Below are 115343 nucleotides of genomic sequence, written 5' to 3' on the forward strand. Positions count from 1 at the left end.
TCTTCCAAAACTGGGATCTTTGACATCAAATGAAATTTTGGAAAAGCGTTCATCAATCGTTAATTGTTCATCCTCAGCAAATTCAAGCAGTTTATTAATTTTCTCCGTTTTTTCCCCTAGAGTTTTCTCATTCTCAAATAGTGAATAATTGCGCTCAATAGCCAGGGTGGAGATACTGAAATAATTTTTAAATTGAGCCAGGGCTACTCGTACTGTATCCAGGTGGAAGTATTTGGCAAAATTTTGTTGTTCAAACATTTTGATTTTTTCTTTCAGTAAATTTTTTACAGCCAGGTTAATATCGTCAATGGTTTTTGCTTCATCGATTATTTGTTCTTTAAACGTTAATAAATATTCTCTAAGTTTATTTCGATATTCTTTATCGGTATATTGCAGGCCTATGTGCCGATTGCAGAACGCTTCCATTTGTTTATTAAAGGATTCGGTAGTGTATTCTTTGATAAAGAGTAAATTGGCCTGATCCTGCGCATCGCTTAATTTATTAAGATACGTTAGTTTCTCTTTGGCAGTATTTAACTGCATTTGATAGGTCGCTTTAATTCCCAAATAGTAGTTTTGACTTGCGGAAATCAGCTCCTTGATTTGTGATAGTTTTGGTAGATATTCTTTGAGATTTGTATTTATTAGAGCATCAAACTCAGGGTCGGTTTTTTCGGGATCCAACGATATTTTTTTCTGGAGAGTTACCAGTTTGGGCAGGGCCTTCTGATAGCCCTCAATTAGCTTTTTCTTTGTAAACTCTATAACGAATCGATCAGCAGGTAGTAGTCCACCAGAAAAAGATTGGTATTCTTCTAATAACGAGGAAAACTTATTGATGTGCTTGTAGTTTTTTTCCAGCTTTTTTAGGTGTTGCTCGGCACTATCAATTTTCTGCTGCGTTATTTCCAGCCTTTTTTCTACAGTTGCTTTATTACAGATTAAGTCGACATGGGTTTTTGCATCTAATTCCAGGGGACGCAGTAATCCTTTATAAAACTCATCTATTATTTGTTTCATTGGCCCGGATAAAGTTCCTGGAATTAATCCCAATTTATCTTCCCATAGATCTGCTTCAAGTAACATGGGCGTAAAAACTTTGGGTCCAAATTGATCCAGGTTGTTCATTGCGGTGTCATGAGCTGTACTGATAAATTCATTGAGTTTACTGGTCAGATTACTGTACAGACTAAACATATTGGGAACTTGAAGGAACAATTGAAAATATGATCCTGCGCTATTGACTATGGCTTCAATCTGAACAGCAGATCGTTTGGCGCTGATATGTAACTCATTTAATTCTTCTACAGTAAGAAAAGTATTGTTCCGTAAACTTCTAATGTGTTTTGGACTAATATAAAAGGCATTAAGCACATACCACATTCCATTGGATTGCACGGGTTTATTATAATTGACTTCTGCATGAGCAACTTGATAGGGATCGCTATGCGCCTGAATGGTCGCATACATGTTTTGAGCTTTTTCTAATAAATCACGGCCTATGAGGCTAAAATGAGGATCTGTTGCAAGCTCCTTGGACATTTTCATGATTTCATCAATGTGTCCATAAGCCAGGAGCAAATGATATACATATCGGGTTTCAGAGCTGCGGTTATTTAATTTTTCCAGTTCATGCATTATCCCTTCAACATGAAACAGACTATTGAAAATTCGTTTGATCGCCAGGACTTGTTTACACTGAATGGCCAATTTATTTGGATCTTCCAATTCCGGGAATGGAATTCCGTGTTGTTGTGGACGTAACTCTGCCTGCATAGACTGATTAAGAAATAATAGAACTTTGTTTAGGTCCATTCTAAAATTATGGACGTATTTAGAATAATTGGTATGCTGTATTAAATGATGACCTCTGTTTCCAATGGTTGCATCGTGTTGTAGTGGGGTTTCTTCATTTTCTTCAGCATATTTATCCTGCGCCATTTTTAAATAGGCTCTACTTTTTCTACCCCAGGATAAATCGATTTCAGTAAAATATACTTGAAAATGTTCATCAAGTTGTTGAAACATATCAATTGCTGGAGCGGTGCTTTGTTCTGATTCGCCTGAAAATGAATGAACTAAATATTTATCAAACTCCAGAGCTGAGGCCTTTAGTTCTGTGGGTACCCCATTAATGAAATAGGGTTGAAACAGGTTATATAAATTACGGCAGCGTTCTCTGACCGTTTTATCCAGACGACTGATCTGAAGGACTCCGCTCCCTGTCATTCCTGGATTGGTGATTTGTTTTTTTAATAATGCAATAAATTCATCATAAGCATTTTTGGCAACCATAAATTTGTCGCGCTTGTTTCTGTACCATTGATGCAGATCCAAGGCTTGATCCGCACTTAGATTCTTAGGGTTACTGAGTACATGCTGTCCTTTTACCACTTTGAAACCAAGATGGGGGCGACCGGTTACATCGGTAATTAATTTAAGTTCATTATCGCTTGCAACTTTATAAGCATGTGTGCAGGTTGCTTTTAATTGATCAAAACTGGTTTGATTCGATTCTGTAGCTTTAAGTGTCCTGACGGTTTGATTTGTTGAGTTGGCATAAACAAGCTCTTCATTATTAAATAAAATTACGGCGCTTTTTCCCTTTAACAAACCTTTTATTTCGTCAAATTTCAAATCGGTTGAATTTAAGGTATGTCCCGCTTCTGAGGTTATCTCAAGTAGTCTGGATAAATATTGATCTTTTGAGGCCAGTATTAATGAGACATCATGAGGAAAGTCATTTAATTTTTTCCAGGGTATGATTGCTGTGGCAGTTTTTCCCTCGGGGGTGATTACCTCATATTTCAATCCTTTATCAGTTGTTTCAAGATATATAGTCTGTGGGTCATGTTTCTCTATCGCAACAAGTTTTAGATTATCGGTTGGTTTGGTGTGCCCAGCATTAGCGGTTAATTCCAGAAGTTTGGGTAAGTATCTATCTTTTGATGCAATGATTTCACGGACATCGTGAGGGAATTCGGTTAACTTACTCCAGGGAATAATCGCCGTTACAGGCTTTCCATTAAGATTAATTAGGTCGTATTTTAAACCTTCATTTGTTTCTTCAAGATAAAGAGTCTGAGGTGCAAATTTAATTTTAGGTGTCAATTTGAGATTGTATTTATTCGTTAGATTGAGAAGAGCACAGGTATTGCTTGCATGCACTGCTTCTGATTCATCTACTGAAAATACGTTGGTTTGATCATTGTAAGGAAACAATACCAGATTGGTTTTCTTGCTGACTGAATTAATCAAATCCATGTTCAGATTGATATGAAATTCCTGGGTTGCTCGTTTTTTAGAAATTAAGGTTTGTATTGTGTTTTTTCGTTCTATTATGATGCTTATGTGATCTGCTGGTAATTGACTTCGCAACCAGCGATATGGTTTACCTATCCAGGAAGAGTAGGTTTCAGGACCTTGAAGACTATCAATTATTCTGTCATTTAAATCAAAGTCCTTTTGCGTCATATAGGGTTTAATCAGTTTATAATGCGTAATCAATTGATTTTTTGTTTCTTGGGGTAATTGATGTAATGCCAAGTCTTTATAAAGGGGATTTTCAATAATCTCATAAAAACTGGTTAATGCTTCTTCGGCCTTTTGGATTTTAAAAATCGCTTTATTCGCAGCATCAATGCGTCCATAAGTTCTTTCCAGTCTTAATGCCAGAAAACGTGAATCTTCAATACTGAGTAGTTCCTCTCCTTTTTCCTGAAAATTAACGGGCTTGGAGGCATAATGGATTAGCAACGCGTACAGTGGTTTTATTTTTTCCATTAATGGAGTAGATAAAGTACCAGGCCCTAACATGGCATTTTCTTCAATTTTATCTACTAATCCAAATAATGTAGGTAATACAACGTATTTTAATTGGGCCAGATTATTTCGGATGACATCCTGAGACGAATCGCTAAAATGCCCCATTTGCTCAAGAGAACTCTTGGACAATGTAATGATGTTCCGCATGATGTGAATATAATTTAACACTTTAAATGACAAAAAAAGGCTGTTGCCTTTTATATTTTCCAGGTCATTTAATAGTTTTAATGCAGCGGTTTGTAACTCTTCAAGCTTTTCATTATTAAGCGAGGGTTCTTTTTCAATTATTTCAGATGAATATTCTTTGATGTATTGTGTTAGTTGATCAATATAACTGGGTAGGACCGCACTAAATTGGGTAAGAAATTTATAATCCAGATCGCCGCTGTTCGGTTGCATTTGATCAATTGCGGTTCCTGTAATTTCTCCAATTTTATAACTGAGGGGATACCTTTTCAGGCTTTCAGCAAATTCTTTTGTTTCTTCTGAGTGGCTGTCTGCAAATGCCATTAATTGTCGGAACATGGGAAGAATAAATTGTAACTCTTCACTGAACATATCCCTTATATCTACATCCAGATGAGTTAATAAATAACATGCCTCATAAGCCTGATGGATGGTCTTTTGGTAGATTAATTTTAGACTTTCGTATTTCTTCTGAGACAGATCAATGCGTTCAATATCTTCGAGGGTCAATCGGGCATAATAAAGAGCGTTGATTAATTTTTTGATTTGAGAAATATTATCTGGATCGAGATCATAATTGGTATAGGGAACGCCTTCTTTATTGATTTTACTGAGGTAAGGAGCTATTCGAGGATTAAAATTTTCACTTTGTAAAGCGTCAAGGACTCGGGTATTAATTGCAGAAATTAATTTGGAGAATTGGTGTTCTTTAATTGACTCTAACAGTTTTAATTTTTCTGAAATCATCAAAATACCAAATACGTTAATTGCATTATATTATAGTGGAACATTATTAAGCTAATATTAACATAATAGTTTTAATAAGCTATCTGATAATAATTTTTTAAGTATGTCTATTGATTGATCGTTTCTCGTTAACGCTTGATTGGATTCAATTTCGATCCCAACGTATTCTGCATCGGTAAATTTTTTGCGTAAGAAGGTAGTAAATCCATCACTGATGCCTTTATAAGGATAATTTCGACGTACTCTAATGTTTGGATTTAATTGCAGCAGTTCTTTTTGCAATTGTTCACACAGGACTTTTTCTGATGGCCGTTGAGGATTATACAATAAACCTATATCGGTTGAGCGCACCTGGTTATTCATCACAGGGGTAAAGCTATGGATGGAGAAATGCCATACCTGAAGTTTTTGATTGATCTGTTTTTGAATAAGATTGATGACCTGTTCACGAAAAGGCTGGTAATACCGTGTAATAATCTTCGTTTTTTCTTCAGCAGGCAAATCTTTGGTGACTTCAGAAAAACAGGAAGGGTGATTCAGGCTTCTGTTGCAGTCAATCAGTAATCGTGTTGCATGAGCCTGAATAAAATCGGACGGCAGGGTATCCTTTAAATACAGGGCTATGGCTAGGGCGCCAAAGTCTATTCCGCGATGTGTTTTTATTAACTCTTTAAAAGGCGTGAATAAGGCTCTGTATTCCTCTGGAACGGTATCGACCGCATGTTCACAACTGATAACAATCGCACTATTTTTCATTATGGTCTAAATGGTTGATTAGAGAGCAGGCAATCAGCAAGCTGTCTGTAAATTCTCTTTAATGAATCTTTATCATTATCCTTACTTACCGCATTCAGGATGCGCTGACTTAAATTCCCTTGGCTTAAAATTAACTCCAAGGCGGATTGTTGTTTCGCGGTTAATTCAGAACTAACCTGTTCTATAAGCATAGACCATACTTCATTTAACTTCATGGAGCGTGCCGGTAGTTGCCATTGTTTTAATAACTCCATGTCTTCTACCTGAGTATTGAATCCTTGTTCTATGGCTTTATCAAAAATGTGTTTTAATCTTGAGGTGTCGCAGGGATTATCAAGATAATAATGCGACGAGGATTGCCAGTTTTTCAAAACAGCATGGATTGCGTGTGCTATGGCTATGTCCGCTTCAACACACTCCTGACTGTCCAATATACGAATTTCTATTGCTTTGGAATTAAATTTGGGGATTGCTGCTCTTGAATTCAGCCATTGATATTGCAATATACCCGCTGGATCATAAGGACTAATGTCTTGATACATGGGGTTCAGAATTTTTTGCTGATATTCTTCTTCCGAACTTATAAATTCAGGAATTACATCGCCACATATCGATGGGATACGTTGTTGATTACGGCTATAGAAATACAGTCTGGAGTCCAGTAATCCGGTCGCGTGACCATCAAGAATGGGCGTGCTTGCGGCAATAGCCGGCAAAAGAGGCAGAATCAAGCGGATAACATTATGCAGCTGATAAAACTCTTCCTGATTTGCATAAGGCAGGTTGACATGCATACTCTGCAGATTTGACCATCCATGTCCTTTGCAATCAAATATAGCATCAAATTGTTTGTAGATTTCACGATTACCATGAGGCCAGCGTACGGTTTCAGTATGCGGATTCATCCAGGGATGGGCTCCGGTTGGTAATAGTAATAAATTGTGTTGCTCCAGAAGCGGTTGTAATTCCCGAATGGTTTTGTGGAACTGTTCTGTTACAGGCGCATCTACCGCTCGGGGACCATTATTTTTTAATTCAAGAACATGCATTACCAATTCATTGCTGATTGCTATATCCCCTAATTCAACTTCATCAGCCTGATGACCGGCCAGAGCACTTAAGATGAGGTCACTTTTAGGTTGGATATTCAGGTTGTCTCTATCGACTAACATGTATTCAATTTCTATACCCAATACCGAAAAAATAGAAAAATTAGACATAACCATGCTTCCTGCGAATACGTTGAAGAAACACATTCATGATCTGGTGATATAAATTTTCACCTAAAATTTGATCTTCCAGGCCGTTATCTATATTGGGGTTATCATTGACTTCGATTACATAATGTTGATCGCCATGACTTTTAATATCGACACCATATAAACCATCGCCAATCAAACGTGTACTTTTCAGAGCGATTTTAAGTATGGCTTCGGGAACAGCATGAATAGGCAGCGTTTCATGATCCCCTTCTTTTTGTTCCTGTGCCCCATGCCAATCATAGATTTGCCAATGACCCTTAGCCATAAAATATCTGCAGGCAAATAGCGCTTTGTTATCCAAAACGCCTATTCTCCAATCGAACTCTGTAGGAATAAAGGGTTGAACTACCACCAAATCAGATGTTTTGAAAAATTGGCTTAACGATTTTATTAAGCTCTTTTCATCATCAATTTTCACTACCCCATGAGAAAATGCGCTGTCCGGTTTTTTTAATACGCATGGGAATTCAATTTTGGGAAGTTGTTGGTCGTATTTACTGATGAACAGCGTTTCGGGTGTTCTGATTTGATGGCTGCTTAATAGTTCGGCAAGATATACTTTATTGGAACACTTGATGATGGATTGTGGATCATCGATGACGACCAGATTTTCCTGTGCCGCTCGACGCGACAATCTGTACGTATAATGGTTCACGGATGTAGTCGCTCTGATAAATAATGCATCGTATTCGGCTATGGATTTACTTTCATTTTTATCAATTAAATCAACATTGAGTCCTAATTCCTCACCTGCAGAAATAAATAAATCGAGTGCTTTTTTATTGGACGGAGCATTGGGTTCAGTCGGATCTAAAAGGATGGCGAGATCGTGAAAGCGTTGTTTTTTACGCCATTGATGTACTCTTTTTTTGGATAAATAACTTTCTGCTGATTGACGCATAAACTCCCGATGGTGTTCAGGCACATCAGCTAGAGATAATGGAGTTAATGTTTTAATTCGCCATTGCTTTTTCTTTTCTAGAGTAAATCGAATAAGAGGCAACGGAAATAACCCATGCAGTTGTTTGGCCAAAGTAGAATATCGTTTTGCCATATTTTGACCAAAGTACAGACTCAGGATAAATTCATTGCCCTTAATATCATGTAGGCTGTGCTGAATTTCTTCATGTGTATCCTGAGATATTAATTTGGATAAGCTGACATTATGAACATCCTGTATGCTATGCACTGAAGGTAATGCTTTGTGATCACGTGCTTGTGCAAGAAGCGAAACGTAATAACCTACAGTTTGATAATTATAATCCCGACAGAGATTAATCACGCGATAGGATTTACTTTGATGGTACTCGTCTCCACTAAGATACTCTAAAGCATGTACTGTAGGAGCAAGCTTATTTAAAAACGACCAACTTTCCAGATCATCTGTAACAATAACTGTTTGCATTTATCTCTCTTTGGATTCATTTATGGGCATCCTGGCACCATAAGTTAGTACACCAAGCATTATAGAGTTAATCAAGCAATATACTTACTTTATAATAATTATTGTGACGCTGTAGACTTTGAGTATAGCAATCTATTGACGTGACACAAGTCAAAAATGATCTAATATAACCTCATCCTAAACTGGTTTGCCCTGTAGAGTAAAGTAAATTAGAAGGAGAAGTTCTATGGATAGGAACAGACCTCAATATTCCCCTGCGCAAGAGTATTAGATACCTTGAATTTTAGGTTCAATAACCAGGAGATTTCCATCATAGGTTATGACGCCCAGCATAATTGAATTGATTAATCGATTAATATTCACTTTATAGTAGTTATTATGGAACAGGGGATTTTCAGCATGCGGGTCCGCAATAACGACATGTCGTTTTTGGGCGTCATATCCGCAAAGTATGACAAAATGTCCACAAGGCGTGCCACGCACATCATCATAAATTGATTTTCCCTCTGGAGTAAAAAATTCTCTGGCGCTCCAATACAGGTTTGTGGCGCTTAATCCGGTTATTATAGGAATACTCTTAGCAAAGTATTTTTTCAGAAGATTAATATTCAGTGGATGAGTTGAAACTTTCCCACCTAATTTTAAATATTCAATAAAGGCCAGAGATGCTTGAGTGATGTAGGGATCGTTTTTATAGGTCATTTGGGCATCAAGCTTATCCATGAGAAACTTATTATCCACAGAACCATTATGAAACCAGCTTGGATCGAAGATATTCAGGTTATAGATATAAATATTCGCGTTAAATCCTTGTTGCAAGGCATGTTTGCCTAACATTGGAGATAACGTTCCGCCAGATATTGAGCGGTCTATAGTCTTGATTATCTCATTTAAGTCACATTCTAATCCATAATATTGATAGACAGCGTGGAGGCATGTAGGTCCACAGCTTTCATCATCAGGTTGTGTGTGGATAATTAATTCGATCATATAAATCAGCCTTTGAATTGGTTTAATTAAAGATCATTATGATTAATAATTAGTCTTTTGTTGGTGTTTTGTCAACTGATTTGATCTAAAAAAAATGAATATGAATCATTGGCTTTATGTGGTTAAAAGGTCGCAAATCCACTCGTTATCCAGACGTTAGTCCTAAGATTCAATGTTAACGAAGAACTAGCGTATTACTTTGAGGGAGAGTTCAAGTATGAAATCAGCCACTTCTTCTGGTTCGGTTTGATAATTGGTGTAAGCTTTAATGTTAATGGGTTTATTTATTCGTTCGCCAGATGCTTTGGAATCTTCAACCATTGTTCTGACCGTATCTCCTTCTGTACAAACGAAATATACATTGGATTCAGGCCTTTTTAAAAATTGGGCTTTAAATGATTTAAAGGCAAGGGAGACTTTACATTGTGCACGTTCCGCATGGTAGAAGCCATGTAAACCACCAGCCAAATCTGCGCCAACGGCCAGGGCACCAAAATACATTGAGTTTAAATGGTTGCGGCTGCGTCTTCTTAGAGGCAGGCAAATGACTATATCGCTGTCCGTCAGTTTAATGAGACGTGGTTTTAAATAACCAATCATTGCCACTTTAAAGTGACCGAAATACCAGAGGAAGAATTTAAAGCGTGTAAAAGTGTTCATACATTGTCCTCAATTTGTAAATGAGTAATTATTTTCTTTACTCCTCGTATCGCATTCACTCTATTTATAATTGATGCGATGGATTGAGCACTTTTAACATTGCCTGACAGGGTTACTACACCATTGGTGGTTGTTGCATTGATCCCAACAAGAGGAATGGATTCATCATCTAATACTTTGGCTTTTAATACCGCTGTTTCAACTCGTGCTGTTATAAAGGCATCCGTGAAGGCTGTATTTACTTTTTTGATGTAGAGATCACTAGTACGGACGGACTTAACTCCCTTTGTATTTTTTGCAATACGCAATGCATCAACAAATGCTTGACTGTCGCCAACATAGCCGCTTAGTTTCACTATGCCTTTATCCGTAGAAATTGAAATTTTTAGCGGATTGAGGTTTTTGTTTTCTGCAAATTTGGCGGTTATTTTTGTGGTTATGACTGAATCACTGATGTCTTGCTCTAATTTGTTCAGGTTATTCGCGTGTAATTGACTTATAAAGAAAATCAATATGGCTGTAATACTAAAATAGATACTTTTACGCATAATGCCCTCCGGTAATCTTATATTCAATCAGAATTCAGATTAAGAGTATAGATTTCAGTGTGAAAAAATTAAACGAACACTGTTGTTCTGGATTTACTGAGTGGGCAGAACATTAATCTTTAAACTTTGAATGAGATAAGGATCTTCCTGAGCGGCTGCTTGTTCCAGTATGTTTAATTTGAAATTTAACCGAGTATCGAATTCAGGGATCAGTACTATTTGATTGACAACCCAATAGTTCATTCCAGAGATTTTTCCTGATCCAAGGATTACAGGCTCACCTTCAAATACAGGATGCAGGGTCAGTTTCTGTGAGCGGATTTTATCCAGATTACCCCCCCCACCCAGGAAACTGGTCATTCCGCTCCATGCGTTTATGGAATAATTATCTTTAACGTCTTTATAGTCATTCAGTGGTTTGTCATAGCTGATCGATAGAGTATCCATCAGTGTTTTTGTTACCCATTGAGATAACAAGTAATTCTGTTCCGCATGAATAATTGGTGAGTTAAGACAAAGGATAATAACTAATAAATTACATTGCAGGAAAGATTTCATAAATAAAATCCTTTAAGTTCTGTAAAGTGAACAATTTGTTATATTATTATAGCAGAGATATACTTTGTGTCTTTTTAACTCCATTAGTGGCTTATATGCATACTATTTCCATCCGTGGCGCAAGAACTCACAACCTTAAAAATTTAGATCTGGATTTACCACGAGATAAATTAATTGTCATTACCGGTTTGTCAGGATCCGGAAAGTCCTCCCTGGCCTTTGATACTTTATATGCTGAAGGTCAACGACGTTATGTTGAATCGTTATCAGCTTATGCCCGGCAGTTTCTCTCTATGATGGAAAAACCGGATGTGGACTCTATTGAGGGATTGTCTCCGGCAATATCAATTGAGCAAAAGGCCACATCACATAATCCTCGTTCTACTGTTGGTACCATTACCGAAATTTATGATTATTTACGCCTGCTCTATGCTCGGGTTGGAGAGCCTCGTTGCCCTACACATAAAGTCAGTTTGCATGCTCAGACGATTAGTCAAATGGTCGATCAGGTATTGGCTTTGCCTGCTGATAGTAAAGTAATGATTTTGGCTCCCGTTGTTCGTGATCGTAAAGGGGAACATGTTCAACTGTTGCAGCAATTACAGGCTCAGGGGTATGTTCGAGCCCGAGTTGATGGTCAGCTTTGTGAGCTGGATTCACCTCCTAAATTGGGTTTGCGAACCAAACATACTATAGAAGTAGTGGTCGATCGATTTAAAGTCAGGCCTGACATTGCCCAACGTTTGAGTGAGTCATTTGAAAACGCCCTGAATCTTGCAGAAGGGATAGCCATAGTAGCTTCTATGGAGAATGAGTTTGATGAGCTTTTGTTTTCTTCAAAGTTTGCCTGTTCTGAATGTGGATATAGTTTAAGTGAATTGGAGCCTAGACTATTCTCTTTTAATAATCCTGCAGGTGCCTGTGGTTCCTGTGATGGTTTGGGTGTTGATCAATTTTTTGATCCGAATCGAGTGATTCATGATGAAACTGCCAGTCTCGCTGAAGGAGCGATTCGAGGTTGGGATAAGAAAACGTCTTATTACTTCAGTATGCTCGAGTCTCTTGCCAAGCATTATGGTTTTGATATCAATACGGCATTTTGTGATTTGTCTGAGAAGATGCGGCAAGTGGTTTTATATGGTAGTGGCCAGGAAGTAATTGAATTTAATTATCATAGACCCAATGGTGGTTATATGATGAAAAGACATAGTTTTGAGGGGATAATTCCCAACATGCAGCGTCGTTATCGTGAATCGGATTCAGGAATGATACGTGAAGAGCTCGCTAAATATTTGTCTTCACGTCCTTGTCAGACTTGCCAAGGCGCACGCTTACGAGAAGAAGCCCGCAATGTTTTTATCGATAATAAAAATTTGCCAGAACTTTGTTCTTATTCAATAGAAAAGGCGTATGAGTTTTTTAGAGATTTAAATCTGCCAGGATATCGAGGAGAAATTGCGGCTAAAATTAATAAAGAAATCGTTGAGCGCCTGGGGTTTCTGGTTAATGTGGGCTTGGATTACCTCTCTTTAACACGCAGTGCAGAGACCCTGTCTGGTGGTGAGGCTCAGCGTATTCGTCTAGCAAGTCAAATCGGCTCTGGTTTAGTCGGTGTGATGTATATTCTGGATGAGCCTTCTATTGGGTTGCATCAGCGAGATAATGATCGTCTATTGAAAACATTAATGCATTTACGTAATCAGGGTAATACGGTAATTGTTGTAGAGCATGATGAAGATGCAATTCGCAGTGCGGATTTTGTGTTGGATATTGGTCCGGGAGCAGGAGTGCATGGAGGTGAAATCGTTGCAAGTGGTACCCCTGATGATGTGATGAGTAATCCCGCTTCTTTAACCGGCCAATATTTATCAGGCAAGCAATCAATCGAAATTCCTAAATCTCGATTACCCGTTAATTCTGATCGGATGCTCCATTTAAAAGGGGTCACCTGTAATAATTTGCAGAATGTTGATGTGAGCATTCCTTTAGGAGTACTTACTTGCATTACCGGTGTTTCCGGTTCGGGTAAATCCAGTTTGATTAACGATACTTTATATCCTATTGCCGCCAATACCCTGAACAGAGCCAGCTTATTTACTCCAGGGGGAGTCAGAGAGTTATCCGGGCTGAATTTATGTGACAAAGTAATTGATATTGATCAAAGTCCAATTGGACGTACGCCTCGTTCCAATCCGGCAACGTATACGGGCATTTTTACTCATATCAGGGATTTGTTTTCCGGGACGCCTGAATCGCGTGCCCGTGGTTATCAACCGGGTCGATTCAGTTTTAATGTGCGGGGTGGGCGTTGTGAAGCCTGTCAGGGGGACGGACTGATTAAGGTTGAGATGCATTTCTTACCTGATATTTATGTTTCCTGCGATGTGTGTCAGGGGAAGCGTTATAATAGAGAAACTCTTGAAATTCAGTATAAAGGTAAAAACATTCATGAGATATTAGACATGACGGTTGAGGATGCCTGTCACTTCTTCTCGGCAATTCCCGTTCTGGCGCGAAAATGTCAAACATTAATGGATGTTGGCCTGTCGTATATCAAGCTGGGGCAGAGCGCAACTACTCTTTCTGGTGGGGAAGCACAAAGAATAAAATTAGCGCGCGAATTATCTAAACGAGATACTGGTAATACTTTATATATTCTTGATGAACCAACAACTGGATTGCATTTTCACGATACCAAACAATTATTGACTGTATTATCTCGATTGCGAGAGCAAGGAAATACTATAGTCATTATTGAGCATAACCTTGATGTGATTAAAACGGCTGATTGGATTATTGATCTGGGGCCTGAAGGGGGGAGCAAAGGAGGGAGAATCATTGCTACCGGAACCCCTGAAATGGTGGCTCAATGCAAAGGCTCTTATACAGGACAGTTCTTGAAACCCATTCTGGCTCAAAGTAATTAGAATTGGCGATGATCATTCTTGATGAAACCCGTATTACGGCTTCGCCGGATACGGGCTACGTTCTGAGTAATCCCTTCATAATTTATAACTCCGAGCTGCGTTTGTGCCGGCGGGTGCATCAATTGTTCTGATGGTTGCCTGGATTCTTCAAATCAGGACATTCAAAATTCTAATAATGGCTATTCAATTTCAACCAGTAAATTTAAGCTTTCATTAAACTTCGCCCTGTATCATTGATTCTACATGTTGGTTGTATGGTTTAATTTCATGCCAGCATGAATTTAAATTAATCAATCTTATAAGGAACAATAATTATGTCAGTTTCAAAAGCTCATATGAAGACTCTCTTTGGAAAATCTGCAAGTTTACTGAGCCCCGAACTCACCATAGAGAATGGTAAGACTATAGTCGCTTTGTATTTAAAAAAGAGCACAAAATCATTGAGCCCTTCCGCTCTTGTTTCACCAGATCAGGTGGTTGTTGCACTGGAAAAAAATTCGGATGAGGGTCGGACGACGTTTTCATATTATAATTCAACAGGTTACAGTTCGCGAGGATTTGGCGAAATTTCTGGTATTGATCAAGTTCACGACACAGAACAAGCCAAGATGGTCGTATTCGAATTTCTTTCTCAGGAACAATCAGATAAAAAGGTATTTTTTCAAGTTCCTACTGCGACAGTAAACGATTTGATGGACAAAGTTGTTGAGCTGTTTAATCAAAAAGGTCACCAGCCAAAGCATGTGGACGGTGAGCCAATGTTAGAAGATATTAAAGGGGTATTTATAAAAGCAGGACACGATGTAAAAGCTGAATCTAAAAAGAGCAATGAATCTGCTATGAGTTTTTGCTCGGTGATGTAATCTGTAATTTCAACCTCTTATAATTCGGGTAGGGAACGTGTTAAATCAAACATTCTTTACCCGTTCTCTAATTAATTATCTCTTTTAAAAAAGTACTCATGGCGAATCAATTGGTTTGGAGAAACTGCTTTGAAATAGAATTAATACAATTGTCATTTTCTTCAATTTCAGGCTATAACTTAGTATAGGAAATCTTGCATAGGATAAAGAAATGGGTACTTTTTTTATAGTTTTATTAATCATCGTCGCTCTTATATTTGTCTGGTCCATCAGTATCTATAACACCTTGATAGGCCTTATAGAGGCGATCAATAACAATAAAAAGCAAATTGATATTCAACTGGATAGACGCTTTAAGGTCTTTGAATCCCTGATTGAATCCGTAAAGAAATATATGGATTATGAAAAAACCACTTTAAAAGATGTTGTGGCTTTACGTAATCAGGCTCAAGAGGCAAAAGCTGCGGGCAATGAGCAGGCTCGTATGGATGCAGAAAATGGTATTTCCAAAATTGCTGCAGGTATCAATCTGGTATTTGAGCAATATCCTGACTTGAAGGCCAGTCAAAATGTATTGCAATTACAGGAAGAAATCGTCAATACCGAAAATAAACTGGCGTATTCCAAACAGGCTTACAACGACAGTATCGAGCGTTATAATGCTAAGAAAAAATCCTTTTTTGAATCCATAGTAGTGTCTCTATTTTCTGCATCTCTGGATAAACAATTTATTTATTGGGGTCTTCCTGAAGAACAGATTCAAGCGAAAGAAGATTATACTGTCAAACTCTGAGAGTAGACTATGAGTATAGCGGATTACCATGCTACGGCTGGGGATTGGCGGGCACAGCTAAAACAAAATGAGCGTAAGACTCGGCGAGTTATTGCGCTGTTCTTTTTAGTGTATTTAATTGTGGGCCTGATTGCCGATACCTTCGTTCTGCAATCCATGTATCCTCACATTACTCTCGAGCAGAGTTTTCTGGCCTTGATAACGTTTAAAGTCGTACCTTTTGCCACATTACTTATGCTGGGTTTTGCTGCGATTTCCCTGATGATTACTTATGCCTTATATGACCGGATTATGCTGCTGGGAACTGAGTATAGAGAAATTACCCCTGAAAGCGCGCAAACAGTTCAGGAAAAACAACTCTATAATGTTGTCGAGGAAATGAAGGTGGCGTCCGGATTACAATTTATGCCCAAGGTTTTTGTCATTGAGGCAGAATATATGAATGCTTTTGCCAGTGGCTACAGTGAGAAATCGGCTATGGTCGCCATTACACGAGGTTTAATGGAGAAACTGGATAGAGCCGAACTACAGGCCGTGATGGCACATGAGTTAAGTCATATCCGGCATCATGATATTAAATTAACGTTGATGGTGGCGGTACTGAGCAATATTTTATTGATTGTAATTGATGTTTTATTTTATTCAGTACTTTATAAGCGTGACAGGAGAGACGATAATCGGTTGTTAATGGTTATTATTGTCTTACGTTATGTATTACCCATTATCACGGTGTTATTGACGTTGTTTTTAAGCCGTACCCGCGAATATATGGCCGATGCGGGGTGTGTTGAGTTGATGCGTGATAATGAACCACTGGCTCGAGCTTTACTTAAAATAAGTCAGGATCATGAACAAAATGCAGAGCAGTATGCAAAAGCATATGGCGATACGCCGCATGAGCAGGTACGACAAGCATCCTATCTTTATGATCCGTCGGATATTGATCCAGTGAAATCCTTGAGCAGCTCATTTTCTACTCACCCATCAGTTGAACAACGTTTGGAAGCTTTGGGATTCAAACGTAAATAATTAGGTTATCAATGGGTAGTGAGCCAAAATGAACACTACATTCTGGTTCTGCTCTTTGGTGTAATCCGAGAATTGACGAGTGCGGTTTTGTTTGTTTCCTGCCTACATTAAAATACAACCTGCATCCGGTTCTTGTTGGCGCTGTGGGACAGGAGTCGGATGCATATCATTTATTATAATAAGGTACAGGGTAGTAATACTTTCACTATCCCAGGTAGTGTCATCATTGATTAACTCAAGTAATTGAGATGCGCTTTGATGCAGCAAAAATCCAGGATCATCAAGTAATGAGCCAAGCTCCTTAAATAACGTACTCAATTTGGGGTTGATAGTGAGCAGTTTTTGAGAGGCTGATTTTTGAGTTTGAATTAATTCATCAAGTTGATTGAGCCATAAATCTATTTGTTTGAAGAATTCAATATCTGAAAAAAAGGTGAATCGGCTGTCCTTGTAGGTGACGTTGCTTGTTTTATGGAGTATATCGAGCAGCTCTTGAGTTGAATTGATTGCTTTAAGTTGATTTATTAATTGTTCTGCCAGCGCTTTTTGAGAGCTGTCATCATCATTACGATAAGCAGTAAGCCAACCAGTCAAGACTTCAATTATTGAATTATGCATCGTTACCTAACCTATAACCTATTCACGTAAACCGACACCTTTTTTCAAGAGGACAAGATTGATTACAGTCAATCCTACCAGCATGGCGATGATGATTATCATGGCCAGATTCATACTCACCTCTTCTTGGCCAATCATGGCATGTCTCAATGCATTGACCATATATAATATAGGATTGAGGTAGGAAATATGTTGCCAGAATGGGGGTAACATATCGATGCTATAAAAAACGCCTCCCAAATAGGTAAGAGGAGTCAGGATAAAGGTTGGTACCAGCATAATATCATCAAAGTTACGGGCTACCATTGCATTGGTGAATCCGGCTAGTGAAAATACGGCAGATACTAGTAAAACAACAAACAGGGTCATAGGCAGATGATTCATTTCAATAGTCAGGAAAAAGCTGGCAATGAGAAAAACCAGAATGGCTACGATTAATCCTCTGAATACACCACCTAAAACATAGCCTAATAATAACAGGCCGTTATGCATGGGACTTATCAGCATTTCTTCTATGCTTTTTTGAAATCGAACGCTAAATAATGAGGAAGATACGTTTCCGTAGGCGTTAACAATTACCGACATCATGATAAGGCCAGGAGCAATAAACATGGGATAACTAATTCCCTGGATGGTACCTATTCGAGGTCCTATCAGACTACCGAATATGAGAAAATAAAGGGTAGTTGTAATAACCGGCGGTAAAAAAACCTGGCTGGCAATGCGAAACATGCGCACCAGTTCACGTCGTACCAGGGTATAGAGTGCAATAAGTTGTTGTCTAATGGCCATTTTTAATGAGATCCAGAAAAAGCTCTTCCAAGCGGTTTGTTTTATTGCGCAAACTATGGACTGTTATACCATGCTGAGTCAGCGCATTAAATACTTCATTCAGGGTTAGAGTATTATCCACTCTTAATTCAAAAGTATTCGCATCGATCAATGTTGTCTTAAATGAAGGGATATCCGGTAATGTATTGATGGGTGTTTCCGTATTAAAAATAAAGGTCTGGTGGCGCAGGGTTTGCAATAATGCCTTCATAGACGTGTTTTTGATGATTAGACCCTTGTCTATAATGGCAATGTTTTTACATAATTGCTCAGCCTCTTCCAGATAGTGAGTGGTGAGAATTATCGTAGTTCCTTCTGCGTTTGTGCGGGTTAAGAATTCCCACATACTTCTTCGGATTTCTATATCCACACCTGCTGTAGGTTCATCAAGTATGAGTACCTTGGGCTGATGAATCAATGCCCTAGCTATCATCAGACGTCGTTTCATACCACCGGAAAGCTGTCGAACTATAGATTTTCTTTTATCCCAAAGCCCTAGTTGCTCTAATAATGATTCTGCTCTGGGTAGGGCCTCTTTACGAGTAATTCCATAATAGCCCGCCTGGCTTAATAAAATCTGGACTGGGTTTTCGAATATATTGAGATTGACTTCCTGAGGTACCAGTCCGAGGCAAGATTTAGCCTGTTCTGTTTCAGTATCCAAATCATAACCGTGTATTTTGATGCTTCCGGACGTTTTATTGACCAAAGTGGTAATCAAGCCAATCGTAGTCGATTTGCCTGCGCCATTTGCTCCTAACAAAGCGAAAAAATCACCGGTATTGACTGTTAAATCAATGCCTTTTACCGCTTGAACACCGTTGTTATAGGTTTTGGATAGTTGTTGAATGTCTAGGGCAAGCATAATGAGTTCGATGAAATGAAAAGTTCATTATACATGATTATAATGATTCCACAGCTGTCTTCTATTTCATTTTTTGAATGAGTAATTCGGGAGGGCTTGAAGTCCTGACTTCAGTTATTTTAATGTCGCTTTACATGAATCTGACTCATCATCCGAGTCTGAATCAGATTCACCATCCCATTCTGAATCAGATTCAGATTCAGATTGAGATTCACCTAGTTGTTGTCTACGGCTGTCTAATGACTCCAGTAAGGCTTCCATTAATGGATTGCCTACATGCTTTTTTTTTCTCCGGAAGCTGGAGAAGGGGTAGATGTAGATGCCTTATTTTTTGGCTGATTTCTTTTGGCCAATTCTTCAGTTAATTCTTTGAAAAAACCTTCGCCGTTAAACACCCGACTTGGCTCTGCTGGTTTATTCGAGACAGGAGGGGGCGGTGGGGGATTTTTGGGTGGCGTTTTAATTGGGACCAACGGAATCGATACTTCTTTTTGTACTTCTGCAACTGGTGGTGTGGATGTGCTGCCAGGATCCGACGAAGAGGATTGCATGGAGTTGGTATGAGGTGGTATTGGAGAAGGCGCAGTGGTGTGTTTGTTGTGTTCTGATTCATGCACCGGTGAATCCACTTGGATGGATGGTGTGGCATTAATCAGTGCCTCATTGGTGTGTATCGAACTGGGGACAACAGTAATTTTATCCGAACTGCTGGGTCTTCCACCGGTAATTTCATGAAGTGTATTAAGTAACTCAGCAAAAGAGGCTAATTGGCTCCTGGCTGTAGAAATTTGTGGCTGAAGAGAACGGAATAGCTGGTCATTTTGAACTTGTTCTCTTAAATGACGATTTTCGGCAGTAAGTTGAGCGTTTTCATTTTTTAATTCTTCATTTTGTTTTTTTAATAATTCAAGTTCAGAAAGATACGCTACTCTTGAATATTCCTGAGCTTTTTGTGTGGAATCTAATGCCAGTCGCAGATCTCTCATCATTCGTTCAGAAGATGTACCATCGGGCGCTATCTGGATGTGTATCGATGAATCATTTTTCATTGCGCTGATTGGTGTATAGACTTTTAAGCCTGAATTATATTCAATTAGCGATTTACTCCAACAGTCAAGCAAATAAGGATTCGTTTTGGCAGAGAGGTTTATTGGTATAGTAATGTATTCAATAACGCTGGCGTCATGAATTGCTTCTTGATTCGATGAGATAAGCGTTAAAATCTCTTCAAAATAGCTGCATATGCCACTATGATTTTGTTCTTTTCCCCATCCAAGCGACCCAAGCATTGAAGATGCACCCGTTTGTTTGTAATGGGTGACAAATTTATTAAATGATGATAGAAATTCCTTGCTCAATGGCATCCTTAACTCCTAATCCTTGGAAGCTGATGTGATTCATTTAATATCAATTGATCTTAAAACTCAATAAGTTTGAATTAATATTTTCACCTTGATCGAATTAAATCGCTTTAGTGAGAAAAAATACACAAAATAAGAGATGTATTGGATTTGTTCGATGATATATTAATTACAAAAAAGCAGGGTTTACGAAAAACTCCCTCTCTTGTTGTTAAAAGGATTATTAATCAGTTGCTTAGTTTATGTAAATTAACTTCTCAATAACCACGGGTATTTCGTCATCCGTAACGCAGTGAAAGATCTCCAAATGTAGGCACAGCGCCACGTTCAGGAGATCCCTCATTGCATTCGGGATGACGTATCTTGAGGAAACTGAGAAGTTATAATTAAAATTCTTTATTAATTATTCCTTTTGCTTTGATCCTGGGGTATTTTCGTAAACATTGTATACCTGATAATGGAGACTTTAGTGAAATCAATGGATAGGCAGGACACCGATTTATTTTTACCCATGCAATTAGGCTCCCTCACCCTGGCGAATCGAATTGTGATGGCTCCTTTGACCCGCAGCCGCGCCGGCAAGGGTGATGTTCAAGGTGCGATGAATGCAGAGTACTATGCTCAGCGTGCTTCAGCAGGTTTAATTATTTCTGAAGCAACGCAAATTTCTCAGCAAGGGAAAGGATATGCTTTTACCCCCGGCATCTATACGGAACAACAAACAGCGGGTTGGAAGCTGACAACCGAAGCAGTTCATAAAAAGGGTGGCGTTATTTTTGCTCAATTATGGCATGTTGGTAGAATTTCTCATCCCGATTTGCAATCCGATAATCAATTGCCCGTTGCTCCCTCCGCAATACAACCAGCAGGTAAGGCATTTACCGAAACAGGATTTAAAGACTTTGTTATGCCAAGGGCATTGGAGATCAATGAATTGCCTGGCATAGTCGAACAGTATGTTCATGCCGCACAATGTGCCAAACAAGCCGGTTTTGATGGAATAGAAATTCATGCTGCCAATGGTTATTTACTGGAGCAATTTTTAAGTGATAAAACGAATAAACGCACCGATAATTATGGTGGCAGTATTGAAAACAGAGCACGTTTATTACTTGAGGTTGTGGAAGCATTGACTGCTGTATGGCCATCAGATCGTGTGGGGATCAGGCTGTCTCCTGTCAGTCATGCTAATGATATTGATGACAGTACACCAATGGAAACATTTTCTTATGTAGTGAAGCAATTAAATCATTTTGGATTGTCTTATATCCATTGTGTTGAAGGAGAAACGATTGGGCCTCGAAACATTCCTGACAATTTCAGTTTTGCCGCCTTACGAGCACTTTATAAAGGGATTTATATAGCCAATAATGGCTATGACCTGGAGTTGGCTCTAAAAGCACGTGCAGAAAATCTGGCGGATCTTATTTGTTTTGGCCGGCCTTTTATTGCCAACCCGGATTTGGTTGAGCGTTTGAGAATTGGAGCTGCATTGACGGATGCCCCAAGGGAAACGTGGTATGGAAATGGTGCCAAAGGCTACACGGATTGGCCAGTGCACGCCTAAGGTTCCTGAATCAGGATAGGATTCAGATTGGTAATAAAGGGTACACTCGTGGAGGCTGTTTTCATCCATCCAGTAATACTGTAGCGAGTATGGTGGGTAAGACAGACTTCATGGGGTAATTCACTGTTGAAACAGATGAATCGATTCCCTTTTGGATAGACCTTTTGAAGAATGTGATCCTCTTTGGAATACAGTATTAACTCTCCACCAAAATCTTCTTGCCAGAGCTCATTTAAATAATAAACACAGGATATTTTTCTTGTTTTAGTGGTGGCGAACTGGTCGACGTGTTTTTTATAATAGGCTCCGGGCTGGTACACTGCAAAATGGGTTTCAAATTCAGTCAGTCCGAGAAATAGCGTTCGATTCAACATAGATGCCAACTTATTCGTCTGCTGCAAATAGGCCTGGACAGAACGCTCGGTTGACTCTTCCTCCAGCCAGCATATTTCATCAGTTCTAATGGCATTATTATGATGAGCCTGCACCTTATGCCCAATTCGTGCGCTGCGAAATACTCCCTGTTGATGCAAGTTTTGAGCGTAGCGGATTAAAGCCTGGTAGTGTTCCTGAGCTATGAATTCATCAATGAGATGATATCCCTGAACACTGAGGTTGTGACTAATTAATTCAGGATCAAGCACGTGTTTACCTTGAGAACAGTCTGTGACGAGAATTTTACGCTAAGATAAAATTCATGCAAGTTTTGTATCCAATGCAGTTTCAAAGCAGTTACAGGACTTATGAAGAACCCCAAGATCAAAGCGAAAGGAGTATTTAATGAAGGAGTTTAGATAAACTAAATGACTGAACTAAAAATTTCCTTTAATGAAGAGATTGGGCTATTGTTGTAAGCCCTGATTTATTTGGCAGAAGCTTTACCTTCCAGAAGATATTGGTATTCACGCCATTGCGGCATGAATTGAGTCATGAGTGCATAAAATCGTTTGCTGTGACTGGCTTCAAGGAGATGAACCAGTTCATGTACCAGTACGTATTCAAGACATACTAAAGGCTTTTTAATTAAACTGAGATTTAACCAAATTCTACGCGCCCGAGTATTGCATGAGCCCCAGCGGGTTTTCATTTTCTTTATTCCCCACTCGGTTATTGTTACATTTATGATGGCTTCCCAATGTTTGATTAGCTCAGGAAGTAGGGCTTCCATTTCTCTTCTATACCATCGATCAAGAAGTATTTGTTTTTGGCTTAACGTCGTATGAGGTTGGGTAAAAAGATGAATCAGCTCACCATCCACCTTGATTTTGGAAGGGCCATGATGTTCTTCAATAATTAATAAATAGTTTTTTCCTTGAAAGGCAATCGTTTCTCCTGTTTGCAGGCGTTCCTCTTTAAATGAAGAGCGTTCACGAATACGATTACGCTGTGCACGTATCCACTCACATTTTTCTTGAAGATGCTGTCTGATTAAACGGTCACTGTACCTTAAGGGAACGCTTACTTTAACCAAGCCATCAGGGGGATAAATTCTAAGATTCATGTTTTTAATTGGCTTTCTAGCTATTTCTATAGAAATTCCATCAATTTCAATGATCATAAATGGATTGGTAAGAAGAAGGGGATTTCATTATACCGAAGAAAGTGCAATATACCCAAGAATCTGGGAAGTGCTCAGATTATTTAAAGGAAGGAATTGAAACATTCTATTGATTGACGGTCATCTTAGTCAGAATCTTTAAATTCCTTCATCATCCAATTCAAATCAAGCTGCGCTCAAAAATCTTGGGGTTAACGTTCTGCACCTACACAGGGGCTATCAATGTATTCCCCATTGATGTCTAAAACCATATTGACACTGGCGCGTTGGTATCGAGCCAGGATATCGTATTCTTGTTTGGTAATGTATCCGTAGGAATTGCCACAATAGACTAATGAAGTTGCGCCCGGCCTTGGTTTAACCTGTATAGGCAGATCACAATCCCAGCGAAATTTCGTTAAATCACAGTTGGCCAGTGCAATACTGGTTGGTAATACCAATAACATGATGAGTACAAGCCATTTATTATTCATTTTTTTCTCCACTGGCATAGTATTTTATTTTAAGTATAGGTTAAATCTGGAATACAAGAGGTTGAGTGGAATGAAATTATATTTAGCAAGATTTTTATTGATTTTAATGGTATATATTCAATAAATTAAATTAAAAAGTCGTAACTTCTCAATGAAACCAGGAGACGTCATCTCGAGCGGAGTGAGAGAACTTCTGAAACCAGCATGGAGCCTGCATTTGGAGATCCTTCATTGCGATCAGGATGACGTAATTTCCGGGACTTATTAAGAAGATACCAAAGGTCGATAGGTATGCTTACATCCAGTATTGAATATCTCCAGGCTCTTCGTAACGGTAATTACCTTCGTTTTTTGGAATGGCCTCAATTTATCGCGCAACATTATGCAGACCCCAAATATACTATTGGTGCTGATGAAACCGTTCCTTTAATCATTTTTGAATGGTTGAATAATGGTTTTTGTGAAGAAGATATAAAACACATGGCTGTATTGGCTGTTGTTCAAGATTTGGACTCAAGCCCGATAAGAGGGAGTTTATCCTATGCCTTTACTTCCTTATCACTTGCGCTTATTAGTTGTATGGTCTATCAAAGTACCAATACTCAGAGTAATTTTATTAAACAAGGAAAAGTGACGGGCAAGGTTGTGTGTGAATTGATGCAGAAACAGAGTGCTCTTATGGATGAATCACAATTTGCCAGGCAGCAACAAATCGAATTTACTAGATTGATGCATTATAAAGAAATCAGTGATAGAAAAGTTGTATCTCGAGCTTTTGAACACATCAATTCAATTACTCAATTCAGATATTTAACCGAAGACTACATCTCTACCCTGGAAAATACTCAAATTGCAGAAGATAAGTTACGTACATCAAGAATCAGTATGCTTAAAAGTCTGGCACACTATTTAAATGAACAAATGGAATATACAGATCAGGTCAAAGAAGGGATTGGATTGTATGTAACTCAATTATGGGCAATGAATCCGGCCGATTTTGAGGAAGAATATCTAAACAATATTTCCTCTGATTCCTTTGTCGCCAATTTCTGGAAAATGGCTGTAACTTATGGATTAAAATTTTTTAGCATTCTGCAGCCCAGCACAACACTGGCTATTACGGATGACTCTTCGAATACTCCTAAAATGAATTAGTTTGTGAACGCTTTATATGCCAGCTTCATGAGCGAGTAAGGCTTCTTTATAGGTAATGGATTCGGAATTACCCATATAACCACCAAGATTATCTTTTCCAACAACTCGATGACAAGGGATAAATAAAGCCAGTGGATTGCGCTTGCAGGCCTGTCCTATGGCTCTGGGGCTGCTTTGAAGCTTTAGCGCTAATTCACCATAGGTTAATGTCCGACCTACAGGAATCACTAGAAGTGCATTCCAAACGTTCAGTTGGTAAAGACTACCTTTAGGTTTTAATTGCAATTGAAATCGATGATGAGGATCAGCGTAATAGGCTTCAAGTTCCGCCCCAATAGCATGAGCCAGATTGGAATTAGCAGGGCTACCTGATTTTTGAGTGAATGAGGCATTAAAAACAAAATGCTCATCATGGGCTACTTCAAGTCTACCCCACGGGGTAGTAAAAATAGACATGACGAGCATTGAATTCAAGAATTAATCGCCTTTTTTACCTGACAATTTTTCTTTAATACGTGCAGCACGACCAGCAAGGTTACGTAAGTAATACAGTTTTGCACGACGTACATCACCACGACGCTTAACAGTGATACTGTCTACGATTGGGCTGTAGGTTTGGAAAACACGTTCAACACCAACGTTATGAGAAATCTTGCGAACAGTGAACGCGGAATTCAAACCACGATTTCTCTTGGCTATAACGATACCTTCAAAAGCCTGTAAACGTTCACGAGTACCTTCAATTACTTTAACTTGAACAAGAACAGTGTCACCTGGATTAAACTCAGGAATTTCCTTGCCTTGCATTTGCTCAGCATTTAATTGGTCAATAATATTAGTCATGGACTACTCCTAAAATTGGTTTATCCTCAACAGGAATCACCGTGTTCGCATTTATAACTATTCAGCATCTGATTCTTGGATGCTCTGAAATCTGCCTGTTTACTGCCTGTAATTCGGTGGTAAACGATGCTCTTCCTGAAACTCCGCAAGCAATTGCCTGTCGGTTTCATTCAACTGCATGTGTTCCAGTAAATCCGGACGTTTAAGCCAGGTTTTACCCAGGGATTGTTTTCTTCGCCATCGCTCTATGTCCCTATGGTTCCCACCTAATAAAACAGGAGGTACTTCCATACCGTTTATGGTTGCAGGCCGGGTATAATGAGGACAGTCGAGTAATCCATTCATAAATGAATCTTGCTCTGCTGAACCAAGATGCCCAAGACTGCCGGGTATCAAGCGAATTATGGCGTCAATAAACACCATGGCAGCTAATTCACCGCCACTTAATACAAAATCCCCAAGCGACCATTCTTCATCCACATGATGACTAATGATACGCTCATCAATTCCTTCATATCGTCCTGCTATAAACAGCAGGGGTTGCCTCTCATTTGCCACTTGGTTTAAGTCGGCTTGACGGATTACTTTACCCTGAGGACTTAAGTAAATCGTTTTGCAGTTATCTGGCATTTGACTGCGCGCATGCACAATTGCCGCATGCAGTGGTTCATACATCATGACCATTCCTGGTCCACCACCATAAGGCTTATCATCTACCTGCCTATAGGGTCTGGATGACCAATCACGTGGATTCCAGTGCGCAATGTGTACCAGGTTCTGTTCAATTGCCCTACCGGTAATTCCGTATTTTAATCCATCCATTATTTCTGGAATCAAACTGATTACACCCAGATGCAGAACCACTTAAAAATCCACATCCCAGTCGACAGTAATGACTTTTTCGGTGTCATTGATATCCATTATAAATTGCCCCGGTAAATAAGGTATTAAATGCCTTTTTTCACCTTGGACTACCAATACATCATTAGAGCCAGTCGGCATCACTTCAGTTACAACTCCAAAGGGTATGCCTTGTTGGTTTATCACCTTCATGCCTACCAGTTGGTGCCAGTAATACTCACCTGGTTCTAATTCAGCAAGCTGTTCTTTTTGAACAGCAATTTCAATATTGGTAAGTCGAGAAACCAGCTCACGATCAGGGTAACCTTCTATTTGCGCTATTATGGCTTTGTTATGTACTTCGATACATAATAGCTTAACAGGTTGCCACTGATTATTTAAAAAGGCATGCCAGTCTGTATATCTCAGAATATTATCTCGCGGATCTGTGAAGGAATGAACCGTAACAAAGCCTTTAATACCATGAGGGCGGCCGAAACGGCCTAATACTACCCAGTTTGCCTGATTATTCACGTTATTAAGCAGCTGTCTCAGAGTTTTTATTAAATTCTCTTATCAATGCACTGACGCGATCAGATAATTGTGCACCAACACTTTGCCAATGGGCTAATTTTTCCATTTCAACGTGCAGACGAACTTCTTGTCCTCGCGCAACAGGGTTAAAATAACCAATACGCTCAATGTAATTACCATCGCGACGTTTGCGGCTGTCAGTTACTACCATGTGATAAAAAGGACGCTTTTTGGCGCCGCCTCGTGATAAACGTATAACGACCATTGTTTTCCTCTACTTTAGAGTGGTTACATAAAAATGCCGAGTATTGTACGAAAATTAACTCAACATGTGAAGTAATTCTTTTAAATTATTTTTTAACCCAATATCTCTTCGTAGGGAACGCCCATTATTGATAGCATGTTCGTTCTCTAAATTTTAATATTGTAATAAAAACAATTACTTTAAATCATCTGGAAACATGTCTTTCATTCCAGCCATTCCCCCAAGGCCTCGCATCATTTTTTGCATTCCGCCAGGCTTGGAAAATTTTTTCATCATCTTTTGCATTTGTTCAAATTGTTTTAATAATCGATTTACATCTTGAATTTGGGTTCCCGAACCCATGGCGATGCGTTTTTTTCGTGATCCGACAATAATTTTGGGAATTCGTCTTTCTTTCGGAGTCATTGAGTTAATAATGGCTACAGTTTGTGCCATGGCTTTGTCATTGACCTGTTTCATTGCCTGTTGGGGCATTTGACCCATTCCTGGCAGCTTGCTCATCATTCCTGCTATGCCGCCCATGTTGTTCATTTGCAACAGTTGTTGTTTAAAATCTTCTAAATCAAATCCTTTTCCTTTCTTTAATTTTTTAGCCAGTTTTTCACTGGCTTGTTTATCTGCTTTGCGTTCAACTTCTTCGATAAGGGTTAGAATATCGCCCATACCTAATATTCTTGAAGCGATACGTTCCGGGTGAAATGGCTCTAACGCCTCTACTTTTTCCCCGCTGCCTATAAATTTAATCGGTTGGCCGGTAATTTGTCTTACTGATAATGCGGCACCACCTCGGGCATCACCGTCCGTTTTGGTAAGGATCACCCCGGTTAAAGGCAGTGCTTCATGGAAGGCTTTTGCTGTATTTGCTGCATCTTGACCAGTCATACTGTCAACAACAAATAACGTTTCAATCGGATTTACAGATTGATGTAATGCTTTAATTTCAGCCATCATTTCTGCATCGATATGCATGCGTCCTGCAGTATCGATAATGAGTACATCCATGTATTGCTTTTTAGCGCTTTCCAAGGCTTTTTGAGCAATGGCAATGGGTTGTTCATTGGTTTCAGCTGGAAAAAATGCAACATCAATTTGTTCTGCCAAAACTTTTAATTGTTGTATCGCTGCAGGTCTATAAACGTCAACGCTGACCAGCATGACTTTCTTATTTTCGGTTTCTTTCAAATAGCGGGCAAGTTTAGCGGTACTTGTGGTTTTACCAGAACCCTGTAAACCGGCCATCAGGAATATTGCAGGGGGCTGAGTTTTAAAATCAAGTTCAGCACGTTCATCGCCCATGACATGGATTAATTCATCATGTACGGTTTTAATAAAAGCCTGATCAGGATTTAAACTGGTCAATACTTCCTGGCCAAGGGCTTTTTCTTTTACTTGTTCGATAAAATCTTTAATAACCGGCAGGGCTACATCTGCCTCAATCAGTGAAAGTCTGACTTCGCGCAAGGCTTGTTGAATATTGTCTTCAGTTAAACGACCCTGTCCACGCAGATTTTTAAAGGTGCGGGTCAAACGTTCGGTTAAGTTATCAAACATAATAATAGAGTACCCGAAAAAAACAGCCACTATAGCATAGAGAGGCAAAACAATGCTACTTCTACAGGTATATGTTGAAGGCCCATTTATAGTGAATATAGTGTCTGGAATCCCATCGCAAGATTAAATCTTCAAAAGATACCAGGCTATAAAGTTATTAATATTTTATATAGTCACTATTATTTTTTTAATTAAATTTCTAATAAATCCTTAAGGATGTTTTATTATATTTTGTCCATATTAACTTTGTTGAGACCAATATGGGAAGATCTAAAACTGATGGACTTTTGCTCGAAGAGGAGGCGGCGGTCAAAATACAAACAGCTTATAGAGGATTTTTCTCCAGAAAATCTTATGCAATTACTCAAATGCCTTCACAATATATGAAACCCTTTAAGGTCATGATCAAAGGAAATGATCCTGAGATCACCGGTTTGCCTCATCATACAAGCGAAGAGCACATCGCATTAGTTGCTATATCCGGTATGCGTTCTGTAGAAATTGCATGCCAATTAAGCAGTGGCTGTCCCAAATTGATCATTATTGATAACAGTAAATATGTAGTCGATTTTTGGCGAAAGGCTCGATATTTGATTAATCATTCAGATTGTGAAGAGAGTTTTCTTGGCGATCTGGATCGATACATCGAAATGACCCAATGCAACAGATCAGGTTTGAAATCGAAAGAATTCGATTATCTAAAGCAATTATTTAATCGCTATGGTTTTGAGAAACTGCAGCTCATTATTGGCGGAACCACTGTAATTGCTCAGTCATGGGTTGATCGCGATGTAATGATTAAAGTAAAGAATATTTTGAGGTTTATTGAAGTAGATGTTATTTACGCTTACCCTTCAAATATTGTTGCTTATCTGCGCTCGGAAGGAGAACGATCAAATTCAAATCAAGTCCTGGATAACATTCAATCGTTAAATCCTGCTTTAGCCATTCATACCGATCTGGTGTCGGGTAAACCGAAACATGTATTGAAGATCGAGGATCATAATCCAGCATTAGTTGGCGAAAAGTTACAACTGAATTCTGTACAATTCAGCAGCTCTCAAATGAGCTTGGGAAGGTCTGAAACTTTACTATTGATGTTGTTTGTAAGCAAGTTGAAAGGAAATCCAGCTTCATCATTAAGTACATCCAGCGGGTCATTTTTTAGGCCGGAATTGACTCAACATGCATCGAGCGCTACTGATTTAACTTCTTATGCAAGCAGTTCATCTTATTCAAGCAGTTCAACTGATGCAAGTGGTTCATCTTATGCATGTAGTTCAACAGAGTATTGTACTGAATTGAATCCAGAAAAACCCAGTCTCCTCTGATGTATGCAAAAAGGATTTAAGGTTACAGTTCCCTTTAAGTTCCGAGTTGTTTAATAGTGTTTTTTTTATCGAATCTTATGAAGCACTTTGAGGCAGGATATTGGCGAGTGCCTATCTTTTCGCGCCGTGTTGTTTCTATTTGAGTTCTAATGAATTATGACGTGATTAAATGAGCCACTCGACGAAGCTTATAAATTAACCGTATACTGTTTCTTTACTAAGGATAGTAAGAGATTTTAGACATGTATGTCGTTATATGTATGCTTTTGTGCATTGGGGGTTTAGTACTGTATCATGTAGTCGCTAAATGTCTGGGATATGCCGGGTTTCAAATGAGAGATTCGTTCAATCCTGACACTTTAGAACATGATGAAATAACAACGCTTCTCACCAAGCTCTCTCATCCCGAGTTTGAGGGAGTTTGTTATGGTTTTAGTCTTAACTGGGCACTGGCAGTCGCTGAGAGTAAAGAAGATATCTTTTATCGACAACTTCATCTTCTTCGTGCTCATAAGTCTGATTTGCCCGTTATTCTTGAGCGTATCAAGCAAAAAAAGCACGATTTTCATTATCTTTCAGAAGAAGAACTGCTGATTAGTACATTACCTGAGGTCTGTGAAAAAATTTGCATTGCCCAGGATCCGATTGCTTACAAGAATAAATATGGGAAGCTTGTTTGGCAGCCCGATATTAATTCCATCCTGAGGCGGATTAAACAAGACGGTTCTGGTGTCAGGCAGGTTTTTTATAAAACACATACTTTTGGCTCCAGGCAGGAAGCATTAGAATATTTTACCTTGCTGGCTAAAACAAAATTACCTGAAAATGTAGCTGTAATTATTAGTACTTCAGATCATGCTATGGGATTCAAACGTGCAGGGAGACTCTGGCGATTTATAAATATAAATGATTTATACAGGCAAGATACCAATAAACCGTATTTTGAATTTAATGCTCAAGGTCTGGTTAATGAGTTGTATCGAGTGAGTGCTTCCGGGCCTTTGATACGAAGGCTTACAGTTAATACCGATTTCATCGCACTAAAAACTCCACCTGGATTAATCACCCGATTAGAAAATAAGTTTCCAGTATTTCCCGTTTATCAAAGAACTCCTTATATGGAAAAAATATCTTTTTTTGCCATGGCAGCGTTACAAGGGGACATACCTACGGTTAAAAAATGTCTTAAAGCGAAATGGTCTGTTTTTTCTAATAATTACATGAATGATAACTCACCTGTTTTAATGGCAATTTATTCCGGCCGAAGAGAAGTTGTAAAGGCCATGCTTACACCAATAGCTCGACATATTAATAAACAACGTAAAAAAGATTTGGCAACCTTGCTTCATATTGCGTGCAGATATGGTGGCTGGGGTATAGTTGAAGATTTGCTGAACATCAGCGGTATTAATATCAATCCTTTGGATATCAAGGGAAAGACACCATTAATGTATGCCTGTAAGTCAACAACGATTACTGATGAAAGAAAATTATTCCGATTATTGCTTAATAAAGGGGCTTCTCTGACCATTAAAGATAAGAATGGTTTTTCTGCTTTGGATCATGCGGTTAAAAATGGGCATGAACTGGCAATTGAAATGATAAGCAACAGAATGCAATTCGATGAAGACGCTCAACAGTCAGTTTCTAACAAGCAACGTGCTTTTGGACAATCACGCTTGAACTTTTTTAAGAAGGCATCTGTTGGTGGAGTATATGATGTGTATCCGGCGAAGAACGAAAGCAATCAATTGTGCATTTTGCCTAATATTTAACTGTTCTGTATTCATTTATTGGGGTACAATGTCGCAGATTACGTTTACTGAATATTCGATGTGAGATGACATGCGATTTATTGCTGGATTTTTTACTCTTCTTTTTTTATTGATCCCTCAGTCTTTTTCTGCCTTTGTTAAAGTGAAGAGCACGATTAAACCGACGAGTGTATTGGGTTCTGATGATAACTATCATCAGGTTTATGAATTAGTCATGAAGCAAAAAAAAGTAAAAAAGGGACATCATTATGCATTAAAAAAAATTGAGATCCTGAATAAGAAAACCCATAAACTCATTACTCAATATGATGGGGAGGCACTTAAACCCTTGGTTTATATGATTAAGCCAGATGGAGTGAATATCAATACCACAGAATTGGATCATGACGGTCAAATGGTCGCGTTTCTTTATACATCACAGGCTAATCAAGCAGAAATTTCGTCAAAACTGATTCATCGCTTGAGTTTTATTGATAAGGATTATCCGGAACACACTATAGAATTTGAAGATGCCATTGTGAAGCGAAGTCAGGTTCCGGTTGATGTGATCAGTTCACCCGTGCAAGGCGGTGGCTGGCTTGCCTGTAATGGACCCGGCTTATTGAGTAGCCATAGATTCGCCTATTTAAATGTACATGGGAGTTATTATCTTGCACAACGATTTGCTATAGATTGGGTTCGAATTGACGAAAAAGGGAATGTATTTATGCCGGGTACTGATCGGCAATTAAATGAAAATTATTTGGATTATGGGGTGAGTATTTATTCGGCAACGGACGGAACAATAACCCGGGTTCGAAATGAGTTTCTTGATAATGCTCCAGGCCAGATACCTATTGAAGTACAAAATGTTGATAATGCCTGCGGTAATGAAATTACGGTCGAAATGAGCAATGGACATTATGCTCACTATTGTCATCTCAAACCGGACAGCATGACCGTAAAGGCAGGTGACAAGGTCTATCAGGGGCAACTTATTGCAGCACTGGGTAATTCAGGCAATTCCATGGGACCTCATTTGCATTTTCATATTAGTGATAATGATTCACCCTTGGGTTCAGAAGGTTTGCCCTATATTATAAAAAAATTCGGCCTGCAAATAACTCCTGAACAGGTTGAAGAAGTGGGGATTCTCGATTTTCATGCTTCTGAAACCGATTTAATGGATATCAATATACCAGGATTAATTAAAATGAACGCGATGCCAATGCAAAATGGAGTCTATCATTTTAACAATTGAGCCTGATGATTCTCTTTGCGTTTAATTCATAATTTGCGAGTCTGGCACATTCTGTTTCTACAGAAAAACTGCTATGATGATTTTCAGATCAAATGTCAGGTCATGGATCTACTCAATGTTCCTAAAAGCTGAAATTGAGAACCGGATTTATTCAAGAGCTGTATATCTGATTCATATTGCACAACAATTAATTAGTCTGGCCAGTATTAGGTTGGTATTTGTTTATTTTTTACGCGATTATTAAGGTTTCCTTAAGCTTATTTTTATATAATAGGTTTTTTGATTCCGAATAGGCTGCAATGAAGGAATGCAATGAGCAATAAAAAGCACTCACTTACTATTTTTAGTTTGACTATGATTACAGTTGGCTCGGTAGACAGTATACGGAATTTACCCGCTACCGCCCTTTTTGGAAGCCAATTAATATTTTACTTTATATTAGGTGCTTTATTTTTCCTCATTCCTACAGCTCTGGTATCTGCCGAACTGGCTTCTGGCTGGGCAAAGCAAGGTGGAATTTATGTCTGGGTCAAGGAAGCCTTCGGTAAAAAATCCGGCTTTTTAGCTATCTGGTTGCAATGGATAGAAAATGTAATCTGGTATCCGACCATATTATCTTTTGTTGCAGGAACGATTGGCTATTTGATTAATCCCGCTTTAACCAGTAATCCTTATTTCCTTTGGGCCGTTATTGTCAGTTGTTTTTGGGGTGCGACCGTATTGAATTTACGTGGCATGAAGTCATCCGCCATGTTCAGTAGTTTTTGCTCTCTTGCCGGATTGTTGTTACCTATGTCTTTAATCATTGGTCTGGGTGTTGTGTGGATAACTCAGGGTAATCCATTGCAAATTAACTTCGATATACCCAGTATCGTTCCTCATCTCGCAGATAAATCAATGTGGGTGTCTTTAACGGCTATTATGATGTCGTTTTGCGGCATAGAAATAGCCACAGTGCATGCAAATGATGTGAATAATCCTCAACATGCTTTTCCTAAGGCATTAATCTATTCAGTGGGTATTATTTTAAGTACCTTAATCCTCGGATCTTTAGCTATAGCCGTTGTGTTACCTGGAAAAGATATTAATCTGGTTGCAGGAATAATGCAGGCGTTTGAAGCATTTTTTCTAAGATATAACATGCATTGGATGATGCCTGTTGTTGCTGTAATGCTCGTATTGGGTGGTCTTGGTGGAGTCAGTAATTGGATTATTGCACCTACCAAAGGATTATTGGTTGCTGCTGAAGACGGTAATTTACCTGAACTCTTTCAGCGTACTAATGCTAAGGGAGCACCGGTAGTCATGCTAATCACTCAAGCCGTGATCGTAACCGTATTGTCTGCTTTATTTTTATTTATGCCCAGCGTAAATGGTTCCTATTGGTTATTAACGGCTTTGGCCGCACAATTGTATATGTTAATGTATTTTATCATGTTCATTGCAGCAATTAAGTTGCGTATTAGCGAGCCTAATCACCACAGACCCTTTAAAATTCCTGGGGGAATGATGGGAATGTTATTTGTCTCGGGTATTGGGATTATTGGTGTTCTTACCACCTTGGCCGTAAGTTTTATCCCACCTGAGGGTATTGACGTAGGGAGCACCGCTCGTTATGAGTTAACTTTAATTATCGGCCTGATATTGATGTGCGCTCCGCCATTTATCAGTTCCTGGTTGAGAACCCGAGCTGTGAATAGGGAAGTAATTGCTTAAAATACAACATTAAAAAATAAAGCCATGAATCCTATTGATGAACTATTGACCGAATTAAGTTCTCGTCTGCCTGAGCTCCAATGGAAAATTAGTGAATTAAGTTCGGGTATTTCCAGTCATAATCTTCCCAAAGGATTATTTCGTAGCGGATTTGAGTTGACTGGCGCAGGATGTGTACAAGAAATTCAAGCTGATATCCAAGCCTTATCTGAACAAAAAAATGCTCGCAGTGCCATGTTTCTGGCTGAGCGAATTAAACAGAAAATAAATGTTCTGGTTGCTTTATGTCATATGGATGGACGTAAAAAGAAACCGGAGGAGCAAGTCTCTTTTGGTGTAAAAATGTTAAGTACTCGACAACAATGGATACAGAATCTGGAACATGAAATTAAGACCTTAACCCAGCAGCAGCAGGCAATGACAAAATCGCTTCATCATTTGACGCTAGGTGGCAATACGAACGCGATATTGACTCTACAGGCTGAGTTGGGTGAAGTTGAACGACGTTTGACTTTAGCCAAAGAAACATTAAATCAGGCTGTTTTGTAGGCTTCTGTATCTGGTTCTATTTCACGTATTCTTTTTTCGTCCCTTCCTGAATTACAAAGTCATTTTTCAAATAGCCTTTTGCTTCCTGTTATATTGCGGTAAATTAGTGGCGTTCAATTACTATAAACAGAGAAGGAGCGCCTTAAATGTCAGATAAGTATTCTCAAATTACCAAGGATATTGGTACTCAGTTAGCAAAAATGCGCAAGGAAATGCCAGAATTTATGGCTGGATTTGGTGCTTTGTCGCAAGCAGCAAATAAAGAAGGTGTGCTGGATAAAAAAACCAAAGAATTGATTGCCATGGCTCTGGCTGTAGCCAAACAATGTCCTGGATGTATCGGCTTTCATGCGCAAACGTTAATTAAATTACAAACAACCAGAGCCGAATTATTAGAAACTTTGGGCATGGCTGTTTATATGGGTGGTGGCCCCTCTTTAATGTATGCTGCCGAAGCATTAGAAGCGTTTGAAGAGTTTAGCCAGTAAATTGTATTGATACTTGTGGATTGTAATGTTGGGTCATGGTGACTCATAGCCGTCAAGTTACGGAATATCTGTATTTAAAATAACCCGGATGAAGTGCGAAGCGCGTAATCCGGGAGGACCCGCGAAGCGGGCATCGGCTAATAAGGTACTATGCTGCGCATAGGCTTCCCGGATTTCGCGGTGCTTCATCCGGGCTACTTTTGATTTTCTTCTTAACCTGGCAGCTATGGGGCAAGACTCAACTTATACCGTAGTCTATCTTAGTGCGATAATAACGTAGCTACATGAGCCATTTGTTTATCTGCCGGGTTTTGTTGACAAGGAAATTGTTTGCTGACACCCAGCAAGGCAATTTGAGACACGGTCATCGTATCTTTATCACTTCGTTGGCTTGATATTTCCTTATAGGTCTGTTGGATTAACTCATTCAGGGTAATTGAGTTAAGTTGTTTTCCTGGTGGTAAACAAAAAATAGGTTTACCCAGGCTTTTTGCTGACTCATTCGCCTGAATTAAGGTTTCTGCAATGCTTTCACAGGTAATATTAAGAACATGACGTGCTGATCTGGCCCATGCTTGTGCCTGGGGATCAGCCTTTATTTCCATTTGTGGTATGTTATTCGCAATATTCATGTAATTGTTTATGGTATCCGCATATAAATTGCTGGAAAAAATAATGAAACTGATTAGTAAAAAACGCATAGCACTTCCTTAAAATCCTGCAAGATTACTTGAAAAAATAGTAGACAGTTGGGTTATCCGGACAAACATACGGACCACATTCTATGAATGTACTGATTCCATTGGCAAGAATCAAGATAAGAAATAAGTACATTAATGCAATCAACCATTTGTTTGATGTTTTAAATTGATCATCAATGCCATGTTCAAAGAGTAAAGCAATTGCAATAAAACCAATTATGAAGAGAAAAATAACGGCTGACCAGGTGTAAAAATATAAACCAAGAAACGGATCTCCATAACCCGGTGTTCCCGGTTCCAGATGGAGATAGATTTGTCGAGTAGCCACAGCCAGGCCCAATAAAGCTTGCAATAGCATAAAACCATAATGAGGCATCCTGATTCCCAGGCGCAAATTCATCATTAAACATAATCCTACCCCTGCAAAACAGATTCTTTGCAATAAACACAAAGGACAAGGTAAAGAATTTTTGAGAAGTTGATCAGCAAAGGCAAAGATTAAAATGATACAGATAAATAATAGTCCTAAGCTGTTACCCCAAAGATGTAATTTTTTTTGGATGTTCATAAAGGCACCAGATTGCTGTGAAAATTAAAACAGATGGAAATCAGTAATAAACATAAAAGAAATTGAAAGGTAATCGAATTAGTAGGTTTAAAAATTATCTGCAGGCCAATAAAAAAATAAAGCAAAAACAGCAGTATCATCATGATTGCTACCATCGCTTAGGATCAGTTTAGATAAAAGTATAGTTGGTTCTACATCTTTTTTCGAATTGGGGATTTAATTTAGTTGATTAAATCCCATGCGGTGCAATGAAACCTAATTTGAATGCAATAAATAAAAAAATAAATAATGTAAATGAGATACCTATTCTTAAAGTTAACGCTTTCACTGTACGTTTCGAGTTTCCAGTATCACGAATCAGAAAAAATAAGCCGCTGGCCAATGAGCCGGCAATAATAATCATGACAAAGATGATGAAGATTTTAGTGATCATTTGTTATACTCCGGAAATTGCTATCTTCAGTCGGAAGTTAGCCAACCTTTTGAGCAATTGATAAAGTATGCCTAGTTTAACCTGTTTTAACATTCGTTTCACCCCAAATTGGCTAATGATTGTTCTGACACTGTCGTTTATCTTTATTTTTATACGTCTTGGCTTATGGCAAATACAACGAGCAGATGAGAAGGTAACGATGATTGCAGCTGAAGAGTCATTGGCGAAACAAGAGCCCATATTGTGGCGCGGAGAACAACCCCTGCCTAAACAATATCAACGTATAAAGGTACGAGGTACCTATCTACCTAATATTTTATTATTGGATAATCAGCATCACCAACATCAGTTTGGATATGATGCTGTTTCCCCATTACAGCTTTCAGATGGATCTGTGGTTCTGGTCGATAGGGGATGGGTTCAGGGAGAGAGTACCAGACGGTCTTTTCCAGATATTCAAATTCCGCAAGGCATTATTGAGTTGCAGGGTAGTGCCTATTTTCCGGGAAAAAAACAATGGGTTTTAGGGCCTGGAATAGAGAAAAAAGAGGGCGGAATTACTATTCTTGAGATTTTGGATGCAAAATTAGTCAGTCAACTTTTGCAAAAAAAGGTCTATCCGTTTATTATTCGCCTCGACAAGCAAGACGCATATGGATTTGTGCGTGAATGGGCGATAGTATCCATGCCTCCGCAGCGGCATTTAGCGTATGCTCTGCAATGGTTCGCCATGGCATTGGTTATCTTTATTATATTCGTAGCATTGAATCTGAAGAAAAGAAATGAAGAAGCACGTCACTAAATATTATGTTTTGTTACTATTAGCCACAATGTTTGCTGCACCTGGAGTAACCGCTTATCTATTTTACCAGCACCCAACCTGGTTAGGTTCATCCAAAATTAATAAAGGCACATTATTATCACCTCCGATTTCTTTGAGTCATTTTGGGAGCAAAACAAAATGGCGTCTCCTTCTTATCAGTCCTGATGGCTGTAAAAAGGATTGTCTCGAACAATTAAATATGCTGGCACGAGTCAGATTGGCTTTAGGGCGAAAATTATATCAGGTGGATGAATGGTTGGTTCTGGATGATAAGTCATCAGTATTGGCAGATGAAATTAAACCCCTGTTAAAAGATCAGGATATCAATGTAACTACTTTAAACACTGCAGATCTGGCCAAATTGTCTGCTTTACCTGCTGATGCCAAGGTATTTATCGCCAATCCGGATAATTTTTTGATTTTAAGTTATCAGACTGGAGGGAATCCTGATGATATCTATAAAGATCTGAAACTTCTCCTCAGTACAACAGAACAGAAGAGTAACTAAATTGATGCAGAATAATTCCATACGAATCGCGGCCAGCTTGAGTATTGCACTCGCTTTATTTGTTGTTATGCTCGGAGCCTATACTCGATTAACTGATGCAGGTCTAGGTTGCCCGGACTGGCCTGGCTGTTATGGGCGTATGGTGTTGCCTTCTGCTCATTCAGGTTTGCAGGAAGCGCAAACCCAATTTCCCCATATTCCTATTGAAACCAGGAAAGCCTGGACTGAAATGGCTCATCGATATGCTGCAGGTACTCTTGGGCTGTTAATATTTTTTATTGGAATGAGTGTATTACGTAAAAAAATACAAGGAATGGTTATTCCCTGGCATCTGCCTTTGGCTTTAATGATCTTGGTGGTTTTTCAAGCGGCTCTAGGGATGTGGACAGTAACCTTAAAATTACTTCCCGTGGTCGTTATGGGGCATCTTTTGGGTGGGATGTTAATATTTGCCTGTTTATGCCGGTTTCGTCTTCAAATCAGTTCATTAAAAGGACAGGATTTAGCTCAGTGGCGTTTGTGGATCCGTTTGGGGGTTTTTATTGCCTTTTGCCAAATTGCTCTTGGCGGTTGGGTCAGTTCAAATTATGCAGGTATTTCCTGTATCGGATTTCCGATGTGTAATGGACAGTGGTTACCTGAGTTACATTTTGCTAAGGGATTTAATTTATTTGCACCTGTTGGCGCCAATTATCAAGGTGGTTTATTGGATAACGAGGTTCGAGTAAGTATTCAATTGATTCACCGAGTCGGAGCAGTTTTAACTGCGTGTTATCTTGTGCTGCTTTCAATGTTAATTCTGGGCAAGTCAAGTTCCCGATATTTAAAAATATCCGCTTTATTTCTAATACTGTTGGTTGTACTTCAATTTAGCCTGGGTATTTTGAACGTATTGTATTTACTGCCCTTATCAGTGGCAGTTGCTCATAATGGGGTCGCAGCATTACTATTGGCTACAGTGTTTAGTATGTTGCATTTTACACGAAAGGAGTTGGATTATGGTTGCTGAGCTAGTGACACAGCCAACTGCAGATTGGCGGGATTATATCGAGCTGTGTAAGCCTCGAGTGGTTTTGCTCATGCTGTTAACGGTAGTAGTTGGTATGTATCTGGCTGCTCCAGGTTGGATAGATTTGTCTTTAATAGGTTTTACTTTAACTGGAGTTGGTTTGTGTGCTGGCAGTGCCGCGGCTATTAATCATTTGGTGGACAGGCATATTGATTCGATTATGGCCAGAACAAGAAAACGACCAGTAGCCCATGGTCGGGTTTCAGTCAGCCAGGCTCTTTGGTTCGCTGTTATTATTGGTGTTCTGGGCTTAACCGTACTTAGTGTATTTGTGAATAAGTTAACAGCCTTGCTTACTTTTGTTACGTTAATCGGTTATGCTGGCGTTTATACCGGGTATTTAAAAAGAGCCACCTCACAAAATATAGTCATCGGTGGACTGGCTGGCGCAGCACCTCCTTTATTAGGATGGACTGCTGTAACGAATCAGTTGGATCCGCACGCTTTATTATTGGTATTAATCATCTTTACCTGGACCCCGCCTCATTTTTGGGCTTTAGCAATTTATCGTTTTGAAGAATATCAACATGCTCAAATACCTATGCTCCCAGTAACTCACGGTATACAATTCACCAAATTGAATGTTTATTTGTATACAATATTGTTATTGGTGGTAAGTATATTACCGTTTGTTGTTGGAATGAGCGGTCTTTTCTATTTGATAGGTGCATTGATTCTGGGTGCACGGTTTTTGTTCTGGGCCCATAAATTATTTAGTACTGAAAAACCTGTAGTTGCAATGCAAACCTTTAGATTCTCTATTGTGTATCTGATGGTATTATTTGTTTTTTTATTGATAGATCACTATCTGTAAGGGGTTAAAATGAGTATAAAATTAAAAGGTGTTACTTTAACTGTTACCATTTTATTGGCCCTGGCCAGTTTATTCGCTGGAATTTTTGTCTCGCAACATCTGCATTTTAAGAAAAAAATTGATGCAGCCCAGTTTCATGGAACTTATCTTGAGAATCCCAGAACGGTCAATCAATTCAGTTTGACAGGTACGGATCAACAGACCTTTGATAACAACAGCCTGCAAGGCCAATGGACATTAGTCTTTTTTGGTTTTACTAATTGTGGATACCTTTGCCCAACTACTATGGCGGAATTGGGTAAAATGTATCGAATTCTTGAGGAAAAAGGCGTAAAGAATTTACCTAAAGTCGTGATGATCTCTATAGATCCTGAGCGTGATAGCCTGGATAAATTGAACGGTTACGTCAAATCGTTCAACAGTACTTTTTATGGTGCACGAGGGGAAGAATCTACCATCAAACTCATGACCAGAGAAATGGGTATTGCTTACGCGAAAGTAATCAATAAAGAGAGTGAAGATCCTAAAAATTATGATGTTCAGCATAGTGGAGCAGTAATGTTATTTAATCCACAGGGAGAGTTAAACGCATTTTTTACCACTCCGCATCATGCAGACTTGTTAGCTAAGGATTATATGTTGTTAGTCTCATAGTTCGTTACAAAGCTCTGTTGATGCTATCAGGAACTTTAAAAGTTCAAGTTTATAAATTCATTGCTTATAAAATTTAATTCTTTAATTTCGGTACACCGGGATGAGAATTTATAATTTTTAAACTAGGCTTTATTACATACATAATAAAAATAATTGAGGAACTATTGATTCATGAAAATTGCAATTTTAGCCACTAACCCACATTTATATTCGCACAAGCGCTTAAAAGCTGAAGGGGAAGCGGCTGGTCATGAGGTTAAAATTATTAATCCCTTATATTGCTATATGAATGTTGCTGCTTCAAATCCTAAAGTTCACTATCGGGGTGGTTCTTCCCTGCCTCAGTTTGATGCAGTGATCCCACGAATTGGCGCATCTACGACGTATTACGGAACAGCAGTATTACGCCATATGGAAACTATGGGTATGTATACTTTAAATGAATCTATAGCCATTTCACGTTCAAGGGACAAATTTAGGTCTTTACAGCTATTGGCTCGGAAAGGCATCCCTATGCCTTTGACCAGTTTTGCCCAATCACCCGATGATACGGAAGACTTAATTCATATGGTAGGCGGTGCGCCTCTGGTAATCAAATTGTTAGAAGGCACTCAAGGCAAAGGTGTAATACTGGCCGACAGCCACCAATCTGCGGTAAGCATTATCAATGCGTTTAAAGAAATGCATGCCAATATACTGGTTCAGGAATTTATTGAAGAATCCCGAGGTACTGACATACGCTGCTTTGTTATAGGCGAAAAAGTAGTTGCTGCCATGAAGCGTCAAGCAAAAGAAGGCGAATTTCGCGCTAATGTACATCAGGGAGGAAAAGGCGTTAAAGTTAAATTGTCGCCCCAAGAGCGAGCAATTGCAGTAAGTGCTGCAAAAACTATGGGTTTAAAAGTGGCGGGAGTAGATTTGATTCGTTCGAATCATGGACCATTAGTATTGGAGATTAATTCATCTCCCGGTCTTGAAGGCATTGAAAAAACAACAGGTATCAATATTGCTGGAAAAATTATTGAATATATTGCGAAACACGCAAAACCCATTAGTTTAAGCCATCGTTTCCATGGTTAGGTTTTTAGTGTGCCCCTGATTTTGAATCGCTTTTACCAAGCAACCAATCCGCATTCACTTCAAGTTCTTGTGCAAGAGTTTGTAACACTGTTTCATCAGGACTTGTAATGCCATTAAGAAGTGCCTCGGCTTTAAATTTGGGTATTTTAATCAGCTTGGAAAGAACCTCTATGCGCTCAGTTGTGGATTCGGGGACTCCTATACTGTCAAGCTCCTTATTAAGTCGTTCTGAAAATCGTTTATTAAGCATTGTTTGCTCCTGATTATGACCTTCTAGAGGTTGTGGCTTATAAGTAGTTGAGATCTTAATAAATAAAGTATCTTTATTTGATATAGCATAAAAATGGAGTTTTGCAATGTTACCGATTATTTGAGCCAATAAAGACTACACTCCAGGTTTGTTCGCGAACCTGGAGTTTTGACACTCGTTGAATGTTTCATACGATTGCAGAATACTCTGCCTAGTTCATTTCGAAGGGGGTTATATGTGTTTAACAGTGATTTTTCTGTAAGTTTGCAGAACCATCAAGATATCTTCTTGATCGTTTCATGGAGTTCTTCCACTTGTTCAATACTGTCCGTTTTACTTTTGAAAAACCAATTTCCCGTACATAGACGTGTGGCAATAACAGGCAAGGCAAGAATCCCAAAAGAAAGAACAATAAGCGCAATATTTTCCAATGCCTCTTTCCATCCTCGGTGATTTGCCAGTTCACTCACTTTTGCTTTTGCAATCGCATTAGTGCAATGATCTTTAAACGGCTCGATTTGACTGGATTCGGGCACTATGAGATGGTCGATGACGGCATGTTCTATCGAATTGATTAAATCATTTGCGGCATGCCAGGCAGGACCTTGTTTAAATAGATCTCGCTTTTTTCTTAAAGATTGTAGTCTGGATAATAAAGCGGGTAGGGGCTCGATATTGATTAAATCGTTTTGCTGCGCTAGTTTTTCTTGATTCAGATCACGCAGCTTACTCATTTGTTCTTCTGATGGAAGGAAATGTAACTTGCGAATCAAGTCATTTAAATGTTCGTTTGAAGTTGTCGGCATAGACTGCTGACTCCTTCCAGTCGCATCAACGCCTTGCACAACTACAATTTCCTTCGGTGACAGCATATCTAATCTATCTTTTTCTTCTGATCTAAATTGTTTAATAAATTCTATGATTTCTTGATGAATTGGGTCATATATTCTTTTTTTTGCATCCATTTCGGCTTTCGCTGCAAAATAATCCTGCTCGCTAAGTCGCAGATGTTCTCTGGCTGCTATACCAGAGGAATAACTATGCTTCAACTCCGTTGCTTTTCTGCCATGTGTATCCGTTTCATCTTTATTTGCACCATACTGCATCAATAAACATACACCCGCCTTATTGATTGAATAAACGGCCTGATGCAATGGTGTCCAACCGTCTGAACGGGTTTTGGTGTTTGGATCCGCTTTGCCTTCTTTAAGCAGCACTTCAATACAATCACCTTGTTTATCATAACAAGCAGCAATATTGAGAGGGTAACTGCCATCGGTGGACATTGTTGAAACCAACTCAGGATTTTTTGTAATGATATTTTTTATCACTTCGGTGCCACATCCTGAATACATGGCAGCGTAAATTAAAGCGTGACCATATTCTCCTGGCACCGTTAAATCTGAATACTCCAAATACAGCTTTATCACTTCTTGTAAACAAGCTTGCTTTTCTTGTGATTGACACAAGCTATCACTGGTATACTGAATTGCCATTTGTAATGGAGTAATTTCTTGAGGTTTTGATCCAAAAATACGAGGGGTGGATTCCATTGAGCTATATTTTGTGGAGTTAATGGCACGCGTATTTACTGGCTGCTTCTGATCTGATAACAAGCTTTGGCGAATTTCTGCTAAACATTCCGACTTCTGTTTTATTAATGTTTCTTGAGGTGTGATTCGTATTTTTTTTATATACTCGTGGAAAATCGTTGTCATGAGTTATTCCTTGCTAGGGTATATGTCCCCATTCAAATATGGGCAAATTATAAACAATTGTGTTTAGGAAGTCACGTACAATAGAAAAACCAATTGGGCATAATCTCATTTCATCGAAAACAATTAATGATGAAGTTGTTCAGTTTTTATCTGAACATCAGATTTATCGCATTGATCATTATCTGGGTAAGGAAACAGTATTAAATCTCCTCGTGCTTCGTTTTGCCAATTCTATGTTCTCATCCAATTGGGATCATCGAGTAATCGATAAGATTGAAATAATTGTAGCTGAAGAAATAGGTGTTGAGGGGCGCTAGGACTATTAGGATAAACCAGGACAAGTACGTGATATGTTGCAAAATCATGTTTTGCAATGTTGCAGGTATTTTGGGAACTCAACAACAGACTTCTGAGTGTATGAGAACCTGGAGTTCCTTTGGATGGCGCAGGTACATTTTCAACGCCTCGCAGGAAAATCGAGTGACACTTAATGTTGTATTATTAATTATCTTAAAATCCAGTACAATGGCGCATTTTTTCATAGGTCCTTATCTTCGAATGGATGATGCATCAACGTGAGGAATGTTCAAAGAGAGGTCTCTCTACGTAGACTGGAAGTGATGCTGCTGATAGCTCCTGAAGTTCAGCATTTCCAGAAGTAAGCAATGTTTGTAAAGGATGCAGTCGATATGTTAATTTCCCCCCATCGTAATGACAATACAGGTTTAAGCAGTATACGAAGATTTTTGTGGGTACAAGGTCAAAGGGAAGACTCTGTTTTGTACCGGATAGCTGATGACAAACAATTTGTGCTATGGGTATCCGAACTTTATCTTCACGAGCCAGAAAGCCTTAAAGATTTATTTGCCTGTAATGGAACTGATACACTTGCTGATTGGCTTATGGTCTTTCAGGGCGCAAATGCGGTTTTGGATGTGCCACATTTACGTCTTCTTTCACAACATACGGGTGTCATTTTTCATTTATACAAAGGAGACTATCCAGGCACTGAATCACTATTGATTGATCAGGTACTGCCGGAAAACAGAGACCCGATCGTTATTTCTGTCTTTAAGGACAGTCAAAATCGGTTAAACACCATTCTGCCAAATCAGCTGACTCCACAGCAAAAAAACGTTTTAATTCCATGGGTTATGGCCGGTAATCTTGAACATCAGCAGCCTATCCCCTGGTGCTCCATCTATAATGCGGAATATTATTTTTCTCGTGAAGATAGGATTAAGGAAATTTTTGAGCGCCTTGCAAACCAGAAAGAAGGCATTCGGGAGTTGGCGTTGGTCGGAGCGAGCAAAACTGGAAAAAAAGAATTAGCCATGGATATGGCCAGCAGGTTTATTAAAGATGGTACAGAAAATCCACGCTTTGCTTATGTAATCAATACACAAAGTATCCTGTCGATGTTAGGTGATTGTGAATCATTGGCAGAGAACTTAGGCGTTGATATAGAAAGTTATAAACTGTTATATCACAAAATTGATGCTCCTGATAAGGAAAGAGCGTTTATAACGATGCTAATGCAAGCCATTCAAACGCAATTGCTAAATTATCCCGGACGATGGATGCTTATTTTTACGGGAGTCGAAAAACGTGAACGTATTGCTCCCTTTATTCCAGCACTTCCGGGTTTAGATGGTTATGTTATTTATTTGTCACAAAATGTACGATTTTTGAATGATGCTCGCTGTATTAATCTCAATAAGGGCATGACTGACGAACAAGCCGTGCAATTTCTTGAGCATTTGACGCACTTGAATGATCCCGAGGGTGCGCTTAAGCTTGCTAATTATCTCGATAATCTTCCATACGCTCTGGTTTGTGCAGGAGGTTATATTGCCTGGCAAACGTATTCTAAAAGGAGTGAATGCAGCACTTATCAGTCTTATTTGCAAAGACATCAAAATAATCTGTCGTTCCTTGATCGTGATCAGCACAGTGTAATGGATGTTAGAATAGCGTACCGCTCTCTTTTCGATATATTCAGCGAAAGCATGTCTGGATTGTCGCAAAATAGCCAAAGACTTTTACAGTTATGCAGCTTACTCGGTAATCGTAGAATGCCCATAGTGTTGTTAAGGAGATTTAATCAGCAGTTGTCAGAGTGTGTTTCTCCAAGTCAGGATGATTTTGAAGTGGTTTCTGATGAACTGTTCTCTCAGGGGTTGATTACACCGGAATCAGATGCTACTGAGTGTATCTATATTCACAAGACCACGCTGCAGATACTGTGGAGTGAGCTTAACACTTCAGAGAAGTTATCATCATCAATCTTGACCGTTATTTCTGCATTTTCACACTTCGCACAGGATAGCTCAATCGCTGGCAGCGTTGCTGAAACAAACCTTTACTATTACTTGATACCTCAGGCTTTGGCTTTTACCGCTAAATTGATACTGGCATTTGAATCTTCATCTTTTGTTTTGCCACGTGATGTAACCATTTTATTGGCAAATTTTGCCTGTCAGTGGGGCGAGCTTGCATTGCACCATAAACAGTATCTGGCCGCAAAAGATCTGTTTGCTTTCGGGATGCATTTGTTTGAAAGAGACAAAAACCTGCCAATTGATGCTCCTGATCTCGCAGAAACAATAACGGGTGGTTTTAGAAACGCCGAGGCTCAGGCAGTGGGTTGGACACCTTCACTTTATGTACCGGAGAGTGCTCCTGCTGTGGCTTTAGAACATTCAGTTTCAAGCAGTGTTCCGTCCATTTCAACATCGTCAATAGCATTTTCTTCTAGCGTCTCAGTGCTTGATAATGCGGCGTCCTTTGCGATAATTAAAGGCAATAAAGACGATAAATGGTTCAGTACTCTTCGCAATGTACTTTGGGTGCAAGGGCTTGAAGAACATCCTTTATATGCTTTGACAGATCGTTATGCGTTTTTGGATTTCGTCAACGACTTGCATAAAAGAGGCTCTGTGTTGTTGCAGGACATTTTTGATTGCGATGCTCCTTTTCGACAGTTTGAAGATTGGCAAAGATATTTTGCCCGTTCCAACTCACCGGTCACGAACAGCCATTTAGTGTTGCTATCCAGACATTGTGGCGTTGCGTTTCAATTTTGGAAGCCAAGCGTATCAGCAGATTTTCAATGTGTTTTTGAGCGTGGGTTGTTGCTTCATTCCAGTGGAATGCCGCTCGAAAACAGTACAGTCATCAATTTAGTAGAACGACCTGACGAGCAAGCTCGTTTTGAGTGCATCATTTTCAATCCAGGAATTCAGCAAATCAAAGCGCTGATCCCCTGGTTGCAAGACAATTCATTACAAAGTAAAAACGGTATGGTTCCAAGTCGGTTCATCAACAAACTGCCTCAAGCTAATGTGACTTCCATTGTTCGAGAAGGCAAATTGATGACGATGTTTGAGCTGCTTAGAAGTCAAAAAAATGAGCGTAAAATTTTAGTACTGAACGGTGCACATGGAAGCGGAAAGAAAGAGTTGGCTGTTCAGTTTGCACAACAATACTTACACATTAGGATGCTCTACGCTCGTGCTGCTCATAAAGATACTCCTGTGGATCCACCTTTCGTTTATTTTATCAATGCATCCCCGGAAACCTGTCTTTCAGAGATGGAGGAATTTGGCAGGCAGTTGAGAATTGATGTAGCGACATTGCAGCAAAGATACACCTTAGCCAGTTCTTCATCAACAAAACACTATGAGAAAATCCTTGCAGAAAAGATCCACTACACGTTGCAAAGCTATTCTGATTGGCTGCTGATTTTCGATGGCGCTAATATCGGTACTCAACATATCTTCCAATGGGTACCCCGTATGCAAGGGCATCAAGGAACTGTTTTATTTCTGTCTGAATCTGCTCTCTTGTGTGGTATGGAGAAGAATCAATTCCTCGATCTTTCTGAGGGTATGACCGCTGAGGAATCGTTATGTTTGCTGGAGCAACTTACAGGCCTGAGTGACAAAGAAGCTGCTTTGGCTCTTGCAAACTCTCTTGAAAGACAACCTTTGGCTTTACAGCTTGCTGGCCATCAAATCCGAAAACAACGATCTATTGGCAGTTCCTCGGGTTTTGATTACAGCAGTTATTTGAGCCAATATCAAAATCAGTTTCAACAACTTGAAGAAGAGCAGTCGAAAACCTGCATCGATATACTTGCCTGTCAGACACCCTGGCAAATTCTTGAGAGAAAAATTGGCCAGTTATCGTTACATGAGCGCAATTTGTTGATATTTTGCTGTCTGGTGGACGATAACGGAATACCTGATTTATTGCTGAAAACCTGGTGTAGAGAGCTAGATATTGGACTGTATCATTCAAAATTGTCTCATTCTGGATTAGTGTATTACGCGGGGTCTAATTTATCTCTTTTGCATCTTCAACGGTTGACCATTCAATTTGTTTGTCAGAATCTGATGAAACCAGGACCAAGGTTTCAACCGGAGTTTTGGCAGACAAGCCCTAATCCTATTCACACGACGGCGTTTATCAAGCATGCTTTTGCGGCCTTTAATGGCGCTCGAATTGAATGCGAGCACTTGAATCTCGAACCTTATGCCAAGGCATTCATTTCCCGATATCCAACGCCGCCACACGATACAGAACTTCAATTGGTATTTGACAGTTTTAAAGCTCAGTGGGAGTCCCCTTCGGTAGCTGCAAGCAGTGTTCTCCAGGATTTTGTCGATTAGTCGAGGTACTGATTGTATTTCTTTATAAGGATCTATCGACCCTGTCAAGAGATACAATCACGTTTATAGAGTGCCGAAGTGTGCTTTGATTGAATTCATTTTGTGTTTAAACATGTTAAATGTTATTGACGCTTGTTTGCAGTGATGTAAAATCGATGCAATTTCATGGGGATTATGACAAACTGCCATTTGTTTGTTAAAAGGATTTTAATTTGGTCATTCAGGTTGTCTTTACGCCCTCATTAAAACCCCTTTCGCCTCGATTTGTTTTTTTGTACATCGTGCTTTAATTAGGAACGGTTCATTTCCCTAAACTGATGTAGGGTGTTCATGAATGGATGTAACATTGATTCGATTCTGTTGAAAAAAATGAACCAATAAAATGTTTAGGATGACACATGCTTGAAAACGCAAATTCAAATACTCCTTGTGATTTAATTTTATTTGGTGTGTTAGGTGATCTATCCTGCCGTAAATTATTGCCCGCGTTATATCATCTCGAAGGAGCTGGTCTGCTTCATATTGATTCACGGATTATTGGATGTGGACGTGAACATCTAACAGCAGCAGAATTTCTGGAGTTGATTCGATCCAGGGTGCAGCGACTGTTAACTGAAACCATAGACGAGACAGTGTGGGCTCGTTTTATTACCAAATTGAGTTATTGCTCTCTAGATTTGATGGTAACCGATGATTATCAAAAATTAACTGATTATATTAATCCATCTTTACGAACGGTTGTTTCCTATTTTGCCATTCCTCCATTTTTATATGCCCAGGCCTGCCATGGGCTGGCTCGAATTGGTTTAACCGAGCAACCTTCTCGTGTCGTATTAGAAAAACCAATTGGCCATAATCTCATTTCATCCAAAACTATTAATGATGAGGTTGCTCAGTTTTTTTCTGAACATCAGATTTATCGCATTGATCATTATCTGGGTAAGGAAACTGTATTAAATCTTCTGGTGCTTCGTTTTGCCAATTCAATGTTCTCATCCAATTGGGATCATCGGGTAATCGATAAGGTTGAAATCACTGTAGCTGAAGAAATAGGTGTTGAAGGGCGTTGGGACTACTATGATAAATCAGGCCAAGTACGCGATATGTTGCAAAATCATGTTTTGCAGATTTTATCCCTGGTCGCCATGGATCCTCCTTTAAGTCTCTCCTCAGAAGACATACGCAGTGAAAAATTAAAAGTATTAAAATCCCTGCGTCTAATCAATGAGTCGAATGTCCGAGACCACACAGTTCGGGCTCAGTATGCAGGCAATGTTATTGAAAATAAAATAATCCCCGGGTATTTGGAAGAACATGGGGCTGATCACCATTCAGTAACCGAAACCTTCGTAGCAATAAAGGCATATATTGACAGTTGGCGATGGTCTGGTGTGCCATTTTATTTGCTTACTGGCAAACGATTAGCAAAAAAACAAAGTGAAGTCGTTATTTATTTTAAACATCAACCGCATAATATTTTCAATCAATTCAAGAAGGAATTACCGCCCAATCAATTAATTATACGATTACAGCCGGATGAAGGTCTTGAGTTGCGTATTATGAGCAAAGTTCCCGGTCTTGGAGAAAATCTGGCTCTGGCTGAAAGTAAACTCGATCTGAATTTTAATCAATTGATCAATGCGCCACGAATTGCAGATGCCTATGAGCGTTTGCTCCTGGAAGTGATGTTAGGTAATCAATATTTATTTGTAAGTCGTGAAGAAATAGAGCAGGCCTGGAAATGGATTGATGCGATTAAAAACTCTTGGGATGCAGAAGGTGCCCCGCTTCATACCTACCCATCAGGAACCTGGGGACCTGAAGAAGTTAGAACGTTATTTAATGGCCAGGCACATATTTGGGATGATCGAAATGCAACTCTATAGTTTTAGCGATGCGAATCTGTTAAATAGTGATCTGGCAGATCAGATTAAAAATAGTTTATGTGAGGCCATCACATTAAGAGGGCGAGCGTATCTTGTTGTTTCCGGAGGTAAAACTCCTGTTGAGTTATTTAAACTATTGGCACAAAAAGATTTGCCCTGGGATAAAGTCACCATTACTTTGGCTGATGAGCGTTGCGTAGGTGTTAATGATCCTGATCGGAATGAACGATTAGTGAAGGATTTTTTATTGCAATATAAAGCTCATCAGGCACAATTTATTAGCTTGTATAACGAGCAAGTTCAAATCGAAGAAAATCTAAAGCTAGTTGAACTTCTAATCGATTCATTGCCAACCTTTGATGTGGTCATTTTAGGTATGGGGGAGGATGGGCATACTGCTTCCTTATTTCCATGCAGTGATGAGCTGGAGTCTGGTTTGGATGATGAGGCGCAATCACTGCTTTTGGTTCATCCCAGAACAGCACCGTATCAACGAATTACCTTATCTAAAAGACGACTACTGAACAGTCGCATGATTTTCATCCATCTGGTTGGTCCAAAAAAACGTATTGTGTTTAGCCAGGCACTGGTAAATGACAATCCTAAAGTTATGCCGATTAGTGCTTTTATAAATAATCAGAATGCCAATATTCAGGTGATGTATGCACCCCAATAAGGAATTAATATGCACCCCGTTGTAGCACAGGTTACTGAAAATATAAGTACGCGTAGTGCGAGAAGCAGAAGTATGTATCTGGAACAGATTTCCAAGGCCAGGGTTAAAGGCCCACAAAGGAGTGTTCTTCATTGTGGTAATCTGGCACATGGATTTGCCGCCTGCGCTAGACAGGATAAAGTTAATTTAAGGGGAGTAAGTAAAGCGAATATTGCCATTATTTCTGCTTATAATGACATGTTATCTGCACATCAACCCTATGTCTCTTTTCCTGATGTGATTAAGGAAGCGATTACCGCTTCAGGTGGTGTTGCTCAGTTTGCTGGTGGTGTTCCTGCAATGTGTGATGGCATTACTCAGGGACAACCTGGCATGGAGTTAAGTTTATTAAGCCGTGATGTCATTGCTATGTCAGTAGCGATTGCTTTATCTCACAATATGTTTGATGGCGGTTTGTTATTGGGGATCTGCGATAAAATAGTACCTGGTTTGCTTATGGCTGCTTTGAGTTTTGGACATTTACCCTTTGTATTTGTTCCAGCAGGCCCTATGCCGTCTGGAATTTCAAATCAAGAGAAAGCCAGAGTTCGTCAGTTATATGCTGAAGGTAAAGCAGATAAGAATGCATTACTGGATATCGAAGCTCAATCTTATCATTCCGCGGGGACTTGCACCTTTTATGGAACGGCGAATTCAAATCAATTAATTATAGAGTTGATGGGGTTGCAACTTCCTGGTTCCTCCTTTGTTAATCCCAATACATTATTAAGAAATGAGTTAACCAAGGCTGCATCAGCTCAGGTATTGGCTTTAACTGATTTAACACACAATTACATGCCAATTGGGCAGATGATAGATGCAAAAAGCATTGTTAATGGGATTGTTGGGTTATTAGCTTCCGGAGGTTCAACAAATCATACCATGCATCTTATCGCTATTGCTTCAATGGCAGGATTCTCGGTTAATTGGGATGATTTTGCACAGCTATCACAGGTTACTCCCCTAATTACCCGAATTTATCCTAATGGTCATGCGGATATCAATCACTTTCAAAGAGCCGGGGGCATGGCTTATTTTATCCGAACTTTGCTGGAAGCGGGTTTAGTGCATCAGGACGTGAATACGGTTGTTGGTTTTGGCCTGGAGCACTATACAAGACAACCTGTTTTGGAGAATAACCAGCTGGTATGGGTTGACGGTCCAACGAGTTCAAACAATGAGGATGTGTTGACTTCAGTATCCAGTCCCTTTAAACCTCAAGGGGGCTTACAAGTTTTGAGCGGTAATATAGGTCGGGCTGTATTTAAAACATCAGGGCTTGCTGAAGGCAAAAGTGTTATTAAGGCACCTGCTGTTGTGTGTTCCAGCCAGGCTGAGTTTGAACAGCTTTTTAATCAGGGCTTGTTAAATAAAGATTGTGTCGTTGTGGTTCGATTTCAGGGTCCCAAAGCTTGCGGTATGCCAGAGCTTCATCAATTGACTCCGAAATTGGGGGTTCTAATGGATAGAGGTTATCAAGTGGCCTTGATTACTGATGGTCGTATGTCCGGTGCATCAGGTAAAGTACCTGCAGCCATACATGTAACTCCTGAAGCTATGGATGGAGGTGTACTGGCTAAAATAGAAACTGGAGATATGGTGGTCATAGATGGTGATCGTGGGATTTTGCAGATTTTGGTAACTGATGAAACATTATCAACACGAATTAACGCATTACCACCTTTAGATGACCATGTGCACGGAATGGGACGTGAACTTTTTGGGAGTTTAAGAACCCAGTTTACTGGGGCAGAACAGGGCGCATGTAGTTTGTTTATGGGACAACAATATCGTTATGACAGCTTATGATCTAAAAGAATATGCCATAGTTGCTGATATTGGAGGCACTTTTGCTCGATTCAGTCGTGTGAATTTAGTGAGTTTGCAGATGGATAAAATTGAAATTTATCCTTGTGCCTCGTTCAGTAATATTGATTCAGTATTAACTGCCTATCGGACTCAACACTCATTGCAGGAGCTTAGACGAGTAGCAATAGCCATTGCCTGTCCTGTGATTGATGATTTGATTTGCATGACCAATTGTCATTGGCAATTCTCAATTCAGGAATTAAAAAACAGATTGAATTTAACTGAGCTAAGGGTGATGAATGATTTCACAGCCATCGCCATGAGTTTACCCGAATTGTCGCCTCATGATGTAATTCAGATTGGAACTGGTTACTCGGATGTCAATAAAGTGCGCGTGGTTCTGGGGGCTGGCACCGGATTAGGCGTGGCTTATCTGGTTCCAAATCATCAGACTTATACTGCTTATGCCGGTGAAGGCGGACACGCAGATTGGGGAGCAAAATCGGAACAGGAATGGTTTATATACACCTATTTAAAAAAGTACTATTCGCATGTATCGCTTGAACGTTTATTGTCAGGTCATGGTTTGGAGAATTTATATAAAGCGATAGCTGCTTATAATGGGCAGGATAAAACACCTTTAAGAGCAGCAGAAATTATTTCATTAGCCTTGGCTCAGGAGTGTCCAATAGCTCAGGCGACCGTAGAGCAGTTTTTTGTCTGTTTAGGAACTTACGCGGGAGATTTGGCATTAATTTATGGTGCCTTTGGTGGTGTCTACATCGCTGGCGGAATTGTGCCTCGACTCATTTCATTGATAAAAAAGAGTAAATTTAGAGCCTGTTTTGAAGATAAAGGCCGCTTTACCGATTTTAATGCTCTAATTCCTACTTATATGATTACGGCAGAACAGCCGGGAATATTAGGGGCGGCAGCGTCTCTGAAACACGCTCTAAAAGGAGAATTTGATGTTGTTTCCTGATGGTCTTTCAGCGGAAAATGTGTTTTCCGTGTCAAAAGTGATCCCGGTTATTGTTATAAGGGATTTGGATAAGGCCATTCCTTTGGCTTCGGCGATATTGGCTGGTGGAGTTAATGTATTGGAGGTTACTTTAAGAACACCAGTAGCTTTAGATGCCATTAAATTATTGACCAGAAATTTTCCTGATGCCTTAATAGGTGCTGGTACGGTTATTAATCCTGAACAATTGGATTGGGTGACTCAAGCAGGCGCAAAATTTGCGATTAGTCCTGGACAAACTCATTCATTATTAATGGCTGGACAGAAGTCTCGAATTCCTCTGATACCGGGGATAGCCAGTGTTTCCGAATTAATGGCAGGCTTGGAGTTAGGTTATCGTCATTTCAAATTGTTTCCTGCCGCTGCCGTAGGCGGGATTCAGTTGCTGCGTGCTGTTTTTGGCCCTTTTCCAGATGTACGATTTTGTCCAACTGGTGGTGTCAATGAAGAGAATTTTCAAGATTATCTTGCTCTACCTAATGTTTCTTGTGTTGGCGGTTCATGGATCGTTCCTGATCAGGCAATCAAAAATAATGAATGGGCATTAATTACGGAGTTATGCCATTCGATAAGTAATGATTTATATAAAGTTCAGTGAAAGCGGGTTATTGTTTATTATCATGGCTCAGCGAGACCTTAATAAACGCAACTCACTCTTAAAGAACATGCCTTATATAGTGTGTGAGGTGGCATAGTAGTTTTATTTGTAGACGGACGTTAATAAGTAGAACTTGTATTAGCAGGGATTTATTAAAGGAGTAGGATATGGCTTGGATTGTCGCGATTATTGGGTCTTTAGCTGGATTTTTGTTTGGTTATGATGAAGGTATTATTGCGGGTTCAGTGGATTTGGTAAAAAATCATTTTGATCTGACCGCCACGCACATTGGCATCATGGCCTCAGCTTTACCTTTTGGGGCTTTGTTTGGTTCCATGTTAATTGGTATGTTTATGGCCTCAAAGGGCATAAAACGTTTTGGTCGACGTTCATTATTGTCCTTTGCCGGATTCCTCTTTTTCTTTGGTGCCTTGGGCGCCGGATTTGCAGATTCTATTTCGATTTTGGTCGTGTCACGATTAATTCTTGGACTTGCAATTGGCATGGCTTCTGTCCTGACCCCTTTATATTTGGCTGAAACCGCAGCGATTGAAGCACGAGGGGCAGTTGTTGCGATTTATCAATTAGCGATGACCATAGGTATCGTTTGTTCCTATTCGGTGAATTATCTTCTTATAGAGCACCAGGCCTGGAGAGCCATGTTTGCTTCAAGTGCTTTGCCGGCATTGTTGTTAAGCATTGGTATCTTATTTATGCCTGAATCGCCAAGATGGTTATACAGTATAGGACGACGTGATGCAGCGGCGAAATCACTAAAGAAATTGCGTCAGAGTCGTGATATTGAACATGAGCTAATGGAAATTGAAATGACTTTAGCTAATGAACCAAAACAAGGAAATTGGTTATTATTATTTAAAAAACCCTTGTTGCCGGTATTAATGTTAGGAACCGTTTTATTTTGCTTGCAGCAGCTTAGTGGCATTAATGTAGTGATTTATTTTGCTCCTGAAATTTTTAAAAATTTAGGCATGGACAGTACAACAGGTCAAATATTAGCTACTATGGGTATTGGATTGGTGAATTTATTAGTGACTATCATCGCCATACTCTGTGTTGATAAAGTAGGTCGTCGTAAGCTTTTGCTATTTGGTTTTGCGGGTACTTGCTTAAGTCTGGTTGCCTTATGTCTGTTTTCAGTCAATCAGGTAGTATGGCTTCCTTATTTGTCCGTTATTTGTTTGACCGTGTATATCTTTTCATTTGCTATCAGCGTAGGCCCCATTCCGCATATTTCAATGGCAGAAATTTTCCCATTGCATGTACGTGGCGCAGGCATGGGATTATCTGCCATGAGTAATTGGACATTCAACACCGTGGTTATTTTCAGTTTCCCCATTCTGCAAAAAATGTTAGGTATTGATTATACTTTTGCCCTATACGCTGTGATTTGTTTCCTGGGACTGATTTACACCTATTTTTATATGCCCGAAACCAAGAATATCAGTTTGGAACAAATTGAAAATCATGTGATGGCCGGTAAACCCTTAAGGTTTTTAGGACGAGAGAAAGAGCAATTGGACGATCTCAATACTGAAACAGATAATTCATTTGTCCCTTTAACAAATTGATATGAAGAGTAACTACTCGCACGTCATCCCGAGCGTAGCGAGGGATCAAAGAACGTCATCCCGAATGCAATGAGGGATCTCCTGATTGTGGCATTGTGCTTGCATTGGGAGATCCTTCGCTGTGCTCAGGATGACGAAACGCTCAAAAGAACGTCATCCCGAATGCAATGAGGGATCTCCTGATTGTGGCATTGTGCCTGCATTGGGAGATCCTTCGCTGTGCTCAGGATGACGAAATTTCCAATTTAATAGACTAATTCAATCATCCCTGTTCAATGAAATAGATACATCCAAACTCGGTTTTTGTACATTTTTAATATATTTTTAAAATCATTGATTAAATATCTTTCACTACACCTTAATAGTGTTCTAAAATTAACTAAAACGAATAAACCAGGCCAATTCATGTATTCACCATTGATAGAAAAAAAATTAGAAGACATCCAGTCAAGAATAGAGACACTTGAAACCAAATTAAAAATTAATAAACAACCGGCTGAAGAACCGGGTCAGGAAGAGATAAAAGAGATTCCAAAACCCATATCCGGTAACCTGCTTGGAGTAGTGTCTTCCATATGCTTTATTCTGGCCGCTGGATTTATTTTTAAACTGTCCATTGATTCCGGTTGGCTCACTCATGAAAAACAACTGGGACTTGCTTCTTTATTAGGATTGGCTCTGTTTGCTGCCGGAATTTTAATATCGAATACAGATAAATTATATGCAAGCTTTTTACCTGCAGCAGGCTCTACAATTTTATATCTGACCTGTTTTGCCGCTTTTCAATTTTATTATCTTATATCGTTTCAAACCGTAATCGCCATAACCTGTATTATTACAGGAATATCCCTTTGGTTTTACATTCAGTTTAAGCATGATATTTATGCGGTAATTGCTGCAATTGGCGCTTATAGTGCTCCATTTGTTACCAATATCGATAATAATGCATTTTTCTCACTGTATTACTTCATCATTTGTTCTTTAACTTTTGCCACTCTATCGATATGGGTGCAATCACGAACTTTAACAGTAATTTCTTCCTATTTAGCTATTTCGATTACAGCCTTTATAGGGTTGAATCTGCATCTGAATGCCATCATTGCGAGTGCGCTGGCTCTTAATTTCCTTATTTTTTCTATGGCAACCTATTTTTATACTCGACTTACCCATAATGCGCTTACAGTAAAAGAGTCCTGGAGTTTATTTCCGGTGCTGCTGGTATTTTACGCTATGGAATATTATTACATCAGCCGAATCGATCCTGCTCTAGCGTCATTAGTTTCAATCGCTGCAGCAGCCTTGCTGGTTGCTTTAAATCTTTCAGCTAAAAGACGGTCACCCAATCGCACAATGTCCAGTAGCGGTCTCGTTTTAACCTTTGTAACACTGGTTTTCTTCCACTCCATTTATCTGGAATTATTACCCGCAGACATCAAACCCTGGCTGTTTGTTATCATTGTTATAGGATACAGCCTGCTCCATAAGCAAATATGCTTAAAAGATATAAATAACATTAAAATTATTCCCATTATTGCGTTATCTTCTATTTTAGGAATTGAATATCTGAATATGCTCAGTCATCTGGCAATGCAATTTAATGCTTCCTGGGCAATTGTTTCCTGGACTTCGTTTTTAAGTCTCTGGTATATCATTATAAAACATCATAGCGCGCTCAATACAAACAAGAACTATATATACCCAATCCTGGCAGCAGCTCACATATTGTGTATTATGGGTCTTTATCAGATTACCATTAATTACGGTTCCCTCGCCGTTTCAACTTCATGGCTTATCTACGCCCTGATAGTCCTTTCATTTTCCTACATTAAAAAAGATCTGATCATGGCAAAATCAGTTTTGATTGTTTTAAGTTTTGCTGCCGGCAAAGCACTCCTTTATGATGCAGCATCAACCCCTAACATTCATCGTACACTAAGCCTCATTTTAACTGGAATTGTTCTCTATACCTCAGGTTTAGTCATTAGAAAAATGGCTCGATAACCAAAATAGTGAGCCGTTGAACAACAATTCAATCAGTGCGTCATCCCGAGTAAAACGAGGGATCTCCTCAATGTGACAATAACACTTTGAATGAGATCCCTTCGTTCAGGAGGGCATCAAGTTACCCCTGACTCCATGAGTCAATTAAAGTAATAAACAAACTCGTAAAAACCATCATTAATTCCATTTGTTCAAAACTCGAAACAATGAATCCATGTAGGGCAAATTATCTCTCTACTAATTTTTGTATATTCCATGTATTTTATAGTTTTATAAGGGAGAACTATCCATGGCTGGAAAATCTAAATACAGTACTCATGAAATCGTTAATGTATTTCGCTGTGTTTCACTATTAATACAACATCATCCTGAATTATTAGACAATAAGGGTATTTTTAGAATTACTGGCTCAAAACCAGATACTGAAGAATTATTAAAACAACTTATCGATCAAAACTTTGATTGGAACATACTGGAACAGTATGTTTTCGTAAACCAGCAGATAAATAGCGATAACGTACACAATACTATTGGCATGTTTAACTGCGTACTTAAGGATTCCTTGTTATTAGATACAACGGATGATTTGTTGGCTGGTTTTACAAAAAAACTCCAACAATTACTCAGTGCTGGTGATTTAAATAGCGACAGTTTATCAGATGCCGTTTATCTGCTAGATGAATTTATCAATAAGCTCCTGTTATCCAAATCTCTGGAACACCAACGAACGGGTGAAATGTTGTATCACTATTGTTATTTGATGCATAGGGCTTCTTCATTTGAAGAAACAAATAAGATGTCAGCACGAAATCTGGCAATCATTTTAGCCCCGCATTTAACCAGCGAACTGGAGTTGGTTGCTACGGATAATTTATTAGTACTGACGGAATTTACCATGGGAAAATTGGTACCGATACTTGAAAGTTATATTAACAGTGAGCTGACTGACCACCCTTTTTCAGTTCGCCATGCAGATAAAATTGGACATTTAATTGAAACACGTCACTTTATTATGAATAAATTAATGGAAATGAAAGTGGCAAATAAGAAACAAACGGTGGATCCTATGGTAGAACTAATGGTGCAAGTGAAAGAAATGCAGAATCAAAAAGAACAATTAGAAATTAATATCCACGATGAACCGCATGACCATGATGAGAAAAAAAATTTAAAAAAACAACTAAAACAATTGAAGAAGGATATTGAGGAACTTAATCAGGAGATTATTGCACTAAGAGATCAAATTGAAGAAATGAATGATGCTCATGCTGGGTTGATCGTTGTAAACCATAAATTATCATTGTCTGTCGATCATCTTACTCAACTCGTACCCATACCAGAGGCCAGTGATTGGGAACAAATCGATCAATCCGTCTGCTCAAGTAGTTCAGCACGTCAACGATATGGTGTATTTCGGGAAACTTCAAATACAGATCGTTCTCAAGAACCTGACGAGGCGAATGAGCTTGCCTGGAATGATGATGATCAAGACACTCCACAGCACAGTTTGAATTAAGCGTTGTATTGATTCAATAACATCAGGATTAATATGAACCAGTTGATACAAAACCATGCAAAAAATAAATCAGTAAACAGAAGCATCATCTGGTTCATTCTTATATTTATCAGTACAGTAAGTATTGCAGCTGAGAACGATTTCCAATTTTGGACCAACACTACTGTTATGGGTTCGATAACGAAAAAATACCCGAAAATTAAATATTGGCTCGAATATCAAGGTCGATTTGGTGATGACGCTTCGAAACTTTCACAACTCTTATTGCGACCGGGACTAGGATATCAGGTGATCCCAACAACAAGCGTCTGGATAGGATACGCATGGATTCGAACCGCACAACCATTCACCGTAAGGCCTATAGAGGAGAACAGAATCTGGCAACAAATACTGTGGAGTAAAAAATTCAGCCAATTTACAGCTACAATTCGATCTCGCCTTGAACAACGCTATATACAAGCCACGATTCATACCGCCTGGCGGTACAGACAATTATTTAAAATAGCGTTTCCAATACCCAATCATGAACAATTTAGTCTTATTGGCATGGATGAACTTTTTTATCATCTTAATAATTTCAACATACAGAATAATACTGGTCTTGATCAAAATCGCGCCTTCATAGGATTAGGTTACAAAACTACTGAACAGAGTACTATTGAAATGGGTTACCTGAATCAGTACATTAAAAGACCATTAAGAGAGAATTTTAATGGAAATTGTTTGTACATGAGTCTTCTATTTAATTTTTAGTTATAAGGTCTGTTCACAATGCCCAATTTAAAATGACGGGGCATTTTCAGTAGCCGGACCTTGGTGGCTCAAATTAGAAAATAGATACTAAATCACGTGATTCTCAAGAAAAGATACTTTACTATTAAATTGTATTTATTATTATGCCGGAGACAAAAACATGGAGCAGGTTTTTGATGTTGCAATTATTGGGGGAGGAATCAATGGTTGCGGCTGTGCAGCAGATGCGGCACTTAGAGGCCTTTCCGTAGTACTCTTCGAACAGGATGACTTAGCCTCCAAAACCTCATCCAGCAGCACAAAATTAATTCATGGAGGATTAAGGTATTTAGAGCATTATGAATTCGGATTGGTGAAAAAAGCCTTAGAAGAACGACAGACTTTATTGAACCTGGCACCTCATCTCGTCCATCCCCAATCATTTATTTTGCCCTACCAAAAACATATGCGTCCTGCCTGGTTATTAAGACTGGGGCTGTTTTTTTACGATCATTTAAGCCGAAAAAACCATTTACCTAAATGTAAAACCATACACAGAACTACAAAAAACACCTATTTTAATCCATTAGTAGACCAATTAAACCGTGGTTTTTTATTTTATGATGCGTCTACAGATGATGCTCGTTTAACTATTATTAATGCCATTCAAGCAAAAAATCATGGGGCAAGTATACGCCCACGCGCCAAAGTGATTCATACTGAAGTAGTAAATAACATGTGGCAATTAATTATTCAACCGGACAACGGCCCCATTTATAAAGCCTATGCAAAAACCCTAATCAATGCCACTGGTCCATGGGTTAAATCCCTGGCCCAACTAACAAAAACCTCAGTTAAGAGCGACATGACTCTCGTCAAAGGGAGTCATATAGTCGTACCGAAACTTTACGAAGGGAAACACGCTTATTTTTTGCAACATGATGATAAACGTGTCGTGTTTGTCATTCCCTTTCATGGGTTCAGCATGATCGGTACTACTGATGTAGAATACACTGGATCGTTGGATCAGATTCAAATCGATGAAGAAGAAATTGTGTATTTAACGACTTTAGTTAACTCGTATTTTAAAATTAAAATTCACAAAACGGATATTATGTATTCCTGGAGCGGAATTAGACCACTTATTGCAAATGAAGGAAAAGAAGTTAAAACGTTAAGCCGAGACTACAGTTATGAGTTTAGTACTAATCCAGCCCCGGTTATGACAATTCTTGGAGGTAAAATAACAACCTACAGACAATTGGCAGAGGACGTTATTAATCAACTTTCTTCAGTATTTCCTCAGATGCGCCATTCAAGAACAAAGGTCACTCCTCTTCCTGGAGCCGCTTTAGGTACAATGGGCTTTGAAGAGTATATCATCTACGCCAAAGAGAAATATCATTGGTTGGACTCTGAATTATTGTATCGCTATCTCTATAATTACGGGAGTCGTACTGAAATTTTTCTTTCACAATGCACTAATATTGAATCCATGGGAAGAAAATTTGGAACTTGTCTCTATCAAGTTGAGGTGGATTATCTCATTCAAGAAGAATGGGCAAAAAACGTTGATGATGTATTAAAGCGACGAACCAAACTTGATCTCTCAATGGACGCCGCCAGCAAGGAAGAATTAAAAGAATATATAGGCAATCTTATTGCTTATCCTGCTCAAGCTGAGCCCGTATTTCAGTAACATCAGCATCCAGAGCTTGTTGAGCCAATTCTTTTAATGTGGATTCGGGCATGCTGCCAGCTCCCGAGTATATTACAATACTGTCTTTAAATACCATGAGATGAGGTATAGAACGAATCTCAAAAAAATCAGCCAGATCCTGTTGTTCCTCAATATTTACTTTGGCAAATACTATTCCAGGAAATTGATCGGAAACCTGTTCATAAACTTTGGAGAACTGCTTGCAGGGTGCACACCACTCAGCCCAAAAATCAATAAAAACCAATTCATTTTCATTAATCAATGATTCAAATTCAGCACTGGTTAAAGTTTTGCTTGGCATACTTTTTCCTTAGCATCAAGCAATGTGACGATTTCGTCAAATATTTGATCAACAGTTCCTGTTCCAATTACAGTATGAAATTGAGGCGCATCAGGTGAACCTTCAGTTGCCCAATTTTTGTAGTAATTAATCAATGGAGCAGTCTGGTTATGATATACCTCTAGTCTTTTACGTACCGTTTCTTCTTTATCATCATCACGTTGAATCAATGGCTCCCCTGTGAGATCATCAACACCAGGATTTTTTGGGGGATGGTTGATAATGTGATATACCCGTCCTGATTGTTGATGAATACGGCGCCCACTGATCCGTTCTATGATTTCGTTATCATCTACTGCAATTTCTATCACATGATCTAAAAATATACCCGCATTCTTTAAAGCATCTGCCTGAACTATGGTTCTTGGAAAACCATCAAATAAAAAACCATTGGCACAATCTGGATTTTTTAGGCGATCTTTAACTAGACCAATTATAATATCATCGGATACAAGCCCACCGGCCTCCATAATCTTTTGAGCACTTAAACCTAAAGGAGTACGCTGGGCAATTGCGGCACGTAACATATCCCCTGTTGAAATTTGAGGAATTTTATAACGTTCAATTAAACGCGAAGCCTGGGTTCCTTTTCCAGCACCCGGACCACCTAAAAGCATTAATCGCATCAAAAACTCCTTAATAATTGGTCTCAATTTAAAACCTGGAACTATAGTATAATACCAATCCAGTTAAATATTATAAAATTTTTAGCATATTTTCTCTAGGACTCTTTCAAAACCATGCGTGAGATTTCATTGTTCCCTGGCATGAGTTAAGTTGCATTGCATAAATTTGTGATTTTGCTTTAACTTTTCTCGCTACAGAAATCAACCAGGGCTTCTGAAGGTAAGTTTTTCGCTGATATCCACCCACTCCTTCATGATATGCCAAATATAGTGAATAAGCGTCTGTTCGCGGTATTCCTGCCTTGACCGCAGCTTGATTGGCATACCAACCAATAAAATCAACTCCATCAGCAAAGTCATCACGAGATGACAAAATCCAGCCATTGGTTTGCTTATACTGTTTCCAAGTCGATTGTAGTGCCTGGGTATAGCCATATGCTGTTGATGGTCTTTTCCACGGTATTATCCACAATAATTTCGTACGAGGCGGTCTGGCGCTTGCGTCAAACTTTGATTCCTGATGAATAATTGCCATCTGTACAGGAACAGGGACTTTCCACCGTTTTTCTACATCTTTAGCATCAGAATACCATTTAGGATATTGTTTAAATATATTACATATATTATTTACATCTCTGGGAGGTTGACTAACACAAGAGGTAAGAAGCAATACCGATAATAAAAGAGTAAATAGTTTATAATTCATGATATTAATTAGGTAAAAATCCGGGTATGTTGTACCCAAAAAAGCGAAAAAAGTATAGTAGCAAAATTAATCTTCACAATCCATGTCATTTATCAACCGAAACAAGAGTACTTATATCACCCTTTTTATGGCCAGAATCATCACGATTTTTAATGTGTTTCAAACGCGCCATTCCCCTAATCAATAGTAATACCCTACTCCACATGTTACAATTTAAGTCCCTGAAATCACACAGATTACCAAATGAGCGTACTTGTATTTGATATTGAAACCATACCCGACATCGATGCAGGGCGAACATTATATGATCTGGATGGTTTATCCGATATTGAAGTCTCCCAAGCCATGTTTGCATTACGGCGAGCAAAAGTTGGAAACGATTTTCTACCTCATTATTTACAGAAAATTTGTGCCATATCGTTAGTACTCAGTCATGGTTCACAGCTGAAAGTCTGGTCCCTTGGAGATGAAAATTCGGATGAAAAAGAATTAATTACTCGTTTTTTTGCCGGTATTGATAAACATACTCCAACTCTGATCAGTTGGAATGGCAGTGGTTTTGATTTACCCGTTTTACACTATCGCTCTCTATTACACGGTGTAAGTGCACCAACCTATTGGGAAACTGGTGAAAATCAACAATCATTTAAGTGGAACAATTATTTAAGCAGATTTCATTATCGCCATATAGATCTGATGGATCTTATTGCAGGATATCAAAATAAAGCCTTTGCACCTCTCGACGACATTTCCACCATGCTCGGTTTTCCAGGCAAAATGGGCATGAGTGGTTCTAAAGTCTGGGAGCAATTTGCCGCTGGGCAAATAAAGGAAATAAGAAATTACTGTGAAACGGATGTGCTCAATACCTATTGCGTCTACCAGCGCTTTGAGCTAATCCGTGGAACCATCACTCACGATGAATACACGAACTCTATAGCGCACTTAAAAACTTATCTGGGGACAGAGAAGGACAAACACCACTTGCAGGAGTTTTTGCGTCAAATGAATTGATGCATTATCAACTTACAGTAATGATGTGACATTTAGTTCAAACTGAATAATACAGGACTTACGAAAAACCCCAGGGTCGAGACACAATCAATTTTTAACGAAGAGATTGGGCATTTTTCGTAAATTCTGTGGTAATTACTATCGAAAAATAAACTAGAGCAGGTATATACTATACGACTGTTCATTAAAATTTCATTCCTAAGGCAAAAGCTATGTCTGAACCACTTATCAACATAACTCACAGACAAGCTATAACTTTCGCCTGTTTTCTAGTCCTGTACGAATTTCTAACGTATATAGCCAATGATATGATCATGCCCGGGATGATTCATGTTGTTAACTCATTTAATGCGCCTGAATCAATGGTAGCTACCTCACTTACTGTGTATATTCTCGGTGGAGCCAGTCTGCAATTGATTCTTGGTCCGGTATCGGATGCTTACGGCAGAAGACCCATGATGTTGCTTGGCGCAAGCTTGTTCTTCATTTTTACCTTATTGATTGCCTGTTCACATTCAATGGATCAATTTCTTACCGCCCGATTTTTCGAGGGTATGGGTTTATGCTTTATAGGCGTCATCGGATATGCAACCATTCAGGAATTGTTTGAAGAAATGGATGCAGTTCGTATTATTGCCATCATGGCTAACGCCGCGATTTTGGCGCCCTTATTAGGACCTATCTTAGGTGCCATCATTATTCACTATACCTCATGGCGAGTCATCTTTGTGATGATAGCGTTTTGCGCGATTTTCGCTCTTTGGGGGTTATGGCGATATATGCCTGAACCTATAGGCCAGATAAAGAAAGACGGAAAGCAGATCCCCAAAGCGCCATTATCGCTTCTCTCTGTATTCAAAAATTATTGGGCTCTACTGAGTAATGCAACATTTTGTTACAGCGCCTTGGCAATAGCCATAGTGGGTATTCCCTGTATTGCCTGGATTGCACTCGCACCAATAATTATGATTACCGAAGCAAAATTAACGGTCATTCAATACGGTTTATGGCAGCTGCCAATTTTTGGAGCAACAATTTTGGGTAACTGGTTTTTACACCGTTTGACTTACAAAATGGAACTGAAGAATATAATTTATCTGGGTTGCATCATAATGACCGCAGGAATAATATTAATGGCATTATTGCCTTATTTCTATGGCAATAATTACATCTATTTAATTCCCGGTGTCATTATTTACTTCTTTGCCCTCAGTGTCATTAACGCCCCATTAAACAGATTCTGTCTGTTTGTCACCTCAGTGAGCAAAGGCACCGCTTCAGCACTGATCAGTTTAAGTGTAATGATCATTGGTGCAATAGGTATTGAAATAGCAAGCCTGTTTTATCACAGCCATAATAATCTTCACTTCGGAATTTATTGTAATGCGATTGGATTACTCTTTTTACTATTCATTGCATTAACGTTTATGAGAGAAAAGAAGACTTCAATTAAGGTGAGTTGATAATTCCAATTTTGAATACAAAAATAACGTGCTGTCGGTTATTTGAATAAGGATATTAAGCAAGATAGAATACCAATCGCCAATTAAATTAATAAGGATGTACGATGACGTTAGACAGAAGGTTTAAAGCTATTGATAAACAATTTGATACCTTTCAACATGTAATTTCAGATGAAAAGCTAATAGCTCAAAGTGGATATGCTGTTCTTTTTGGCGAACAACAGATCCAGATATTAAAAAATGTTGGAAAAGATCTTCAAATAATAAGAGATTTCTATCATGATCGCTTTTACAATAAAAACACGATTCCTCAATCAGATATTGTTGATAAATATAGTGAGCTGTATTCCATACTCTATCAATTAAGCCAGAATAATTTGGATCTGAATAAAGCCATAAATACAATTGAAACCAGTTCCAATGAGTGGCTCGATGAAATTGTTTTGGATAGTATACTCAACGTTTGTTATTCAATAGCATGGCTTATACCGCTTATAGCTGGTGCAGCGATTCTACCATTCGCATTGCCCTTACTGTCTTTGAGCACCTTCGTGGGATTGTCAGTACTTATCGCCTCAACATCATCGATGTTCCTGTCTATCTCAAAAGTTTGGGATAATTTGTCCAGTATTGAAAACACAACGCCGGTGGTTGAAAACACACTATTGGAGCGTTCATTACTCACTAATATGAATGCCTTTTATCAATCTAATTTAAGAAAAAATATTAAATTGGACAGTTCACCAGAGAATCAAGAACAGATAACAGAAGAAACTGGACTTTCTTGTTAAAACCCAAAACCATTCATCAACCTTTATATCGTTTACGCACCTATATCAAGGTGCGTATCAAGTTACAATCTATAATTAACGCAATCATCCAGTACACAATTATTGATGTTGATGAGCAGGATGCGTTTCTTTAATCAAAAACGCTGCAATCAGCAAGCTGCCCAAAAAGCAAAGCGGCATAACCAATAATGCGGTTTGATAGCTGGAAATATCATACACATGTACCCCATTGACCAAACGCCAGGAATCCGTGTGCTGTAAAATATAACCTACCAAGGGCTGAAATATGGCGCCACCGATTAAAACCGATAAATTATTAAATCCGGATGCTGTTCCAACCAGCTCTGGAGAGTTATTCTCTTTAACAACTGCGAAACTTACAGTTTGTCCGCCTGCCCCCAAACCAAGAGTGAATAAAGTGATATAAGACCAGCCATAAGGCAGATTAGGATAATACAGCAATATCAAAGTAGCCACCAAGCCTAAAACAGCACTAATGACCAAAGCAATACGTCTGCTTTCAATACGATCGCTGAGCCAACCCAGCAAAGGACTTCCTATTCCTATTCCAATCCAGATCATGCTGCATAATCCTGATGCGGCAACCACACTAATTTGATATTTTTCCTGTAAATAAGGAACACCCCAAAGTGCAGCAAAAACGGCAATAGGAGTCCAGATGGCAAATGCATAGCCGCCTATAATCCAGGTATGGGCATGTTTGCACACAGCTACAAGTCGTTTCCATTCATCTCTTAGATAATGATCGGGAATTGACTGATTTTGCTGATGGGGATAATCGCGAATAAAAACCCAAAAAAATCCAGCCAATATAAAGCCTATAGCAGACAATATAAAACTGGCATTACGCCAACCTACATGAGAAATTAATGCGGCAAGTGGCATTTCACCAAACATGGCACCTACTGAACTCATCAATTGGGCTATACCGGCAAGAATGGCAAAATAATAGGGCGGAAACCATCGTGAAATAAGCACTAACACACCAATAAAAGAAAATGCGGAGCCAATACCAATCAAAAATCTTCCGATACACGCGGTGAATACACTATCTGTCGAGGCAAAAAATGCGGAGCCTATAGCACAAAGAATAATGGCAAATGTCATTAATTTACGAGGCCCATAACGATCGTATAATACTCCAGCAGGCAACTGCGATGGGGCATAGGCATAAAAATAAAAGGCGGAAATTACACCAAAGCCCTGCCCGCTCACACCAAAGGTTTTCATCATGGATTCTGCCATGACACTTGGAGCGACCTGAAGAATAAATTCATACAAATAGAATGAAGCTGCGAGAAAAAAAATAAAGTACGCTGCAGCCAGACTATCACCCACTCCATCTTTTGCTTTTATAGTGTAATGTGCGTTCAATTTAAATTCACTCTGATGAGAATTGCCCATTTAAACGCAAGGCGATTTAGTTTGTCAATATCATTTTAGTATAGGATATACTGCACCTAATAGTGCAAGCTCTTTCGCGCCGGTAATCGATGTTAAATTAACCGGGATATTATCCAAAGTTTGAGAAGCTAACCACGCAAACATCATGGCCTCCAGATAATCAGGACTTGCACCGGTTTCAGCAATACTGCAAACCTTTATATGAGGTAATAAATCAGCCAAAGCGTTAAGTAAATGCGTATTGTGAGTACCTCCACCGCATAAATAGACGTGTTTTATGGCGCCTTGGTTGCTAATGATGGTGCTGGCAATCGATCTTACGGTCAGCGCCAATAAGGTAGCTTGAATATCAACAGGTTTATATTCCGAATTAACATACTGTTCTAGCCAGGAAAGAGAAAAGTATTCCTTACCGATACTTTTGGGAGCCGACCATGAAAAAAAGGGGTCTGCCAATAATTGTGTCAATAAAGGTTCAATCACTGTTCCCTGTTTGGCCCAGGCACCACCAGCATCATATGATTTATGAAGCTGACGCATAATCCAAGCGTCCATTAAACAATTTCCTGGCCCCACATCCCAGCCACGTGTTGGTTGATGTGGATTAATAAAAGTCACATTAGAAATACCGCCTATATTGACTAATGCTATTTCTGAATCACAATGAGAAAATAACTCCTGATGATAAAGTGGAGCAAACGGAGCACCTTGACCACCATTGACTATATCTCTTGTTCTAAAATCAGCCACTACTGTTATACCTGTTAATGAAGAAATGGTGTGTCCGCATCCAAGTTGCAAGGTATAAGGAATGGCACATTTGGTGTCATGACATACTGTTTGTCCATGACTTCCTATCGCCTTGATTGCTCCTGGAGAAACGTTAGTCTCCTGTAATAATTCATTTACAGCGAGGGCAAACTCTCTGCCAATCAATGTATTGAGTTGGCAAATCGAGGCAAGGCTTAAAGAATTGCCACCGACCAGATCATCGATGCGTTTCCTTAATTCATCACTGTATTTTTTGGTAATTCCACATTCCAGTTTATTAGAGGGTAAGTCAACCAACGCGGCATCGATACCGTCCATACTGGTACCTGACATTAAACCTATGTATAAACTCATGGAATACTCTAATTAATGATATAGTTGTTATATAGTACTAAATACGAAGATAACTGACAAAGTTCTCGTTGAATAAATTGAATAACAGGTATTATTGGTAGGATATCTGGATTTTATATCAAGGATAGAGATGCTCGTTACTAAAACTCCATTTATTTATATTGCCTGTCTTTCGGGTTTTTCATTAATAACTTTTGATTTATATCAACCGGCCTTACCGACCATTATCAATTATTTTCAAACCACCCATGAATTAGGACAGCTTACTCTTAGTATCTATATCTTTGTAAATGGATTCGCTCAGCTCATCTGGGGGCCTTTGATTGATCATTTTGGCAGGTTGAAATCAATTAATGTAAGTCTATCTCTATTCTTGATCGCTACCATGATGTGCATTTTTTCCAATTCTATTTATATGTTAATTGCCGGTAGAGCATTGCAAAGTTTCTTTATCTGCAGTTCTGGAGTCATTGCCCTCTCGTCAACCCGGGATTATGAAAATACTGCGGAACGCGCCAATATCATTTCACATATCTCAATGATTGTATCTATTTCGCCCATTATTGCGCCATTATTCGGAGCAGTAGTATTTCTCTATTTGGGCTGGCAGGCGACCTTTATATGCATGGCTGTATTTGGTTTTATACTTCTGCTGCTTGCCCAATCAGTTTTGAAAGAGTCACCCACATGGGACAGAAGTAAATCGAAATTTTCTTATTTAAAATCTCTAAAACAATACATGTACATTCTACAAAGCAGACATTTGTGGTTGGGAATGATTATCCTTACCGCTTCATTTACCAATATAATGATCATAATAGTCAATATCACGTATTTAATTATTAACCAACTGCACTACTCACCTACTGCCTTTGCATTAATCTTTGCATTTAATGGATTCACGATGATTCTGGGCAACTATATAGGTATACGTCTTAGAGATTATTTCTCATTAAGATGGAATATGTGTTTTGGTAGTCTTATGATGATAACTGGGGCGTCTATTTCGCTTCTACTTTATCATTCAATTGGATTTGGCCTGGACTGTATTGTGCCTTTATTGTTAATTACCATAGGGGTAACGATTACCAATCCACCGGCATTATCCCTGGCACTTAAAGATTTTAACGAACACGCAGCATCGGCAACCGCGGTTATCAATACGATGCGGATGAGTATATCTTCACTGATAGCTGGAGTGGTTGGGATTATATTAACGACTAATTATTACATTCTTCCCTTGACCATGATGATTTTGAGCGCCCTGTGCCTATTTTTTAGTATGCTTCATAGAAATTAAAACATCGGATGATTAGAGCAATGAGTTTTATAAAGCTTCCTTGCAGATGTATTTATGATTTCAATACTATATTTTCGCAATAACAGTACTTAATTCACCACTAACGTTATTATTCACATCTAACCATCCCAATTGTTTCATCACCAATTTACTACGCGCTCCCGATCCTTCTTTAGATAAACCTTGAGCATGTTTTACTATTTCAGTTAAATCCATATCATCTGTAACATAACTTTTAACAAAAAATGAATAGATACCACAGTATGAACTTTTGTCCGAAACCAATTGTTTTTTATAGTGTTTCAAAAAGGTTTCTTTTAATTGTTCGCATTTTACTATGTTCTCTTTTGCTTCGAGTTGTAATTGTTTTGCTTTTTCGTAGTTATTTTTTTCTGCGCCTAATGTACTATTGAGATATTCAATAACGTCTTGATTGCTGTATTTATTAGAAGCATTGAGTATGCTATCAATATGCTCTTCTGTTAAAACAGAATTTTGAGGGCGTAATTGATAGCATTGTTTAATTATATCCAGATTACTAGATGTAATTGCCATCAACATTACAGAATGAAACACATCCATATCAACTACTTCAACTTCCTTTTCTAATTCAACAAATAATTTATTAAAATAAGGAACCGCCAAGGATCGAGCATGTTCTAGAGCATCATTTAGAAATACATCATCATCAATAGCTAAAAGAATATCAGATTGCAATTCTCTAACAAAGCTAAACGAATCGCTAATTTCATCGTTGTACATTTCTAAAATAGAGCAAGCAACTGTATTGGCAAGAAAATAGAGCGCTGTAGTCCCTTTATTGCCCAAACTAAACTTACGAGGTCCACCTTTTAATTCACTTAGAGTAGGCGCTCTGAAAATAAAGGGAAATACATCAACATCTGAGACTACATCCCAAAACATGTATCTTGCTAGAGGTGGTTCGTTAGAGTTTTGAGGTAGTTCAAAAATAATATGCTGACTGTCATCATTTGTTTTTAATATATTAATTGGTAAGGAGAATGTGTAAGCAACCGCATATTCCTTGATGATTTTTTTAAACATGTTTTGAACGAATTCTTTATCTTTAAAACGTTCTCTCATGTTATGAAAATCAGGAGGTGTTCCTATCACTCGATGGCTACCCTTGGGGTCATGTATGACTATCGATTCTTCATTACACAGGCTTTTAAAATCCCTAGTCAACAGACCATTAATGGATCGAGGTTGCTCTCCAGGAACACTCATTTGGATAGAAACCATTTCAAATCGTTGTGTTTTCAATCCTAGTTGGCTTATCTCATCAAGTATGAGTTTTTCTAATTGAATTTTCTGGTTCCAATGCTCTTCACTTCGATATTTATGGGGTATAAAAAAACACAATTTGTCCTCTTTAAGCTGATACACATGCTTTTCTGAGCCGCCGCCAATGCGCTTACAGTCAGAGAGTTTATAAATCCTGCCATTTATAGTTAAAGTTGTTCCCTCAATATTTTGATAAAAAAGCCTCAACCATTCTTGCATCATTTTCTCACAACAGAACCAGGTGTTGCGCAATATAACACAAAGAACAAATAATGATCAATTATTGCGTATTAGAATTCCATCTTCAAATGAACACTAACTTCGATTATGAGTAAATAACATGACCAATCGATGCTTTCATCCATAATGTGAATGGATTGAGGATTCTGTGTTTTGAATGTCCAATGTTTTTTGTCAGTGTGTTTCACTGAATTTTAAAACAGTTATAGAAGTTATCCGTGGTAATTTTGGCAATCGTTTCATAATCCATCCCCCTTAATTCAGCAATCGCTTCTGCAACATATTTCACCAGTGCTGGATGATTTTGCTTTCCTCGGTAAGGAACAGGAGCCAAATAAGGTGAATCTGTTTCAATCAATATTCGATCCAATGGAATTTGTTTTGCAACTTCCTGAAGAGCAACGGCATTTTTAAAAGTCACAATACCTGAGAACGAAATATAAAAATTAAGGTCGATAGCTCTTCTGGCAATATCAAGATCCTCAGCAAAACAATGCATTACTCCACCGATTTTATGCGCATTTTCTTCAGCCATTAATAAAAGAGTATCTTCAGCTGCCTGGCGTGTATGAATTATCAGGGGTTTTGAGGTACTTAACGCTGCTCTGATATGCTCTCTAAATCGATCCCGCTGCATTTCCTGCGCTTCATCGGTGAGCGTCCGATAATAATCAAGCCCTGTTTCACCAATAGCGATACATGCCGGGTTAGCTGCTAAATCACAAAGTAACGCTGCAGTTACCGGAGTGGCCATCTCACTATTAGGATGTACGCCAACCGAGATATTAATATTAGAGTGTGCTGCGGCTATAGCTTCTAATTGTGGGTAATCACTTAATTCAACGCAGACCGTTAGAAAATGCTGAACTCCATTTTCTTGTGCGCGAATTATTACCTCAGACAGATCATTATTAAACTCAGCTAAATCAATGAAATTTAAATGGCAATGTGAATCGACTAACATGTGAATCCTCTGTTTAAATCAAGTCAGATAGTATCCGTCATTTGCGTTGATTTTAACATTCCTGCCAAGTAAGTTTCTATTTTATTACACAGATATCTGCTGTTCTCACCCTGAAACTGCACGCCTATTCCTGATGGCTTGTTACCCTGCGCTCCCCTTGGAGTAATCCATACTACCTTTCCATTCACTGTATAAGGATCCTGTTCATTAATTAATTTAACTGATAATTGAACTAACTCACCCAGGGGGTAAATGTGATTTGTTCGGATAAAGATCCCCCCTCCTTTAACAAAAGGCATGTAAGCCAAATACAGAGAGGCTTCACTGGTAAACGAACAGTTTATCAGTTGAATTTTATCCGCCATATACCCTCCTCTTTAATACTCGTCCAGTTTACGTGCCTGGTATTAAAGAAAACAACAAGTCTTCTAAAACCAATGTATGATTTACATTCATATTATGGCTTATTTTTCTCAATAATGTATTTATTTTGTCAATTTGTGCAAATATTGAAAGAGGAGACAATAAGGTTAATAGCTTACCAAGCTGAAGGGTTGCTGGGCCTGTCACAGTAGTTTTCATGACATGCATGTTTTGTATTTGTGAATACACTAAATATAAAAACCATAAAAAACTACCCAATTCATATTGAGTCCATTGAGCCGCTAAAACACAGGGATGCTGCTTGCGTTCAATCAAGGCAATGAGTCCATCTAAAATGACATCGGCTTGATTAAAGAGCACCGCCCTTTCGGATTCCTGTGAGTAGTGTTCTCCAAGCGTCAATAAATTATTAGATGCTGAATTATCAACTGGAGAAAATGTGATAATGTGACATCGACTCAATACAGTTGGCAGTACCGTACTTAACTGTTGTGCTATTAAGATGAAAACAGTATGTTGTGCAGGTTCTTCTAATATTTTCAATAATGCATTTGCTGAAGCTGTATTCATACGATCAGCTGATTCGATGACAATTAATCGATAAGTGGATCGTTGGGGCGTTAAATAAGCTGAGCTTTGTAACTCTCTAATTTGATCAACTTTAATAGCTCCGCCATTCTTTTCAGGCTTGATCCATTCAACATCGGGGTGTTCCATACGTTCAACCATCTGACAATCACCGCATTTCAGACAAGGTTCATTCTGGCCTGATTTACACAGTAATAGACTCATGGTCTTTCTGACAAACAAGCCAAGTTCACAATGCAACGGTCCAACTAAAAGCATGGATTGTGGAACACGTTTGTTAGCAAATGCGGATTGAATCTTTTGCCATTGCTCCTGATGATTATTCATCATAATGCTCGATAAATCGATTTACTGCTTCCTGAATTGCACTACGTACATCAGTCAGAGGACGACTTGCATCAATTGTAACAATATCAGGATTGGCATTGATGTACTTTATATAGGTTTCATGCACACGATGAAAAAACTCAAGAGCTTGTTGTTCAATCCGATCAAAAGTACCGCGCTGTTTTGCTCTTTGCATTCCAATCTCGGGAGATATATCCAAATACAGCGTGAGATCAGGTTTAAACCCGTTAAGACAGAAAGCGGACAAACTTTTTATCATTTGAAGATCCAACCCTCGACCACCACCTTGATAGGCTATAGTAGATAATTCAAATCGATCAGCAATAACCCATGTTCCTTGCTGCAAAGCGGGCTTGATCACTTGTTCAATCAATTGAATACGTGCAGCATACAGCAGAAGTAATTCTGTTTTGTCATCCAGAACATCACTGTACTCAGGATTTTTAATGACTTCTCTTAATATCTCACCTACAGCTGTTCCACCTGGTTCTCGCGTCGTTATAGTACTGATATCACGTTTTGATAACTCATCAATTACGGTATTCACTGCAGTTGACTTGCCTGCTCCTTCCAATCCCTCAATTACTATTAATTTTCCCGTTAACAATGCCATTAATAGTCCTTTCGTTGATATAGATTAATCGCTTCTCGTTGTTGCTCATAGGTTTCTGAAAATTGATGAGAACCATCTCCTCTAGCAACAAAATACAAATATTTCGATAATTGAGGATGAGCCGCTGCATCTATGGATTCTTTGCCTACCATCGCTATGGGTGTTGGAGGTAAACCTCGGTACATATAGGTGTTATATGGCGATTTAATTAATAGATCATTATGGGATAATTTACCTTTATAATCCGCACCTAATGCATAAATTACAGTAGGATCCATTTGTAAAGGCATTGATTTCTTTAATCGATTGACCATTACACCGGATATCAGTTTTCTTTCCTGGGGAATGGCTGTTTCCTTTTCAATTATTGAAGCAGCAATAAGCAATTCATAAGCACTTCTATAAGGTAAATCAGAAGCTCTATGAGACCAGGAGTCATTCAAATAAGACATCAAATTGCGATGTGCCTGCTCTAATAGAGTTTTACTGCTACTGCCACCTTGATATTGATACGTATCTGCCAGCAATAATCCTTCAGCATTAGGATAATTCGCTTTAATGAATAACCAATCATCCGGATGATAGTTTAAATAATGCGCATTCAGTAAATCTTGAGACACTTTTTGCTGAGTCGTTCCTTCAATAATGGTAAATTTTTGAGTTATTACATCGCCAGCCACAATTCTCTGCAGCAACTCCATTACTGTCTCACCCGGAGTTATTTGGTATACACCCGCTTTAATTTGATGAGAGAGTCCTTTAAAACGAATGATCAGTAGCAAAAGCTTTGTTGAGTGAATCAGCTTTTTTTCTTTTAATAATTGAACGACCTGATAGGCGGATGCAGAGCGATCAATACTGATTATTTGAGCGGCATCAGTTTTGGGAATAACAGGACATTGTACTAATCTGTATATATTCCAACTGACAATAAAAAAAGACATAAAAAACACAGCAACAATACAAACTACCAGTTTTTTATGTCTTGGGGAGTCCATTTAGATTCGCTTAAATAGCAGACTGCCGTTTGTACCACCAAAACCAAGTGAATTACTTAAAACGTAATTAATGGTTCTTTTTTGTGGTGTATGCGCTACATAATTCAAATCACAACCTTCATCAGGGTTATCCAGGTTTATAGTTGGAGGGGCAATTTGATCTTTAATTGCCAAAACACTGATGATGGCTTCTACTGCTCCTGCAGCGCCTAATAAATGTCCGGTCATTGATTTTGTAGAACTCACTGCCAGGTCATAAGCATGTTGTTGAAAAATACGCTTGATGGCCTTTGTTTCATTCATATCATTAAGATACGTCGAAGTACCATGAGCATTGATATAATCCACTTGCTGTGGATTAATACCCGCATCATTAATGGCAGCTTCCATAGCACGAGCAGCACCATCAGCATCTTCATCAGGCGCCGTGATGTGATACGCGTCACCAGACATGCCAAATCCTACTAATTCAGCATAAATCTTCGCACCACGGGCCTTGGCATGTTCATACTCTTCCAAAACAAGAATACCAGCACCTTCTCCCATGACAAAACCATCTCTGTCTTTATCCCAGGGTCTTGATGCTTTTTCTGGTTCATCATTTCGTTTGGATAAAGATCGTACTGCTGAAAATCCAGCAAGACAAAGTGGTGTTGTGGTCATTTCTGCACCACCGCAAATCATGACATCTGCGTCACCATAAGCAATAATCCGACCGGCGAGTCCAATATTATGTGTTCCTGTAGTACATGCAGTGACTACAGAAATATTAGGGCCTTTTAAATTATGCTTAATAGAAATCTGTCCAGCAACCATATTGATTATGCCTGCTGGAATAAAAAATGGTGAAACTTTACGCGGACCACCAGAAACCAGTTTATCCTGATTGTTAGTAATCGTTTGAATTCCACCAATACCAGCGCCTACAGCAACACCCGTACGACGTGATAAGGCTTCATCAATCTTCAAACCAGAATCAAGCATGGCCTCTTCAGCGGCAGCAATTCCATATTGCGTAAATACATCCATTTTACGAGCATCTTTGACAGGCACATAGTTCTCAACATTAAAATTCTTGACCTTGGCCCAAATTTTAGTGCTGTATTCGCTGGTATCAAAATCATCAACCAAACCTACACCACTAACTCCTGCCAATATATTTTGCCAAGTTTCTTGTACATTAAGTCCGACCGGGGTAAGCATCCCCATGCCAGTAACAACCACACGCCGTTTATTCAATCAAAGCTCCTCGAAAAAATTAGGCTTCTTCTTTATTTAAATTAGATTCAATATAATCAATAGCTTCCTGAATCGTAGTAATTTTTTCTGCTTTCTCATCAGGAATTTCAGTTTCAAACTCTTCTTCAAGAGCCATTACCAATTCCACAGTATCCAGAGAATCAGCACCCAGATCGTCAACAAATGACGCATCATTTTTTAACTCTTCTTCCTTAACGCCTAATTGTTCAACAACAATTTTACGGACACGGTCTTCAACTGTACTCATAACTTGATTTTCCTCTTTCGGTTGATAGAAATAATTTAAAATACTGACGGTTAGTTTATTCAATTATACAGATAACGCAAGAGCATTTAATTCATATACATGCCGCCATTGACATGAATTGTTTCACCTGTAATATATTTAGCACTGTCTGACGCTAAAAAAACAACAGCATCAGCTACATCTTCCGCTTGCCCTAGTTTACGCATTGGAATTCTTTTTAACATTTCTTCTTTTACCATATCGGGTAAGGAAGTTGTCATATCTGTATCAATAAATCCAGGTGCAACAACATTAACAGTAATACCCCTACTGCCAATTTCCTGGGCTAATGACTTGGAAAAGCCAACTACACCCGCTTTTGCTGCAGTATAATTGACCTGTCCAGAGTTACCACTTGCACCCACGACTGAACCCACAGAAATGATACGTCCCCAGCGAGCTCTAAACATGGGCTTTATGCAAGCCTTGGACATTCTATAAATGGAGTTTAGATTGGTTTCTATTACCTTGTACCACTCTTCATCATCCATTCGCAACAGTAAATTATCCGCAGTGATCCCCGCATTATTCACCAGTATAGAAGGACATTGATTATTCTCAGTTAAAGTAGACATCAAGTGCTCAATTTGCTCGGCATTAGTGACATCAAGAACAATACCTTTGCCAGAGAGTTTATCTTTTTCAAAAAGAGCATTAATTGAAGCAGCTCCCTGTTCAGTAGTCGCAGTTCCAAAAACAAATGCACCATGTTTTGCCAGTTTAACAGCAATTGCCTGACCAATACCACGACTGGCTCCTGTCACTAATGCAATTTTACCTTCTAAAGTTATCATTAAGCTTCCTCTTAAGCTGGAGTATGTAATTGTTCTACAATCTGATCCAGGCTAATTGTGTCATAAACACTGACAGCCTCTAAACTTCTGTCTATTCTTTTGATAAGTCCATTGAGAACTTTTCCTGGACCACACTCTACGATTAACTCAATACCACGATTTTTGAACATTTGAATCGTTTCAACCCAACGAACCGGGCTATACAATTGCTCTTTCAATTGTTTTCTAATGTGTTGAGCAGAGTAATAAACGCTTAAATCCACATTGCTTACTACATCAATGGACGGATTTTTAAATTCAGTTTTTGCGAGACTCTCTGCAAAAAGCTCTGCAGCTTCAGCCAAAAGTGGACAATGACAGGGTACACTTACAGGAATAATTTTTGCCAAACGAGCACCTGCTTCATTGGCCAAGTCAATCATCTGTTCTACGGCCGAGGTATGACCAGCAACTACTACCTGTCCAATGGCATTAAAATTTGCCGGGGTAACTTTATGATTATCGGTACTTGCTTCTGCACACAAATTAATGACCTGCTCGTCAGTCAAACCAACGATTGCTGCCATTGCCCCCATACCTAAAGGTATGGCATTTTGCATGACCTGGCCTCTACGAGCAACTAATTGTGCTGCTTCAGATAATGATAATGAGTTAGCGCAAACCAAAGCAGCATACTCACCTAAACTATGACCCGCCATAATGACAGGTTGCGGAAATCCTTGTTGTATTAATAAACGATAAACTGCGACATCAGCAGTTAACATAGCAACCTGGGTATGCTCAGTCTGATTTAGTTTTTCAACAGGCCCATTCTGAATCAAATCCCAGAGATCATATCCCACAGCCTCAGATGCTTCTGTAAACAAATCAGTAACAATAGGATATTGAAGAGAAAAATCAGATAACATCCCTACAGATTGAGATCCTTGTCCAGGAAATACAAATGCTGTGTTAACCATAATTGAATTAGCCCTATTAATTAATTAGTAACGAATAACCATTGCGCCCCAAGTCATTCCACCGCCAAAAGATTCGATTAATAACAGTTCATCACGTTTAACCTGATTGTTTTTAATAGAATGATCTAACGCTAATGGTATGGAAGCGGCGGATGTATTGCCCTGATTACCAATAGTAACGATAACTTGTGACATGGGAAGAGATAATTTTTTAGCGATAGCCTGAATTATACGTATATTTGCCTGATGTGGAATTAACCAATTAATATCAGATTTATTTAGTTTACTGAGTGCTAATACTTCATCAACGACATCACCCATAATATTGACAGCGATTTTGAATACTTCATTACCACGCATACCAATCGTCGCGCGTTGTTCCTCAAATGTTGCATTAGGCAATGTCAAAAGTTGTTCTGAATCATAGGCTGAATGTAAGACACTACCCAAAATACCTTGGCGCTCACTTGCACTTAATACTAATGCACCAGCACCATCTCCAAACAATACACAGGTAGCTCTATCGGTCCAATCAACAGCTCTGGACATGCTTTCAGCCCCAATCACCATTATATGACGAGCAGCACCAGTGGCTATATACTGTTTTGCTATATCCATAGCATAGACAAAACCACTGCATGCAGCACCAACATCAAAGGCAGGGATTGGTTTTTTAATTTTTAATGCATGTTGTACGTGACATGCAACACTTGGAAAAAAATGATCCGGGGTGCAGGTAGCAACCAGGATTAAATCAATTTCCTCAGCGTCAAGGCCAGAAGAAGCCAAAGCCTGTTCTGCTGCTCGTGAAGCCATAAAGGACGTAGTTTCATGAGGTTCTGCAATACTGCGACTGCTAATCCCGGTTCTGGATACTATCCATTCATCATCGGTATCGAGTATTTTTTCAAGTTCAACATTAGTGAGTTGTCTTTCAGGAGAATAACTTCCCGTGCCACTAATTACAGCATTCTTCATAACAACAATCCCTGATTTATAAAATCGTTTATTTGATCACGTACTAAATCAACAACATTATTTTGTGCTTCAAGAACAGCCTGCTCAATAGCATATTCAAAACCCAATTCATTGGCACCGCCATGGCTTTTAATTACAATACCATTCAAACCAAGCATGCTAGCGCCATTATAACGAGATGGATCCAATCGATTTTTCAGATGTTTCAAAGCAGGTAAAGCAATTAAACCAGCCAGTTTTGCAAACCAGTTCCTGTTAAATGATTCTTTAAGCAAAGTCAGCAATAATTTGGCCAAACCTTCACTGGCTTTTAGTGCTACATTACCAACAAACCCATCACAAACAACCAAGTCAACATCACCGGTATAAAAATGGTCACCCTCTACATAGCCTATATAATTCATTACGGAACATTCTGCCAGCATATGAGCGGTACGTTTAACCTGATCGTTCCCTTTAATTTCTTCAACACCAATATTGAGAAGCGCGATTTTAGGTTTTGATTTTTTTTCAATTGCCTGAATTAAAGCAGATCCCATTACCGCAAACTGAAAAAGATGCTCAGCACATGAATCAACATTGGCCCCCAGATCGATGACCCAGGTTTTACCTTTTATCGTAGGTAATTCAGAAATGATGGCTGGCCTGTCAATTCCAGGCAATGTTTTTAACACAAATCGAGCCGTTGCCATTAATGCACCCGTATTACCAGCGCTTACACAGGCTTGTGCTCTTCCTTCTTTGACCAGATTTATAGCTACTCGCATGGAAGAATCTTTTTTATTACGTAACGCGTGAGATGGCAATTCATCCATGGTTACAACTTCTGATGCATGAACAACTGTAAATTGATTTGAAGACAACACACCATGCTTCTTTAATGAAGCAGTCACCTTATCCTGCACACCGACAAGGATTATTTTCAGGTCTGGATTTTTTTTAGCTGCGCGAACACAGGCAGGAATCACTACACTTAAGCCATGATCCCCACCCATCGCATCAACTGCAATGGTGATATTGTTCAAGAATATTACTCTTGTTCTTCGTAAGCTGAGGAAGAGTCAGTATCTATAACTTTTCTACCACGATAATAACCATCTGGAGTCATATGATGACGAAGATGTGTTTCACCAGTAGTAGAATCAACAGATAATGTTGGCTTGGTTAAACCGTCATGAGAACGGCGCATATCACGACGTGAGCGTGATTTTTTATTTTGTTGTACTGCCATTGTATTACTCCTAAACAATTTGCATTCATAAAGCGGGAATATTACCGATATTTTAACTTCAATCCAAGTATTAATTGCACAAAATATCAATATGCTTCAATTTTCCCAGTTAAAATTTCATTTATTTCAGTTCCACAATCCTCAATTTCAGGATGAAACTGAGGTGCATACAGATGCAATTCATCGATAACCAGTTCGACTAAATCCACCTGCCAGTTTGATGAAACAATGCATTCATAAAGCTCAAGAATCTGCTCCGCTCTTTCTTCACTTCTACATACAGCAATAGTCGTTTGATTGGCATAGTGACAAGGGAACTCACACAGGCATCGTTGACAAACGATAACTAACTCTCCTGCTGTTTGCATATGGATTAAATAATAATCATCTTTAGCTTCAATACTGTAGGTAACGGTTAACTGACATGGGCCATTGATAAAACTGGGTAATCGTTCAGTTACAGTCAGTTTCTGAGTTTGTTGACCTTGTTTGGCCATATCTTGTAAATGAAGCATGAATCAAACATCCAAAGTAATTATTATCCAACAATATGTAAAATATATCAACCAATTGAGCTTTTTAAAACAACATATTTGCATCAATAAAGACAACTTTACCATTTTCAGAAGATCAGTACAAAGAAATGAAAACACCCAATACAATTTTTTGAACAGTAGACGCAATTCACTGCACACGGGCATCTCTAAAAATCTTTCACTCCTTCTTTTCCTGTTTTTGTGAGATAATACCTCTTTTGAATTATTATTTTTGCATTGTTAACGGTATTATGGTGTATGAACGCTAAAGTCATTGTAGGTATGTCCGGGGGAGTTGATTCCTCAGTAGCAGCCTGGTTATTAAAGGAACAAGGCTATCAGGTTGAAGGTCTGTTCATGAAAAACTGGGAACAGGATGATACAGATGCATTCTGCCCTGCAGCGCAAGATCTGGCTGATGCTCAGGCAGTATGCAATCAATTGCGTATTCCTCTTCATAGCGTTAATTTTTCAGAACAATATTGGGATAAGGTATTCGCTCATTTTTTAAATGAATACGAACACGGCAGAACTCCTAATCCAGATGTCTTGTGCAATAAGGAAATCAAATTTAATGCCTTTTTAAATCACGCATTAGAACTTGGAGCGGATTACATCGCTACTGGGCATTATGCAAAAAATAAAATTGAAGGTTCTACCGGTTTTCTTTATAAAGCAAAAGATAGAGACAAAGATCAGACTTATTTTCTGCATGCTGTAGAACCCGCCGCACTGGCAAAAACTCTATTTCCAATTGGCGATTATCATAAATCGCAAATACGTGATTTTGCGAAAGAATTAGGTTTAGTAACCCATGCTAAAAAAGACTCTACAGGCATTTGTTTTATAGGGGAAAAGCGATTTAAATCTTTTTTAAAAGAATTCATTCTGGCTAAACCTGGTGATATAAAAAATATGGACGGGACTATTCTTGGAAGACATGATGGACTCATGTTTTATACTTTAGGTCAACGTCAGGGACTTGGAATTGGCGGCATGCAAAACTCCTCTGATGAACCTTGGTATGTGGTCGAAAAAGAGGTAAAAACCAACACATTGTACGTTGCTCAAGGCAGTCAACATCCAATGCTTTACGCACAAGGACTTATTTGCGGCCCTATTCACTGGTTAGCAGATTGTCAGGATAAATTACCAATCACTTGTTATGCCAAGACCAGATACCGACAGGCAGAACAGGCTTGTATGATTTCACCTCAGGATGGAAATCAACATTACATTATGTTCTCTAGTCCACAAAGAGCAATTACACCTGGCCAATATGTGGTTTTTTATGATAAAAACCAATGTCTGGGTGGAGCAACAATAGAACAAATCATCAGATAATTGTTATAATATAAAGAGTATAGTTGTACTTATTATCTAACCGGAGTATACGATGGCTGAAGTTGAGATAGCCCCTACGACAAGTGACATCCATTTTACTGTGAGTGCCGCAGATAAAGTAGCAGAATTAATTAGAGAGGAAGATAATTTTAACCTTAATTTACGTGTTTCCATCTCTGGCGGAGGCTGTTCGGGATTTCAATACGGATTCAGCTTTGATGAACAAATTAACGATGATGACACGATTGTGGTGCAGCAGTGTTCTGATGGTAAATCCTCAGTAAAACTGTTGATTGATTCGATGAGCCATCAATACCTGCATGATGCAGAAATTGATTACATTCAGGGAATTCAAGGTGAGCAATTCGTCATTCGCAATCCTAATGCAAAAACAACCTGCGGCTGTGGATCCTCATTCAGTATGGATGATGAAGACGATATGTAAATATAAAAGCCACTCACCAGAACTCAGGATTGTGGCTTTTAGTTCTACTACGGAAGTACTGCTATAAAAAAATTATTAATAGGGTTTAATAATTACTTTTGTTCCTATTTTCATAAAATTATGGCTTAACCAATAAGCGTCGCTCGGTTTTACCCTGACGCATCCGTGGCTTGCGTTGTAGTTAGGTACATCATAGGAACCATGTACCGCGTAGTATTTACTAAAAAACATACAATAGGGCATTGGTGCACCACCACCGCCAACCGGATATCGGCTGGATTTACAACCAGGACCGCCTTTGCTGATTATTCGGTATACACCTGACGGAGTTTTACACCCTCTACGAATATCAGAGCAGTAACTTTTACCTCCAGATCCTCTTCCTGTACGAACCACCTTTCCGTTTTCATTAATGGCTTTCCAGGTCAGTGTATTAGGATTAAAAATAAAAGTATTACCCGCTGAATATGCGGTTTGATACATTAATGCAACAACTGAAATAAACAAAAAACGCACTATGAACATTAAACGAAAGTTGGACTTTTCCATGATTATTCCTATTTCATTTCCATCAACTTCTATTTTAGTTTAAATTTTGAACAAATCAAACTTCAATCTTTTAAGCTGCGTTTGAAGAGGGGTAAATCTACAGCAAAATCTAAATAAATCAAATCATAATGCTGTTTAAACAGGCAAATCAGAATATTTTGTCCTAATATATATTTGAGACCCTAAAAAAGGATAATTCATCATGACAAGGAAATTGCTTCTCGCAACAACCCTAGCATTAAGTAGTGCATTTATACCCTTTGTGTCGAATGCAGAAGATACTTCCAGCCCTACTGAGATGCCTAAAGACAGTTGGCTAAGCTCAATGACTCCTTTATTGCCTGATCTAATCTGCAAAGGTTTTATACAGGATGCTGATTTGAAAAAAAGATTTGATGAAATTAAAATGACTTATGAGCAATGCGTCACGTTAATACCAGAAAGCACCAATAAATGCCAAAATGAACTTTATGGCAGCATGCCTGATAAAATTAATAGTGAGAGCGCCGCAACCTGGGGCAGATCTCTTGGAGAGTGTATCGGTAAAGATTTTGCTGAAAAATATTTGGTTCCAAAAAGTTAAATGCACATTCAAAAGAGTTCCAGCCTGCATTGATCATTTAGAGCAGGTTGGATTCTTTGCTTTAATTAAGCTATTTTGATAACCATTAAAGTATAAAGAGTCAAAACTCTCCCACGTATAAAACAATTCACCGTTACGTTTCTTCACTCCAATGATTGACACCCGATTTCTTAGTCAAAAAATTAACAAAATCATGGTGAGCCGCAAGTTCTTCATCATTAGGTCTGACGATAACTGGATTTGCCAGTTTTAAAGCACTGGATTCATTAATATTAATCGCCAGATTACTGGTGACCGTCTCTGTATCTGAAAATAAACTGGCCTGACCACCAGTCATGGCCAGATAAACAAATGCTAATATTTCCGCGTCTAACAAAGCTCCATGCAGCTGCCTGTTGGAGTTATCAATATTATAACGCTTGCATAATGCATCAAGACTGTTGCGTTGACCTGGATGCTTTTCTCTCGCCAAGACCAGAGTATCAAAAATATCGCAGTATTCTTCCAGTTTTTTCTTCCAGTGAACGTGTTTCAATTCTGAGTTGAGGAATCCAACATCAAACGGTGCATTGTGTATCACTAATTCAGCACCACCTACAAATTGAAGAAACTCTGAAACCACATCTTTAAATAAGGGCTTATCTTGTAAAAATTCAGTACTGATACCATGCACACGAAAAGCCCCCTCTTCCACATCCCGTTCAGGATTCAGATAAACGTGAAAATGCTTTCCGGTTAATTTTCGATCAATCAATTCAATACAACCAATCTCAATAACCCGATGGCCTTGCTCAGGACCTATACCAGTTGTTTCTGTATCTAAAATTATTTGCCTCATCAATCCGCCCTGTCAGGTTAATTCAGTTATCGCTTGATTCGCTAAAGCATCAACCAAATCATTTTCCAAATGACCAGAGTGCCCCTTAACCCAATGCCAGGTTACTTTATGAGTTGAAGCGAGTTGATCTAATGACATCCAGAGATCGGCATTTTTTACCGGTTCTTTTTTTGAATTGCGCCAACCATTTTTTTTCCAGGAGGCGAGCCACTCTTTCATTCCTTGCTGGACATATTTAGAGTCTGTATATAAATCCACTTCACAGGGACGCTTTAATGATTCCAGGCCCTTAATCGCAGCCATTAACTCCATTCTATTATTTGTGGTATGTGCCTCACCACCATGGAGAGTTCGTTCAACGCCCTGGTAACGGAGTAAAACACCCCATCCACCAGGCCCAGGATTTCCTTTACAGGCACCATCTGTATATATTTCAACAATCATAAGAATAAATCTGTATATAGTTCCAAATCAGACTGCATAGCATAACAAGAAAAATCAGTTACACCAGCACGTTTTAAAACATCTTCATCAATAAATAAATTTCCTGTAATTGATCTTGAGGGTTGATTGATAATCCAATGTACCGCATCGGCGATAATCTGTGGTTTTCGACTTGCCATATACATTTCCTTTGGGAAATGAACACGGATGGCATCTGTAGCAATAGTTGTTCTTGGCCATAAAGAATTGACAGCAATACCGGCCTCTTTAAACTCATCTGATAATCCGAGAGTACACATGCTCATACCGTATTTACTGAGGGTATATGCCAAATGCGATGCAAACCATTTTCTATCCATATTCAATGGTGGCGATAAAGTCACAATATGAGGATTAGGGCTTTTTAACAAATGAGGAATAGCTGCCTGAGAGCAAGCAAAGGTTGCTCTGGTATTGACCTCTTGCATTAAGTCATAACGCTTCATTGCAGTATTCAATGTATCGGTTAAACTGATCGCACTTGCATTATTAATTAACACATCAAGTCTGCCAAAAGTTTCAATGGTTGTCTTCATTGCACTTTGAATTTGCAACTCATCACGCACATCAACCATTAAAGGCAAGGCTTGTCCACCCAGATCTTCTATTTCCTTTGCAACAGTATAAATAGTCCCTTCCAGTTTGGGATGGGGTTCCGTGGTTTTAGCAGCAATAACAACACATGCTTTTTCAGCAGCACATTTTAAAGCAATTGCTCTGCCTATTCCTCTACTGCCGCCAGTAATAAAAATTACTTTATTCATTTAGTCCCTCTTCTTTTGATTCCAGCAATATAAGCCAAAAACAAGCGCATTAATGTTCCATATGGAGGATAGAGTAGTGTTCCCGGAGAAAATGCTCCTTTTATCAACACAGGTTTTAGTTTAGAAAACGTATCAAAGCCTTCTTGCCCATGATATTGTCCCATTCCACTTGGACCAACACCACCAAAAGGCAAATCGTCTATCGCGATATGCATTAGCGTATCGTTAATAGTTAAAGCACCGGATAAAGTTCTGGTTTGAATAAACTGCTTCTCAACATTGTCCTCTCCAAAATAATATAGGGCTAAAGGATTGGGTAATGCGTTGATAAAAGCTATTGCATCCATAAAAGTGTTATAACTCACTACAGGCAGTATAGGTCCAAAAATTTCTTCTTGCATGACCCTCATTTTGGCGGTGACATCAAATAACAAATATACGGGTAGTCTATTTGAATGTTCATTTTGCTTACCAAATTCAACGACACGCGCGCCTTTCGATCGAGCATCTTCTACCAATGCCAATAAACGCAGTTTATGAGTGTCATTAATAATATTGGAATAATTATCATTGTTCATCAAATCCGGATAATGCTTCTCAATGAATTGCTCGAATGCCTCTTCAACAACTTCCTCCCATCCTTCTGGAACTAACAGGTAATCAGGAGCAATACAGGTTTGTGCCGCATTGAACAATTTCCCCATAAACAAGCGATTAAAATAATTTTTATTCATGGTGGAAGACAATACAGCTGGAGATTTACCTCCCAGCTCCAGAGTTATCGGGGTCAGACGCTCACTTGCTGTTTTCATGATCAGTTTTCCAACTGCTGTCGATCCGGTAAACATTAAATGTGCAAAGGGTAAGGATGAGAATTTTTTCGAAGTCTCTACGTCACCATTGACAACCTGAATGTACTTATCCAAACCTGTTGAATGAAATATCGATTGGAGTACTAAACCAGTCTCAGCAGATAATTCAGACATTTTAATCATTACCCGATTACCGGCAGCCAAAGCATAAACTGCTGGGACTACGGATAAATAAACGGGATAATTCCAGGGAACCAGATTCCCTATGACGCCTAAAGGCTGTGGTACTACATAAGCAGATGCTGGAAAAAACAACCAGGATACCTCTTTATGTCGTTTTCTCATCCAACGCTTCATTTTTTTTAAACAATAATTAATTGCGTTGATTGTAGGGAAAATTTCAAGAAATAAAGTTTCTTCCACCGATCGATGGATGAAATCCTTATTGATTGCTTCAGCTATAGAATAAGCTTCAGTTTGCAAAGCCTTTTTGATATCCATCAAAATTTTTTTTCTTTCGCCCAGTGAAGGATAGGGATTTAAGTGATGCTCATGATCCAGAGCTTTGAATTGAGAGTTTAAATCCATAATTGTGCGTCCTATCCTATGGTTTCAACATTCAAATGAGCTAAAGTAAAATCTTCAGCAAGAATCCTGTGTTTGATTTTGGCAATGTCAGGCGCAAAATATCTGTCTCTATCATAAGGAGCAATATCTTCCCTTATTTTTCGATATATCTCATACAGTTGAGGAGAGGTTTTTAACGGTTTATGAAACTCAAGTCCCTGACAGGCAGCAAGTAATTCAATAGCAAGAATCGTAGCAGTGTTATCGTTCATTTCATATAGACGACGAGCTGCGCTGGTCGCCATAGAAACATGATCTTCCTGGTTCGCTGATGTAGGAATGCTATCAACAGAATGGGGATGAGCAAGTGCTTTATTATCGCTGGCACAGGATGCTGCGGTAACATGAGCTATCATAAAACCTGAATTCAGCCCACTTTCCCTCACAAGAAATGCCGGTAAACCACTAAAATTCTTATCAATCAACAAAGCAATCCGTCGTTCAGCATTTGACCCCATTTCGGCAATGGCCAAAGCAAGATTATCTGCAGCCATCGCAATTATTTCACCATGAAAATTTCCTCCTGATAATATATCCCCATCCTGGGCAAAAACCAGAGGATTATCAGAAACAGCATTCGCTTCAACCTGCAGGGTAGCGCCTACAAACTGTAATTGATGAAGTACAGCACCCATAATTTGCGGTTGGCAACGTAATGAATAAGGATCCTGTACTCGATTACAGAGTCGGTGCGATTCCCTAATCTCGCTACCAGACAATAAACTGCGGTACATTGACGCCACTTGAGTTTGCGATTGATGACCTCGCGCTTCATGTATTCTGGCATCAAAAGGTACATCACTTCCACATGCGGCATCTACAGACAAGGCACCGGCAATAACCGCCGTTTCAAAAAGGGTTTCACAGGTAAATAAAGCCATCAATGCCAATGCGGTAGAAACCTGCAAGCCATTAAGAAGAGCTAAGCCTTCTTTTGCTTCCAACTCTATAGGTGCTAATCCAGCAATTTTCAAACCATCGACAGCACTGATTTTCTTGCCTTTATACCGTACCTGCCCTTCACCAAGTAAAGCTAGTGACATATGTGCCAAAGGAACCAAATCCCCTGAAGCACCAACAGAACCCTTTGCAGGGATACATGGATATACTTTATGGTTGTAGAGTTGCACCAAAGCTTCAACCACTTCAATTCGAACTCCAGAAAACCCTTGAGCCAAATTATTAATTTTAAGCAGTAATATTAATGCAACCACATCATCAGAAAGTAACTCACCTGTTCCACAGGCATGAGACAGAACAATATTTCGTTGCAGCTGTTTCAAATGTTCGTTTGAAATAGTCTGATTCGCCAAAGAACCAAATCCAGTATTAATACCATAGACTGTTTTTTTATCTTTAATAACTTTTTTCACGGTTTGGTGCGACGCATCGATTAAGCCCAAAGCAGTATCGGATAAGGAGCAAAGCAAGCCATTTGTAATAGTGTATTTAATAGACTGCAGGGTCAATTGCCCTGGTTGAAGTATAAAGCCTTCAGACATTTACTTGCTCCTCTTGAGATTCCATAGGTAACCATAATGAATTTTCTTTTGCACATCGTTTTGCAAGGTCATATCCTGCATCAGCATGTCTCATTACTCCGGTTGCCGGATCATTATGTAAGACTCGGGCCAATCGTTGTGCTGCTTTCGCAGTGCCATCCGCTACAATAACGACACCAGCATGTTGAGAGAATCCCATGCCAACACCACCTCCATGATGAATACTGACCCAGGTAGCTCCACTGGCACAATTTAACAATGCATTAAGTAAAGGCCAGTCCGAGACAGCGTCGCTGCCATCCAACATCCCCTCAGTTTCTCTATTAGGGCTGGCAACTGATCCGGAGTCCAAATGATCTCGTCCGATAACTATGGGCGCTTTCACTTCTTTATTTTTAACCATTTCATTAAATGCCAAGGCTAATCGAGCTCGGTCCTTTAAACCAACCCAGCAAATTCTGGCAGGAAGCCCCTGAAAAGCGATTCTCTCTCTGGCCATATCAAGCCATTGATGCAAGTGTTTATCATGCGGAATCAGTTTCTTGACCATCCTATCAGTAGCGTAGATGTCTTCAGGATCCCCTGATAAGGCAACCCATCTGAAAGGTCCAATTCCTTCACAAAATAAGGGTCTGATATAAGCAGGAACAAATCCCTCAAATGAAAAGGCCTGTTCTTCCCCTGCTTCCAATGCCATTTGTCGAATGTTATTTCCATAATCAAATACAGGTATTCCTTTCTTTTGAAATTGAAGCATGGCATGCACTTGAATAGCCATTGATTTTTTAGCAGCGTCGACAACTTGTGCAGGATCTGTTTTTCTCATGTCACTGGCCTGCTCCAAAGTCCAACCAGCAGGAAGATATCCGTTCAACGGATCATGAGCACTGGTTTGGTCAGTGACCAGGGATGGATGAGCGCCACGTTCAATCAATTGAGGATAGATTTCTGCGGCATTACCCAATATTGCTACGGATATAGGTTGTTTTTTTTGACATGACTCATTAATCCATGCCAAGGCCTCATCAAGATTATCAGTAAATTTATCAAGATATTTCGTTTTAATTCGTTTTTCTATTCGACTTAAATCACACTCAACGGCAAGAACACTGGCGCCAGCCATAGTGCCAGCTAATGTTTGTGCTCCACCCATACCCCCTAATCCACCTGTTAGAATCCAACGACCTGATAAATCGCCGTTATAATGTTTTTTAGCAGCAGCAATAAAAGTTTCATAGGTACCTTGAACAATCCCTTGAGAACCAATATATATCCAGCTTCCAGCGGTCATTTGGCCATACATCATCAGGCCTTTTTTATCCAACTCATTAAAATATTCCCAATTAGCCCAACGCGGAACTAAATTGGAATTGGCAATAAGAACTCGTGGCGCGTCTTCATGGGTCGTAAAAACACCAACGGGTTTTCCTGATTGAATTAATAAAGTCTGATCATCATCCAATACTTTTAATACCTGGACGATTTTATCAAAACAATTCCAGTTTCGGGCTGCCTTCCCCAGCCCACCATAAACAATTAATGAATCCGGATCTTCTGCTACATCGGGATCCAAATTATTGCATAACATTCGTAAAGCAGCCTCGGTCAACCAACTCTTGGTTTGTTTTTCCGTGCCTCTATTCGCAGTAATTACCCGCTTATTCTTGTTATCATTCATCAAGAATTCTCCATTTCTAACAAAATTAGAAACATCATACACGAGACAACTTTCTGCGTGAATGCAGTATTAAGTTAAATTCATTGATTCAGACACTTTAGGGCGAATTGGGAACACACCTGCTGATGGAATTAATATACAGAGACATTAAGTTGCCTGTTACCCACAAAACGCCTCAATAACCCCGTAATATGACATCCTGAATGCAAGGATTGCAACTAGCATTAAGTTTGTCTTAATAAAATACTCAATGTTTCATTTCAAAAATTATCAAGATCTCGCTAAAAATAGCCTTCTCCCCCTGGGAGAAGGCTATTCTTGCGAGATCTCGATAACTTTTTGAATTGAACAATGTAAGAAGGGATCTCTTGAAACTATGAGGAGCTTGCTTTTGAATGATCTGACTCGACTTTTATCCTTTTTCTTGATTTAACTCTTCATTTTTAGACGGAGGTTCAGTTTCCCTCCTTAAAAACTCTTCATCTAATTGCCCTACCACTCGAATAGCCTCTGCAATTGAAGTCGTCCCGTCCTTAACCAGCTCAAGGACTGATTCGGATAATGGATGATAAGTTTTACACGCTAATGCTGCTTTGACAAAAGCTGCTGAATCATTCTGGCGTAAAGCATTCAGCATATCCGTATTTAGCTCCAATAACTCATAAATTCCCACTCGTCCATAATAACCGCTGTAGTTACAATGCGAGCATCCTACTCCTTTTTTAAAAGAAAGTTTAGGATCAACCTTCATTGATAGAAGCCAGATTAACTCATGTTCATCAGGTTTTTCTGTATAAATACAGAATTTACAAAGTGTACGAACTAACCTTTGACCGATGATTGCCTTTACTGCAGAGGCGACCATATAACCTTCAACCCCCATATCGATTAATCGAATAGCTGAAGTCATGGCATCATTAGTATGCAAGGTAGCAAGTACCAAATGACCCGTAACAGCTGCTCGCATTGCGATTTGAGCGGTTTCTGGATCACGGATTTCACCCACCATAATAACATCTGGATCCTGGCGCAGCATGGCACGTAGAACTCGTGCAAAAGTCAAATCGATCTTGGGGTTAACCTGTACCTGATTAATTCGGCTGATGCGATATTCGATAGGATCCTCAACCGTTATAATTTTACGCTCGGGTAAATTAAGCCTGGCGAGAATACTGTATAAAGTTGTTGTTTTACCACTTCCTGTAGGACCAGTAACCAAGAGCATCCCATAAGGCTTGGAATAGATTTCTTCGATACGTTTTACTGTTTCAGGATCAATTCCAAGTTGACTTAAATCCGTCACTTCACTGGATTGATTCAGTAATCGCATTACTACGGCTTCCCCATTCGCGGTTGGCAAGGTGGATAAACGTACATCAAATGAATTACCCTTGATTTTAAAATTAAAGCGACCATCCTGTGGAATTCGTTTTTCAGAAATATCCAGATGGGCACGCAGCTTTAATCGCTGAATCAAGGCACTGACAATACGCTTTTCATCTAAGATATTCTCATGAAGCTGGCCATCGATACGAAAACGAATACGTAACGATTTTTCATCAGGTTCAATATGAATATCTGATGCTCTGGCTTGAACTGCATCATGAAACAGGGAGTTTAAGAGTTTTACTACAGGTGCCTGCTCATCACTTTCTTGTAGTTCATCAAACAACTCATCTTCTTTTCCGCTCAACTCCTCAATCATCTCTCCAGAAAGCTCATGGGCAAAAGTTGATATTTCCTGAGTCCGGCGATAAATTCTATCTATTGCATTTAATAACGACATCTCGCTGATAACGGCTAATTTTAACGGCTTTTTTAATACCTTTGAAATCGCATCAAAAGCAGTAATATCTTGAGGGTCAGCCATCCCAACTAATAATTCACCATCTTTCTCACCAAGAACCAATGCACGACAACGTCGTGCGTATGTTTCAGGTAACAAATGAGTATATTCAGGTGAAAGTTCGTATTTATCCAAATCTATATATGGAATATTCAATTGTTTGGCAAAAAGTTCAAGAACATCATGCTCCGAAACAACGCCCATATTTATCAGGATTCTTCCAAATTTATCACCGGTTTTTTTTTGCAACTCCATAGCCTGATCAAGAGTCTCCTGGTTAATTAAGCCTGCATTAAGCAAAATCTCACCAAGTCGTATACGCTTCATAACTATCCTTGTATTTTTTTCAAACGATTTTGAGCATATGCCCGAACCACCGTTTCACTATCCGGACTTTGGCTTGCCCGTATGTACGCTTCCTTTGCTTGATTCAGATCATGGGTGTATTCAAGCGAAATGGCATATCCTAACCAATACTGACCATTATTCGGATCAATCTGAATTAATGACTTAAATATTCCGCCTGACTCAACGATTTTCCCCTCACCTTGAAGTGCTGCAGCCAAAGTGCCATAAAAATCGGGATAGGTTTCTATGGGAGGATGATAGTTGGATAAATATTTCACTGCTTCAGCTGCTTTACCCTGTTCAAGAATTAATCTTCCCTTTATCGAAATAAGTGGTATATCTAAAGGCGTGTGTTTTAACCCTTCATTAACTACTGCTGTTGCCAAATCAAAATCACCATAGGTTAGATATAAAGATGCCAGATTTTCACTGGCATTCACTGCATTAGGAATTTTATCTAAAATTTCCTGTAATAGTTCTATTGCACGATCATCACGTCCCTCTTCGATTGATTGCAGTGCTTTATTCATTTGGGCATCATGCCATTCAGTAAGCGTTTGAGGCGCATAAACTTTATTTACGGTTGTCTCTTCTGGTTCATTCTGACTCTCCACCCAATCAGGCACATCATTCTGCTCAACAGCTAATTGAGGAGCCGGTGGTAATTCAGATTCAACAGCGTGCACGGGAGGAAGGGCAGGAATATAACTTATAGGCTTTATTGGTTCTAATGGCGCAGGACGTGAAAGAGAGTCTGCTATTACTATTGCAGGATCCTCCTGAGTTGGTGCTTTAGATTTTGATAATGAGTCACCAGCAATACTGATCAAGACCATTCCCGTGAGAATTATAAGCAGAAAAACACCGCCTGCCAGCAATCCCCACTTTATTCTAGCCAAATTATTACTGGGAACAGCCTGAAGAAGCGGAATTGGATTTTTAGTTCGTTGTTGTTTGGAAAGATCATTTAAGAGATCATTAAGCAAACTCATAAAGTTAATCCGTAATACCAAATCATGATAAAGAATACCAATACACCCATCGCTCCGATACCGAGAAAGGGTTTTATATAAGGCCGCCAGAGGAAGAGTTCGGAGCTTTCTGTATCAGCAATTGCTCGATTCACCGCATGACTATTAACCAAAGATTTACCCTGCCCATAAGCTACCAAAAGTGACTTGTGACAAAGAATATTCAATAATCGAGGTAATCCTCCACTGGCCTTATATAATCGTCGCTTCGCATACGATGTAAATAAACAACCGTACGTATAACCTGCCTTTGCTAAACGATGACTTAAATACTTATCCAGATCACCTCGGGCCAGCGGTTGTAATTCATATGAAAAAGTGAATCGCTGTTTTAGTTGACGAAGATTAATCTGAGCCAATTTAACGTCTAATTCAGGCTGACCAAAAAGGACTACCTGGAGCAGTTTTCTTTCCTCAGTTTCAAGGTTAGTCAGAAGTCGAACAGCCTCAAGACATGAATCAGGTAAAGCCTGTGCTTCATCAATGATCAATACTGTTTTTTTTCCAGCCCGATGTAAATCAAGAAGTCGCTGATTAATCGCTTCAAGCAGTTGATATTGTGTCCAATTTTCTTCTGGTTTAACACCTAGTTCACTTGCAACAGCAAAACGTAAGCCATCTGCGGTCTGATCGGGATTAGGTATGTACGCTGTAACATATTCATCTTTCAAACTATTTAATAAAATTCTACAGATCAAAGTTTTTCCAGTGCCAATTTCACCCACAATTTTAATAAAACCTTCACCTTGAGAAAGACTTAGCAAGAGAACATTTAATGCTTCCTGGTGGCTAGGTAGTTCACAAAAAAACTCTGTATTTGGCGTGAGTGTAAACGGCGCTTTAGTCAATCTAAAATGTTCTAAATACATCTCCCTCTCCCCAGTTTATCGTGTGCTCAGATTCTCTTTTGATTTTGGACCCAGCACAATTGGAGCTTCTCCTTGAGTACCATAGATATCAGGCCGATCTCCCAAATGAAAACCACGCTTAAGACTTGCAATTCTTCGAGTAGTATCCGTAAGATCTTTAATGTTGCTTTTCTGGTTAACAATGGTTGCTTTTAATAAAATCACCAGTTCACTTTTGTCGGAGTTTTGCTTGGTTCGACGTACCAAGGTACCTAAAAAGGGAATGTTACCAAACCAGGGTAGTTGAGCAATACCCTCTGTCGTTGCATCTTGCATCAACCCACCAATGACCACTACCTGACCATTTTTGGAATGGACTATAGTATCAGACTCTCGGATGGTGCTGTTGGCCAATGGCAGATCCAGAACACCACCTTGTGTACCCAAATCAATCACTTTTCGCTGATCTTTTACAAGGCTTACAGAAGGATGTATATGCAGAGTAACTTGTCCATTGGGATCAATTTGAGGGGTAACATCGAGGGTAATCCCAGAAAAGAATGGAGTTAAATTCACATTTAATGTGGGCTGCGTAACTAACCCTTGCGATACGATGTTTTGGTTCTGAGACACGTTAGTAACAAAAAACTCATCAAATCCCACTTTAATTGCAGCCTTCTGATTATTCATAGCTGATACACGTGGACTGGATAAAACCTGCACATTACCTTGGAGCTCAAGAGCCTGGATATAGGTGGTGAAATCACGGGGATTCCAATGGATATCGATTCCAAAACCCTGACCAGCAGCTCGAATAGCCGCACTTGAAAAATCGGCATTAGGTATGTCAACGTTCGTTCCAGTGAAATTCGACAGCGCATTAAGCTTTGCACCAAAAAGTTTCCAGTCAATGCCCATTTGAAACTCATTACTCAGATTGACCTCAAGAATTTTGGCTTCAAGAATGACCTGACGATCCATACTGTTCTGCACAACATCCAGATACTTTTCGACTTGTTTGAGCTCTTTTGGCATAGCCCTGACAACAATGATTCCAGCAACAGGATTAACTGTGACTGAACGACCATCCGTTTTACCAATAATATTTTCGAGAGTAAGCTTTAACGATTTCCAAAAATCGATATCACTTTTGGTTTCAACAGCGCCGATCACATTACTGTAACTTTGATTATTATTAATATTGGTAGGCAAAGAAGTCGTAGAGGTTGTTCCAGCTGTCCCTTGATTGTTTGAACCAACAGAAGTGACCTCTCCATTGCTTACGGTCATATTAGAGCTGCCCTTACGCTGCAACTCCAGGTAATTCACATTATAAATTTGGGTTTTTAAAGAATTAGGAAGTATTTCATAGCCGCCCTGAATTGGAATATAGGCGTAACCATAAACATCTTCAATGGATTGAAGTACTTGTTCAACAGTAACCTGTTTAAGGCTTAATGTAATAGTGCCTTTAATTTCAGGACTCACAACCATATTGGTTGATGTATCCGCAACAAGACCCATAAAAAAAGCCTGGGCAGGTACATTTTTCACTGCAATATCAAAACGTTGATTACTTGAACGAGCCCCTCCGGAGCGTACTTTCAAACTGGGTAAAAGTGCTTGAACGGCGTTACGATGAGGCATTCTGCTGTCTTTCGCCATTAACGTTTTATTATTAGCAATCCCTGTTTGCAATTCATTATCCATTTCATCAATTGCAGTACCTTTAACCGGCTTATGCATATTACAGGCTGTGAGGAGCAAAAGAAGTATAACTGTATATTTTTTCATCTACGTTTTGTCCACAGCCTTTTTCCAAATAAATACAAGATGACCTTGCGGCCAGAGTACAACAATACCACATGATTTTTATCAATAGCAAGGACGCGTGCCCCGTTAATGGAACTGCCAACACTGACAATTTGTTCATTTATCATTGCGAGTCGCCTCATTCGTCCAATCAATATACTTTGAAGATTAAAAGGGGTACCTTTATCTTTAGCTACAGGCTCCTCCGTGTTTACTTTAGGTTTGGTCGGGTCACTTAAATACGCCAGGCCAATATTCGGAATCAGCAAAAAAAACAGGAAGATGAAAGGGCAGAATAATTTGGAGTACCGGTTACTCATGGGGTAACTCCCTGCGCCACATTAGTCGTATCGGTAGGTAGTTTCAAAGTATAGAACTCAATCTCCGCGATCCCTTCTGGATACTTTTTGACGGTATAAGTAAATTTATCCCAATACAGACTCCAATTGAGCCCTTCCAGGCGCTTTAAATAATTCATTATAGGAAAATAGTTACCTTTTAAGATTAATCGGTAATGGGTATGCACTACATTCATTCGGTTTGATGCTTTCTGATTCGATGAGGCGTCACCAGACGAAACTTGATTTGTTGTCGGTTGAGGTTGAATTACAGCAGGTTGAGGTATGGTTGCTAAATCAACAATGGTTACCCCAAAAGTTTGTTTCAACATGTCATGCAACAATTTAGCTAAATCACGACTGCTGATGTAACGACGACGATAACGAGCAAACTTTTTTTCAATTTCATTCAATTGACTCATTAAATCTTTATAATCATTTAAAAACTGGACAGTATCAGGATTGTTTAGCAAGATATGAATAACTGTTTGCTTTTGCTTTAATTCATTAACTTGAGTCTCCAATTGCTGCGTTTGAAGGACACTGTCATTAATCGCTTTTTTTTGAGGATAATGTACTGCTAAGAACCATAATCCAAAAAGTAACGAAAGAACAATGATTAATAGACTGAATCTATCACGCTCGCTTAATTGTTCTATTCTGAGTTTAAACAACTGATAATGTCTTAAAAACAATAAGTGAATACTCATAGTCATTTCCCCCCGGAGTCCGTTTTAGTTGGGTCTTCAGAATCATCTTCAGAACCAAGATCATCCGTTGCTATAGAAAATTTTACGTAGGGGCGATTGGTTATTGCTTTTACATAAAACAAATTAAACACTATTTTTTTAAAAGCTGCTGTTTTCATTAAACGATTCATCAGCACTGATACATCATCAGGACGAACGGCATAACCACCAAGAGTGATACTGTCACTGTCCAAATTAATTGAAATTTGATTAAACCATAAAGATGCAGGTACAGTTTGAGCCAATGCATACATAAATCCGGAAAACCCGGGTCTTACAATCAGATGTTCTAAAGCGGCATAATCAGCACTTCGCTCCTCAACCTGATTCCTCAATGCCTGAATCTGATTTGATAATGAAATATTATTACTCAATAGAGGGTATTTTTTGACCAACTCGGTGTAGGTTTGGCTTTCATTAACTAATGTTTGTTGGAGTTCATTGAGATTACTACGCGCATTATATATGTGTACTCCCTTGAAAACAGAAATAATAAAAAGAAAAACAGTCACCCCGATAACTATCCAAACCATTTTTGTAACGGATAGTCTACTGCTGTCCTTAGGGAGATCGCGAAGAAAATTGATTGATTGAATCATTATTTCTCCCCGTTCAAATGCATTAAGGCGCCGCCAATTGCATAAAATGCCTCAGCCATAACCGGAGGAGTTATCTTCTGTTCGGACTTAAAATAGGCATTAACATCAAGTAAAAATACATCCTTTACAAGCTCTTCCTTTAATCGAAGAAATAAATCTTCTGCAGCATAGAAGCTTGGGGTAAAGAAAATTTTCTTAGGTTCAGGCAATTTAAGTTCAATTAAACAATAATCAATGGACCGCTGTATTTCCAGAACCATATCATGAATTGCAGTACTCTCAGGTTCAATTATCGAACGACTGATTGACAATGCCCGAGAGAGATACAAGCTGTCTTTAAAATAGATATGCAACCTGCAAACATTTGCGTCATAACTGACTACTATAGTCGGTGATTCAGGATCTATAGGAGCACGCCTCAGCAATTGGGACAACGCCAGCTCAGCAATGCTTATTGATGAAATATTAAGCAAACAACGCTTCAACAATTCGACTTTATTTATTAATTCATTTTGAGGCGTTACTGCGACAAAAACACGTTTTCGCAAGCCACCAGCACCGTGTAGCGGTACCATAAATGTATCCACAGCGATGTCGTTTAACGGGTAATCTATCATTCCTTTCAGATGCCAGCGTAAGGCTTTGGCCATCTCCTGCTCTGGAACTTCAAGCGCATCCATTAACAACAGCTGATATAAGCCCGGTGATAAAATAACCTGGCAAGGGAGACCAATTAAACTATATCGCTCAATTGCCTCTGATATTCCCTTGGTGAACAGTTCTGGCTTTGGATCTGGAAAATAATGGTGTTCACAAAAGCGTATGCTGCTACCCTCTTCAAGTTCTACAAGACTAAAACCATGTTCACTTAATAAACATGATAGTTGTCGTGAAGGTTTTTTCGCTTTGCCCAAGCCGAACATCCATCATCCTGATAATAAATGGTAAATCTAGTTTAACTGAGCCATTTTTGAATGTCGACTGCTATCTTGTTGATCCAGCATGGAAAAATCCTGTTCAAATGACCGTTCTTATTTCATGTTATTTAAAAAAACAGTATTAATCAGTTGAATGGTTTCATCCCCTTCTTTTAATGTCATATCGATTGTAATTGCTCTAACCAGGGCTGGAGTAGCAGTGCTATTAAAATTTGATTGATAATACGTCAATGTAAATCCCGTTACCACATCGCTAAGAGGCTGGGACGATATTCCTGTACGAGTGAGTGTTGGCCCAGGACTAACCCAAGTGTAAGTAATTGATTCACCATTTGATGTGGTAAAACTGACATTTGCAGAATTAATCACCGAAAAACTTACTGCCTGTTCCAGTTCTTTAGTCATTCGAGCCATCGCCAATGCGGCCTGATTATTTAAACCTGTAACATTTATCCCTGTAAAATAACTTGTAAATCCCGCATTTAACATCACCGAAGCAATTGAAAAGATGATCCCGGAAAGGACCATTACCATAATCATTTCAATGAGGGTAAAGCCCTTAGTTGTTCGCATAGTTGTATACGTAGGCCTTGATAATGGCATCTCCTGCTCCTGAAACAGTAATCGTAATAATTTTAGGGTTGGTTCCGGATATAATTGGTGTACTCACTGTGAAATTATTGGCAGCAGCGTAGGTCGAAAGAGGAGTGCATATTGCTAAACCAGGGGAAGTAGTGCATGGATCAGAAAGTGTTGTATACCCATTGATGGAGCGATTCATCAAAATAATTTGCATCCGCGCATTGGCAAGAAAACTTGCCTGAGTAATCGATGTGGGTGTATTGGCACGACTGAGGGATTCATTCAGACCAACCAATAATCCTCCGGCAATAATGCCAATCAGTACAACGAAAGCGATCAGTTCAATCAGGGTAAAGCCTTGTTGTAATCCTTTTCTCATGGTGTTCACCTAATGATTACGCCAGACAGTAGGAGTTGCACTTACTGCACCTCCGCCACCTGGAATACCCGTCACCGAGTTTAATGTAAAAGTCCCTCCCAAAGCGGTGCTTGTCCAATTAGTACCATCAAAATGATAGGCATTAGCAGAACTGGAACCAACGGCCATACAATCATTAGTTGCATTACAATGGACTCCTAATAAATTGACAGAGCTTGGGGCTGTTTGGGCAACACAGGAGGCAGCGGAAGTGATAGGTAATGAACATTTAAAATTAACCCCATTATTCCCTACCAAAATACACAGACTGGTATTTGGACAATGTACGGAATTTAATGAATTATTAGTCAGAGTATAAGGACCAGTCCACGCTCCATTGAAATAGTACACACGTCCATTACTTCGTACTGCAACACAACTATTCGTTTGAGGGCAATCTACATCATTCATAGTACTGGCCAGACTAGTCAGATTATTAAATGGGACTGTGGTATTCGAAGAAAAATTGTAGGCACGATTACTTCCTACCGACATACAAACACCACTGATACAGCTCACGCCTAGCAGGTTAAAATTATTGCTGGCGAGATAAGAAAAAGTCGCAGGAAAAGTATAACGATACATCAATCCCCTTGGAGGTGATACACCACTGCCAACTATCCAGCAATTGGTGCTTGTATCGCAGGAAACATCTTGAAAACCTCCACCGGATATACCCGACAATGCCAGTGCTCATGACACACCATTATATAAATAAATTGAACCAACTGAAGCAGAAGTGCTTCCGACAGCAATTCCGTTAGTCAAGGTATTGAATATTCCTGTAAAGGTAAAATTGACTGGTCCTGTCAACACGGTTGACCACGAAGAACCATCAAACTTGAGGATAACACCACTGGTGCTGCTGTTAACCCCTGCGGCAAAATAAGTCGAAGGATTAGATAATAATACCGCCTGTGACAATGTAACCTGGCCACTGGGTGATGTTGCTGAGGGGGAGCTTCCCTGACCGATAATAATATATTGAATCTGACTTGCGGAAGCACCGCTGGAGTGAGCTGCTGCTGCAGTACCATTTTGCCCTCGACGGGCATGTTGCAATGTTGCTCCACTGATTCCATCGTAGTATATGGTCTCTGAATCAACAGTAATCGCGCCAAATGTCGCTAAACCCGAAACTGAATTTAAAGGAATTACAGTCGATGAAGCGGTTATAGCAGAAGATAGAGTAGTAGAACCAGTATTTTTAGTACAACTGTACTGATACTCCCCTTGCCCGCTGACAGTAACTGCTGGCTGCCAACTCCCGTCACACCATGCTGTTGCAAGTGTGAGCTCGTAGGTTCCTTGTTCAATGCCTGTCTGTGCCAGATCGTAAGCACGATTTGCAGAAATGGAACTGACACTCGAATTCGTGCCACTGAGTGTCATCGCAACAAATGCACTTGCAAGTGCGGCTACAATAACCAGGAGTATGGCAATAACCATCATTAAAAAACCGCGCTGATTATCCATTCACAAACCCCGTTTCAGGTGCCACTGTCAGCGCGTTTGAACCTTCACCTGTTGCAGTCACTGTAATAGTCGCTGTGGATGAATTGGATGGAGTACCTGATGCATCAAAAGTGATGCTGCTGCCGGATAAAGAAACCCCTGCCGGCATGGCAACGTTGACTGCACCTCGAGGAGGGGTTGGAGATATAAAATAATTAGTCGCGGAAATATTGATGGTATAAGATGTATTTAAGCTCATGGCCAACGTTTGAGTGTAACGAATATCTCTCTTTAATTGCTCCGAGATTGAAATTAAATTAAAGCTTCCCGCAGAAGGGTAATTCATGATTACCGCTACAGCTAAAATACTAATCACAACGAGGACCGCAATAAACTCGATAAGGGTAAAACCGTGTGTAGGTCGCATCATATTCTACCCTGCTCCATCTCCTTTACACGCTGATTGAAGTACCTGGCTCAAATTATGTTGGTCAGTCGGACTATACAGTCCTTATTATAAAGCAGTAACCTCAATGGTTTAATTAATGCCCATCCCGCTAAATGTAGCAGTTACAGCAGTTCCACCAGTAGGTGTAAAAGTTAATGTACACGTTGCCGTAGCGCCTGCTGCTATTGGGGCTGGAGTTATTGCGTATAACCCACCGTTAGTAGGCATGCCACCAGCCAATACCCCCCATGTATTGCAATTAGTTACAGCAATTCCTTTCGCACTATTGGCGGTTCGTGCAGCAAAATTAACCGACATGGCAGACGATAACCCTCCTGCAACACCATTAACTGCTGCTTGAGCAGCATCAGATTTTAAGTCAATATAAAGAGGTACTGCTACCACGGATAAAATACCCAAAATTACAATAACCATTACTAATTCAATCAGGGTAAAGCCTTTGTTCAAGTTCATCAGTCACTCCCATATAAAACACGTACAGATCACATCGTTTTGACACTCAAAATCGAGGCAATGCATCCATTTGATTAACTCTCAAGTCCATAATTAAGTATAGACCAGGATTTATAGTGAACACAAACTCTATTTATAAAATCAATAAAGCTAAGTAATTGACTAATAGACAATTTTTATCAGATATACAATAAATCATTACCTGATTATCCAAAATGCTCAATCCACGATATAAAATTGTGGATGAACGTACGTGTATGTTACTAACAACCGGCCGTATTTATTGCAATCACCGGTGCTACACCTGCAGCTGTTGATGCAGTATAAGTAACACTGCACGTAGCAGGAGTTGGCGCACCAGCCGCTTGCCATGTTGCAGTAGTAGCAGTTTGAGTCAAAGTAAAACCAGGTACCGGTACATAAGATATCGCAACGTTGATACCTCCAGCAGCTGATGCTGGATATTTATGGAGCAAATTTACTGTAGTTCCATCCATAATAATAGAGGGTTGAGAATCAAGGTAATTATTTACTATAACGGCTGAATGAGTTATTTGACTGGCTGAAGCCACTGAACCAAAAATACCATTTATAGCTGAAATCCGTGCTTGAGTAGTAAAATCATAGTACTTGGGAATTGCCACTGCAGCTAATATTCCTAGTAGTATAATGACAATAATTAATTCGATAAGAGTAAAACCACGCTGCTTCACCATTATACTCCCCCAAAAAGTGTAAATAAGTACTGTTTTCTCATCCCTAACAACTTACCACTCATGACAACCCCATAGACGCATATCCTGACACCATCTATAAGAACTCACTGTAAATTCAACTATACCCTTATTACAGTATAGATCAACTACAATTTGATGGTCATTTTTTGACCAAAAATATCGTTTACCACGTACTTTATAGGTCAGTTGATGAAGAACAGGATTATATTGCCAATATCCACTTTCCTGTAGTTCCGGTGACGCGAATCCTGATGCCTGAAGAATAAAATCAGGTTCATTCAGATAGGAGCAATCAGGATTAGTCTGCTTCAACAGTATGCTTTTTGAATGAACCAGGTTTGTTATCATGTTGAGATTCATACTTACGGTTGTTTTTTCTACCGTGGCTTCGAGCAGTTCAAAATAACTTAATAGTGTGCCCGCCAAAATGGCAATCAAACAAAGAACGATTGCAAGATGCACTCGAGATAATTGGTAGGATCTTCCTAAGTTAATCATCGTTTCTGTATCAAACTGGCCATGCTCCACATTGGTAAAAGTACACCAAGAGCAAGGATTAATACCATTCCCGCCATCACAACCAGTAAAATAGGCTCAATAGCGTCGCTTAATCGGACAATGTCATAATTGATTTCCCTCTGATAATATTCTGCTACTTCATCTAATAACTCGTCAATTGTTCCACTTTCTTCACCAAGGCTAATCATCTGTATAATTAAAGGCGGAAATAGCTCTGTTTGAGTGATGGCAGCAGATATAGTATTGCCCCGAACGATTAAATCGGTAACCGACTTGATTTTATTTGCGACATAGAGATTTCCCGTTGAAGCACCAACCATTTGAATGCCCTCTACAGCAGGAATACCAGCTCGTAAAACCAATGCAAGCAGACGTGCGAAACGAGCAAGAAGAATACGATGGATCAACCAGCCTATGATTGGAATTTTCAGTTGCAATCGGCCCCAGAAGATAGCCCCTGAATCCGTTTTTAGATAAGCACGAATCCCCAATATAGTGAGTACAGCAAAACCAATCATTAAATACCAATAACTCAATATAAAATTGGAACTGGCCATTAGAATACGCGTTGGTAATGGCAACTGACTTTGGAAACTGGCATACAGCTTTGCAAATGATGGAATAACAAAGACGTTAATGATGAGTAACGCAACCACTATCGCGACGATCACCATGGTTGGATAACGTAAGGCAGTTTTTACCTTTTTGGTAATGTCTACTTCAAGTTCAAGATAATCTGCAAGATGTAAGAAAATCCTGTCCAGATTTCCCGTATTTTCCCCCACAATAATCAAATTTAGAAAAAAGTCGGAAAATATATTAGGAAATTGTGCCATGGCAACATGAAGTGATGTGCCTTTATTTAAAGTGTGTAGAATTTGAATCAAAGCTTCAGATAAGGTTGTGTTATGAGTTGTTTCAGACAGTCGCTCTACTGATGTAGCTAGAGGAATTCCCGCATGAAGCAATGAATACATCTGTCTGCAAAACATATGGAGTTCAGAATGAGGAACTTTAGAATCAAACCACTTAACTTTTTGTTTGGTGGGAGTTGAGCTAGTAGCCGTTGAGGAGGAAATATCAATAGGAATAAGGTTATCAGCTATTAGTTGATTTGCCAGTTCTTCCGGACTCGAAGCGTTACGCTGTCCAGATATTGATTTACCATTTTGGTCACGAGCCGTGTAAGTATATTGCGGCATTCCCTATTCCACATAAACGGATTGTTTTATTCAATCCTCAAAATTTGCCTTCTCTTGATATAATATCAATCAAATGGGAATAAATGGCAAGAACTGCTGCCAATAATGACGTACAATTCACCCTAATGAATAGTAAGTGTTCACTATGTTTCACACTATGTTATACTTGAAATTAATTAAAACAAAATAGTGTGAACTGTGTTAAATCAAACTGATAAACATCCAAAATCATTACGTATATTTTTTGCTACAGAAATGTGGGAACGATACGGCTTTTACGTGGTGCAGTCATTATTAGCATTGTATCTGGCCTTTCATTTTAAATGGCAGGATAAACAAATTTATGCTTTGGTTGGTTCTTTTACGGCACTTACCTACCTCTCACCTTTAGTTGGCGGATGGATCGCTGACAAACTGATTGGTCAAAAAAGAGCTACATTATTAGGAGCATTCGTTTTATTTTTGAGTTATTGTCTTTTATCAATTCTGGATAATAACCTTGCACTGACCTCATCCCTGGCTGGTATCGCTGTTGGAACCGGTTTATTGAAGCCGAATATTTCATCACTTCTAGGCAATGAATACCCTGTAGGTTCACCGAGAAGGGAAAGCGGGTTCACCATTTTTTATATGGGAATAACAACCGGTATTATTTTAGGTACTACCTTACCAAGCCAGTTAACTGAACTGTTTGGTTGGTCAGGCTCTTTTATCAGCGCCGCAATAGGAATGATTATTGCCTTTATGGTTTTTCTGTACGGCGTCCACCAATATAAAATAAAAGACTATAATCCTTTTGTTTTTGAATTAAAAAATATTGTGCTTGCAGTCATCTTAATGACTGGGTTATGGGCTTTATCGTTTTATATCCTGAATTATCCCAAACTGGCGAATTTAATGTTTGGTTTAGTTGTATTATTTTCTGCCGTATATATTTTATACTCTGTAAATCGTGAAGACTCAAATCAAGCGCGTCAAACATTGGTCATTGGCTTACTGTGCATTATATCAGTGATGTTTTGGGCTTTTTATTTCCAAATGTTCATGTCATTGACTCTCTTTATTTCCCGAGTAGTGCAACCCACTTTATATGGTATTCAATTCCCACCGCCCTATTACATTACAATACAAAGTATCGGGATGCTCATTATTGGCTATTTTTTAGCTAAAAAACATCATCATCTTAATCTGATTGAGCGCGGATTAAGTACCGGAAAAAAATTCGTGCTGGCCATGATCTTCATGACTATAGCCTATTCCATTATTGCCATGGTAAGCACCTTTAGTAATAAAGCCGTTTTATTATCACCACTTCTTATTATTCCAGCTTATTTAATGATTTCGTTGGCTGAACTGTTCCTTTCCCCGGTAGGTTTATCAGCAATAACCGTTCTTGCAGATAAAAATAAAGTAAGCACGATGATAGGTATATTTTTCGTGTCTCTTGGAATCGGTGGGTTTCTGTCTGGAAAATTAGCGTCCTTAACGGCCATTCCTCCAGGTGAAACGAATATCGCCGTACTTAAATCGCTGTATTCCGCAGCATTTACTCAACAATTAAGCATCCTGTTTATGGCTACTCTGGGATGTCTGGTTCTGTTTGCAGTCATAAAATTTTTGTTAACTCATATTCAGGTTTCAGAATAATGAAGATTAACCCTTTTTATATAGACCATTTGCTGATATCATTTGGCGCTTTTTGATGGAAGATTAACACACCTATGTCTGATCAGAACCTTATGTTAAATACCTTATTAAAATCACTCGAAGACATCCAGGCAATAGATGTCAAAGTGATTGATGTTCATAAACAAACAACCATTACTGACTATATGATTATTGCATCTGGTCGCGCATCACGTCATGTAAAAGCCATAGCTCAAAAAGTAATGGACGATATGAAGATAGCTGGCTTACCTGCACTCAGTTCTACTGGACTGGAAAGTGGTGACTGGGCTTTAATTGATTTTGGAGACTTCATCCTTCATGTAATGCAGGCTGAGAGCAGACAATTTTATAATCTTGAAGGATTGTGGGAAGAGCAACCAGGGTCCTAAACACGATATGTTAAAAATTACGGTCATTACCCTGGGTAATAAAATGCCTGACTGGGTAGTTAAAGGCTCAAATGATTACATCAAACGATTCAAAGAGGGTATTCAGTTAAAAGTTATTGAAATCCCTCTGATTAGTCGGAGCAAGTCATCTGATCTATCACGAATCATGGAAAAAGAATCCGCCCTGATCCGTGAAGCATTACCTAATGGTGCACGTATTATTGCTCTGGATATTGAAGGTAAAAGCTTCAGTAGCGAAGAATTAGCCATAAAAATTACCCAGTTACAACAGATCTCCAGCCATGTTTGTTTCATCATTGGTGGTCCTGAAGGAATTTCAAGTGAGATCATGCAGCTCAGCGATGAACGTTGGTCCTTATCCAAACTAACGCTCCCTCATCCAATGGTTCGAATTATTTTATTGGAAACCTTATATCGAGCCTGGACTATTATTAATAACCATCCATATCATAAATAGGGATTGGTAAATAAATCCATTTTAAGTTACTATCAACACCTTGTGTTTGTACCCTAAACTTTACTGTGTGCGATGCCTCTGAATCAGTCGTTCAAAAATTATCGAGCAGAATCACAAAATCAGCGTTTCAGGCTTAATTTATTAGTAGCTATATTAATCATATTGTCATTAATATTGGTTCTTAGATTGGCTTATCTGCAAATATCGGAATTCAAACGCTATCAAACCCTGTCTTTAAAAAATCAAATGAGTATTATTCCTATAGCGCCACCCAGAGGCGTGATTCTTGACCGTAATGGGGTATTACTGGCAGAGAACGTTCCCGTTTATGTACTCGAAATAATTCCAGAGCATGTGAGTAACATGAAAAAAACTCTGGCTAAACTTCGTGAGTTACTCCCTTCTATCACTGATGATGATGTAGAAACATTTAATCGCGCGCGATCACAAAACCGCTCATTTGTTCCCATTCCAATCAAGCTCAAGTTAAGCCAGGAAGAAGTAGCTGTTTTCGCAATCAATCAATACCACTTTAAAGGAGTGAGTATCAAAGCTCGATTAATGCGCCATTATCCACTGGGTGAAATGACAGCTCATGCATTAGGTTATGTAGGCAGAATCAATATTGACGAACTAAAGAAAGTGGATCCTACCAACTACCGAGCAACCAATTTCATCGGTAAAGCAGGTGTAGAAAAATATTATGAAGACATACTTCATGGCAAAGTAGGCTACCAAATGACTGAAACTGATGTCAGTGGGCGTACACTTCGAGTCATCAACAAAGTGAATCCTCATTCAGGTGCCAAACTCTACCTCAGCCTTGATGTGAGATTGCAGGAGGCTGCCTATAACGCGCTTAAAGATAAACGCGGCGCTGTAGTCGTCATTAATTCTCACAATGGTGAAATATTGGCCATGGTGAGCTCGCCCAGTTTTGATCCCAATATCTTTGTCGGTGGGGTCAGCACAAAGGATTATAAAATTTTGTCCAATGCCCTACAAAGACCTCTATTTAATCGAGCGGTACGCGGAGTATATCCTCCAGCCTCGACGATTAAACCATTTGTAGGATTGGCTGGTTTGGATAAAGGGTTCGTGACTACAGCCACTGAAATCTGGGATCCAGGTAAATTCAAACTGCCTACAGCCAGTCATGTATACCGTGATTGGAAAAAAACAGGACATGGTGTTATTAACTTTAAACGAGCGATTACTGTATCCTGTGATACCTATTTCTATCAACTCGGCCATAAAATGGGAATAGCCAATATAGAAGACATGTTGGTTAAATTTGGCTTGGGTCAATTAACCCATGTAGATCTCCATGAAGAAGCCAATGGAATCATTCCCAGTGCACGCTGGAAAAAGCAAACTAAAGGTGTTTCCTGGTACCCCGGTGATACGTTAATCTCCGCAATTGGACAAGGGTTCATGTTAGCAACTCCTTTACAAATGGCTAATGCAACAGCCTCATTAAGCCAGCATGGACAAAGATTCAGACCTCATTTACTGACTAAAACAGTCAATAGTGATAACGGTGAAATTGATGAATACAAACCCGTTGAGGAATACCCTGTCTATCTTAAAGATGAATCCAATTGGGACGTGGTTGCCGAAGCCATGCATAATGTATTGACCAGTAACGAAGGAACTGGATATCGATTTGGCCGCAATCCACCGTACCCTGTTGCCGGAAAAACTGGAACAGCGCAAGTATTCAGCGGAAGACAATATGAAAAAACAAAATATGAAGACATCCCGGAAGCACTTCGGGATAATTCGTTATTTATAGCCTTTACCCCCGTGGACAAACCGGACATAGCTATTGCGGTGGTAGTAGAAAATGATGTCATTGCATCAACAGTAGCTCGTAAAGTCCTGGACGCCTATTACCAAATACATCCAATTAAAGTGAATCCATGAACAGACATCATTCTAAACCCGTATATCGATTTACAGCAAAAGCTTTGCATATGGATTTTCCATTGCTGGGTTTGTTACTGACTTTAATTACCTTTGGACTGTTAATACTCTATAGCGCTTCCAATGCGAATATGGGCATGATTTTGCGTCAGTCCATGAGACTCATAATCGCCACTTTGATTATGCTGGTTCTCGGCTTTATTCCCCCTCATAAGTACAAGATCTGGACTCCATGGATCTATGGAATTGGTTTAGGGCTTCTCCTGGCTGTAATGTTAATGGGTAAAATTGGTAAAGGAGCACAGCGTTGGCTCGAATTGGGTCTGTTCCGCTTCCAACCTTCTGAGATAATGAAACTTGCTGTTCCCATGATGGCAGCCTGGTACTTTGACCGACAAGCTCATCCCGGAAGTATCCGATCGATATCTGTTGCCTCAATAATCATTTTTATTCCCGCACTGTTAATCGCCAAACAACCAGATTTGGGGACAGCGATCATGGTAGCTGCAGCAGGCTTATGTGTGGTATTTCTCGCTGGAATTCGTTTTAAATTTATTTTATTACTTGTCGTACTGATGGGCTTGGCAGTTCCTGTGGTATGGCATGTAATGCATGACTATCAAAAGCAACGTGTTTATACCCTTCTTGATCCGGAACAGGATCCACTTGGTTCAGGTTATCATATTATCCAATCAAAAATAGCTATCGGCTCTGGTGGTCTAATGGGCAAAGGCTGGTTGGAAGGCAGCCAGTCACATCTGAATTTTTTACCAGAGCATGCGACAGACTTTATCTTTGCTGTAAGTGGTGAAGAGTTTGGATTTGCAGGAGGGTTTGCGATTATCGCACTCATAGTTTTGATTTCTCTTAGAAGCTTGAATATCGCCAGCAATGCCCAAACTACATTTACCCGTTTGCTTGCGGCCAGTCTCGCCATGTCCTTCTTTTTATCAGGTTTTGTTAATATCGGCATGGTCATGGGAATCATTCCTGTCGTAGGCATCCCTCTTCCTCTGGTCAGTTATGGTGGTACCGCAATGGTAACCTTTTTAGCCAGTTTTGGGATATTAATGTCAATCAGCTCACATCGGATTTTATTCAACAGCTTGAATTAATCGAATCAGCAAATCGATTCATAACCTAATTCGAACCTTGGTGAAAAGTCAGATTTGAGTGCAGGTTGGGTGAAAAAATCTCTAAAAAAGCGCAGCATAGATGGCTATGTGAGCATTTTTTAGAGAGCTTTTCGCCCAAGATGCGCCAAATATGGCTTTTCCTTGAGCTGTGATGAATAGTTACAGTCAAAGCAACGCGGCAACAGGCGCATAGCTTCGTCTATGAATAGTGCATGGACCCAGGCGAATCAAAGCCTCTCTGTGCGCAACTGTTGGATAACCTTTATGACCAGCAAAGCCATATCCGGGGTATATTTTATCAAGTTCTTCCATTTCCTCGTCACGTAATACCTTAGCCAAAATAGAGGCGGCGCTAATCGCGGGAATCAAACTGTCTCCCTGCACAATCGCTTTACACGGCATACTGATTCTTGGAATATGTATGCCATCCACCAGAACGGCTTCTGGTTGAATCGGTAAGGCTTCTATAGCACGCTGCATTGCCAGTAAGGTAGCATGATGTATATTTAATTCATCAATTTCTTCTACTTCAGCACGCCCATAAGCAAAAGCTAAAGCCTTTTCCTGAATTTGTAACGACAACAGCTTTCGTTTTTTCTCACTCAGTTTCTTTGAATCAGCCAGCCCCTCAATAGGTTCTTTTAAAATTACAGCCGCGGTAATTACAGCCCCTGCTAAGGGACCACGCCCTACTTCATCCACTCCCGCCAACAACAGTACCTTATCAAAATCCATTGCATTGCTCTCTGCTAATAGTAAGGTGTAAGATAATACCTAGATAAAATTGATTTATCACCTAAGAAATGCGATCATGCGTACAAATAATTATCAAATGATTAGCAATGAGTAAAATTCGATGCGCAGTAATTGGTGTCGGCTATCTAGGTCGATTTCATGCACAAAAATATCAATCAATTCCTAATGCTGAATTAGTTGGTGTTTGTGATGTTAACCCTGATGTAAGTAAAGCAGTAGCACAGGAGCTTAATGTTACTCCGTTTTTTGATTACCGTGATTTATTTGGCAAAGTAGATGCGGTGAATATAGCAGCCACTACAAACAAGCATTTTGAAATTGCAAAAGCCTTTTTAGAGCAAGGCATACATGTATTAGTAGAAAAGCCTATCACTGAAACTGTGGCTCAGGCGGAAGAATTAATTCATATAGCGGCTATTCATAACGCCAAATTACAGGTTGGACATCTGGAGCGATTCAATTCTGCCCGGCTTGCGGTAGATCCTTATCTCGAAATCCCTTTATTTATTGAATCTGAACGTCTGGCTCCATTCAATCCTCGAGGAACAGATGTAAACGTCATACTGGATTTAATGATCCATGATATTGATATTATTCAGAACATGGTAAAAAGCCCAATCACTTCTATTGTTGCCCAGGGCACACCTATTTTAACTAAGGCAATTGATATAGCCAACGCCAGAATCACCTTTGAAAATCATTGCGTCGCCAATGTAACAGCCAGCCGCATCAGTTTTAAAACTGAACGTAAAACACGAATCTTTCAACACAACTCTTATATTTCTATTGATTATCATAAAAAACAATTCGCTGTTTTTAAAAAAGGGAATGGTGAAATGTTTCCCGGAATTCCTGATATTACCAGCGTCTCCCAGGAGTTCGAAAAAGGCGATGCTTTATTGGAAGAAATAAAAGCGTTTATTAACTGTATTGAACAGGACAGTCTTCCATTGGTTACTGGAGAGGAAGGACGGTATGCTCTTGAAACAGCGGAGCAAATAACGGCGCTAATTCATAATAATCTCACTGAACGTTATGCAGAAACCTAAACACATAGTCATTATTGCAGGTGAAGAATCTGGTGATATTCATGCATCCGTTCTGATTAAACAGTTAAAAGCTGCTTATCCTGATATACGCATCAGTGGAATTGGTGGTAAACACATGCAAGAAGCCGGTGCTGAACTGGTATCTGATCTTGCACGTTATGGAGTTACTGGCTTAACAGAGGTTGTTCGCTATTTAAATATAATCCGTAAAGCGTTAAATGCTATTAAAAAACATCTTGAAACGCAAAAGCCTGATTTGTTAATTCTTGTCGATTACCCGGGTTTTAATTTAAGACTAGCCAAGTATGCCAAAAAAGAATTAGGTCTTAAAATACTCTATTATATCAGCCCGCAGATTTGGGCCTGGAAAGCAAATCGCATTCATACAATTAAAGAATGTATTGATAGAATGGCCGTGATTTTGCCTTTTGAAAAATCCATTTATGAAAAAGCAGGTGTACCAGTAAGCTTTGTAGGTCATCCCCTGGTAGAAAAAATGTCTCTAAGTACCGATACACTATCCAGCAGAGCTGCATTGGAACTGCCTATGGAAGCACGTATCTTTGCCTTACTTCCAGGTAGTCGTACCCATGAAATAGAACGTCACATGCCTGTTCTTAGAGACACGGCTAAACTAATACATCAAAAAGACCCCGGCATTCATTTTGTTATCCCAATTGCTGGAACTATTAATGCAGATAAAATTACTTC

At 39.2% G+C, this 115343-nt stretch carries 115 protein-coding genes and 1 pseudogene (2 of these 116 cut by a window edge); 45 read left to right on the forward strand and 71 right to left on the reverse strand.

The window, feature by feature from the left end; all coding sequences use genetic code 11:
- The 8 genes from IZU94_RS13080 to IZU94_RS13115 all read right to left on the reverse strand — a co-directional run.
- Positions 1-4758, reverse strand: the 5' portion of a protein-coding gene (locus IZU94_RS13080; protein ID WP_203111207.1) for a protein SdhA. Its footprint begins 288 nt before the window's first position; 4758 of the gene's 5046 nt are visible here — the first part of the coding sequence; it begins with the start codon at positions 4756-4758; the stop codon falls past the left edge of the window.
- Between the two features lie 57 nt (positions 4759-4815).
- On the reverse strand, positions 4816-5514 hold the full coding sequence (locus IZU94_RS13085) for an N-formylglutamate amidohydrolase (RefSeq protein WP_203111210.1): 699 nt from the start codon (positions 5512-5514) through the stop codon (positions 4816-4818).
- Positions 5514-6734 carry a carboxylate-amine ligase gene (locus IZU94_RS13090; protein ID WP_203111212.1) on the reverse strand — a complete coding sequence of 407 codons (1221 nt, stop codon included), beginning with the start codon at positions 6732-6734 and terminating at the stop codon, positions 5514-5516. Before IZU94_RS13090 ends, IZU94_RS13085 begins: the two co-directional genes overlap by 1 nt.
- Positions 6727-8181, reverse strand: coding sequence for a RimK family ATP-grasp domain-containing protein (locus IZU94_RS13095; RefSeq protein ID WP_203111214.1), 1455 nt, complete (start codon positions 8179-8181; stop codon positions 6727-6729). The genes IZU94_RS13090 and IZU94_RS13095 overlap by 8 nt, the downstream gene beginning before the upstream one ends.
- A gap of 267 nt (positions 8182-8448) precedes the next feature.
- Complete coding sequence (locus IZU94_RS13100; RefSeq protein ID WP_203111216.1) at positions 8449-9171, reverse strand: C39 family peptidase; 723 nt, start codon at positions 9169-9171, stop codon at positions 8449-8451.
- A gap of 186 nt (positions 9172-9357) precedes the next feature.
- On the reverse strand, positions 9358-9831 hold the full coding sequence (locus tag IZU94_RS13105; RefSeq protein ID WP_203111217.1) for a hotdog family protein: 474 nt from the start codon (positions 9829-9831) through the stop codon (positions 9358-9360).
- Positions 9828-10379 (reverse strand): BON domain-containing protein, encoded by a 552-nt coding sequence (locus IZU94_RS13110; RefSeq protein WP_203111219.1) that lies wholly within the window; start codon positions 10377-10379, stop codon positions 9828-9830. Before IZU94_RS13110 ends, IZU94_RS13105 begins: the two co-directional genes overlap by 4 nt.
- A 93-nt stretch (positions 10380-10472) precedes the next feature.
- Positions 10473-10937 carry a DotI/IcmL/TraM family protein gene (locus tag IZU94_RS13115; RefSeq protein WP_203111221.1) on the reverse strand — a complete coding sequence of 155 codons (465 nt, stop codon included), beginning with the start codon at positions 10935-10937 and terminating at the stop codon, positions 10473-10475.
- A gap of 95 nt (positions 10938-11032) precedes the next feature.
- Between IZU94_RS13115 and uvrA the strand changes: the two genes are divergently transcribed.
- The 4 genes from uvrA (at position 11033) to htpX (ending at position 16549) form a co-directional block, all read left to right on the forward strand.
- Positions 11033-13864: an excinuclease ABC subunit UvrA gene (gene uvrA, locus IZU94_RS13120; protein WP_203111223.1), complete on the forward strand. Its 2832-nt coding sequence runs from the start codon at positions 11033-11035 to the stop codon at positions 13862-13864.
- 314 nt (positions 13865-14178) lie between these two features.
- The gene (locus IZU94_RS13125; RefSeq protein WP_203111226.1) at positions 14179-14727 is read left to right on the forward strand and encodes a hypothetical protein; all 549 of its coding nucleotides are present in this window, start codon (positions 14179-14181) and stop codon (positions 14725-14727) included.
- A gap of 211 nt (positions 14728-14938) precedes the next feature.
- Positions 14939-15520 (forward strand): LemA family protein, encoded by a 582-nt coding sequence (locus IZU94_RS13130; protein ID WP_203111229.1) that lies wholly within the window; start codon positions 14939-14941, stop codon positions 15518-15520.
- A gap of 9 nt (positions 15521-15529) precedes the next feature.
- Positions 15530-16549, forward strand: coding sequence for a zinc metalloprotease HtpX (gene htpX, locus IZU94_RS13135; protein ID WP_203111232.1), 1020 nt, complete (start codon positions 15530-15532; stop codon positions 16547-16549).
- A 102-nt stretch (positions 16550-16651) separates the two neighbouring features.
- On the opposite strand, the gene IZU94_RS13140 is transcribed toward htpX, so the two are convergent.
- The 5 genes from IZU94_RS13140 to IZU94_RS13160 form a co-directional block, all read right to left on the reverse strand.
- Positions 16652-17167 (reverse strand): hypothetical protein, encoded by a 516-nt coding sequence (locus IZU94_RS13140; protein ID WP_203111235.1) that lies wholly within the window; start codon positions 17165-17167, stop codon positions 16652-16654.
- Positions 17168-17185: 18 nt separating this feature from the next.
- Positions 17186-17959, reverse strand: a complete 774-nt coding sequence (locus IZU94_RS13145) for an ABC transporter permease (protein ID WP_203111237.1) — start codon at positions 17957-17959, stop codon at positions 17186-17188.
- Complete coding sequence (locus IZU94_RS13150; RefSeq protein ID WP_203111240.1) at positions 17949-18863, reverse strand: ABC transporter ATP-binding protein; 915 nt, start codon at positions 18861-18863, stop codon at positions 17949-17951. Before IZU94_RS13150 ends, IZU94_RS13145 begins: the two co-directional genes overlap by 11 nt.
- Positions 18864-18977: 114 nt before the next feature.
- A complete protein-coding gene (locus IZU94_RS13155; protein WP_203111243.1) occupies positions 18978-19124 on the reverse strand; it encodes a hypothetical protein in 147 nt (48 codons plus the stop codon).
- Between the two features lie 11 nt (positions 19125-19135).
- Positions 19136-20227, reverse strand: a complete 1092-nt coding sequence (locus IZU94_RS13160; protein ID WP_203111245.1) for a coiled-coil domain-containing protein — start codon at positions 20225-20227, stop codon at positions 19136-19138.
- Between the two features lie 475 nt (positions 20228-20702).
- Here IZU94_RS13160 and IZU94_RS13165 point away from each other — a divergent pair, with 475 nt between their 5' ends.
- Positions 20703-21791, forward strand: coding sequence for an alkene reductase (locus IZU94_RS13165; protein WP_203111621.1), 1089 nt, complete (start codon positions 20703-20705; stop codon positions 21789-21791).
- On the opposite strand, the gene IZU94_RS13170 is transcribed toward IZU94_RS13165, so the two are convergent.
- From IZU94_RS13170 to IZU94_RS13180, 3 genes are all read right to left on the reverse strand, one after another.
- On the reverse strand, positions 21788-22435 hold the full coding sequence (locus tag IZU94_RS13170) for a 2OG-Fe(II) oxygenase (RefSeq protein ID WP_203111248.1): 648 nt from the start codon (positions 22433-22435) through the stop codon (positions 21788-21790). The two genes, IZU94_RS13165 and IZU94_RS13170, sit on opposite strands and share 4 nt — an antisense overlap.
- Before the next feature lie 218 nt (positions 22436-22653).
- Complete coding sequence (locus IZU94_RS13175; RefSeq protein ID WP_203111251.1) at positions 22654-23349, reverse strand: M48 family metallopeptidase; 696 nt, start codon at positions 23347-23349, stop codon at positions 22654-22656.
- 191 nt (positions 23350-23540) lie between these two features.
- Positions 23541-23822: a hypothetical protein gene (locus IZU94_RS13180; protein ID WP_203111253.1), complete on the reverse strand. Its 282-nt coding sequence runs from the start codon at positions 23820-23822 to the stop codon at positions 23541-23543.
- A gap of 291 nt (positions 23823-24113) precedes the next feature.
- On the opposite strand from IZU94_RS13180, the gene IZU94_RS13185 reads away from it, so the two are divergent.
- A complete protein-coding gene (locus IZU94_RS13185; RefSeq protein WP_203111256.1) occupies positions 24114-24977 on the forward strand; it encodes a helical bundle domain-containing protein in 864 nt (287 codons plus the stop codon).
- Positions 24978-24989: 12 nt separating this feature from the next.
- Here IZU94_RS13185 and IZU94_RS13190 read toward each other — a convergent pair whose 3' ends face one another.
- From IZU94_RS13190 to ffh, 6 genes are all read right to left on the reverse strand, one after another.
- A complete protein-coding gene (locus IZU94_RS13190; RefSeq protein WP_203111624.1) occupies positions 24990-25442 on the reverse strand; it encodes a methylated-DNA--[protein]-cysteine S-methyltransferase in 453 nt (150 codons plus the stop codon).
- A gap of 12 nt (positions 25443-25454) precedes the next feature.
- Entirely contained in the window at positions 25455-25820 is a 366-nt protein-coding gene (rplS, locus tag IZU94_RS13195; RefSeq protein WP_058472353.1) for a 50S ribosomal protein L19, read from the reverse strand.
- A gap of 99 nt (positions 25821-25919) precedes the next feature.
- The gene (gene trmD / locus IZU94_RS13200) at positions 25920-26684 is read right to left on the reverse strand and encodes a tRNA (guanosine(37)-N1)-methyltransferase TrmD (protein ID WP_203111259.1); all 765 of its coding nucleotides are present in this window, start codon (positions 26682-26684) and stop codon (positions 25920-25922) included.
- Positions 26685-27194 carry a ribosome maturation factor RimM gene (gene rimM / locus IZU94_RS13205; RefSeq protein ID WP_203111262.1) on the reverse strand — a complete coding sequence of 170 codons (510 nt, stop codon included), beginning with the start codon at positions 27192-27194 and terminating at the stop codon, positions 26685-26687.
- A 4-nt stretch (positions 27195-27198) separates the two neighbouring features.
- A complete protein-coding gene (gene rpsP / locus IZU94_RS13210) occupies positions 27199-27459 on the reverse strand; it encodes a 30S ribosomal protein S16 (RefSeq protein ID WP_203111265.1) in 261 nt (86 codons plus the stop codon).
- Between the two features lie 174 nt (positions 27460-27633).
- Positions 27634-29010, reverse strand: coding sequence for a signal recognition particle protein (ffh, locus tag IZU94_RS13215; protein ID WP_203111268.1), 1377 nt, complete (start codon positions 29008-29010; stop codon positions 27634-27636).
- Positions 29011-29270: 260 nt separating this feature from the next.
- Between ffh and IZU94_RS13220 the strand changes: the two genes are divergently transcribed.
- The 7 genes from IZU94_RS13220 to IZU94_RS13245 all read left to right on the forward strand — a co-directional run bounded on the left by IZU94_RS13220 (position 29271) and on the right by IZU94_RS13245 (position 36109).
- Positions 29271-30341 (forward strand): IQ calmodulin-binding motif-containing protein, encoded by a 1071-nt coding sequence (locus IZU94_RS13220; protein ID WP_203111270.1) that lies wholly within the window; start codon positions 29271-29273, stop codon positions 30339-30341.
- A 242-nt stretch (positions 30342-30583) separates the two neighbouring features.
- Complete coding sequence (gene ankG / locus IZU94_RS13225) at positions 30584-32116, forward strand: Dot/Icm T4SS effector AnkG/AnkZ/LegA7 (protein WP_203111272.1); 1533 nt, start codon at positions 30584-30586, stop codon at positions 32114-32116.
- Positions 32117-32186: 70 nt separating this feature from the next.
- The gene (locus IZU94_RS13230) at positions 32187-33356 is read left to right on the forward strand and encodes a M23 family metallopeptidase (protein ID WP_203111275.1); all 1170 of its coding nucleotides are present in this window, start codon (positions 32187-32189) and stop codon (positions 33354-33356) included.
- Positions 33357-33471: 115 nt separating this feature from the next.
- Positions 33472-33600 carry a hypothetical protein gene (locus IZU94_RS18330; protein ID WP_255541651.1) on the forward strand — a complete coding sequence of 43 codons (129 nt, stop codon included), beginning with the start codon at positions 33472-33474 and terminating at the stop codon, positions 33598-33600.
- A 68-nt stretch (positions 33601-33668) separates the two neighbouring features.
- Positions 33669-35072, forward strand: a complete 1404-nt coding sequence (locus IZU94_RS13235; protein ID WP_203111278.1) for an APC family permease — start codon at positions 33669-33671, stop codon at positions 35070-35072.
- A 24-nt stretch (positions 35073-35096) separates the two neighbouring features.
- The gene (locus IZU94_RS13240; protein ID WP_203111281.1) at positions 35097-35621 is read left to right on the forward strand and encodes a primosomal replication protein; all 525 of its coding nucleotides are present in this window, start codon (positions 35097-35099) and stop codon (positions 35619-35621) included.
- A 146-nt stretch (positions 35622-35767) separates the two neighbouring features.
- Entirely contained in the window at positions 35768-36109 is a 342-nt protein-coding gene (locus IZU94_RS13245; RefSeq protein WP_058472362.1) for a carboxymuconolactone decarboxylase family protein, read from the forward strand.
- A gap of 260 nt (positions 36110-36369) precedes the next feature.
- Here IZU94_RS13245 and IZU94_RS13250 read toward each other — a convergent pair whose 3' ends face one another.
- From IZU94_RS13250 to IZU94_RS13260, 3 genes are all read right to left on the reverse strand, one after another.
- Positions 36370-36810 (reverse strand): phosphatase, encoded by a 441-nt coding sequence (locus IZU94_RS13250; protein ID WP_203111283.1) that lies wholly within the window; start codon positions 36808-36810, stop codon positions 36370-36372.
- 25 nt (positions 36811-36835) lie between these two features.
- Positions 36836-37378 (reverse strand): disulfide bond formation protein B, encoded by a 543-nt coding sequence (locus IZU94_RS13255; RefSeq protein ID WP_203111286.1) that lies wholly within the window; start codon positions 37376-37378, stop codon positions 36836-36838.
- Positions 37379-37607: 229 nt separating this feature from the next.
- The gene (locus IZU94_RS13260; RefSeq protein WP_058472365.1) at positions 37608-37811 is read right to left on the reverse strand and encodes a twin transmembrane helix small protein; all 204 of its coding nucleotides are present in this window, start codon (positions 37809-37811) and stop codon (positions 37608-37610) included.
- A gap of 67 nt (positions 37812-37878) precedes the next feature.
- Between IZU94_RS13260 and IZU94_RS13265 the strand changes: the two genes are divergently transcribed.
- The 6 genes from IZU94_RS13265 to rimK all read left to right on the forward strand — a co-directional run bounded on the left by IZU94_RS13265 (position 37879) and on the right by rimK (position 42759).
- Complete coding sequence (locus IZU94_RS13265) at positions 37879-38613, forward strand: SURF1 family protein (RefSeq protein ID WP_203111288.1); 735 nt, start codon at positions 37879-37881, stop codon at positions 38611-38613.
- The gene (locus IZU94_RS13270; RefSeq protein WP_203111290.1) at positions 38594-39142 is read left to right on the forward strand and encodes a redox-active disulfide-containing membrane protein; all 549 of its coding nucleotides are present in this window, start codon (positions 38594-38596) and stop codon (positions 39140-39142) included. The genes IZU94_RS13265 and IZU94_RS13270 overlap by 20 nt, the downstream gene beginning before the upstream one ends.
- A gap of 4 nt (positions 39143-39146) precedes the next feature.
- Positions 39147-40151, forward strand: coding sequence for a COX15/CtaA family protein (locus IZU94_RS13275; protein WP_203111292.1), 1005 nt, complete (start codon positions 39147-39149; stop codon positions 40149-40151).
- Complete coding sequence (gene cyoE / locus IZU94_RS13280) at positions 40141-41025, forward strand: heme o synthase (RefSeq protein WP_203111294.1); 885 nt, start codon at positions 40141-40143, stop codon at positions 41023-41025. Before IZU94_RS13275 ends, cyoE begins: the two co-directional genes overlap by 11 nt.
- 9 nt (positions 41026-41034) lie before the next feature.
- The gene (locus IZU94_RS13285) at positions 41035-41679 is read left to right on the forward strand and encodes an SCO family protein (protein WP_203111296.1); all 645 of its coding nucleotides are present in this window, start codon (positions 41035-41037) and stop codon (positions 41677-41679) included.
- A gap of 171 nt (positions 41680-41850) precedes the next feature.
- A complete protein-coding gene (rimK, locus tag IZU94_RS13290) occupies positions 41851-42759 on the forward strand; it encodes a 30S ribosomal protein S6--L-glutamate ligase (protein WP_203111299.1) in 909 nt (302 codons plus the stop codon).
- Between the two features lie 4 nt (positions 42760-42763).
- Here rimK and IZU94_RS13295 read toward each other — a convergent pair whose 3' ends face one another.
- A complete protein-coding gene (locus IZU94_RS13295; protein ID WP_058472372.1) occupies positions 42764-43009 on the reverse strand; it encodes a hypothetical protein in 246 nt (81 codons plus the stop codon).
- A 275-nt stretch (positions 43010-43284) separates the two neighbouring features.
- Positions 43285-44727 (reverse strand): ankyrin repeat domain-containing protein, encoded by a 1443-nt coding sequence (locus IZU94_RS13300; RefSeq protein ID WP_203111302.1) that lies wholly within the window; start codon positions 44725-44727, stop codon positions 43285-43287.
- Between the two features lie 80 nt (positions 44728-44807).
- Between IZU94_RS13300 and IZU94_RS18450 the strand changes: the two are divergent.
- The 12 genes and pseudogenes from IZU94_RS18450 to glpD all read left to right on the forward strand — a co-directional run.
- Positions 44808-45041: pseudogene (locus tag IZU94_RS18450) on the forward strand (glucose-6-phosphate dehydrogenase); the annotation flags it as partial.
- Positions 45042-45392: 351 nt separating this feature from the next.
- Entirely contained in the window at positions 45393-49400 is a 4008-nt protein-coding gene (locus tag IZU94_RS13310; protein ID WP_203111305.1) for a tetratricopeptide repeat-containing protein, read from the forward strand.
- 398 nt (positions 49401-49798) lie between these two features.
- Positions 49799-51286: a glucose-6-phosphate dehydrogenase gene (zwf, locus tag IZU94_RS13315; protein WP_203111307.1), complete on the forward strand. Its 1488-nt coding sequence runs from the start codon at positions 49799-49801 to the stop codon at positions 51284-51286.
- Positions 51273-51962, forward strand: coding sequence for a 6-phosphogluconolactonase (gene pgl / locus IZU94_RS13320; protein ID WP_203111311.1), 690 nt, complete (start codon positions 51273-51275; stop codon positions 51960-51962). The genes zwf and pgl overlap by 14 nt, the downstream gene beginning before the upstream one ends.
- A gap of 9 nt (positions 51963-51971) precedes the next feature.
- Positions 51972-53810: a phosphogluconate dehydratase gene (gene edd, locus IZU94_RS13325; protein WP_203111314.1), complete on the forward strand. Its 1839-nt coding sequence runs from the start codon at positions 51972-51974 to the stop codon at positions 53808-53810.
- Positions 53797-54792: a glucokinase gene (glk, locus tag IZU94_RS13330; RefSeq protein ID WP_203111317.1), complete on the forward strand. Its 996-nt coding sequence runs from the start codon at positions 53797-53799 to the stop codon at positions 54790-54792. The genes edd and glk overlap by 14 nt, the downstream gene beginning before the upstream one ends.
- A complete protein-coding gene (locus IZU94_RS13335; RefSeq protein ID WP_203111320.1) occupies positions 54779-55429 on the forward strand; it encodes a bifunctional 4-hydroxy-2-oxoglutarate aldolase/2-dehydro-3-deoxy-phosphogluconate aldolase in 651 nt (216 codons plus the stop codon). The genes glk and IZU94_RS13335 overlap by 14 nt, the downstream gene beginning before the upstream one ends.
- 167 nt (positions 55430-55596) lie before the next feature.
- A complete protein-coding gene (locus tag IZU94_RS13340) occupies positions 55597-57018 on the forward strand; it encodes a sugar porter family MFS transporter (RefSeq protein ID WP_203111323.1) in 1422 nt (473 codons plus the stop codon).
- Between the two features lie 405 nt (positions 57019-57423).
- Positions 57424-59019 (forward strand): DUF2339 domain-containing protein, encoded by a 1596-nt coding sequence (locus IZU94_RS13345; protein ID WP_203111331.1) that lies wholly within the window; start codon positions 57424-57426, stop codon positions 59017-59019.
- 289 nt (positions 59020-59308) lie between these two features.
- Positions 59309-60535, forward strand: a complete 1227-nt coding sequence (locus IZU94_RS13350; protein WP_203111356.1) for a RhoGAP domain-containing protein — start codon at positions 59309-59311, stop codon at positions 60533-60535.
- A gap of 33 nt (positions 60536-60568) precedes the next feature.
- The gene (locus IZU94_RS13355) at positions 60569-61288 is read left to right on the forward strand and encodes a DUF2490 domain-containing protein (RefSeq protein WP_203111359.1); all 720 of its coding nucleotides are present in this window, start codon (positions 60569-60571) and stop codon (positions 61286-61288) included.
- Positions 61289-61448: 160 nt separating this feature from the next.
- Entirely contained in the window at positions 61449-62966 is a 1518-nt protein-coding gene (gene glpD / locus IZU94_RS13360; RefSeq protein ID WP_203111362.1) for a glycerol-3-phosphate dehydrogenase, read from the forward strand.
- Here glpD and IZU94_RS13365 read toward each other — a convergent pair.
- The 3 genes from IZU94_RS13365 to IZU94_RS13375 all read right to left on the reverse strand — a co-directional run bounded on the left by IZU94_RS13365 (position 62926) and on the right by IZU94_RS13375 (position 64659).
- Positions 62926-63288 carry a thioredoxin family protein gene (locus IZU94_RS13365; RefSeq protein ID WP_203111365.1) on the reverse strand — a complete coding sequence of 121 codons (363 nt, stop codon included), beginning with the start codon at positions 63286-63288 and terminating at the stop codon, positions 62926-62928. The two genes, glpD and IZU94_RS13365, sit on opposite strands and share 41 nt — an antisense overlap.
- Entirely contained in the window at positions 63270-63953 is a 684-nt protein-coding gene (gene adk, locus IZU94_RS13370; RefSeq protein WP_203111367.1) for an adenylate kinase, read from the reverse strand. Before adk ends, IZU94_RS13365 begins: the two co-directional genes overlap by 19 nt.
- A 106-nt stretch (positions 63954-64059) precedes the next feature.
- On the reverse strand, positions 64060-64659 hold the full coding sequence (locus IZU94_RS13375) for a transglycosylase SLT domain-containing protein (RefSeq protein WP_203111369.1): 600 nt from the start codon (positions 64657-64659) through the stop codon (positions 64060-64062).
- 243 nt (positions 64660-64902) lie between these two features.
- On the opposite strand from IZU94_RS13375, the gene IZU94_RS13380 reads away from it, so the two are divergent.
- The 3 genes from IZU94_RS13380 to IZU94_RS13390 all read left to right on the forward strand — a co-directional run bounded on the left by IZU94_RS13380 (position 64903) and on the right by IZU94_RS13390 (position 67927).
- Positions 64903-65673 carry a 3'-5' exonuclease gene (locus tag IZU94_RS13380; protein ID WP_203111371.1) on the forward strand — a complete coding sequence of 257 codons (771 nt, stop codon included), beginning with the start codon at positions 64903-64905 and terminating at the stop codon, positions 65671-65673.
- 212 nt (positions 65674-65885) lie between these two features.
- Positions 65886-67136 (forward strand): MFS transporter, encoded by a 1251-nt coding sequence (locus tag IZU94_RS13385; protein WP_203111373.1) that lies wholly within the window; start codon positions 65886-65888, stop codon positions 67134-67136.
- A gap of 104 nt (positions 67137-67240) precedes the next feature.
- Entirely contained in the window at positions 67241-67927 is a 687-nt protein-coding gene (locus IZU94_RS13390; RefSeq protein ID WP_203111375.1) for a DUF5638 domain-containing protein, read from the forward strand.
- A 99-nt stretch (positions 67928-68026) separates the two neighbouring features.
- On the opposite strand, the gene IZU94_RS13395 is transcribed toward IZU94_RS13390, so the two are convergent.
- Complete coding sequence (locus tag IZU94_RS13395) at positions 68027-69322, reverse strand: MFS transporter (protein WP_439649233.1); 1296 nt, start codon at positions 69320-69322, stop codon at positions 68027-68029.
- Between the two features lie 60 nt (positions 69323-69382).
- Positions 69383-70477, reverse strand: a complete 1095-nt coding sequence (locus tag IZU94_RS13400) for an anhydro-N-acetylmuramic acid kinase (RefSeq protein ID WP_203111381.1) — start codon at positions 70475-70477, stop codon at positions 69383-69385.
- Positions 70478-70607: 130 nt separating this feature from the next.
- Between IZU94_RS13400 and IZU94_RS13405 the strand changes: the two genes are divergently transcribed.
- Positions 70608-71777, forward strand: coding sequence for a multidrug effflux MFS transporter (locus IZU94_RS13405; RefSeq protein ID WP_203111384.1), 1170 nt, complete (start codon positions 70608-70610; stop codon positions 71775-71777).
- A 66-nt stretch (positions 71778-71843) separates the two neighbouring features.
- Here IZU94_RS13405 and IZU94_RS13410 read toward each other — a convergent pair whose 3' ends face one another.
- The 14 genes from IZU94_RS13410 to IZU94_RS13475 form a co-directional block, all read right to left on the reverse strand.
- Positions 71844-73304, reverse strand: a complete 1461-nt coding sequence (locus IZU94_RS13410; protein ID WP_203111387.1) for a hypothetical protein — start codon at positions 73302-73304, stop codon at positions 71844-71846.
- 202 nt (positions 73305-73506) lie between these two features.
- The gene (locus IZU94_RS13415) at positions 73507-74286 is read right to left on the reverse strand and encodes a TatD family hydrolase (RefSeq protein WP_203111390.1); all 780 of its coding nucleotides are present in this window, start codon (positions 74284-74286) and stop codon (positions 73507-73509) included.
- Positions 74287-74309: 23 nt separating this feature from the next.
- On the reverse strand, positions 74310-74651 hold the full coding sequence (locus tag IZU94_RS13420; RefSeq protein ID WP_203111406.1) for a PilZ domain-containing protein: 342 nt from the start codon (positions 74649-74651) through the stop codon (positions 74310-74312).
- Between the two features lie 28 nt (positions 74652-74679).
- Complete coding sequence (locus tag IZU94_RS13425; RefSeq protein WP_203111630.1) at positions 74680-75585, reverse strand: DNA polymerase III delta subunit-related protein; 906 nt, start codon at positions 75583-75585, stop codon at positions 74680-74682.
- Positions 75578-76219 (reverse strand): dTMP kinase, encoded by a 642-nt coding sequence (gene tmk / locus IZU94_RS13430; RefSeq protein WP_203111410.1) that lies wholly within the window; start codon positions 76217-76219, stop codon positions 75578-75580. The genes IZU94_RS13425 and tmk overlap by 8 nt, the downstream gene beginning before the upstream one ends.
- A complete protein-coding gene (gene mltG, locus IZU94_RS13435; protein WP_203111423.1) occupies positions 76219-77217 on the reverse strand; it encodes an endolytic transglycosylase MltG in 999 nt (332 codons plus the stop codon). Before mltG ends, tmk begins: the two co-directional genes overlap by 1 nt.
- Positions 77218-78456 carry a beta-ketoacyl-ACP synthase II gene (gene fabF / locus IZU94_RS13440; RefSeq protein WP_203111426.1) on the reverse strand — a complete coding sequence of 413 codons (1239 nt, stop codon included), beginning with the start codon at positions 78454-78456 and terminating at the stop codon, positions 77218-77220. It lies immediately after the preceding gene.
- Between the two features lie 19 nt (positions 78457-78475).
- Entirely contained in the window at positions 78476-78766 is a 291-nt protein-coding gene (acpP, locus tag IZU94_RS13445; protein WP_420798055.1) for an acyl carrier protein, read from the reverse strand.
- Between the two features lie 44 nt (positions 78767-78810).
- Positions 78811-79557 carry a 3-oxoacyl-ACP reductase FabG gene (gene fabG / locus IZU94_RS13450; RefSeq protein WP_203111429.1) on the reverse strand — a complete coding sequence of 249 codons (747 nt, stop codon included), beginning with the start codon at positions 79555-79557 and terminating at the stop codon, positions 78811-78813.
- Between the two features lie 11 nt (positions 79558-79568).
- Complete coding sequence (gene fabD, locus IZU94_RS13455) at positions 79569-80516, reverse strand: ACP S-malonyltransferase (RefSeq protein ID WP_203111432.1); 948 nt, start codon at positions 80514-80516, stop codon at positions 79569-79571.
- Positions 80517-80540: 24 nt separating this feature from the next.
- Positions 80541-81494, reverse strand: a complete 954-nt coding sequence (locus IZU94_RS13460) for a beta-ketoacyl-ACP synthase III (RefSeq protein WP_203111434.1) — start codon at positions 81492-81494, stop codon at positions 80541-80543.
- Positions 81491-82519, reverse strand: a complete 1029-nt coding sequence (gene plsX, locus IZU94_RS13465; protein ID WP_203111435.1) for a phosphate acyltransferase PlsX — start codon at positions 82517-82519, stop codon at positions 81491-81493. Before plsX ends, IZU94_RS13460 begins: the two co-directional genes overlap by 4 nt.
- Positions 82520-82524: 5 nt before the next feature.
- Positions 82525-82725 (reverse strand): 50S ribosomal protein L32, encoded by a 201-nt coding sequence (gene rpmF, locus IZU94_RS13470; protein WP_058473169.1) that lies wholly within the window; start codon positions 82723-82725, stop codon positions 82525-82527.
- An 86-nt stretch (positions 82726-82811) separates the two neighbouring features.
- Positions 82812-83240, reverse strand: coding sequence for a YceD family protein (locus IZU94_RS13475; RefSeq protein ID WP_203111436.1), 429 nt, complete (start codon positions 83238-83240; stop codon positions 82812-82814).
- A gap of 279 nt (positions 83241-83519) precedes the next feature.
- Here IZU94_RS13475 and mnmA point away from each other — a divergent pair, with 279 nt between their 5' ends.
- Both mnmA and erpA read left to right on the forward strand, forming a co-directional pair.
- On the forward strand, positions 83520-84605 hold the full coding sequence (gene mnmA / locus IZU94_RS13480) for a tRNA 2-thiouridine(34) synthase MnmA (protein ID WP_203111437.1): 1086 nt from the start codon (positions 83520-83522) through the stop codon (positions 84603-84605).
- Positions 84606-84657: 52 nt separating this feature from the next.
- A complete protein-coding gene (erpA, locus tag IZU94_RS13485) occupies positions 84658-85050 on the forward strand; it encodes an iron-sulfur cluster insertion protein ErpA (RefSeq protein ID WP_203111438.1) in 393 nt (130 codons plus the stop codon).
- 75 nt (positions 85051-85125) lie between these two features.
- On the opposite strand, the gene IZU94_RS13490 is transcribed toward erpA, so the two are convergent.
- Entirely contained in the window at positions 85126-85599 is a 474-nt protein-coding gene (locus tag IZU94_RS13490) for a L,D-transpeptidase (RefSeq protein WP_203111440.1), read from the reverse strand.
- Between the two features lie 202 nt (positions 85600-85801).
- On the opposite strand from IZU94_RS13490, the gene IZU94_RS13495 reads away from it, so the two are divergent.
- Positions 85802-86182, forward strand: coding sequence for a hypothetical protein (locus IZU94_RS13495; protein ID WP_203111443.1), 381 nt, complete (start codon positions 85802-85804; stop codon positions 86180-86182).
- 133 nt (positions 86183-86315) lie between these two features.
- Here IZU94_RS13495 and dnaQ read toward each other — a convergent pair whose 3' ends face one another.
- The 23 genes from dnaQ to IZU94_RS13610 all read right to left on the reverse strand — a co-directional run bounded on the left by dnaQ (position 86316) and on the right by IZU94_RS13610 (position 107230).
- Positions 86316-87020 (reverse strand): DNA polymerase III subunit epsilon, encoded by a 705-nt coding sequence (dnaQ, locus tag IZU94_RS13500; RefSeq protein ID WP_203111446.1) that lies wholly within the window; start codon positions 87018-87020, stop codon positions 86316-86318.
- 12 nt (positions 87021-87032) lie between these two features.
- The gene (gene rnhA / locus IZU94_RS13505; protein WP_203111449.1) at positions 87033-87464 is read right to left on the reverse strand and encodes a ribonuclease HI; all 432 of its coding nucleotides are present in this window, start codon (positions 87462-87464) and stop codon (positions 87033-87035) included.
- Positions 87461-88267, reverse strand: coding sequence for an SDR family oxidoreductase (locus IZU94_RS13510; protein ID WP_203111452.1), 807 nt, complete (start codon positions 88265-88267; stop codon positions 87461-87463). Before IZU94_RS13510 ends, rnhA begins: the two co-directional genes overlap by 4 nt.
- A complete protein-coding gene (locus IZU94_RS13515; protein ID WP_203111454.1) occupies positions 88264-89667 on the reverse strand; it encodes a coniferyl aldehyde dehydrogenase in 1404 nt (467 codons plus the stop codon). Before IZU94_RS13515 ends, IZU94_RS13510 begins: the two co-directional genes overlap by 4 nt.
- An 11-nt stretch (positions 89668-89678) precedes the next feature.
- On the reverse strand, positions 89679-91208 hold the full coding sequence (hutH, locus tag IZU94_RS13520) for a histidine ammonia-lyase (protein ID WP_203111457.1): 1530 nt from the start codon (positions 91206-91208) through the stop codon (positions 89679-89681).
- Complete coding sequence (gene hutU / locus IZU94_RS13525) at positions 91201-92886, reverse strand: urocanate hydratase (RefSeq protein WP_203111461.1); 1686 nt, start codon at positions 92884-92886, stop codon at positions 91201-91203. The genes hutH and hutU overlap by 8 nt, the downstream gene beginning before the upstream one ends.
- A gap of 412 nt (positions 92887-93298) precedes the next feature.
- On the reverse strand, positions 93299-95059 hold the full coding sequence (locus IZU94_RS13530) for a GspE/PulE family protein (RefSeq protein WP_238400440.1): 1761 nt from the start codon (positions 95057-95059) through the stop codon (positions 93299-93301).
- A 2-nt stretch (positions 95060-95061) separates the two neighbouring features.
- The gene (locus IZU94_RS13535; RefSeq protein ID WP_203111463.1) at positions 95062-96072 is read right to left on the reverse strand and encodes a tetratricopeptide repeat protein; all 1011 of its coding nucleotides are present in this window, start codon (positions 96070-96072) and stop codon (positions 95062-95064) included.
- A complete protein-coding gene (locus IZU94_RS13540; RefSeq protein ID WP_203111466.1) occupies positions 96069-96980 on the reverse strand; it encodes an ExeA family protein in 912 nt (303 codons plus the stop codon). The genes IZU94_RS13535 and IZU94_RS13540 overlap by 4 nt, the downstream gene beginning before the upstream one ends.
- A 15-nt stretch (positions 96981-96995) precedes the next feature.
- A complete protein-coding gene (locus IZU94_RS13545; protein ID WP_203111469.1) occupies positions 96996-98705 on the reverse strand; it encodes a pilus (MSHA type) biogenesis protein MshL in 1710 nt (569 codons plus the stop codon).
- A 44-nt stretch (positions 98706-98749) separates the two neighbouring features.
- Positions 98750-99091, reverse strand: coding sequence for a hypothetical protein (locus IZU94_RS13550; RefSeq protein WP_203111472.1), 342 nt, complete (start codon positions 99089-99091; stop codon positions 98750-98752).
- Positions 99088-99819: a hypothetical protein gene (locus tag IZU94_RS13555; RefSeq protein ID WP_203111474.1), complete on the reverse strand. Its 732-nt coding sequence runs from the start codon at positions 99817-99819 to the stop codon at positions 99088-99090. The genes IZU94_RS13550 and IZU94_RS13555 overlap by 4 nt, the downstream gene beginning before the upstream one ends.
- Before the next feature lie 2 nt (positions 99820-99821).
- Positions 99822-100457 carry a PilN domain-containing protein gene (locus tag IZU94_RS13560; RefSeq protein ID WP_203111476.1) on the reverse strand — a complete coding sequence of 212 codons (636 nt, stop codon included), beginning with the start codon at positions 100455-100457 and terminating at the stop codon, positions 99822-99824.
- Positions 100457-101380: a hypothetical protein gene (locus IZU94_RS13565; RefSeq protein WP_203111478.1), complete on the reverse strand. Its 924-nt coding sequence runs from the start codon at positions 101378-101380 to the stop codon at positions 100457-100459. The genes IZU94_RS13560 and IZU94_RS13565 overlap by 1 nt, the downstream gene beginning before the upstream one ends.
- A gap of 108 nt (positions 101381-101488) precedes the next feature.
- Positions 101489-101998 carry a PulJ/GspJ family protein gene (locus IZU94_RS13570; protein ID WP_203111480.1) on the reverse strand — a complete coding sequence of 170 codons (510 nt, stop codon included), beginning with the start codon at positions 101996-101998 and terminating at the stop codon, positions 101489-101491.
- A complete protein-coding gene (locus IZU94_RS13575; protein WP_203111482.1) occupies positions 101955-102356 on the reverse strand; it encodes a type II secretion system protein in 402 nt (133 codons plus the stop codon). The genes IZU94_RS13570 and IZU94_RS13575 overlap by 44 nt, the downstream gene beginning before the upstream one ends.
- A 9-nt stretch (positions 102357-102365) precedes the next feature.
- A complete protein-coding gene (locus IZU94_RS13580; RefSeq protein ID WP_203111485.1) occupies positions 102366-103079 on the reverse strand; it encodes a hypothetical protein in 714 nt (237 codons plus the stop codon).
- Between the two features lie 9 nt (positions 103080-103088).
- On the reverse strand, positions 103089-103871 hold the full coding sequence (locus IZU94_RS13585; RefSeq protein WP_203111488.1) for a hypothetical protein: 783 nt from the start codon (positions 103869-103871) through the stop codon (positions 103089-103091).
- Entirely contained in the window at positions 103864-104280 is a 417-nt protein-coding gene (locus IZU94_RS13590) for a pilus assembly FimT family protein (protein ID WP_203111491.1), read from the reverse strand. The genes IZU94_RS13585 and IZU94_RS13590 overlap by 8 nt, the downstream gene beginning before the upstream one ends.
- A 108-nt stretch (positions 104281-104388) precedes the next feature.
- Complete coding sequence (locus IZU94_RS18370; RefSeq protein WP_304601710.1) at positions 104389-104772, reverse strand: prepilin-type N-terminal cleavage/methylation domain-containing protein; 384 nt, start codon at positions 104770-104772, stop codon at positions 104389-104391.
- Positions 104773-105035: 263 nt separating this feature from the next.
- A complete protein-coding gene (locus IZU94_RS13600; RefSeq protein WP_238400442.1) occupies positions 105036-105488 on the reverse strand; it encodes a prepilin-type N-terminal cleavage/methylation domain-containing protein in 453 nt (150 codons plus the stop codon).
- A gap of 51 nt (positions 105489-105539) precedes the next feature.
- Positions 105540-106007: a hypothetical protein gene (locus tag IZU94_RS13605; protein WP_203111493.1), complete on the reverse strand. Its 468-nt coding sequence runs from the start codon at positions 106005-106007 to the stop codon at positions 105540-105542.
- Positions 106004-107230 carry a type II secretion system F family protein gene (locus tag IZU94_RS13610; RefSeq protein ID WP_203111495.1) on the reverse strand — a complete coding sequence of 409 codons (1227 nt, stop codon included), beginning with the start codon at positions 107228-107230 and terminating at the stop codon, positions 106004-106006. Before IZU94_RS13610 ends, IZU94_RS13605 begins: the two co-directional genes overlap by 4 nt.
- Positions 107231-107428: 198 nt before the next feature.
- Here IZU94_RS13610 and IZU94_RS13615 point away from each other — a divergent pair, with 198 nt between their 5' ends.
- The 5 genes from IZU94_RS13615 to rodA all read left to right on the forward strand — a co-directional run bounded on the left by IZU94_RS13615 (position 107429) and on the right by rodA (position 112806).
- Positions 107429-108877 (forward strand): peptide MFS transporter, encoded by a 1449-nt coding sequence (locus IZU94_RS13615; protein WP_203111497.1) that lies wholly within the window; start codon positions 107429-107431, stop codon positions 108875-108877.
- 74 nt (positions 108878-108951) lie between these two features.
- Positions 108952-109287: a ribosome silencing factor gene (rsfS, locus tag IZU94_RS13620; protein WP_203111506.1), complete on the forward strand. Its 336-nt coding sequence runs from the start codon at positions 108952-108954 to the stop codon at positions 109285-109287.
- Positions 109288-109294: 7 nt separating this feature from the next.
- The gene (gene rlmH / locus IZU94_RS13625; RefSeq protein ID WP_203111509.1) at positions 109295-109765 is read left to right on the forward strand and encodes a 23S rRNA (pseudouridine(1915)-N(3))-methyltransferase RlmH; all 471 of its coding nucleotides are present in this window, start codon (positions 109295-109297) and stop codon (positions 109763-109765) included.
- A 72-nt stretch (positions 109766-109837) separates the two neighbouring features.
- Complete coding sequence (mrdA, locus tag IZU94_RS13630) at positions 109838-111691, forward strand: penicillin-binding protein 2 (protein WP_203111512.1); 1854 nt, start codon at positions 109838-109840, stop codon at positions 111689-111691.
- Positions 111688-112806 carry a rod shape-determining protein RodA gene (gene rodA / locus IZU94_RS13635; protein ID WP_058473138.1) on the forward strand — a complete coding sequence of 373 codons (1119 nt, stop codon included), beginning with the start codon at positions 111688-111690 and terminating at the stop codon, positions 112804-112806. The genes mrdA and rodA overlap by 4 nt, the downstream gene beginning before the upstream one ends.
- 186 nt (positions 112807-112992) lie before the next feature.
- Here rodA and rnhB read toward each other — a convergent pair whose 3' ends face one another.
- Positions 112993-113562, reverse strand: a complete 570-nt coding sequence (gene rnhB, locus IZU94_RS13640; protein ID WP_203111515.1) for a ribonuclease HII — start codon at positions 113560-113562, stop codon at positions 112993-112995.
- 107 nt (positions 113563-113669) lie between these two features.
- Here rnhB and IZU94_RS13645 point away from each other — a divergent pair, with 107 nt between their 5' ends.
- Positions 113670-114632 carry a Gfo/Idh/MocA family protein gene (locus IZU94_RS13645; RefSeq protein WP_203111518.1) on the forward strand — a complete coding sequence of 321 codons (963 nt, stop codon included), beginning with the start codon at positions 113670-113672 and terminating at the stop codon, positions 114630-114632.
- On the forward strand, positions 114619-115343 hold the 5' portion of the coding sequence (lpxB, locus tag IZU94_RS13650) for a lipid-A-disaccharide synthase (protein WP_203111521.1). 418 nt of this gene lie beyond the right edge of the window; only the first 725 of its 1143 coding nucleotides appear in the window; its start codon is at positions 114619-114621; its stop codon lies beyond the right edge, outside the window. The genes IZU94_RS13645 and lpxB overlap by 14 nt, the downstream gene beginning before the upstream one ends.

The organism is Legionella bononiensis (genome assembly GCF_016786215.1).
GTDB lineage: Bacteria > Pseudomonadota > Gammaproteobacteria > Legionellales > Legionellaceae > Legionella > Legionella bononiensis.

Excerpts from the sequence above, each read along its gene's own strand:
- IZU94_RS13340 (WP_203111323.1), top strand. The coding sequence starts at position 55,597 with ATGGCTTGGATTGTCGCGATTATTGGGTCTTTAGCTGGATTTTTGTTT.
- IZU94_RS13570 (WP_203111480.1), bottom strand. The coding sequence starts at position 101,998 with ATGCCATTATCAAGGCCTACGTATACAACTATGCGAACAACTAAGGGC.
- zwf (WP_203111307.1), top strand. The coding sequence starts at position 49,799 with ATGCTTGAAAACGCAAATTCAAATACTCCTTGTGATTTAATTTTATTT.
- IZU94_RS13540 (WP_203111466.1), bottom strand. The coding sequence starts at position 96,980 with ATGTATTTAGAACATTTTAGATTGACTAAAGCGCCGTTTACACTCACG.
- IZU94_RS13610 (WP_203111495.1), bottom strand. The coding sequence starts at position 107,230 with ATGCCGCAATATACTTACACGGCTCGTGACCAAAATGGTAAATCAATA.
- IZU94_RS13160 (WP_203111245.1), bottom strand. The coding sequence starts at position 20,227 with ATGCCATTGAGCAAGGAATTTCTATCATCATTTAATAAATTTGTCACC.
- IZU94_RS13230 (WP_203111275.1), top strand. The coding sequence starts at position 32,187 with ATGCGATTTATTGCTGGATTTTTTACTCTTCTTTTTTTATTGATCCCT.
- IZU94_RS13310 (WP_203111305.1), top strand. The coding sequence starts at position 45,393 with ATGTTTGTAAAGGATGCAGTCGATATGTTAATTTCCCCCCATCGTAAT.
- IZU94_RS13240 (WP_203111281.1), top strand. The coding sequence starts at position 35,097 with ATGAATCCTATTGATGAACTATTGACCGAATTAAGTTCTCGTCTGCCT.
- fabG (WP_203111429.1), bottom strand. The coding sequence starts at position 79,557 with ATGATAACTTTAGAAGGTAAAATTGCATTAGTGACAGGAGCCAGTCGT.
- IZU94_RS13245 (WP_058472362.1), top strand. The coding sequence starts at position 35,768 with ATGTCAGATAAGTATTCTCAAATTACCAAGGATATTGGTACTCAGTTA.
- IZU94_RS13555 (WP_203111474.1), bottom strand. The coding sequence starts at position 99,819 with ATGAGTATTCACTTATTGTTTTTAAGACATTATCAGTTGTTTAAACTC.
- IZU94_RS13085 (WP_203111210.1), bottom strand. The coding sequence starts at position 5,514 with ATGAAAAATAGTGCGATTGTTATCAGTTGTGAACATGCGGTCGATACC.
- IZU94_RS13575 (WP_203111482.1), bottom strand. The coding sequence starts at position 102,356 with ATGAGAAAAGGATTACAACAAGGCTTTACCCTGATTGAACTGATCGCT.
- IZU94_RS13425 (WP_203111630.1), bottom strand. The coding sequence starts at position 75,585 with ATGAATAATCATCAGGAGCAATGGCAAAAGATTCAATCCGCATTTGCT.
- IZU94_RS13545 (WP_203111469.1), bottom strand. The coding sequence starts at position 98,705 with ATGCATAAGCCGGTTAAAGGTACTGCAATTGATGAAATGGATAATGAA.
- IZU94_RS13600 (WP_238400442.1), bottom strand. The coding sequence starts at position 105,488 with ATGGTGAAGCAGCGTGGTTTTACTCTTATCGAATTAATTATTGTCATT.
- IZU94_RS13335 (WP_203111320.1), top strand. The coding sequence starts at position 54,779 with ATGTTGTTTCCTGATGGTCTTTCAGCGGAAAATGTGTTTTCCGTGTCA.
- IZU94_RS13110 (WP_203111219.1), bottom strand. The coding sequence starts at position 10,379 with ATGCGTAAAAGTATCTATTTTAGTATTACAGCCATATTGATTTTCTTT.
- rodA (WP_058473138.1), top strand. The coding sequence starts at position 111,688 with ATGAACAGACATCATTCTAAACCCGTATATCGATTTACAGCAAAAGCT.
- ffh (WP_203111268.1), bottom strand. The coding sequence starts at position 29,010 with ATGTTTGATAACTTAACCGAACGTTTGACCCGCACCTTTAAAAATCTG.
- IZU94_RS13090 (WP_203111212.1), bottom strand. The coding sequence starts at position 6,734 with ATGTCTAATTTTTCTATTTTTTCGGTATTGGGTATAGAAATTGAATAC.
- IZU94_RS13390 (WP_203111375.1), top strand. The coding sequence starts at position 67,241 with ATGACGTTAGACAGAAGGTTTAAAGCTATTGATAAACAATTTGATACC.
- IZU94_RS13355 (WP_203111359.1), top strand. The coding sequence starts at position 60,569 with ATGAACCAGTTGATACAAAACCATGCAAAAAATAAATCAGTAAACAGA.
- IZU94_RS13510 (WP_203111452.1), bottom strand. The coding sequence starts at position 88,267 with ATGAATAAAGTAATTTTTATTACTGGCGGCAGTAGAGGAATAGGCAGA.
- mltG (WP_203111423.1), bottom strand. The coding sequence starts at position 77,217 with ATGGACTCCCCAAGACATAAAAAACTGGTAGTTTGTATTGTTGCTGTG.
- pgl (WP_203111311.1), top strand. The coding sequence starts at position 51,273 with ATGCAACTCTATAGTTTTAGCGATGCGAATCTGTTAAATAGTGATCTG.
- IZU94_RS13345 (WP_203111331.1), top strand. The coding sequence starts at position 57,424 with ATGTATTCACCATTGATAGAAAAAAAATTAGAAGACATCCAGTCAAGA.
- rpsP (WP_203111265.1), bottom strand. The coding sequence starts at position 27,459 with ATGGTCGTTATACGTTTATCACGAGGCGGCGCCAAAAAGCGTCCTTTT.
- IZU94_RS13190 (WP_203111624.1), bottom strand. The coding sequence starts at position 25,442 with ATGCTCGTCATGTCTATTTTTACTACCCCGTGGGGTAGACTTGAAGTA.
- ankG (WP_203111272.1), top strand. The coding sequence starts at position 30,584 with ATGTATGTCGTTATATGTATGCTTTTGTGCATTGGGGGTTTAGTACTG.
- IZU94_RS13295 (WP_058472372.1), bottom strand. The coding sequence starts at position 43,009 with ATGCTTAATAAACGATTTTCAGAACGACTTAATAAGGAGCTTGACAGT.
- IZU94_RS13605 (WP_203111493.1), bottom strand. The coding sequence starts at position 106,007 with ATGATTAACTTAGGAAGATCCTACCAATTATCTCGAGTGCATCTTGCA.
- adk (WP_203111367.1), bottom strand. The coding sequence starts at position 63,953 with ATGCGATTAATGCTTTTAGGTGGTCCGGGTGCTGGAAAAGGAACCCAG.
- edd (WP_203111314.1), top strand. The coding sequence starts at position 51,972 with ATGCACCCCGTTGTAGCACAGGTTACTGAAAATATAAGTACGCGTAGT.
- IZU94_RS18370 (WP_304601710.1), bottom strand. The coding sequence starts at position 104,772 with ATGAACTTGAACAAAGGCTTTACCCTGATTGAATTAGTAATGGTTATT.
- IZU94_RS18330 (WP_255541651.1), top strand. The coding sequence starts at position 33,472 with ATGTTCCTAAAAGCTGAAATTGAGAACCGGATTTATTCAAGAGCTGTA.
- IZU94_RS13250 (WP_203111283.1), bottom strand. The coding sequence starts at position 36,810 with ATGCGTTTTTTACTAATCAGTTTCATTATTTTTTCCAGCAATTTATAT.
- IZU94_RS13380 (WP_203111371.1), top strand. The coding sequence starts at position 64,903 with ATGAGCGTACTTGTATTTGATATTGAAACCATACCCGACATCGATGCA.
- glk (WP_203111317.1), top strand. The coding sequence starts at position 53,797 with ATGACAGCTTATGATCTAAAAGAATATGCCATAGTTGCTGATATTGGA.
- rnhB (WP_203111515.1), bottom strand. The coding sequence starts at position 113,562 with ATGGATTTTGATAAGGTACTGTTGTTGGCGGGAGTGGATGAAGTAGGG.
- IZU94_RS13235 (WP_203111278.1), top strand. The coding sequence starts at position 33,669 with ATGAGCAATAAAAAGCACTCACTTACTATTTTTAGTTTGACTATGATT.
- rlmH (WP_203111509.1), top strand. The coding sequence starts at position 109,295 with ATGTTAAAAATTACGGTCATTACCCTGGGTAATAAAATGCCTGACTGG.
- IZU94_RS13460 (WP_203111434.1), bottom strand. The coding sequence starts at position 81,494 with ATGAAGAATGCTGTAATTAGTGGCACGGGAAGTTATTCTCCTGAAAGA.
- IZU94_RS13265 (WP_203111288.1), top strand. The coding sequence starts at position 37,879 with ATGCCTAGTTTAACCTGTTTTAACATTCGTTTCACCCCAAATTGGCTA.
- IZU94_RS13155 (WP_203111243.1), bottom strand. The coding sequence starts at position 19,124 with ATGGAAGCCTTACTGGAGTCATTAGACAGCCGTAGACAACAACTAGGT.
- dnaQ (WP_203111446.1), bottom strand. The coding sequence starts at position 87,020 with ATGAGGCAAATAATTTTAGATACAGAAACAACTGGTATAGGTCCTGAG.
- IZU94_RS13115 (WP_203111221.1), bottom strand. The coding sequence starts at position 10,937 with ATGAAATCTTTCCTGCAATGTAATTTATTAGTTATTATCCTTTGTCTT.
- IZU94_RS13515 (WP_203111454.1), bottom strand. The coding sequence starts at position 89,667 with ATGGATTTAAACTCTCAATTCAAAGCTCTGGATCATGAGCATCACTTA.
- IZU94_RS13260 (WP_058472365.1), bottom strand. The coding sequence starts at position 37,811 with ATGATCACTAAAATCTTCATCATCTTTGTCATGATTATTATTGCCGGC.
- IZU94_RS13535 (WP_203111463.1), bottom strand. The coding sequence starts at position 96,072 with ATGAGTTTGCTTAATGATCTCTTAAATGATCTTTCCAAACAACAACGA.
- IZU94_RS13530 (WP_238400440.1), bottom strand. The coding sequence starts at position 95,059 with ATGAAGCGTATACGACTTGGTGAGATTTTGCTTAATGCAGGCTTAATT.
- IZU94_RS13415 (WP_203111390.1), bottom strand. The coding sequence starts at position 74,286 with ATGTTAGTCGATTCACATTGCCATTTAAATTTCATTGATTTAGCTGAG.
- IZU94_RS13645 (WP_203111518.1), top strand. The coding sequence starts at position 113,670 with ATGAGTAAAATTCGATGCGCAGTAATTGGTGTCGGCTATCTAGGTCGA.
- IZU94_RS13130 (WP_203111229.1), top strand. The coding sequence starts at position 14,939 with ATGGGTACTTTTTTTATAGTTTTATTAATCATCGTCGCTCTTATATTT.
- IZU94_RS13300 (WP_203111302.1), bottom strand. The coding sequence starts at position 44,727 with ATGACAACGATTTTCCACGAGTATATAAAAAAAATACGAATCACACCT.
- uvrA (WP_203111223.1), top strand. The coding sequence starts at position 11,033 with ATGCATACTATTTCCATCCGTGGCGCAAGAACTCACAACCTTAAAAAT.
- IZU94_RS13125 (WP_203111226.1), top strand. The coding sequence starts at position 14,179 with ATGTCAGTTTCAAAAGCTCATATGAAGACTCTCTTTGGAAAATCTGCA.
- IZU94_RS13350 (WP_203111356.1), top strand. The coding sequence starts at position 59,309 with ATGGCTGGAAAATCTAAATACAGTACTCATGAAATCGTTAATGTATTT.
- IZU94_RS13405 (WP_203111384.1), top strand. The coding sequence starts at position 70,608 with ATGCTCGTTACTAAAACTCCATTTATTTATATTGCCTGTCTTTCGGGT.
- IZU94_RS13180 (WP_203111253.1), bottom strand. The coding sequence starts at position 23,822 with ATGAATAATAAATGGCTTGTACTCATCATGTTATTGGTATTACCAACC.
- mrdA (WP_203111512.1), top strand. The coding sequence starts at position 109,838 with ATGCCTCTGAATCAGTCGTTCAAAAATTATCGAGCAGAATCACAAAAT.
- IZU94_RS13400 (WP_203111381.1), bottom strand. The coding sequence starts at position 70,477 with ATGAGTTTATACATAGGTTTAATGTCAGGTACCAGTATGGACGGTATC.
- IZU94_RS13410 (WP_203111387.1), bottom strand. The coding sequence starts at position 73,304 with ATGATGCAAGAATGGTTGAGGCTTTTTTATCAAAATATTGAGGGAACA.
- cyoE (WP_203111294.1), top strand. The coding sequence starts at position 40,141 with ATGGTTGCTGAGCTAGTGACACAGCCAACTGCAGATTGGCGGGATTAT.
- IZU94_RS13185 (WP_203111256.1), top strand. The coding sequence starts at position 24,114 with ATGCTTACATCCAGTATTGAATATCTCCAGGCTCTTCGTAACGGTAAT.
- IZU94_RS13270 (WP_203111290.1), top strand. The coding sequence starts at position 38,594 with ATGAAGAAGCACGTCACTAAATATTATGTTTTGTTACTATTAGCCACA.
- IZU94_RS13095 (WP_203111214.1), bottom strand. The coding sequence starts at position 8,181 with ATGCAAACAGTTATTGTTACAGATGATCTGGAAAGTTGGTCGTTTTTA.
- hutU (WP_203111461.1), bottom strand. The coding sequence starts at position 92,886 with ATGAATGATAACAAGAATAAGCGGGTAATTACTGCGAATAGAGGCACG.
- rnhA (WP_203111449.1), bottom strand. The coding sequence starts at position 87,464 with ATGATTGTTGAAATATATACAGATGGTGCCTGTAAAGGAAATCCTGGG.
- IZU94_RS13495 (WP_203111443.1), top strand. The coding sequence starts at position 85,802 with ATGACAAGGAAATTGCTTCTCGCAACAACCCTAGCATTAAGTAGTGCA.
- fabD (WP_203111432.1), bottom strand. The coding sequence starts at position 80,516 with ATGGTTAACACAGCATTTGTATTTCCTGGACAAGGATCTCAATCTGTA.
- IZU94_RS13585 (WP_203111488.1), bottom strand. The coding sequence starts at position 103,871 with ATGGATAATCAGCGCGGTTTTTTAATGATGGTTATTGCCATACTCCTG.
- IZU94_RS13490 (WP_203111440.1), bottom strand. The coding sequence starts at position 85,599 with ATGGAAAAGTCCAACTTTCGTTTAATGTTCATAGTGCGTTTTTTGTTT.
- IZU94_RS13285 (WP_203111296.1), top strand. The coding sequence starts at position 41,035 with ATGAGTATAAAATTAAAAGGTGTTACTTTAACTGTTACCATTTTATTG.
- IZU94_RS13550 (WP_203111472.1), bottom strand. The coding sequence starts at position 99,091 with ATGAGTAACCGGTACTCCAAATTATTCTGCCCTTTCATCTTCCTGTTT.
- IZU94_RS13275 (WP_203111292.1), top strand. The coding sequence starts at position 39,147 with ATGCAGAATAATTCCATACGAATCGCGGCCAGCTTGAGTATTGCACTC.
- IZU94_RS13385 (WP_203111373.1), top strand. The coding sequence starts at position 65,886 with ATGTCTGAACCACTTATCAACATAACTCACAGACAAGCTATAACTTTC.
- IZU94_RS13220 (WP_203111270.1), top strand. The coding sequence starts at position 29,271 with ATGGGAAGATCTAAAACTGATGGACTTTTGCTCGAAGAGGAGGCGGCG.
- rplS (WP_058472353.1), bottom strand. The coding sequence starts at position 25,820 with ATGACTAATATTATTGACCAATTAAATGCTGAGCAAATGCAAGGCAAG.
- tmk (WP_203111410.1), bottom strand. The coding sequence starts at position 76,219 with ATGGCATTGTTAACGGGAAAATTAATAGTAATTGAGGGATTGGAAGGA.
- rpmF (WP_058473169.1), bottom strand. The coding sequence starts at position 82,725 with ATGGCAGTACAACAAAATAAAAAATCACGCTCACGTCGTGATATGCGC.
- IZU94_RS13420 (WP_203111406.1), bottom strand. The coding sequence starts at position 74,651 with ATGGCGGATAAAATTCAACTGATAAACTGTTCGTTTACCAGTGAAGCC.
- IZU94_RS13375 (WP_203111369.1), bottom strand. The coding sequence starts at position 64,659 with ATGAATTATAAACTATTTACTCTTTTATTATCGGTATTGCTTCTTACC.
- IZU94_RS13165 (WP_203111621.1), top strand. The coding sequence starts at position 20,703 with ATGGATAGGCAGGACACCGATTTATTTTTACCCATGCAATTAGGCTCC.
- IZU94_RS13365 (WP_203111365.1), bottom strand. The coding sequence starts at position 63,288 with ATGCCAAGCAAAACTTTAACCAGTGCTGAATTTGAATCATTGATTAAT.
- IZU94_RS13105 (WP_203111217.1), bottom strand. The coding sequence starts at position 9,831 with ATGAACACTTTTACACGCTTTAAATTCTTCCTCTGGTATTTCGGTCAC.
- erpA (WP_203111438.1), top strand. The coding sequence starts at position 84,658 with ATGGCTGAAGTTGAGATAGCCCCTACGACAAGTGACATCCATTTTACT.
- IZU94_RS13175 (WP_203111251.1), bottom strand. The coding sequence starts at position 23,349 with ATGATCATTGAAATTGATGGAATTTCTATAGAAATAGCTAGAAAGCCA.
- IZU94_RS13145 (WP_203111237.1), bottom strand. The coding sequence starts at position 17,959 with ATGGCCATTAGACAACAACTTATTGCACTCTATACCCTGGTACGACGT.
- htpX (WP_203111232.1), top strand. The coding sequence starts at position 15,530 with ATGAGTATAGCGGATTACCATGCTACGGCTGGGGATTGGCGGGCACAG.
- IZU94_RS13590 (WP_203111491.1), bottom strand. The coding sequence starts at position 104,280 with ATGATGCGACCTACACACGGTTTTACCCTTATCGAGTTTATTGCGGTC.
- IZU94_RS13475 (WP_203111436.1), bottom strand. The coding sequence starts at position 83,240 with ATGCTTCATTTACAAGATATGGCCAAACAAGGTCAACAAACTCAGAAA.
- rsfS (WP_203111506.1), top strand. The coding sequence starts at position 108,952 with ATGTCTGATCAGAACCTTATGTTAAATACCTTATTAAAATCACTCGAA.
- IZU94_RS13565 (WP_203111478.1), bottom strand. The coding sequence starts at position 101,380 with ATGTTCGGCTTGGGCAAAGCGAAAAAACCTTCACGACAACTATCATGT.
- IZU94_RS13560 (WP_203111476.1), bottom strand. The coding sequence starts at position 100,457 with ATGATTCAATCAATCAATTTTCTTCGCGATCTCCCTAAGGACAGCAGT.
- rimK (WP_203111299.1), top strand. The coding sequence starts at position 41,851 with ATGAAAATTGCAATTTTAGCCACTAACCCACATTTATATTCGCACAAG.
- IZU94_RS13255 (WP_203111286.1), bottom strand. The coding sequence starts at position 37,378 with ATGAACATCCAAAAAAAATTACATCTTTGGGGTAACAGCTTAGGACTA.
- mnmA (WP_203111437.1), top strand. The coding sequence starts at position 83,520 with ATGAACGCTAAAGTCATTGTAGGTATGTCCGGGGGAGTTGATTCCTCA.
- IZU94_RS13150 (WP_203111240.1), bottom strand. The coding sequence starts at position 18,863 with ATGCTTGCCCTAGACATTCAACAACTATCCAAAACCTATAACAACGGT.
- hutH (WP_203111457.1), bottom strand. The coding sequence starts at position 91,208 with ATGTCTGAAGGCTTTATACTTCAACCAGGGCAATTGACCCTGCAGTCT.
- glpD (WP_203111362.1), top strand. The coding sequence starts at position 61,449 with ATGGAGCAGGTTTTTGATGTTGCAATTATTGGGGGAGGAATCAATGGT.
- IZU94_RS13140 (WP_203111235.1), bottom strand. The coding sequence starts at position 17,167 with ATGCATAATTCAATAATTGAAGTCTTGACTGGTTGGCTTACTGCTTAT.
- IZU94_RS13100 (WP_203111216.1), bottom strand. The coding sequence starts at position 9,171 with ATGATCGAATTAATTATCCACACACAACCTGATGATGAAAGCTGTGGA.